We start from the raw sequence: 111411 nt of genomic DNA on the forward strand, positions 1-111411 counted from the left end.
ATGGCGATGGCCGGGGACAGCGTCAACAGGTTTTTTCCGGCCATTTCGCCAAAACGTCATTTTTTCCGCGTCGCACATCGAAACCGGGGCAGGCGCGCCAATCCGCGCAATTTTTCGACAGTCTCAGGCCGTGGCGATGTAATCCTTCAGCGCCACCGCTTCCTGCTCCGCCTCCTCGATCCGGCGCTTCACCAGGTCTCCGATCGAAACAAGGCCCACCAGGCGCCCCGAATCGAGCACGGGAAGGTGCCGAATCCGGCGATCCGTCATCAATTCCATCGCAGACGGGATCGAATCATCCGGCGAAATCGTGATCAGCGGGGCCGTCATCACCTCGCGCACGCGCAGCTGCAGGGCAGATGCCCCATGCGCGCACAGGCAACGTACGATGTCCCTTTCGGAAACGATCCCCACCGGCTCGTTCTGTTCGATCACCAGAAGCGCCCCGATTCGGCGCTGCACAAGCAGCGCCACCACATCCGCCACCGTCGAATCGGGCCCAAGGCTCACCACCTCCTGCCCCTTGCCCCTCAGAATGGACGAGATTGCCATCAAACACCCTCCTCCCACGCACTCCCTTCTTGAATGTCGCGCAATTGGGGCGAATTGGAAAGATATGAGTCAAACCAAGAGAGAGCAGCGAATCGCCCATGCCCGGCTTCGATTCGTCCGGCTGATGAAATTCGCCGCCGTTGCCAGCCTGGTCGTCACGGCGCTGGCTTTCCTGTGGTTCCGCCACACCGGCACACCAACGCCCCTGCCCTTCATCGGCGCCATCGCAGTCGCGGTCGTCGGTTCGCTGATGCTGACCGCGGCACTCATGGGCCTCGTCTTCTTCTCCTCGGCAAGCGGCGCAGACGAAGACGCCGATCGCCACGAAGACTGACGCAGACCAAACATCCCGAAGCGGGAACGCCCGCCTGCCCGGTGGGGGCAGGCGGGCGTTCCGCAAACTCCAGTTCGATTCGGCCAGCCAGAGGGCGCCACTGGCTCAGGCTCCCGTGACTCAGCCCTCGGCGGGTTCAGCCTCGGGTGTCTTGCGCGGACGTCCACGCCGACGCGGCTTCGGCGCCTCGGTCGTATCGGCCAGGTCGACCAGATCGGGCGCGGCTTCCGGCGCTTCGCGCACGGGCGCGCCGCCGAATGCGACCAGCGCCGCTTCGCCATCGCTCAGCGGCTGGGCAGCGGGTTCCGGCGCAAGCCGTTCGTCCCGCTCCTCACGGGGACGGTCCGCCCGCTCCTCGCGGGGGCGGTCGCCCCGACGGTCCTGCCACTTCTGCCGGCCCTCGCCCCGATCGCCCCTGTCTCCACGCTCTGCGCGTTCGGCCCGGTCGCCGCCGTCATTCCGCTCGCGATTCTCGAACCGCTGGCGCCGCTCGCCCCGCTCCTCGCGCTGGGCCGGCTGACGCTCACCGCCCTCGGCCTGCTCCTCGCCGCCCTCGGCCTGCGAATCATCGGCGTCGTTGCCGGCGCTGTCGTCCTCGAACGGATCGAACACCCCGCGACGCGCGCGCATCTCTTCCTGCCGGATCCGGCCGTCGTTCAAAACGCGGAAATAATGATCGGCATGCTGCAGATAATATTCCGTCGCCACCCGGTCGCCGGACTGGTGGGCGTCGCGGGCCAGCTGCTTGTACTTCTCCAGCAGCTGATGCGCATTGCCGCGCACCTTCACTTCCAGCCGGTTCGCACTCTGCCCGCCCGAAGCCATGCCCATCGGGCGCGGATTGTTGCTTCCGCCCCCGCCGCGCCGCCTGCGACCGCTCTGCCTGTTCTGCATGCCTGGGTGTCGTCCTTCCAATATGCAGCCGGCCCGGCGGCCAGATCGCTGCCGCCGCCCTGCCGGGGCAGCTTCCGCCAACAATGCCAAAGGGCCCCATGCCCATGCCATTCGGCCGGAATATGCCAGCTGCCGGACCATGCCGAACCGCACGGCGGATCCAGGTCCGCCAGTCGCCTGCCCTCTTCGCACCCGCTGCATCGCGGCCAGATCAGGCGATCCATTCGCCCGCCCAGAGGTTTGAGGGAGCAGGCCGGCCGGCTCTTTGCCCGGCTGCGCTGCCCCTTCTTCCTAGACGCTGCGATTCGCGCTGCCAAGCGAAAATCCGTGCAGCGCGGATGCAGCCGGGAATCAGCCCGCCCGGATCCGCAGCACCCGCGGTCGCCCGGTCAGATCATCCGCCAGCGAAGCCGCCATCCCCAGCCCCGCCGCCATTTCCACCAAAGCCGGGCCCTGCCCCAGCCCGAACTCGAACAGCGCCACCCCGCCCGGCGCCAGCAGGCGCGGCACCTCCGGCAGCAGCAGCCGGTAACAATCCAGCCCGTCCGGCCCGCCGAACAAGGCGCCGGCCGGCTCGTAATCGGCCACATCCGGCATCAGCTCCGCCGCATCCTCGATATAGGGCGGGTTGCACAGGATCAGGTCGAACCGTCCCTCGGCCTTCTCCACCCAGTTCGATGTGTGAAGCTCGACGCGATGATCCATGCCCAGCCGCATGGCATTCGCCATGGCCACGGCCAGCGCATCGAAACTGATGTCCAGCCCCACGCCACGCGCATCCGGCCATTCCGAAAGGGCCGCCAGCAGCAGCGCCCCCGAACCCGTGCCGATATCCAGGATACGCTGTGGCGGGTCGCCCCGAAACGCGGCCAGCGCCTCGCTGATCAGCGTCTCGCTGTCAGGGCGCGGAATCAGCGTCGCCCTGTTCACCAGCAGCGGAAGCGACCAGAATTCGCGCTCGCCCGTGATATAGGCCACGGGCTCATGCCGCAGCCGACGCGCCACCAGCAACGCATAGCGGACAGGCGATTCCACCAACCGGTCAAGGTCGCGCAGCAACTCCCAACGGTCCAGTTTCAGATGATGCGCCAGCAACACCTCGGCATCCAGCCGGTCGATCTGCCGGGCGGCCTCTCTCAGCAGATCGCGCGCCCGGATCGGGGCCTGCGCGGACGGGCCGGCCTCATATTCGTCCCGCTCGTCACGCATCCAGCGCCGCCAGCCGCTCCGCCTCATCCTCGGCGATCAGCGCGGTCACCAGCTCCTCCAGCCCGGAACCTTCCATGATCTCCGGCAGACGGTGCAGCGTCAGGTTGATTCGATGGTCCGTCACCCGCCCCTGCGGGTAATTATAGGTGCGGATCCGCTCGCTGCGGTCGCCCGAACCCACCATCGCCTTGCGATCCGCCGAACGGGCGCTCGCCAGCTTCTCCCGTTCCAGCTCATACAGCCGGCTTCGCAGCACCTTCATGGCCTTGGCCTTGTTCTTGTGCTGGCTCTTCTCGTCCTGCTGGCTCACCACCAGGCCGGTCGGCAGGTGGGTGATCCGCACCGCCGAATCGGTGGTGTTCACGCTCTGCCCGCCCGGGCCAGAGGATCGGAACACGTCGATGCGCAGATCCTTGTCGTCGATCTGCACGTCCACTTCCTCGGCTTCGGGCAGCACGGCAACCGTCGCGGCAGAGGTGTGGATCCGTCCCTGCGCCTCGGTCGCGGGAACGCGCTGCACCCGGTGCACGCCGCTTTCGAACTTCAGCCGCGCGAACACGCCCTCGCCGTTCACGCCCATCACCACTTCCTTGAAACCACCCAGTTCGGCCGGCGAAGTGCTGATCGTCTCCACCCGCCAGCCGCGCAGTTCGGCATAACGCTGATACATGCGCGCCAGGTCGCCCGCGAACAGCGCCGCCTCGTCCCCGCCGGTCCCGGCGCGGATTTCCAGGATCGCCGGCTTCGCATCCGCCGCATCCTTGGGCAGCAGCTTCAGCGCCAGGTTCCGCTCGGCCTCCGGCAGCTTCGCCTTCAGTTCCGGCAATTCCTCCACCGCCAGTGCGCGCATGTCCGCGTCCGCCGAGCTGTCGGCCGCCAGCGCCTCCAGCTCCGCCAGTTCCCGCCGCATCGCCAGCACCGCGCGCGCGGCTTCGGCAGCGGGCGTCAATTCGGCATAGTCCTTCGAAAGCGCCACGAACCGCGAAGGTTCCAGCGCCGGGTTCGACATCTCCGCCGAAAGCCCTTCATGGCGCTGGATCAGCTGCGCCAGCCGCTGGTCAGGCAGATGCACCATCAGCGCCCGGCCCGCAGCATCGCCGGCAGCGCGTCGCGCGCCACCGATTGCTGCTCGCCCGTCCGCATGTCCTTCACCGAAACAGCGCCGCTCGCGATCTCGTCGTCGCCCAGGATCAGCGCAAAGAGCGCGCCCGACTTCGCGGCCCGCTCCATCCGCTTCTTCATATTGCCGCGATAGGCCTGCTCGGCCGCCAGGCCTGCCGCGCGCAACTCCGCCAGCAATCCGGCCGCCATCGCCTCCGCCGCTTCGCCCATCGGCACCACGGCCACATCCACCGCATCCGCCACGGGCTCCTCGCACAGCATCATCAGCCGCTCGATGCCACCCGCCCAGCCAACGGCCGGCGTAGGCGGCCCACCCATGCTCTCGATCAGCCCGTCATAGCGCCCGCCGCCGATCACGGTGGCCTGCGAACCCAGCGCATCGCTCACGAACTCGAACGCCGTGTGCCGGTAATAGTCAAAGCCCCGAACCAGCCGCGCGTTCCGCTCGAACGCCACGCCACTCGCCTCGCAGCCCTTCCGCACCGCCTCGAAGAAGGTCCCCGCCTCACTGCTCATATAGGCATCGATGGGGGGCGCCGCCTCCACCAGCGGCCGGTCCTGCGCTTCCTTCGAATCCAGGATCCGCAGCGGATTCGTCTCCAGCCGCCGCAGGCTCTCCTCGCTCAGGGCATCCCGGTGCGCGGAAAAATGGCGAACAAGCCCCTCGCGCCAGCGCCCACGCGTCTCCGCATCGCCCAGCGTGTTCAGCTGCAAGGTCACGCCGCCGACGCCCAGTTCCTTCAGCAGCAGGTCCGCGAACGCGATCAGTTCCACGTCCGCCGCCGGTTCCGCCGATCCGATCACCTCGGCATCGATCTGGTGAAACTGCCGGTACCGCCCCTTCTGCGGCCGCTCGTAGCGGAACAGCGGCCCGTGCGTCATCAGCTTGCACGGCGCGAACTGCTGCCAGCCTTCCGAAATATAGGCCCGGCAGATCCCCGCCGTGAATTCCGGCCGCAGCGTCAGCGATTCCCCGTTGCGGTCCTCGAACGTGTACATTTCCTTCGAAACAACGTCCGTCGTCTCGCCCAGCGTCCGCGCGAACACCTGCGTGAATTCCACCACCGGCACCTGCACGCCGCGAAAGCCGAACCGGCGGCCTACGTCGCGAAACCGGTCCGTCACATGCTCGAACCGCGCCGCCTGTTCGCCGATGAAATCCTGCATCCCGCGAACGGGCTGCGCCTTGGCGGGCTTCGACATCTTCACTTCGATCTTCACCTCATCACTCATGGCCCGCGCGCCTAGCAGGCTGCGCCCGCCCGCGCAAAGCCCGCTCCGTTCACCATGCTGCGCCGCACCATCGTCTTGACGCCCCGCCCGCCCGGCTGGCATGTCCCCCTCATCTGCCCGATCAGGGGGCCAGGGACAGGAAGATCCGATGGGGCTGTATCGATCGCTGGTCGACAAGGCGATGGTCCGCCTCAATGCAAAGCGCGAATATGAAAGCGCCGAACTCCGCGCCTATTTCAAGCGCCATTACGATATCGAAGTCGGGCTCTATACCATCGGCCCGTTCGATCGCTGGCGCGTGCCGCCCGGCTCCCGCATCGGCCGTTACTGCTCCATCGCGCGCACCTCGCGCCTGCTGGATGCCGACCATCCCGTCGATGCGCTCGGCACCCACCCCTATTTCTACCTCAGCGAATTCGGCGTCGTCCCGCAGGATCAGCTGAAGCTGAAGCCGCCCGTCGTCGAAGACGGTGTCTGGATCGGCCACAACGCGATCGTCACGCCCGGCTGCAACCGCATCGGGCGTGGCGCCATCGTCGGCGCCGGCGCGGTGGTGATGCAGGATGTGCCGCCCTACGCCATCGTCACCGGCGCGCCCGCCAGGCTGGTGCGCTACCGCTTCGATCCCGATACCATCGCCGTGATCGAGGCGACCCGCTGGTGGGAACTGGATCGCGAAGGCCTCGCCGCCGCCGTGCGCGCGGCCCCCGATTTCGCCCTCCACCCCCGCCGCGCCACGGTGGAGGCTTTCATCCGGGGGCTGCCCGGCGTCACCCTGCCGCCCCCCGCTGCCCTGTCCGCGGCGGCGGATGCCCTGCCCGGCCTCGAAAAGGCTCCGCTCCTTGCGCTGCTGAAATCGGAAATCCCCGATCTCGCCGATTCGAACCTGTCCACGCCGTTCACGGATCTCGGGATCGACAGCTTCGGCCTCATCACCCTGCGCATCGCGGTGGAGCAGCTCTCGGGCCGCCAGATCCCCGACAGGATCTGGGGCGCGCTCGTCTCTCCGGCCGATCTCCTCGCGCTGGCCGATGGCGCGCCCCTCGCCGCCCCGGCCGCGCCGAAGGCCAGGCCCGCCCCTGCGCCACGCCCAGCCGCGCCGGTCGCCCGCCCCGGCAACCGCCCGGCCGCGGAATCCCGCCGCATCACCATCAACATGCCGCAGATGGCGATGCGCGGCCTTTCCGAATCCTGGCTGTTCAAGGAAATGGGCGATCTCCACTGGCACACGCTGTGCAAGGGGCTCGAAACACCCTCATCCGAAATCGCCGATTCCGAAGGCTGCCGGCTCTACGCCACCTTCACCCGCATCCGCCTCGAACTCGGCGTCCCCCTCACCGACTTCCGCGAGAATGAGGACATCCTCATCGATCTCGCCCCCAGCCGCTTCGGCGCGGGCATGTTCTTCGGAGAGGTGGAACTCAGCGGCGCCCGCGGGCAGGGCCACGCCACGCTGATGACAAGCTTCTCCAAGTTCGGGGAGGCCGGCTCCAACACCTCGTTGATGAAGGGCCAGCCCATCATCCCCGAAGGCTGCGCGATCCCCGGCCTCGCCGCCGCGCCGGATTTCGCCGCCGGCTATCGCACCCTGCGCGCCACGGATCTCCCGCCGGCCCTCTTCGAAACCGAATATGAAATGCTCCCCGTCCACGACATCAACGGGGTCGGCCTGCTCTACTTCGCCGCCTATCCGATGATCGCGGATCTGTGCGCCATGCGCCACCTGGGGCGCGATCTGCTCAGCGCCCATTCCACCACCCTCCGGGACATCTGCTATTTCGCCAACGCGATGCCGGATGAAACCCTCGTCTACCGCCTGCACGAGCTGGAGCGCGCGGCAGACAGGATCCGCCTGCGCGCCACCCTGTCCCGCAAGAGCGACGGCAAGACCATGGCGCTGATCGACACGGAAAAGACGAAGGTCGATCTGCCGCCGATCCGGTAAAGCCGGCGCCTAGCTGAGCGCGACCACCAGGACGAACAGGGCGATCCCCGCCAGCGCACTGATATTGGCCGAGCGCCGGAATGCCGGAACGCGCCAGGCCATCAGGAAGCCGGTGGCAAGCAGAAGGAACAGGGCGACGGCCAGCGCAGCCGCATAGACCTTGAACAACACCCCGCCCTTGGCTTTGTGCAGCTGGACGAAATTGCGATACCAGCTGGCCTCCTTCACCGTCAGCGTCGCGCGCAGCGGCTCCGCGGTGGGCTCCAGCACGACATCGCGCCGGGAACCGGTCCACTCCAGCTGGAACCCATCCCCCATGGATCGCACACGCGGCTTGCCGGTCGGTTCGGCAACGCCCAGCCGGGCAAGTTCCGTGCGCGCCAGCGCGACAAGCGCCGCCTCGTCCTTTTCCAGCGGCGCCGTCAGCGCCACGGGATGCGCCATGCTGTCAGAAGAACCGGTGATGCCCCAAGTGTACAGGCCGCCGGTCACCAGGAACATCAGCGCCACCGGAAACATGAAAGCTGCCAGCAACATGTGGATCTTGGTCAGGGTCATCCGCTTCAAGGAAGTCTCCAGTCTGTCAAATGCCGCAGGATTTCAGGACTCAACCGATAATTGCGAAAGCCGACAACCGCAAATGCCAGATGCAGCAGGCGCTCGCCCAAACCCCACCCGTGCAGATCGCGCGAAGGCAATTCGAGCCAGGCCGCTGCCAGCCAGCCCCACCTCCCCGGCTTCCAGCACCCCGAAGCGGACCGGGCATGAAAGCCAAAGGGAAATCTTAAGCACCATCAAATAACGGCGAAGCAAGGAGTCTGCTGCAAACTTGGCCCGATCAGGCGGCCCATCGGATCAAGCCATCGACACCGTATTCGCTCCACTCGACGAGGGAATTCCCTGTCCCCGGAATTCCATGATCCTCCTATTTTGCAACTGGCTTCCATAGGTGCCGGTTGCACGACTCCGGGATTATAGATGCGCCGTTCTGTGCGAGTTCCGACCGGCACGCAGATGCCGCCTGGATATAACGGTGCGGGCTTGGCACATGCGCTGGAAGCTGGCAGCGGTTCTCTTTCATCAGGCTCAAAGCCATGTTCGCCGATGCCATCGAATTGGCATCTTGCGCCGCGCGCCTTGCTGGTCCGGAGGAACTGAAATCGGCTAGGCCCTTCACCCAATTGTCGGCCATATCCTTGGAAGCGTTCTCATAGCTGTCCATCAGCGCAGCACAGCTTGCCTTGTCCTGCGCACGGGCGGGCCATGGCCCTGCGACCGAAAAGATAAGTGGGCAGCCAAGAATCGTTATAAACGCAATGGCTCGCATCGGCATTATCCAATCTCTCTGTTTACGGCATCAGATTCCAACCCAAGTCTTTGTCCAGATTGGATGGAAGGGCGAATGTGGATTTCACAGAGCAAGTTCTGACAGTTATCGAACGCGAGCTGACTGCCAAAGAAGTCGTGCTGCGGTATCAGCCGCCGTTGCGGGATCCATGCCTTTTGCAGCAGCAGATCGCGCTTCTGCGAGAATGTCGGGCAGCAATTCAAGGATCTTCAGGGATTTCACCCGATCCAGGCCAGCAGCAGACAGCAGGGGCGAAAGTGACAATGTAAGAAGCTGCGCATCAAACCCGCTCTCTGATGCGACTTCATCATCAAGCCATAGTTTGCTGAACAGAACTGGCATTTCGTTCTGCTGGATTCGACGGCTTCCGCTGAAAATGTTGGATACAGCCGAACTCGGCAGACCAAGCCACGCGCTAACGTCGCGATTGCGCAGTCGTCCCTCGGACTTGCGGCGAATTAGCTCGGCCAAAATCTCGTCATGAGTCCATACGAACGATCTGTGCCACCCGGCTTCTGCGCTGTCCGCTATGGAAATTCCGGGGACAGTACAGTTATTTCCAGCACGTCAAACGGGCTTCCGCAATCCGGGGACGCCGTGCCGATTTGAAGGCAATAAGGATCCAGCCAGAACAATCCCGGACGACCGCATCCCCACAGCCGGGCTCCGCTTGGCCGGCAGCCGCCCCCAGAAAAGCGCAGCGGATTCAGAGCTATCCGAAATTATGAAACAATATCAAATGAATGGCGGAGCGGGAGTGTGCCGAACAAATGCGCCTAAAGTGCTGATTCATCGGCCTTTGCCGAAGTCATTTGAGAAGTGCCCCCTCACCCGCCCCCTCACTTGGCGCAAGTAACCGGAAGCAGTGTCTCGCGCGGCTGGCATCGCGAATCGTGCCTGCAGCCTCCCGTGGGTTGCACCATTGACGGCGCGGGTCCTTCTGGCGCGATCAATCGGGGGGATACGGTGGAGAACCGCGAACTTTCGGCGAGCCGCATTCTGCCCGGGGCATTTCGACTTGACGTTGGAGAGCCGCAGCCCCCCTTGAATGCGATGACGTTTCCGAAGGAATGGCGCGACTGACCGTTTTGGAGATGAGCGGCGCGGAACCGAGACGACAAGGCGATCCAGAATTTCTCGATGAACTTGGCGGATGATCGAACGCTCGCTAGGCCTAGCCTCGTGTTTGCGAGGAGTTTTGGCGCCATATGGATATCCCGGCCTACTTGAGCGAGATCCGCGCCCTGCACGCCAGCGGCCAATCAACGGAGCACAGTTTTAGGCCGGCACTGGCGAAGTTGTTTTCGTCGATTGATGCTGCAATCTCGGTAATCAACGAGCCCAAGCACATTACAGATGTCGGCGCGCCGGATTTCGTGTTCCAGCGTGACAATGTCGCCATCGGCTGGTGCGAAGCGAAGGACATCGGGAAGGACATCCGCAAGTTCGCGGCAAACGATTACAGCAAGGCGCAGAAGGAGCGTTACAAGAAGGGCCTGCCCAATCTGATCTACACCAACGGCCTGGATTTCGAGTTCATCCGTGATGGCGAGGTGGTGGACTTCGTCACGATTGCCGATCTGATCCCGACAATGCCCGCGCGGCCGGCAGCGTTCGCAACCCTCCAAGCTCGCCTGTCGGAATTTGCCAGCGTAACGCCGCTATCGGTCACGTCCTCAAGGCAGCTTGCGAAGCTGATGGCGGGCAAGGCCGCGCTCATCAAGGACATCATGGGCAACGCCCTGCTGGCGGACCTGAAAGCGAAGGAAGCAACAGGCAGCGCCACCGATCTGATCGGCCAGTATGAGGCATTTCGCGCCAATCTGATTGGCGACATCACCGTGGCCGATTTTGCGGACATCTATGCCGAAACCATTGCCTACGGCCTGTTCGCCGCGCGCCTTCATGATGCAAGCCCGCAATCCTTCAGCCGGGCCGAGGCCTTGGAGCTGCTGCCCAAATCCAATCCGTTTCTCCGTGAGCTTTTCATCTACATCGCCGGGCCGAACCTTGATGAACGCCTGCGCCGTGTGATCGATGATCTATGCGCCGTGTTCCGCGCCACCAATATGGGCGAGGTGCTCAAGCACTTTGGAAAGGTCACTGCCCGCCAGGACCCGTTCCTGCATTTCTACGAGGACTTCCTGGCCGAATATAACCCGGCCAAGCGCAAGGCGCGGGGGGTCTGGTATACGCCCGAACCCGTGGTGAATTTCATCGTTCGCGCGGTGGATGAGGTGCTGAAGACCGAATTCGGCCTGCCTGACGGTTTGGCCGATACCAGCCGCATTTCGATTGATTGGGATACCGGGCAGAACGATCCCAAGACCGGCAAGCCCGCGACTATCAGGAAGGACGTTCACCGCGTCCAGATTCTGGACCCGGCGACCGGCACGGGCACCTTCCTTGCCGAGGTGGTGAAGCTTGTCGCCGATCGGGTGAAGGGCATCGCGCCGGGGCAGTGGTCGCACTATGTGGAGCGCGACCTGATCCCGCGCATCCACGGCTTCGAGCTGCTGATGGCGAGCTATGCCATGTGCCACATGAAGCTCGACATGATCCTGACGGGTCTGGGATACAAGCCGAGCGGCAACCCGCCCCGGCTGGGGGTCTATCTCACCAATTCGCTGGAGGAAGGCGAGCGGGTCGATCAAACCCTGTTCGGCCTGTCCCGCGCCATTGCCGAGGAAGCCAAGGCGGCGAGCGACATCAAGCGCCAGACCCCGATCATGTGTGTGATCGGCAACCCGCCTTATGCGGGCGAGAGCGCGAACAAGGGGCCTTGGATCATGGGCCTGATGGATGATTACAAGCAGGAGCCCGGCGGCAAGAAGCGCCTGCAAGAGCGCAACCCCAAGTGGATCAATGACGATTACGTCAAGTTTATCCGCCTAGCTCAGCACATGATCGACCAGAACGGCGAGGGCGTGCTGGGGTTCATCACCAATCACGGATACCTCGACAATCCCACCTTCCGGGGGATGCGCTGGCACCTGATGAACAGCTTTGATCGGATTTACGTGCTCGACCTGCACGGAAATTCGAAAAAAAAGGAGGTCGCCCCGGACGGTTCGGCAGATAAGAACGTGTTCGACATCATGCAGGGCGTCGCGATCATTATCGCTGTCAAGCACAAGCGCGATGGCAAGCAGGCCAAGCCCTTGGCCGAGGTGCATCATGGCGACCTTTGGGGCGGGCGTGAGGGCAAATATCGTGCTTTATGGGATGGGACAGCCGAGAGCCTAAGCCCTCGTGTCTTGCAACATAAAGCCCCGCATTACCCTTACGTCGTCCGGGATTATGCCGTTCAAGCCGCCTACGAAGCTGGTTTTTCCGTAGCCAATCTGATGCCGGTGAATTCGGTCGGCATCGTTACCGCGCGTGACGCGCTTTCTATCGACAAAAGCAAAGATGCGCTTTGGCAACGGGTGCAGGATTTTCAAACCCTCGATGCCGAAGCGCTGCGTGAGAAATATGCGCTAGGGAAAGATGTAAGGGATTGGACGGTCGCCTTTGCCAAGGCAGATGTTGCGGCCAACTTTGGGCAAGAGCATTTGGTGCGTATTGCCTATCGCCCATTTGATACTCGCTGGACGTATTATACCGGGAACTCACGGGGGTTCCTCTGCTACCCGCGAGCAGAGGTCATGACCCATTTGCAATTAGGCCCGAATATCGCGTGCATGATTTGCAGGCAGACTATTCAAGATAAATGGCATCACGTGATGGCCTTTGAAAACGCCATTGACGACAGCTGTGTATCAAATCTTTCAAGAGAGAGGGGTTACGCTATGCCCCTCTACCTATACCCAGGCGAACAAGGCCTAGACCAGTCGGTCCGCGTCAATTTCGATCCCAAGCTCTACGCGAAAATCCGCGCGGCGGCCGGCCTCACCGGCAAGGCGGCTGCGCCCGATAGCGCCATGGTGACAAGCGGCGCGTTCCGCACGGCAACCGGCGATGCGCGGCCCGATGAGGTGAAGGTGTTCGATTACATCTACGGCGTGCTCCACTGCCCCGCCTACCGCGAAACCTACGCCGAATTCCTCAAGATCGATTTCCCGCGCGTGCCCTTCCCGCCCTCTCCGCAAGTGTTCCGCACCATCAGCGAACAGGGCGAAGCGCTGCGCCGCCTGCACCTGATGGAGGATGCCGCCGTCGGCCCCGCGCCCTATGCCTTCCACGGCGGGGGTGACAGCGTGGTGGACAAGCCCCGCTTCGAACCCCAGCCGGACGGCACCGGGCGCGTCTACATCAATGGCAAGGGCGATGAAGGCCAATACTTCGAAGGCGTGCCAGCCGTATCCTGGGGCTTCCCGATCGGCGGATACCAGCCCGCTCAGAAATGGCTCAAAGATCGCAAGGGCCGCACGCTGAGCTGGGACGACATCCGTCACTACCAGAAGATCATCAAGATCCTGGCCGAGACTGATCGCCTAATGCGTCAGATCGAAATGCCGATCCTTGCGGCTCAATGATCGGCGGCTGACCTCTCCCGGCTTTGATGGCATATTGCTGGCGGGGATAGGCTGGCCGGCCGACAAGCGTTCCTCCCGCGAATGCTTCCCCAGCGACTCAAAGGCCACAATTCTGAGGCGCCTATGGGCACAATCCAACTTGCGGCAACGCCCGGAAACTTGTAGGACGTTGCCTAAATAGTGGGTTCGTGCGTCTGGGACGCAAAGCCTGCGAAAAATACTCAAGCCGCTCAACCGTTTAGTCGGTGGGCGGCTTTGCTGTTTCTGAGCGCCCTCGGGTGCCCCCTTTGAACCTAATTCGCGCTCTCTGATGCGGCACCTGGTATGCCCTTCGGAGCGCTGAATCGCGCCCGCAGTCCGCGGCGTGAAATCGACGGGCCTGCCCGTCTCCCTCCAGAAAGGAAGCGCAATGCGTGATGGGCTACCCGGGTCTTCCGGTGCCGGAATGAAGCCGCTTGGGGTCTCGATCGTAGAGTCGGGCCGACTGCTAGGAGTGGGTCGCAATTCGATCTACCGGTTGCTGCGAGAGGGGAGGTTGACCTCGTTCCATTGCGGGGCGCGGCGACTGGTGACGCTTTCGTCGATCGAAAAGCTCGCATCCGCTGCCGCCGGCAAGGAGGGCTGACCGATGCGCGAGAAAAACGAAAGCGCCGGCGGGATCCAGCCGCCGGCGCCTCGAATCGCTGCTGAGCTTGCCGCTCTCGACACTGATACCGGCCCGAAATGGATGTGGGAAGGGCCAGGCGGCCCGGTATCGCTGGCGCAAATTCTGTCGGCCCGGCATGTGCTGGTGCAGATCTCGGCAAGCTCTGAAGTGCGGCGCTTCACAGGCCAGGACGCAAAGGCGGCTGTTGCGCTTGTGGCGGCTGGTGATCGGGGCGTTGCCCCGGACGATGCCATCGGGTGGACTGCACAGCTGGGAAGCCCAGTCCGCGACCTTCGGCGAGTGCTTGGAGATGGCGTGATCGAGACCTTTCGGCCGCGCGGAGAGCGATCCCGGTATCGATTGGCCGCCCCTGTGCGCCTGCTGAAGGTGTCGGCCCGATGAGCGGCAGCGACCGGCTTCTGTTCGACCTCGAGCGGCGCGGCGGCGAAAGGCTCCGGCTTGTCGTTTCCCGTTTCCGGGGCCGCCCGGTCATTGGCCTCCGCAACTGGTGGACGGATGACGCCGGAGTCCTCCGTCCGGGTAAGTCGGGAGTGAGTATCCCGGCCGCCGCCGTCGCGGAACTTTGCGATGCTCTCAGGGAGGCCGCCAGGTTGGCGGATAGCGCGTGAGGGCCGCGAACCCGAGGAAGGGAGGGGAGGGCCGGCAACGGCTCTCCCTGAGGCCCTAGTGGCTGGCCGCAAGCGGAGGCGGTCTGGGCCGCCCCACTTCCAGATCCCCCACTATCTGTTCGACAGCCCGGCTTATCGATCTTTGGGGCTATGTGCCCGAGCCTTGCTCTCGGAGATCTGCCGACGCTTCAATGGCAGCAACAACGGCCGGATCGGGCTTGGACAGCGCGAGGCCACAGAGGCGCTGGGACTCAAGAAACGCGCGACAGTCGCCGCAGCCTTCCGCGAGCTTGAAGCAAAAGGCTTTATCGTGATGATGCGAGCGGGCGCCTTTTCCTGCAAGCTGCGCCAGGCATCCGAATGGTATCTGACGTGGCATCCACCTGCAGCGGGTATCGCGACCCAATCGGAAAAGGGCTTCATGCGCTGGAAGCCGCCGGCCGACTGAGCATTTTTGACGGGATACCCGCAGTATCCGCGCGGGACACCCCAGGTATCCACTCCTTTCCTGAAAATAGCCTCACGGGACACCCTCGGTTTCCTGTCATGTCCATTTTCGGCACATGAACGGGATACCATAGGTAGACACATATATATCTAGCCATAGGCTTGCGCGCGGGCGTTGCGAGCAAGTCGCTTCCAGAGGCAGTTCGAGATCGAAATATGCTCAACTTGAATGGGGCGCGCGCGTGGATTTGTTCCGCGCGGCCGGGCCTTTTTGTGTCCAGCGCTCAGGTGGCGCGCCGGCGTGGGGGTGACGCATCAATTGCGCACGCTCGACATAACGGGCCGATCCCTCCTCGATGTTTTCGCGGGCGATCTTCGCCTGCGGCATCAGTTCGATAATGCAATGGACATAGACCACGGCGACAAACAGGAAGATGGCCGCCACGATCCCAAGAGGGACGGCCCATAGCAGCCAGGGATCATCCCAGACCTTCGCGAAGGCCACCAGCGCGGCGACGGGGATAATGAACCCCCACAGGAATGCGCGTCCGAACAGAAGGCCCATCATCCCTCTCCTGCAGAGCGCCAGCGCAGAAATCGCGGCTGGCGCAGATTGCCATTCATGGTGCGTTCCATCGCGCTGACTTCGGCCGCGATTTTGCCACTTGATACCAAGGCTGCGCGGTCCGCACCTTCTCCCTTTTTACAATCACCTGCGCGCCGGGCCGCCGTGACTCGACCCCGCATTGGAACAATCCCCTTGTGAGGCCGCATTGGCAATATGAGCGCTGTCAGTGCAGGCTATCCGGGCGTCCTCTACCAAACAGGCGCCCGTCTCTCCGCCATCCGCATTTTATCCTCCCGCTCTGGGTTGATGAAACTCAGCGCGCCGTTGCCCGCAGATTGATGACCTTCCCTGTCGCACTGCCCACCAAGAAGGCGGCCCACGCCTCCATGAGCTTGCGGCGCTTCTCCAGCATTGTGGAGCGCGCATAGGCGGCCTCTGTCTTGTCGCCCTTCATGTGGGCAAGCGCGGCCTCTGCCAGATCGGAGGGGAAATTGGTGGCATCGCTCACCCAGTCCCGGAAGCTCGACCGGAAGCCGTGGGGATCATAGTCCAGATCCATCCGCCTGAGCGCCATCTTCAACGTCATGTCGCTCATAGGTAGCTTGAGGCTCCGGCCCGGGAAGACGAGCTCGGAAGCCGCCACCCGCTGCGCCAGCCGGGCTTCCAGTAGTTCGATTGCACGCGACGGAAGGGGCACTGTGTGTGGGCGCCCAGATTTCATGCGGCTGGCCGGAACCTCCCAGAGTTTCGCTTCCCAGTCGATCTCAGCCCACGTCATACCCCGAACCTCGCCGCTTCGGGCGGCCGTCAGGATGAGGAACTCCAAGGCTTCCCGGACAAGCTGGGAGCCATCCTCGCCAGCGTGCAAGCGATTGATGAAGGTCGGCACCTGCTTCCAGGGCATAGCCGCATGATGCTCGATCGTCCGAGGCTGCTTGGGCAGGCTCAGAGCCTTCGCACTGAGAAGGGGTAGCCCGTCCCGGTAGCCGCTCGCCACGGCCCAAGTCAGGACCTCAACAACGCGCTGATGCACGCGTCGCGCCGTTTCAGGTTTCGCCGTCCAGATCGGCACAAGAAGTGCGCGAACGTCGGCCGCCGTGACCAGATCCACACTACGGCTCCCGATGAACGGGACGGCATAGGTTTGAAGGGTGGCGAGCCACTGCTTCGAGTGCTTTCCGTTGCGCCAGGTCGGCAGCTTCTCAGCGTGCAGGCGTTCGGCAGCCTTCGAGAATGTGGGAAGGGATGCGCGGCGCAGCTCCTCGAGCTTTGCAGCGGCCTTCTCGGCTACGGGATCCACGCCTTCAATCTTCACCTTCCGGCAAAGCGCGGTTGCGGCTTCCCGGGCTTCGGAGAGAGAGACGGCCGGATAGCCGCCCAGGCCGAACTCTCGCCTTTTCCCGTGACGCTGGACCCGCACAATCCAGGACTTGCCGCCTTTCGGCCCGACAAGCAGGAACAGGCCGGCGCCGTCCGAGTAGCGGCCGGGCTCCTTGATCGACTCAACACGCTTGAAGGTAAGTGAGGGCATCCCGCGTTCCTCCTGGCGTTCACCCCCTCACTTGCCCCCTCACAAACTGGCCGGAAGGTGAGGAACGAGGGGAAACGTCAGTGAACATATGCGGAAGCTAAGTGCTTGTGAAGACTCCGGCTTTCAAGACAACTGCGGACGCCTGAAAACGCGCACAAATCAGAAAATGGCGGAGCGGGAGGGATTCGAACCCTCGATAGGCTTTTGACCTATACACACTTTCCAGGCGTGCGCCTTCGACCACTCGGCCACCGCTCCGCGCTCTGGAAGCGGGGGCCCTAGCAGGGGGCCCCCCGGTTGACAAGGCGGGGTTGCGCGGCTTTCCCTGCCCGCCATGCCACACACCGTCGCGACCCTCATCGCCCAGGCCCTCTCGGCCGCAGGGATCACCCATGCCTTCGCGGTGCCGGGTGAATCCTACCTCCCCCTGCTCGATGCCATGCGCGATGTGGATGTCCGCCTCGTCACCTGCCGGCACGAAGCGGCCGCGGCCAACATGGCCGAAGCCGCCGCGAAACTCACGGGCTTCCCCGGCGTCGCCATGGTCACGCGCGGGCCCGGCGCCACCCATGCCGCCATCGGCCTGCACACCGCCCAGCAGGATTCCACCCCCCTTCTCCTCCTCGTGGGGCAGGTCGGCGATGATATGATCGGCCGCGAAGCCTTCCAGGAAATGGATTACGCCCGCGTCTTCGGCAGCATCGCCAAGCAGGTGGTCACGCTGCGCGATCCCGCGCGCGTCGCCGAACAGATGGCCTCGGCGCTCGCCACCACCCTGTCCGGCCGGCCGGGCCCGGTGGTGGTGGTCCTCCCGGATGACAGGCTCGCGCTGGAAGCAACAGGCGAAGCGTGCGCGCCCGCACCCCTGGCGCCGCCCGCGCCGTCCCCGCAGGCCCTGTCGGCCATCGGCGCCATGCTCGATGCCGCCGAACGGCCCATCCTGATGCTGGGCGGCCCGCAGTGGAGCGTGGAGGACAGCGCTGCCGCCGAAGCCGTCGCCGCCCGTCTCGGCCTGCCCGTCGTCACCAGCTGGCGCCGAAAGGACCGGTTCGACAATACCCACCCCCATTATGCGGGCGAACTGGGCCTTGGCGCGAACCCGGCACTGGTTCAGGCGGTGAAATCGGCGGATCTGCTGCTGGTCGTCGGCGCGCGCCTCACCGAAAACGCCACGCAGGGCTACACGCTGATCGATCAGGAATTCGCCACACGCGCGCTGGTGCATGTCTGCACCGATGCCGAAGCGCTGCGCCGCACCTGGCAGCCCCGCCTGGCGGTTCAGGCGCATGCGGGGCAGATGCTGCGGGCGCTCGCCACCCTGCCGCCGCGCGAACGGCCGGATTGGGTGGCGCACATGGGCGCGCTGCACCGGGCCTGGGCAAGCCCCACACAGGTTCAGGCCGGGGTGAACCCGGCGGCCGTGATCCGCACCCTGTCCGAAACACTGCCGGCCGATACCATCTACTGCAACGGCGCGGGGAATTTCGCCGCCTGGCTGCACCGCTTCCACCTGCACCGCCGGCCGCTCACGCAACTGGCCCCCACCTCGGGCGCGATGGGCTATGGCGTGCCGGCCGGCATCGCCGCTTCCCTGCTGTTTCCCGAACGGCAGGTCGTGGTGGTCGCGGGCGATGGCGATTTCCTGATGTCCGCCCAGGAACTGGCCACGGTGGCCCACGAAGGCGCAACCCCCCTGTTCGTGGTGATGGATAACGGCCAGTTCGGCACCATCCGCATGCACCAGGCGCGGGATTATCCCGGCCGCCCGTCCGCCACGCGGCTGACGAACCCGGATTTCGCCACCTTCGCCTGGAGCTTCGGCCTGCACGGCGAAACCGTGCGCGAAACGGGCGAATTCGCCGCCGCGCTGGAACGCTGCCGGGGCAAAGCCGCCCTCATCCATGTGCTGCTCGATCCGGACGAGATCGCGCCCGGCCGGCGGCTGGCCGAAGGGCAATGAACCTCTCCGCCGCCGAACGGGCCGCGCTCGCCGCCATCGATCCGGCCGCGATGCTGGCGCAGGTGGAAACATGGTGCGCGCTCAACAGCGGCAGCCGCAACCTCGAAGGGCTCGCCGCAACCGCCGCCCTCCTCTCGCAGGCGTTCGCACCGCTGGGGGATGTCCGCCTGATCGATCCGGCCGATGCCAGCCAGATGCTGCCCTCCGGCCAGGTCGCCCCGCTTGCCCATGGACGCAACCTCCACCTCGTCGTCCGCCCGCAGGCGCCCACCCGCGTCCTGCTGACGGGCCATTACGACACCGTCTTCCCCGCCGATCACCCCTTCCAGAAACTGGCCTGGCGCGAACCCGGCATCCTGAACGGCCCCGGCGTCGCAGACATGAAGGGCGGCATCGCCGTCATGCTCGCCGCGCTCACCGCCTTCGAAGCAAGCCCCTGTGCGGCGGATCTCGGCTATGAAGTCGTCCTCAATTCCGATGAGGAAGTCTCCTCCCCCGGCTCCGCCCCGCTGCTGGCAGAGGCCGCGCGCCGCGTCGATGCCGGGCTCACCTTCGAACCCGCCCTGCCCGATGGCACGCTGGCCGGCGCCCGCCCCGGCAGCGGCAATTTCGCCATCCACATCGCGGGCCGCGCCGCCCATGCGGGCCGCGAACCGGAAAAGGGCCGCAATGCCGTCGTCGCCGCCGCTGATCTCGCCCTGCGGCTCGCCGCCCTCGTCGCGCCCGATCTGAAGGTCAATGTCGCGAAGATCGAAGGCGGCGGCCCCAACAATGTCGTGCCGGATAACGCAGTCCTCCGCGTCAACATGCGCCCCGCCACGCCCCGGGCCGAAGCCCGTGCCCGCGCGGCGCTTGATGCCGCCATCGCCACCGTCGCCGCCGCCCACGATGTCGCCGCCCACCGCCACGGCGATTTCGCCCGCCCGCCCAAGCCGCTGGATGCCAACCAGCTCCGCCTGTTCGAACTGGTGAAATCCGTCGGCGCGGATCTCGACCTTCCCATCGGCTGGCGGGATGCCGGCGGCGTCTGCGACGGCAACAACCTCGCCGCCACCGGCCTCGCCGTGGTCGATACGCTGGGCGTCCGCGGCGGTGCGATCCACTCGGCGGATGAATATCTGATCGTCGAAAGCCTGGGGGAACGCGCCCGCCTCGCCGCCCTGCTGCTCATGCGCATCGCACAGGCCGGCTTCCGCCGCGCCGCCTAGCGCTGCAGCTGCGCCGCCATCTCTTCCCAGGCCGCGCGGATCTCCCCCACCGATCCCAGCGCCTCGCCAAGCCCATCGGCCCGGCCGTCCATCAACCGCCGCCGCAGCAGCGCATAGATGCGGTTCAGCGCCTCGGCCACACTGCCGCCGCGCGCCAGATCCAGCGTCATGTCCAGCCCGTCCACAATGGCCAGCGCCCGCTCCGTCGCCCGCAATCGCCTGACACTGTTGCCGAACCGCGCCGCCTCATGCGCCTCGCGCAGCAGCGCTTCCAGCCGCTGGTACAGCATCGCCACCAGCTGGTGGGGGGAGGCCCCCGCCACCCGCGCGTCCAGCGCGATCCGGCCATAGCTCTGCAGCGCCGCGCCGGCAGGCGCCGTCGGGGCAGGGCGGGCAAGCGTGTCCAGCATAAGTCACTCCTCGTCAGTCGTTCGAATTGTCAGTCGTTCGAGTTCGTCCACAGCGCGATCTGCTGCTCCAGATAGGTCATCAGCGACTTCGATTGCCCCACGGCCACGTCCAGCCGGCTGAACTGCCGCGTGTAAGTGTCCGTCAGCCGTTCCATCCGCTCGCCCAGCGCCATCCGCTCCTTCGCGATCGCCGCAGAGGCCCGCGCCAGTGCGGTCGGCTGGCCGCTTTCCCCGTCCACCGCCACCTTGAACATCGCCGCCATCTGCCGCAGCGGCCCCGCCGGCGTGTCGGCCGTCGCCCGGGCATTCAGCGCCTGGATCAGCGCCTCCACGGCCTCAGGCCGGGTCGCCACCGCCGCCGCCAGCTTCGACTCGTCCACGCCGAAGGCCCCCGTGCGATCCACCGTCAGCCCCAGATTGGCCAGCCGCGCCGCCCCGTCGCCCGCCACCAGCGCCCGGGTGCTCAGGCTGCCCAGCATCTGCAGCACCCGCCGCGTTGTGCTGTCCGCCGCAAGCGCGCCAGCGGATGCCACGCCACGGCCCGCCCCGGCCGAAAGCTCACGTCCGAATCCCACCAGCTGGTTCAGCGTCTCGGCCACATCGCGCACCGCCTGCGAAAGCTCGGCCGTGTCGCGCGCCGCCTCGATCGTCACCAACTGGCCCGGTGCGGCCCTTTTCAGCGTCAGCGTCGCGCCGGGCAGCAGGTCGCTGATGTTGTTGCTGCCGCGCCTCAGCTCCAGCCCGTCCACCGCGACCACCGCATCGGCTGCCGCCTGCGTCCGCGAAAGCCCGCCCGCCCCCACGCCGAAAGCAAAGGCGGCCAGCGCTTGATCGCCCGCCGCCTCGATCAGGAACCCCTGCGCCGCCCCGCTGGCCCCTTTGATCTGCAGGCGCGCGCCCGCCGAATCGGTCAGAATCCGCGCCTCGATGGCAACACCCGCGCTCGCGGCCGCATCGTTGATCGCATCGCGCAGGCCGCTCAGCGAATCCCGGTCCGGGCCGATCGTCACCACAAGATCGGCCGCCACGCCGGCCTCGAACCCGGTCGCCGCGTCGCCACCTTCAACCGTGCCGAAGCGGAACGTCAGCTGCCCCTGCCCGATCGCCGCCGCCGCATCCGCAAGGGGCGCAGATGACAGCGCCTGCCCCTGCGCCAGCGCCCGCACCTCGATCTGCTGGCGCGGCAGCGCCGCGCCGGATGCAAAGCGCAGGCCCAGCACCGACATGTCCGAAACGGTCGCGATCGCAGACAGCGCGCCCGACTGCAGCCGGCTGTCCAGCGCCGAAACCACCCCGTCCAGCCCGCTTCGGAACTGCGCCAGGGCGGATATCCGCGCGTCCACCTTCGCCTGCCGCTCGTCCAGCAGCTTCACGCGCGGGTCGCGCTCGGCCGCGACAAGCGCTTCCGTCAGCGCCTTCACGTCGATCCCGGAACCGGCATTCAGCGTCTGGATCACATTGGTCATGCAGGGAAAACGGCGGCCGGGCGCAGGGCTTTAACCCTGTTCCCCTTGCCGTGGGCCGCGGCGACTGCTAGCGGAACCCCACAGGCATGTTGGCCTGGAAGCCGGGGCGGGACCGCTGGGACTCGCAGACCGCCCGACGGCTTCCGGTTTGATGCCGTCCGGGCAGCGGTGCCAGTTTCGGCCGCCGGCTGCTTTCCCGGGCAGACCGTCGGGGTGGAATGCAGGCGAACAGAATCAGAATCAAAGTCGCAGGACGGATGGGCCCGGCCCCTTCCGCCGCAGACGCCGTGCACACCCATTCCATATTCACGTCGCGGGCGTCCCAGGCCCGGGCGGTTCCTTCATCCCATGGGCGCCGGCTGAACCGCAGCGTCCCGCCTTCTGGCGCGCTTCGCGCCGAACTTCATCGCGCCCCGCGCGCACCAGACAATTGCGCCCCCGGCGCAGGGAGACTTTTCAATGACAACAAGAATGCTCATCGACGGCCGCCACCCGGAGGAAACCCGGGTCGCCGTCGTCAAGGGAAGCCGGATCGAGGAGTTTGATTTCGAGGCGGCCGCCCGCAAGCAGATCAAGGGCAACATCTATCTCGCCAAGGTCACGCGGGTCGAACCGTCGCTGCAGGCCGCCTTCATCGATTACGGCGGGAACCGGCACGGCTTCCTGGCCTTCTCGGAAATCCACCCCGATTACTACCAGATCCCCAAGGAAGACCGCGACGCCCTCCTGCGCGAGGAGCAGGCCCTGGCCGAGGAAGGCCATGGCCATGACGACCATGAGGATGAGGACGGCGACGCCTCCGATTCCGCCGATCCGGGCGAGGGCGACGGCGAAACCCCCCGCGCCCGGCCGGAAGAACATGGCAACACCGAAGAGGCCGGCGCCGAGGCGCTGCGCCGTCGCCGCATGGCGCTGCGCCGCCGCTACAAGATCCAGGAAGTCATCCGCCGCCGGCAGGTGATGCTGGTGCAGGTCGTGAAGGAGGAACGCGGCAACAAGGGCGCCGCACTCACCACCTATATCTCGCTGGCCGGCCGCTATTCGGTGCTGATGCCCAACACCGCGCAGGGCGGCGGCATCAGCCGCAAGATCGCCAACGCGGCCGATCGCAAGCGCCTGAAGTCCATCATGTCGGATCTGAACCTGCCCTCTACCATGGGCGCGATCGTCCGCACCGCCGGGCTCGAGCGCACCAAGACCGAGATCAAGCGCGACTTCGACTATCTGACGAGGCTCTGGGACGAGATCCGCGAAAAGACCCTGACCTCCTCGGCGCCCGCGCTGATCTACGAGGATTCGGACCTCATCAAGCGCGCCATCCGCGACATCTACACGCGGGAGATCGACGAGGTGCTCGTCGACGGCCCCGAAAGCTATACCCAGGCCAAGAGCTTCATGAAGCTCCTGATGCCCAGCCATGCGAAGAAGGTGCAACCCTATGCCGATCCGGTGCCGCTGTTCCACCGCGCCGGCGTCGAAAGCCAGCTGGCCGCGCTGCTGAACCCGGTCGTGAACCTGCGCTCGGGCGGCTACATCGTCATCAACCCGACGGAAGCGCTGGTCGCCATCGACGTGAACTCGGGCCGCTCCACGCGGGAGTACAACATCGAGGAAACGGCCCTCAAGACCAACATCGAAGCCGCAGAGGAAGTCGCCCGCCAGCTCCGCCTGCGTGACCTCGCGGGCCTCGTGGTCGTCGATTTCATCGACATGGAATCCAATGGCAACAACCGCAAGGTGGAGCGCGCCCTGAAGGACGCGCTGAAGCAGGATCGCGCCCGTATCCAGGTCGGCCGCATCTCTTCCTTCGGCCTCCTGGAAATGAGCCGCCAGCGCCTGCGCACCGGCGTGCTCGAAGCCTCCACCCAGGTCTGCCCCATGTGCGACGGCTCCGGCCTCATCCGCACCGACGGCTCGGCCGCGCTCGCCGCGCTGCGCCTGCTGGAGGAAGAGGCCGTGAAGGGCCGCGCCTCCGTGTTCCGCCTGCGCGCGGATCGCTCGGTCGCGGTCTATATGCTGAACCGCAAGCGCGCCGAACTCGCCGAACTCGAAGCCCGCTACGGCGTGCTGATCGAGGTGGTGCCCGATGACGGCCTGATCGGCGGCCGCCTTGTCATCGACAGCAGCGGCCCGCCGCCCGCGCAGGCTCCGCGCATGGCGGCGCTCGCCGCGCCCCAGGCCTATGCCGACATCGACGAGCCCGAAGAGATCGAGGACGACGTCGAGGATGAGGACGAGGCGGACGAAACGCCGCGCGGCCGTCGCGACGACGGACAGGAGCGGGAGGACCGCAACGGCCGCACCGGCCGCCGCCGCCGCCGCCGCAGGGGCGGCCGGGACCGGGACGATCGCGAGCCGCGCGCCGATGAAGGCGCCGACACCACCGACAGCGAAGCCGAATCGGGCGACGTCGAAGCGACGGACGGCGAACAGGCGGGCCGCGAGGACGGCGAGCGGCGCCGCAAGCGGCGCCGCCGCCGCCGGGGCGGACGCCGGGATGGCGCGGATGGCGCGCCGGTCGATGGCGCGTCCATCGCAGAAGAGAGCGACGAAGCCCCCCACAGCGAGGCGGAATCCACCCCGGAAGCCGCCCCGGAAGCCGCCCCGGAAATCGCGGCTGCCGAAGTGCCCGCCGCAAAGCCCAGGGGCCGTCGTCGTGGCAAGGTCGTGACGGACAGCGAAGCATCGGCAGCACCCGTCGCGGATAGCGCGGCAGAGCCGCCCGTGACCGAAGCCGTCGATGCCGGGACGGCCGAGACCGCACCCGCAGAGGACGCGCCGGCAAAGCCGAAGCGGACGCGCAAGTCGCCTGCGAAGACAAAGGCGAAGGCCGGGACGGCCGCATCGGAACCGGTCGAAACCCCGGCGCCCGCCGAAGAGACCGCAGCCCCGTCCGCAACGACGGAGGCCCCGGCCGACGCAGACGCAAGCCCGGCCAAGCCGAAGCGGACACGAAAGGCGCCCGCGAAGGGGAAGGCAGAACCGAAGCCGGAACCGGCAGTGGAACCGTCGCCACAACCGGCAGAGCCCGCCCCCGAACCTGCGCCGCCGGCACAGGCTCAGGCGGAATCCGGCGCCGAACAGGCCCCCACGGAAGAGCCCGAGGGCGAAGGGCCGCCCCGTCGCGGCTGGTGGCAGCGGACCTTCGGGAACTGACGCTCAGGTGCAATCACGCCCCCCGCTTCGGCGGGGGGCCCTACAAACTGTCGCAAAAGACCCCTTATAGTTGTGGGTCATGAACGAGCGGCTTGCAGACCCCCCCTCGCTGGGTGGCCCGCCCCGACTGGAGGGTCACCTCCGGCTGGAGGCGGCGGCCAGCCCGGATCCCGGCCCGCCGGGCCGCATCGCCTATGCCGCCGAATTGCGGGCACTGGGTGAATTGCAGGCCTTCCGCCGCCAGCGGGTTCAGCTGATCCGCGAACTGCCGCACTGGCCCAGCCGCCATGTGCTGGTGCTGCCCGGCTTCCTCTCGGGCGACTGGGCGACCGCGCCGCTGCGCGGCGTCCTCGCGGCTATCGGCCACAAGGTCGAAGGCTGGCAACTGGGCCGCAACCTGGGCCTGCGCCCCGGCCGGTTCGAGGAACTGGAAGCCCGTTTCCTCGGCTTCGCCGGCAAGGCGCGTGAACCCGTCGCCCTCATCGGCTGGAGCCTCGGCGGCCTTTACGCCGTCGAACTCGCCCGCCGCCATCCGCAGGCCGTCCGGCAGGTCATCACCATGGGCTCGCCGGTGTCAGGCGCGCTTACGGCCAACAACGCCTGGAAGCTCTATGAACGGGTGGCCGGCCACCCCATCCACGACGCCCCGGTCGATTGGCAGCCCGGCGCGCTGCCGGCCGTGCCCTTCACCGCGATCGCGGCCACGGGCGACGGAATCGTCCACCCGCAGGCAGCCCAGGCCCGCCCCGGCCCCTCGGTCGAGAATCTGGAAGTCCCCGGCACCCATTGCGGTCTCGGCTGGAACCCCCATGCCATCCGCCTCGTGGCGGACAGGCTGGCGCGGCGCTGAAGCGCCCCTTCCCTCCGCCACCCCGCGTCGCTAAGTTCCCCGGCAAAGCAGACAAGGGGAATTTTTCATGGCATCCACCTGGCTCGGCGTCATCGTCATCGGCTTCTTCGCGGGGCTGCTGGCGCGCCTCTTCTCCAGCGATCCGCGCGATCCGCAGGGCTGCCTCCTCACCACCTTCCTCGGCATCGTCGGCGCCGCGCTGTTCACCTGGATCGGGCAGATCACGGGCATGTACAAGGAAGGGGAATATGCCGGCTTCTTCGGCGCCGTGATCGGATCGCTGATCGTGCTGGGAATCTGGCGAATGGTCGCGAAGAAGTAGGAACAGTCCTACACGGATTTCGGCTAACCGGCTGAAATCAGGGCAAATAGGATTGTTCCACGTGGAACAGGCCGGGCGTGCAACAGCCTAGAGCGCGGCCTGCTTTTCCTCCGCCCGCCGGTCCAGCTCCGCCCGGCTCAGCTTTTCGCTGCTGCTCTTCAGCTGGCCGCAGGCGGCCATGATGTCGCGTCCGCGCGGGCGGCGGATCGGGGCAGAAATGCCGGCGCGGTAAACGATGTCGGAAAAGCGCTGAACCTGCGCCTCGTCCGAGGTTTCATAGGGCGCGCCGGGCCAGGGGTTCCAGGGGATCAGGTTCACCTTGGCGGGCAGACGATACTGCTTGATCAGCCGCACCAGTTCCTGCGCATCCTCGTCGCGGTCGTTCTTTCCCTTCAGCATCACATATTCGAAGGTGATGCGCCGGGCGTTGTTGGCGCCCGGATAGGCCGCACACGCCGCCAGCAGTTCGTCGATGCCGTATTTGCGGTTCAGCGGCACGATCTCGTCGCGGATTTCCTTGGTGACCGCGTGCAGGCTCACCGCCAGGTTCACCCCGATCTCCTCGCCGGCGCGGGCCATCATCGGCACCACGCCAGAGGTCGAAAGGGTGATCCGCCGCTTGGAAAGCGCCAGGCCGTCGCCATCCATCACGATCTTCAGCGCATCGCGCACATTGTCGAAATTATACAGCGGCTCGCCCATGCCCATCATCACGATGTTGGTCAGCAGCCGCCCTTCGGGCTGGCTGGGCCATTCGCCCAGCGAATCCCGCGCCAGCATCACCTGCCCCACGATCTCGCTCGCCGTCAGGTTCCTGACCAGCTTCATCGTGCCGGTGAAGCAGAAACGGCAGTTCAGCGTGCAGCCCACCTGGCTGGATACACACAGGGTTCCCCGATCCGCATCGGGGATGAACACCATCTCATACTCTTCCCCGGCCGACCGCAGCAGCCATTTGCGGGTCCCGTCCGTCGAGACATGGGCTTCCACCACTTCGGGGCGGCCCACCACGAAACGGGCGGCAAGCCCCTCGCGCAGCGGCTTCGACAGATCCGACATCTGCGCGAAATCGGTGACGCCCCGGTTGTAGATCCAGCTCCAGATCTGCTTGGCGCGCATCCGCGCCTGCTTCTTTTCCACCAGGCCGGATTCGACAAGCGCTTCGGCGATGGCCGCTTTCGACAGGCCGACGAGGTCCAGCAGCCCGTCGGGCCGGGAAACAGCGGGGCGCGGCACGGCGACAGGGTCCGCCGCGCCCGCGATGGGCATCAGGTTGGTATCCATGAGGCCCCGCCCATAGCGCAAACCGTGCGAAATGCGAAGAGGTCGGGATTTACACTGATTCACTCGCCCTTCCCGGCCGTCCGGGGCAGTCAGCCGGCCACAAAAGGATGGGCCGATGTTCAAGCTTCTCTGTCTTTCCAGCCTGATCGGGCTGGCGATCCTCACAACGCCGTCGATCGGCTGGTAGCGCTCAGGCCGCGCGTGGGCCGGATGTGCCCGTGCCCATGTGCAGCGCCAGTTCCGCGCCATCCTTGATGCGAACGATGGTGCCCTGCGGCAGATCCGCCGCGATCGGCACGCCATGGAATTCGCGCCCGCCCGCCAGCAGCCCGCGCAGCACGCGGGCGGTCATGCCGTGGCTGATCACCAGCGCCGGCGCCGTGCCCGCATCGGCCAGCCAGTCCGTCAGACGTTCGGCGATGTCGGCATAATGTTCGCCACCGGGGATCGGCATCCGGAACAGCTTGTGCTCCATGTCCAGGATCTCGCCCTCCTCCTCGATGATCCGGGCATAGTCACGCCCGGTCCAGTGACCCACCTCGATCTCCCGCAGGCGCCTGTCGGGCCGGATCTCGAAGAAGGGGACATCCAGATGCTCCGCCACGATGGCGGCGGTCTGCAGGGTGCGCCCGGCGGGGGAGGCCCAGATCTGCGGGACCTTCTCGCCGTCGGGGGAAAAGTGCCGGGCCAGCGCCTCGCCCATGGCTTCGGCCTGGGCGATGCCGTCCCGCGTGAGGGGGGTGTGGGCGTCGTTGCCCTGCATCCGCCTGTGGCGGTTGTAGACCGTCTCGGCATGGCGGGCGAGATAAAGCGGCTGGGGGGCGAGCATGGGCATGGCAAGCCGCAAAGCTTGCCGCTAGACCCGGGTCAACAGTTTCATTAGAGGGTTCGGCGTAAGTCGATAACTGAATCAGGTTTCAACTTGAGGGAGGGTTTGTGGCGAACAAGGTCTATTCCGACGCCGCTTCCGCGCTCGACGGGCTGCTGTTCGACGGCATGACCATCATATCGGGCGGGTTCGGCCTGTGCGGCATTCCGGAAAACTCGATTGCCGCCATCCGCGCGTCGGGCGTGAAGGGGCTGACAGTGGTGTCCAACAACGCCGGGGTCGATGGCTTCGGACTTGGGCTGCTGCTGGAAACGCGGCAGGTGAAGAAGATGATCTCGTCCTACGTGGGGGAGAACAAGGAGTTCGAGCGGCAGTATCTGTCCGGCGAGCTGGAGCTGGAATTCGCGCCGCAGGGCACGCTGGCGGAACGGATGCGCGCCGGCGGCGCGGGCATTCCAGGCTTCTATACCCGCACCGGCGTCGGCACGCTGGTGGCCGAGGGGAAGGAACACAAGGACTTCGACGGCGAGACCTATATCCTGGAGCGCGGGATCGTCGGCGACCTCGCCATCGTGAAGGCCTGGAAGGCGGACCGCTTCGGCAATCTGGTGTTCCGCAAGACGGCCCGCAACTTCAACCCGATGGCCGCGACCGCCGGCAAGGTGACGGTGGCCGAAGTGGAGGAGATCGTGGAAGACGGCGCGCTGGACCCGGACCTGATCCACACCCCGTCCGTGTTCGTGCAGCGTCTATTCGTTGGGCAATTCGAGAAGCGCATCGAGCAGAGAACCGTTCGCAAGAGGGAGGCCGCCTGATGCCCTGGACTCGGGATGAAATGGCCCTGCGCGCCGCGCGGGAGCTGAAGGACGGTTTCTACGTGAACCTGGGAATCGGCATGCCGACGCTTGTCGCCAACCATGCCGGCGATCTGGACATCACCCTGCAATCCGAAAACGGCATGCTGGGGATGGGCCCCTTCCCGTGGGAGGGCGAGGAGGACGCCGATCTGATCAACGCCGGCAAGCAGACCGTCACCGAACTGCCGCGCACCGCCTATTTCAGCAGCGCCGACAGCTTCGCGATGATCCGCGGCGGGCACATGAACCTGTCCATCCTGGGCGCCATGGAAGTGGCCCAGAATGGCGACCTCGCCAACTGGATGGTGCCCGGCAAGATGGTGAAGGGGATGGGCGGCGCCATGGACCTGGTGGCGGGCACCCCCCGCATCGTCGTGATGATGGAACATTGCGACAAGGCCGGAAACCCCAAGTTCGTGCCCCAATGCACCCTGCCGCTGACCGGCCGCAACGTGGTGGATGTGATCATCACCGATATCGCCGTGTTCGAACGGCCGGATCGCAAGGGCGCCCCCTTCCGGCTGGTGGAAACCGCGCCGGGCGTTTCAGTGGCGGATGTGAAGGCCCGGACAACGGCCGCGTTCCTGGCCTGAGCCAATCCACCGGAAAGCCGACCGGCGGAAACAGCACCTGCACGACCGGGCTTGGCCTGAGGCCATCCGGCTTCTAGGGTTTCGTATACGAATCCGAAATCCGGGAGCATTTGATGAAGAAATTGCTGGGCGCGCTGGTTCTGGGGCTTTCGAGTCCGCTGTGGGCGCAGGCTGCCGACAAGCCCAAATGGGATGTGAATACCGGCGGCGGCGCCCAGCTGAAGGATGTGAAGATCGACGTCAGCGAAGGCAGCTGGCTGGATGTCGATGTGTCGCCCGACGGACGGACGATCGCCTTTTCGCTGCTGGGCGACATCTATCTGCTGCCGATCGGCGGCGGCACGGCGACCCGGATCGCGGAAGGGCTGGCCTGGGAAGTGCAGCCCCGCTTTTCGCCCGACGGCAAGCGTATCGCCTTCACGTCGGACCGGGGTGGCGGTGACAATATCTGGGTGATGAACGCCGACGGATCGGACAAGCGGCAGGTGACGAAGGAGGATTTCCGCCTTGTCTATCAGCCCTCCTGGTCCCCGGATGGGCGGTTCATCGTGGGCAAGAAGCATTTTTCCACCCAGCGGTCGCTGGGCACCGGGGAAATCTGGCTGTGGCATGTCAGCGGCGGCGGCGGGCAGCAGCTGCTGAAGCGGCCTTCGGAACAGTTCCAGAAGGAAATCGGAGAGCCGATCTTCGCGCCCGACGGCAAGACCATCTACTTCACGCGCAACGCATCGCCCGGGCCGATCTTCGAATATGCGCAGGACAGCAATACCGAACTGTTCGCGATCGACCGGATCAACCTGACGACGGGCGAGGTTTCCAACGCGATTTCGGCACCGGGCGGCGCGGTGCGGCCGACGCCATCGCCGGACGGCACACGAATCGCCTTCATCCGGCGTGAGCGGGACAGTTCCAGCCTGTTCGTGCGCGATCTGAAGACGGGCCGCGAGACGCGGCTGGCATCCGGGTTCGACAAGGACATGCAGGAAACCTGGGCGGTGACGGGCGTTTACCCGAACATGGCCTGGACGCCGGACAGCGCGTCGCTCGTCTTCTGGGCGAAGGGACGGATCAACCGGGTGGCGGCAACCGGCGGCGCGGTTCAGACCATTCCGTTCCGCGTGACCGACAGCCGGCAGGTCATCCCGGCGGCGCACCCCGCAGTCGAGGTGGCGCCGGACCGCTTCCAGACGCGGATGGTGCGGTTCGCCAGCCTGTCGCCCGACGGGCGCACCCTGCTGTTCGAAAGCCTGGGCAAGCTGTGGCTGAAGCCGGTGGCGGGCGGCGCGGCGCGGCGGCTGACGCCCGGCAATGACGGTTCGCGGGAGCTGTTTCCCGCCTGGTCCCGCGACGGGAAGCAGATCGCCTTCGTGCGCTGGACGGACGAGGGCCTTGGCACCATCCGCCTGACGGGCGCGGGCGGTGGCGCGGGCCGCGACCTGGTATCGGCGGGCGGCCATTACGGGCGGCTGGCCTTTTCGCCCGATGGCCGCACGCTGGCCTATGAAGTGCGGGGCAGCGGCGGACTGGTGCCGGGCTGGGGCGTGGATGAGGCCGGCATCTGGCGGGTTGCCGTGGCCGGCGGAGAGCCGGTGAAGGTGGCGGGCGGCTTCGGCGCGCCGCACTTCGGCGCCTCAAACGACCGGATCTTCGCCAACGGACAGGCATCGGGCAAGCAGACGCTGGTTTCGATGGACCTGAACGGCGAGGCGCGGCGCACCCATGCCGGTGGCGAGATGGCGAGCGACTTCCGAGTTTCGCCCGACGGCACCGCGATGACCTTCCGGCAGAATTACGAGGCGCATGTGATGCCGCTGCTGCCGGGGCCGCAGGACGTGCCGGCGGATGCGCGGGCAACCGCGCTGCCGGTGGTGCGCGCCAGCGTGGGCGGTGCGGATTACATCGGCTGGTCGGCCGACGGGCGGACCCTGACCTGGAGCAACGGGGCGACCTTCTTCCGGGCGGACAAGGCGCAGCTGTTCGCCGCCGCACCGGCCGCGAAGGATGCACCGAAGTTCGCGGCGCCCACGAGCGGCGTTTCGATGGCGATGGAAGTTCCGGCGGACAAGCCGGCGGGCACGATCGCCCTGGTGGGCGCGAAGCTGCTGACCATGACGGGCAACGGCGCGGGCGCGGTGGACGACGGCGTGGTGGTGATCCGCGGCGACCGCATCCTGGCCGTCGGGCCGCGCGCGTCCACCGAAATCCCCGCCGGCGCGACGCGGATCGACGCCACGGGCAAGACCATCATGCCCGGCCTGATCGACGCCCATGCCCATGGGCCGATGGGCACCGGCGATCTGATCCCGCAGCAGAACTGGGTGCAGGTGCAGGCGCTGGCCCTGGGCACCACCACCATCCACGACCCATCCAACCGGGGCAGCGAGATCTTCGCGGCCAAGGAATATCAGCAGGCCGGGCGATTCCTGGCCCCGCGGATCTTTTCCACCGGGGAGATCGTCTATGGTGCGAAATCGGCCCGGGTGTTCGCGGAAGTGAACGGGCTGGACGACGCGCTGAACCATGTGCGGCGGCTGAAGGCGAACGGGGCGCTTTCGATCAAGAACTACAACCAGCCTCGGCGCGAGCAGCGGCAGCAGGTGATCGAGGCCGGGCGGCGCGAAAACATGCAGGTGGTGGCTGAGGGCGGTTCGCTGTTCGGGCTGGGCATCACCCACATCGTCGACGGCAATTCCACCTTCGAGCACAATCTGCCGCTGGAGAATTTCTATGACGATGTGCTGCAGCTGTGGGCCGGGACGACGGTGAACTACACCCCGACGCTGGTGGTGAGCTTCGGCGGGCTGGGGGCGGACCCCTACTGGCGGTCGCACACCAACATCTTCGACCAGCCGCTGCTGAAGGCGCACACACCGCCGGGCGTGCTGGCGGAAAGCATCCGCCGGCCGATCGCGCCGGAGGACCAGTATTTCGACGGCATCACCGCGCGCGAGGCGAAGCGGGTGGCGGCGACCGGACGGCTGGTTTCCATCGGTGCCCACGGCCAGCAGCCGGGGATCGCCGCCCACTGGGAACTGTGGAGCTATGTGAAGGGCGGCTTCACGCCGGTGGAGGCGCTGCGCGCGGGGACGATCGTGCCGGCGCAGTCGCTGGGCATGGCGAAGGACATCGGTTCGCTGGAGCCCGGGAAGCTGGCCGACCTGATCGTGCTGGACGCCGACCCGAGCGCGGACATCCGCAATTCGGAGAAGGTCGCGCAGGTGATGCTGGGCGGGCGCCTGTATGATGCGGCGACGATGAACGAAGTGGCCCCCGCAAAGGCAGCGCGCCCGGCGCACTGGTGGGTTGGGGCGCATGGCGACCCGAACGCCGGCAGCGGCTGGCGCGAAGGCGACGCCGGGCGGCACAACCACTGACCGCCGGGCCGCCCGCACCGGAGGAGCCGCCGCCCGCGCCCGCCGGCCGGGCGGCCCGGCCCTTCTGGCTTGCGGCGGGCTTTGCCTGCCTGGGGCTGGGCGCGGTGGGGGCAGTGCTGCCGCTGCTGCCCACCACCATCTTCCTGATCCTGGCGGCGGGTTGTTTCGCCCGATCCTCCCCCAGGCTGGAAGCGCGGATCCTGGCGCACCCGCGGTTCGGGCCGCTGGTGAAGAACTGGCGCGAACGGGGCGCGATCCCGCTGCGCGGCAAGCTGTTCGCCATGGGCGGAATCGCGGGCGGCTATGCCGTGTTCCTGCTTTCGGCTTCGCCCCCGCCGGCGCTGGCAGTGGGCGTGGCGGCGGTGATGGCCGGCATCGCCGGGTGGATCGTCAGGCGGCCATCCTGAGGATATGCGCCCATTCCGCATCGGTGACGGGCACGACGGAAAGGCGGGACTGGCGGATCAACTGAAAGTTCGCGAGCGCCGGATCCGCCTTCATCTCCGCAAGGGTGACGGGGCGGACGAGCCTTTGCACCGGCTGTACCGACACCGCGACCCACTGGCCGCTTTCATCGGTGGGATCGGGATAGGCGGGCCTGCTGATCCGGGCGATGCCGACAATCTCTTTCCCGATGTTGGAATGATAGAAGAAGGCCTCGTCGCCGGCCTGCATGGCGCGCAGGTTCAGGCGCGCCGCATTGTTGCGAACGCCGTTCCAGACGGTTTCGCCTTCCTTCACCAGATCGTCCCAGGAATAGACGTCGGGTTCGGATTTCAGCAGCCAGCGCGCGGTCATTCGGCCGCCATCGGCAGATCGAGCTGCTGACAGATGCGCCAGATCTTTTCAGGGGTCGCGGGCATTTCCAGCTGGGTTCCTTCCAGGGCGTCGATGATGGCGTTCATGACCGAGGGCATGGCGCCGATGGTGCCTGCCTCTCCGCAGCCCTTGGCGCCCAGCGGGTTGGTGGGGCTGATGGTGGGCAGGGTATCGAAGCCGATGTGGGCGGGCATGTCGTCTGCCCGGGGAATGCCGTAATCCATGAAGCTGCCGGTGAGGAGCTGGGCGCTTTCATCATAGACGATATTCTCGGTCAGCACCTGCCCCAGCCCCTGCGCGACGCCGCCGTGGATCTGGCCAAGCAGCAGCAGCGGATTCACGATGGTGCCGAAATCGTCGACGAGGCTGTAGCGGGCGACGCGGACGCCGCCGGTTTCCGGATCGACCTCCACCTCTGCCACATGGCAGCCGTTGGGGAAGGTGGGGCGCGGATCGGGCGGGGCGAAGCGGGCGCGGCCGTCGAGCTTGCCGGGGTGCCTGGCGTTCAGCTCCTCGATGTCGAGCGTGGCGTTGCTGTTGCGGCCGCGGAACAGGCCGTCTGAATAGTCCACCTCGTCACCGAGATCCTGCTTCGCCAGTTCGAGGCCGCGCGCGATCAGGCCTTCCGCCGCCTCCAGGCAGGCGGCGCCGCCCCAGGCCATGGAGCGGGAGCCACCGGTGCCGTTGCCCTGATCCAGCCTGTCTGTATCGCCCTGGACGACGCGCACCTGCGACATGGGGATGCCCAGCCGTTCGGCGGTGACCTGGGCATAGGCGGTTTCATGACCCTGCCCGTTGGACTGGGTGCCGACGGCCACTTCGACGATTCCGCCGGCAAGGATGCGGATGTCGGCGAATTCATCGCGGGAGCCGCCGCCGGCGATTTCCACATAATAGCAGAGGCCGCGGCCATAGCGCTTGCCGCGCGCCTGCGCTTCGGCCCGGCGGGCGGGGAAGCCGGCCCAGTCGGCGTTGGCGAGGGCCTTTTCGAGGACGGCGGGAAAGTCGCCGATGTCGAAGCTGAGGCCGAGGCCGTTCTCGTGCGGGAGTTCGGCCGGGGTGAGCAGGTTGCGGCGGCGGATCTCATCGACCGTCAGGCCGGTTTCGCGGGCCGCGGCCTCGACCAGCCGTTCCATGATGTAGGCGCTTTCGGGGCGGCCCGCGCCGCGATAGGCATCGACCGGCGCGGTGTTGGTGACAATGCCATGGACGATGTTGTGGATGGCGGGGATGCGATAGACGCCGCCGAGGATCCGGCCGCCGGCGAAGGTCTGGATCGCGGGGCCGAACTGGGACTGGTAGGCACCGAGATCGGAGAGGGTCTCGACCTTGAGCGCGAGGATGCGGCCCTGGTGATCGAGCGCCAGCTGCGCATCCGAGATCATGGCGCGGCCGTGCGTGTCGGTCTGGAAGGCGTCCGAGCGTTCGCCCGTCCATTTCACGGGGCGGCCGAGCATCTTCGCCGCGTGGAGGACGAGGGCGTATTCGGCGTAGAGGAAGCTCTTCATGCCGAAGCCGCCGCCGACATCGCCGGTGACGACGCGGAGTTCCTCTTTCGGGCATTTGAGGACGAGGCTGGCGAGCATGTCCCGCATGCCGGCGACGCCCTGGCTGCCGGTGTGGAGGGTATAGCCCCGATCCGCCGCCCATTCACCCACGGCGGCGCGGACTTCCATGCTGGTGGGGGCGACGCGGTTCTGCACGATGCGGAGCCGCGTGACATGGTGCGCGCCGGCCAGCGCGGCATCGGCCGCCTCGCCGTTGCCGGCCTGCCAGGTGAAGAGGCGGTTGCCCGGCGCATCGGGCCACACGAGGGGGGCATCGGGCGCCGTCGCGGCCTCCAGGCTGGCGACGGCGGGGCGGTCATCGAAATCGACCCCGATCGCGTCGGCGGCGGCCCGGGCCTGCTCGCGCGATTCGGCGACAATGAAGGCGATGCCGTCGCCCACGAAGCGGACGCGATCCTTCGCGAGCAGGTGGCGCGGCGTACGGATCGGGCCGGACAGCGGGACGGCGCAGGGCAGTTCGCCCAGATGCGCGATATCGGCGTGAAGATAGATGGCAAGGACGCCCGGCATGGCGCGGGCGGCTTCGACATCGACGCCGAGGATGTCCGCATGGCCGTAAGGGCTTCGCAGGGTGACGGCATAGGCCATGCGATCCAGACGGATGTCGTCGGTGTAGCGGCCGCGCCCCGTTAGCAGGCGGGCGTCTTCCACCCGTTCGACCGACGTGCCGACACCGGTGCCGCTGGAACCGAATTTCATGGCCGCTCTCCTGCTAGGATGGCTGTGAGACCCGCCTTATAGTCCGGATGGCGCAGGCGATAGCCTGTCTCTCGTTCGAGGCGGGCGCCGGCGACACAGCGCCGTTCCGTCCAGAAGGCCCGCGCAACCGGCGACAGGCCGGCAAGATCGACCGGGGCGAGGGGCGGCAACGGCATGCCCAGCAGGCCGCAGGCATATTCGGTGACATGGCGGGGCTCTGCCGGCAGCCTGTCCACGATGTTGAACACGCCGGTGGCGCCCACCGATGCGGCCGCCAGCACAGCGCCGGCGATGTCATCGACATGGATGCGGCTGAAGCGATGGCCCGGGCGATCGATTCGCCGCGCCGTTCCGGCGCGCACCTGATCCAGCGCGGATCTGCCCGGACCATAGATGCCGGGCAGGCGGAAAATGGCGGCGCCCAGGGCCTGCCAGCCCAGATCCGCAGCCGTCCGGGCGGAACGGCGACCGGCGCCGACCGGCGCCGCTTCATCGACCCAGGCGCCGCCGGTGTCGCCATAGACGCCGGTGGAGGACAGATAGCCAAGCCATCCGCCATGCCGCGCCAGCAGCGGCCCGAAGCGGGCGCTTACCGGATCCTGGCCGGTGGCGGAATCGGGCGGAACAGACGAGAGGATATGGGTGGCACGGCGGATGACATCCGGCAGACGGGGATCATCGAAGCCGAGCTGCCCTTCGGCGGGTGAACGGCGGACGCCCAGCACTTCGTGCCCGGCGGCGCGGGCGGCGCGGGCGATGACCGTGCCGGAATAGCCTTGCCCAAGGATCAGCAGCATGGTTTCGATGTTAGGGACGAACTTCGAAGGGAGGAAGCCATGACCGATCGTCTGCCGGAAACCGAGAACTGGGTGCGCATGTCCGCCGTGAGCCGCCGCGCCGCGCTGGGGGGCAGCGCTGCGGCGCTGGGCTATGCGCTGGCTGCACAGCCGGTGCAGGCCGCCGCCATCCGCACGCCCGACGACGGGCTGGACGCCGGGATGATCCGCTTCCCGGCCTCCGGCGGCTTCACGATGAACGCCTATCGCGCGAAGCCGAAGGGCAAGGCGCACGCGCCCGTGATCCTGGTGGTGCAGGAGATCTTCGGCCTACACGAATGGATCCGCGACATCGTGCGGCGCCTGGCTGCCGCCGGCTATTATGCGATCGCGCCCGACATGTACCAGCGGCAGGGCGACCCGACCACCGCACCCGACATCCAGACGCTGTTCAAGACCATCGTTTCGCAGGTGCCCGACGCGCAGGTGATGGCTGACCTGGATGCCGCTGCCGCCTTTGCCGCCACCGACGGCGGCGATTCGAAGCGGCTGGGCGTGACCGGCTTCTGCTGGGGCGGGCGGATCACCTGGCTGTATGCCGCGCACAATCCGGGGGTGAAGGCCGGCGTCGCCTGGTACGGCCGGCTGGTGGGCCAGCCGACGGACTTGCAGCCGAAGCATCCGATCGATGTCGCCGCGCAGCTGCGCGCGCCGGTGCTTGGCCTTTACGGAGATCTGGACAAGGGCATTCCCGTCGCCGACGTGGAAAAGATGCAGGCCGCTCTGAAGGCGGCCGGCAGCGCCAGCCGGATCCTGCGCTTTGCGGATGCGGACCATGGGTTCCTGGCGGATTACCGGCCAAGCTTCCACGAACCTTCTGCCAGGATCGCCTGGGCGGAAACGCTGGGCTGGTTCGGCCGGCTGCTGTAGCGGGGCGCGGTGGCGCCGTTGCGGGCTGGACGACGCGGCCGCAGTGTCAGCCGCGCAGTCCGGAAGGCCGCCGCCGCAGCTTAACGATCCTTGAGGAAACCGGCGATTGCCGCGGCCAGTTCGGGCCGCGTCACGCTGCCCATGTGGGTGCCGGGGATTTCGGCATAGCGGGCGTTCGGCAGAACGGTCGCAAGCTCAGGGGCCGAGCCATTGTCCTGATCGTCGGCGCCGCAGACGACGAGGCTGGGCAGGGCGAAGCCGCGAAGCGTTTCTTCCGGCGTGCTTTGCTGCCCCTTCAGCAGGTGGACGATGCAGTCCGGGTTCTTCACGCTGGATTTCATGAAGGCCTCGGCCACGAATTCCGGCGTGCCGCGCGGCCAGGTGCCCCGGTTTTCGATCATGCGGATGAAGAACTGCGCGCGATCGCCACCACGCGTGAGGCCGCGCAGGCCCATGCCGGCAAAGATCGCCGCACGGGGCTGCATGCCGCGCGCCAGCAGCCGGGCGACGGTGCGCGCGCCCAGCGAATAGCCGCCAAGGACAAAATCCCCGCCGAGGCCCAGATGAGCAACGAGCGCTTCGATATCCATGGCAAGGACGTCCGCCGGCCAGGCTTCGGGGCCTTCGGGCGCGTCGCTGAGGCCATGGCCGCGGAAATCGGGGAGGATCAGGCGATAGCCGGCTGCCGTCAGCCGGCGGGCGGTGCCGTAGCGGATCCAGTTGGTTTCGGCGCTGGAGAAAAGGCCGTGCAGCAGCAGCACGGGCGGCCCTTCGCCCAGATCCGTGACGTGGAGGCGCGTGCCGTCGAAACTGTGGAAATCCATGCCGGGGACGTAGCGCCGGGCAGCGCCCGCGCGCAAGCCTTCGGGCCGGCACTTGCGATTGGCGCGGCATGGGGCCATTTTGAGCGCCGAGAGAGGCCCACTAGCCTGAAGGTTCAAATGGCAACCGAAACAAAGCTGAAGCTCGACGCCCCCGAAGCCGTGGCCGTCGTGGCGCCCGAAGCGGCCGCAGGCCTCGTGCCGCTGACGGAAACGCAGACATCCGAGTTGGAAAAGCGTGTGGATGGCTTCATCGCCAATCTGATCGCGAAGGATGCCAACAGCCCGGAATTCGGCAAGGAGGTGGACCGGCTGGCGAACCTTGGGCAGGCGCAGATCGCCGAAGCCGCCGGGCAATCCAACCGCTTCCTCGATCGCCCGGTGCGCGCGATGGACAAGGACAACGGCATCGGCGCGGACCTGACGCAGCTGCGGCGCACGGTGGAGGATCTGGATCCATCGAAGCGCGGCAGTCTGACGACGCGCAAGAAGCTGTTCGGCGTGATCCCCTTCGGCGACAGCGCCCGCAGCTATTTCGACAGCTACAAGAGCGCGCAGGGCCATATCAGCACGATCCTGAAGAGCCTGTCCAACGGCAAGGACGAGCTGCTGCGCGACAATGCGGCGATCGACACCGAGCGCAAGGCGCTGTGGAAATCCATGGGCGACCTGGAGCAGATGATCCACATGTCGAAGCTGCTGGACGCCAAGCTGGAGGCGGCGGCGATCGAGCTGGACACGAGCGATCCGGCCAAGGCGAAGGCGATCCGGGAAACGGCGCTGTTCTATACCCGCCAGCGCACCACCGACCTTCTGACGCAGATGGCGGTTTCGGTTCAGGGCTATCTGGCGCTGGATCTGGTGAAGAAGAACAATATCGAGCTGCTGAAGGGCGTGGATCGTGCATCGACCACCACCGTTTCCGCGCTGCGCACGGCCGTCACGGTGGCGCAGGCGCTGACCGGGCAGAAGCTGGTGCTGGACCAGATCACCGCGCTGAACACGACGACGGCGAACGTGATCGACGCGACCGGCACCATGCTGCGCGTGCAGACGGCCGAGATCCACAAGCAGGCGGCTTCGTCCACGATTCCGGTGGAGACGCTGAAGCGGGCGTTCGAGAACATCTACCAGACGATGGATTCGATCGATCAGTTCAAGCAGCAGGCGCTGGAATCGATGAAGACCACGGTGAACACGCTGTCCACCGAAGTCGAGAAATCGAAGGGCTATATCGCCCGCGCCGAAGGCATGGCCCAGATCGAGGGCAAGGGGGCAACAACCGATCCGCTGCTGCCGGTTTCGGGCTGACGGCATGACCATGCGGCCCGAAACGCGCGAGGCGCTGGCGCGATACGACGAGTGGCTGGTGCGGACGGTGAAATCCCGCGAGGGGATGACCCGGCGCGCGAAGCGGCTGGAACGCGGCGCGCGCAACGTGGGCCGCCGGCTGCGCAACATGGCCCTGGCCGTGCTTGCGGTGCTGGTGGCGGCGTTCCTTTATGGCAACATCGTCGCGCCGCTGGGCTTCCTGGGGGTGATGATGACCTTCCTGGCGGCGATCTGCGCGATGGTGATCTTCGCCAACTGGCCGTCCGCGCCGGCGCCCCGGCTGGAAAAGCTGCCCGAGGCGCCGCTGGGCGCGCTGCCGGCGCAGGTGGAAGTCTGGCTGGACGCGCAGCGCCCGGCGCTGCCTGCCCCCGCCGCGCGGGAGATCGACCTGGTGATGGCGCAGCTGGACCGGCTGGCCCCGGAACTGAAGCAGCTGGATCCGGCCACCCCGCAAGCGGAGGACGCGCGCAAACTGCTGGGCGACCATCTGCCCCGGCTGGTGAAAAGCTATGCCGAAGTGCCGGCTACCCACCGCGGCACATCCGAGGCGCAGGCCCATTTCCGTGAGGGCCTGCGCGTGGTGGGCGGCGAGATCGACCGGCTGACACAGGAGATCGCGAAGGAGCGGCTGCGGGCGCTGGAAACCGAGGGGCGGTTCCTGGAAAGCCGTTACGGGGCGAAGAAGGACTGACAGTTCCGCAAGGGGCGGAATCGGCCTAGTCCCGGCCGGCGCCCGTTGTGGGCCGCACGCGCAGGCTGGTTCCATCGCGGAACACGGTGGCGACCTTCAGTTTCCGGGCCTGCGCCAGCGCGGATTCCGACAATCCGGCGATAGCGGCGGTTTCGCTGTCCGGCAGGGCGGCGGGCTGCGGACTGGTCAGGGCCCGCCTGCGCCGCCGGCGGCTGAACAGGGTGGCGACCGACAGCATCGCGATCAGCCCGCCGGCGACCCACATCAGCGGCCGCATCCGCCGGAAGAACAGCGCCAGTTCCGCATCGATTTCCGCATCCGACCGGCCCAGCAGGACCTCCAGCGAGGCGAATGCGAACGCCAGTTCGGTGTAGAGGATCAGGAACAGAAGCCCCCACATCAGACTGGTCAGCAGCAGATCGCGCCAGAAGATGGCCTTCGGCCGCCGCGCGGAGCGGATGATGGGCGGCCAGTCCGCGAAGGGATCGGTCATCGGAACCCCCTGTCCGGGCTGACCCAGGTGCCGCGCACTTCCCCGGGCTTGCGCAGCAGGACCCTGGGAATGGCGTAGAGCGTGGTCAGCGTGGAAATCACCCAGAAGGCGAGCGGGTACCAGACGATCCAGAACAGCGAGCGCATCATGCCGCGTTCGTAGCGCTGCTCGACCAGATGGCTGACGGCGGCCTGGACCAGGTAGGTGACGGCGAGGACGGCGCCCCACCAGCTGGGCAGCAGAGAGACCCCGGCGGCCACGAGCGGTGACTGCCAGCCGAGCCAGTGCGCGACCATCAGCATCACGCCGAGCAGGATCGCGAAGCTCCAGATCACGCTGAACACGTAATTGACATAGATGAGGATGAGCCTGGGCTGCCGGAACAGGATCATCGGGCGGAAGTAATCGAGCATCATCTGCACGCCGCCTTCGGCCCAGCGCACGCGCTGCTTCCACAGGCCTGTCAGGGTTTCGGGCATCAGGATCCAGACCAGCACGCTGGGCGCATAGGTGACGCGCCAGCCGGCCATCTGGATCCGCCAGGTGACATCGATGTCGTCCGTCAGCGTATGCGAGGACCACCAGCCCGCATCGGCCAGCGCGCGCCGGCGGAACCCGGCGATGACGCCGGATACGGTGAACAGCGTGCCATAGGCGGTCTGCGCCCGCTTGATCAGGCCCACGATGGACGAGAATTCCCCGACCTGCAGCCGGCCCAGCAGCGAGGATCGGTTGCGGATGCGGGGGTTCCCCGTGATCGCGCCCACATCGGCGCGGCGGAAGTTGTAGGCCGTCCAGCGCAGCGCCATCCTGTCCAGCAGCGCATCGCCGTCGATGCACAGCAGAAGCTCGTTCGCGGCCAGCAGCGCGCCGGTGTTCAGCGCGTTCGCCTTTCCGCCGTTTTCGGCCAGGTGGATGACGCGCAGGTTCGGCAGTTCGGCGGCCAGCCGATCCAGGATGGCGCCGGTGTCGTCGCTGCTGCCGTCGTTGATGGCGATCACCTCGAACGCGGGATAATCGACTGCGCAGGCGGTGGTCAGCGTCTCGATCGCGGTTTCGCTTTCGTTGTAGCAGGGCACCAGAATCGAGATCGGGGGCCATTGATCGAGCACGGGCGGGTCATCCGGTGCGTGAAAGTCGCGTTCGCGCCACCACCAGTAGAAGAGGCCGCCAGCCATCCAGTACCAGGCCATCACGAAGGGATAGGCGAAGCAGAAGATCGGCAGGCCGATGATGAGGATGTCCAGCAGGCGCTCCATCAGGGACGATGCGGGAAGGTTGCCGCCGAGAAGGCGGGCGCCAGAACAGAAATGCCGGCGGGATTCCAGGGGCAGGCCAGGAATGCGGTTGCGCCCGTGCGCTGGGCATCCCGCAGGGCGCGGGCCTGTTCCGCCGCGCTGCCGCCCGACAGGGGAAGCACCACCCGGCCGACTGACGTGGGGGACAGCCAGCCGGACGCGCGGATGACCGCCGGATCCGGGCTGTCGGTGACTGCCCGCCGGTCTGCATCGGCGGGCGGGCCGCCGGCGCCGGCGGTGATCAGGCGAAGGCGCGGATCGATGGCGGCGGCGGGCGCGAACAGGCGCGCGGCGCGGCTCTCCTGTTGTGCGCGCGCCGCGCGGATTTCGGCCGGAGAAGGCGGAACCGCCGGCGGCGCGGCCGCCGATGCGGAATCCGCGATCAGCAGGCCATCGATGGGAGCGACGCGTGCGGCATCGGCCGCCAGCTGCATCAGGGCTGCATCCCCCAGGCGATCCGCCCGGTCCATCGGCAGCCGCGCGAAGACCTGCACGCCCGCGCGCACGCCAAGCTGTCGGGCGGCCCGGCCGAAGATGTCCTCTGCCAGGGGCAGGGCGGCCGTTGGCAGCCAGGCGCCCGCGGAATCGCCCGGGCCGACCAGATCCAGCACCACCCCGGTCGGGCCCAGCGCCCGCACCTGTTCGATCAACTGGCCAAGACGACGATCCGACTCCTCGGCGGACTGGCCCGCAAGCGGGGCGATGTCCACACAGGCCAGTCGCACTGTTTCCGCGCGGCGCGGCGGGAAGCCGAGGTTCCACGCCACCACCCCCAGCGAAGGATCCTGCGTGGGATAATATCGATGCAGGGCCATCGGGCTGCGGGCGTCGGCCATTTCCGGTTCGAGTGTCAGCGCCTGATCGAAGCCGGCTGCGCGCGCCTCTTCGGCCGCCGGGCCGCTGAAGCGGCCGAAGGGCCAGACGATCACCCGGGGGCGCCGGCCGGTTTCGGCGGCGATGCGGGCCGCGGACCGTTCGAGATCGGCCCGGATGCGGGCCCGATGCGCGGCGTCGCTTTCCCGATCGCCCGTGGGCGCAACGATTTCCCAGCTGCGCGCGGCGGGCCCGCTGTTGCCCTGCGGGGTGGACTTCACCACCCGATGCAGATCGTGGCTGTGGCTGGCGATCTCCACCAGGCCAGACTCCTGCATGCGGCGGACGGACTCCCACGAGAGGAAGCGGCTGCGCGGCAGGGGCCTGCCCCCGTAATCGACCGTGCCGCCGGCCGGCACGTCCATCCAGTTGGTAACAAGCGCGAGGACGGCCGGATAGCGATAGGCGAGCAGCAGCGGATAGACGCGATCGTGGAAGCTCTGGAGCCCGTCATCGAAGCTGAGAAGAACGGCCTTGTCCGGCAGCGGGGGGCCGCCCTGCCCCGCAGCCCTGACCGCCGCCAGGGAAACCGGGGTCCAGCCTTCGGCCTTCAGCCAGTCGAACATCTCCACCAGGCTCTGCGTGGTGACGGCGTCGTCTGTGCGATCCTCGCGCCGGTCGACGACGTCGTGATAGGCGATGGCGGCGAAAGCCGTGCCCGCCGCCGGCTGCGCCCAGAGCGGGCAGGCCGGCGCAAGCGCCGCCAGCAAGGTCGCTGCGAACCGCCGACTCATCCGAACCGCTGCCTGAGACCGACGGACAGAGACAGGCCGCGTTCCGCTTCCCCGTCGTAGACGCGCCTGTCGAAGCCGATTCCGTAGAAGATCTCTGTCCAGGGATCGTGCCGCCACCGATGTTCGTAGCGGGCCACGGCGATCCAGTCCGCGCCAAAGCCCTTCTGGGCGTAGACGCCGCCATCGATCGAAGCGATTTGGGTGAAAACCCGTTCATAGCGCCGCCAGGCGACATGCTCGACCGACAGGCCGGTGGCGGCGGAGAGATCCTGTTCGGGGGCGAAATAGGGGCCGCCCGGACGACTGTTGCGCGAGCCGTAGAGATCGAGCCGGCCGCGCAGGCTGAGGTGCGGCGCGGCATGGAGCAGCGACACAAGGCTGGCGCCGGCCGACAGTCGGTCGTTGCCATCCGACAGGCCGAGCCAGTTGACGGAGGCGGAGACCTCGAGCCGCTCATCGCGGCGCCACGCGATTCCGGCGCGCACGGCATCGCCGCTGATGTCGGCCAGCAACGCCCGGATGGGCGTGTCCAGCGCGTTCAGTTCGGCTGCGCCGGTCAGCGTCCACTGGTCGTCCGGCTGCCAGGACAGATCGAGGCCGACGGAGGCTTGCGGGCTGCTGCCCCAGCCAGGGCCGCCGAACAGGGTGGCTTCCACATCCTGCCCGTCCAGCCGGAGCCCGCCGACGACGCGGTGGCGGGCGACACGGCCTTCGGGCGGTTCGGCAACGGCGGAATCGAGGCGGCCGACGAGACGCCAGGGGCCGCTGACGGGGGGCGAAACGACCGACGCCGCAAGATCATAGCCTTCGCCGCGCGCGAAACGTCCGCCGCCCTGATTGAAGGATGGCTGAAGATTGACATCGACCAGCCACCCCCGCCGGGCTTGCACTTCCTGCGCGAGACGCCTTGCCGACAGGTTTTCGGGCGCCAGCGCGATCAGCGCCCGGCTGCGGTCCCGGGCTTCATCCAGCCGGTTGCGCGCCAGCGCCATGTCCGTCAGCAGGGCCTGGCTGGCGATGCTGTCCGGGTCCAGGCTTGCGGCCACCTCGGCCTCTGCCCGGGCCGCGCGCGGCCAGCCGCGGGCGGAATAGGCCCCGGCAAGCGCCTGCCGCAACGACGCGCTGGCCGGCGCGGCCTGCGCGAGCGCGCCGATTCGGCCGGCGCCATCCGCCACCCGGTTGGACCAGAGCCGGACCTGAGCGGCCAGTTGTGCGGCGTAGGCATATTCGCTGTCGGGCGTGGTGGCCGGCCCGCCCTGGTACCCGGTGAAGCGGGGACGGGCGGCAAGGATGGCGTCAGCCGCCGAGACGGCGTCGGAGAGGCGCTCCGCCTCGAGCAGGGCAAACACCCGCCCATAGGCAGCCTGGATGTCCGAAGGGTCGGCCGCCAGAACCCGCTCATAGGCCGCAAGCGCCTCCGCGGGACGGCGGCCATACAGCAGCGCATCCGCATAGGCCTGATCCGCGAACGGGGGCAGCGGTTTCAGCGCCTCGGCCTCCGCCACGGCCTCCGCCATCCGCACCCTGTCCCTCAGCGCCACGATCCGGTCGATCCGCACCCGCCGCACGAGCGCCGGATCGGCGGCCGGATCGGCAGCCAGCCGCGCAAGAAGCGCATCCAGATCGGCGAGCGCACGATCCGTGCCTTCGAACCGCCGGGCCGGATCTTCCGGGCGCACCTCTGCCCCCCATCGCGTGCGGGCCGCCGCCATGTCCGCCGCGCGCCGTGGCGAAACGCCATCCAGCGCAGCCGCGCCATGCGGCCCCCGCTGCCGGTCGAGGATGGCGGCCATCGCCGACCGCGCCTCCCCATGGTCCGGCTGGCGCAGCAGCAGTTCACCATAGGCCCTGAGGGCCCCCCAGTCGTCGCCGCCCTTCAGCCGGGCGTAGCCTTCCGCCGCAAGCCGCTCTCCGGCGGGCAGCGGCGGATTTCGCGGGGCATCGAGAAGGGCCAGCGCTTCGTCTGATCGGCCCTGGTCCCCCAGGATGAGGGCGAGGGTGAGCGGCCAGACGGGGTCGGTGGACAGGGCCATTCCACGGCGGGCCTTCGCCTCTGCCGTGGCCCATTGCCCGGCATCCCGCGCGGCCCGGGTTTCCGCCAGCAGCCCGGCGTCCGAAGGCGCGGCGGCAATGGCATGGGCAGGCAATATGCTGGCCGCTGCCGTCACTACGCCCCAGACTGCCGCGGTTGCCGGATTCATCACGGCCAGAGAGCATTGTTTGGCGGCTTTGTCGATTGGCGCCGCGCAGGATTTCCCGGCCGGGCACCGGGCTAATCGCCCAGCAGATGCTCCACGATCAGGTCGGCCGCCTGCTCCGGGGAAAGCGACTGGGTGTCGATGCGCAACTCCGGCGATTCGGGGGCTTCATAGGGGCTGTCGATGCCGGTGAAGTTCCGGAGCTTGCCTTCGCGCGCCTTGCGATAGAGGCCCTTCACATCACGCGCCTCGGCCACATGCAGCGGCGTGTCGATATGGATTTCCAGGAACTCCCCTTCGGGCAGCATGGCGCGCACCATGTCCCGCTCGGCGCGAAAGGGGCTGATGAAGGCGGTGATCACGATCAGGCCGGAATCGGCCATCAGCCGCGCGACTTCGCCCACCCGGCGGATGTTCTCGATCCGGTCGGCCTCGGTGAAGCCCAGATCCTTGTTGAGGCCGTGGCGCACATTGTCGCCGTCGAGCAGGAAGGTGTGCCGGTTCATCCGGTGCAGCTTCTTCTCGACGAGATTGGCGATGGTGGATTTGCCGGAGCCGGACAGCCCGGTGAACCACAGCACGGCGGGCTTCTGGTTCTTCAGCGCAGCGCGCGCCTCGCGCGTGATGTCCAGCGCCTGCCAGTGGACATTCTGCGCCCGGCGGAGCGCGAAGTGCAGCATGCCCGCCGCGACGGTGGCGTTCGTCAGCTTGTCGATCAGGATGAAGCCGCCAAGCGCGCGGCTTTCGGCATAGGGTTCGAAGATGATGCGCCGGTCCGTCGCCACCTCGACGACGCCGATGGCGTTCAGCTCCAGCGTCTTGGCGGCCAGATGTTCGAGGCTGTTGACGTTCACCTGATATTTGGGCGGCTGAACGGTGGCCGACACCGTCTGCGTGCCGAGCTTCAGCCAGTAGGCGCGGCCGGGCACCAGATCGGCCTCGTCCATCCACACCAGCGTCGCCTCGAACCGGTCCGACACTTCGGGTGGGGCGTCTGCAGCGGTGATCACGTCGCCGCGCGAGCAGTCCACTTCATCCGCCAGGGTCAGCGTGACGGACTGGCCGGCGACGGCGACATCCAGATCGCCGTCCATCGTCACGATCCGGCTGACACGGCTGGTCTTGCCGGAGGGGAGGATGCGCACGGCATCGCCGGGGCGGACACTGCCGCCGGCGACGAGGCCGGCGAAGCCCCGGAAATCGAGATCGGGGCGGTTGACCCATTGCACCGGCAGGCGGAAGGGCCGGGCCTGATCGGCGACGGCGTTCACCTCCACCGTTTCCAGGTGCCGGATGAGGCTGGGGCCCTGATACCAGGGGGTGTTGGGGGACGGGGCGGCGGTGATGTTGTCGCCCCGGAAGCCGGAAATGGGGATGGCGGTGAAGCCCTCGATGCCGATGCCCTTCGCGAAGGCGGCGTAATCGGCCACGATCGCGTCGAAATCGGCCTGGCTGTAGCCGACGAGGTCCATCTTGTTGACCGCCAGCACTAGGTGGCGAATGCCGATCAGGTGGGCGAGCCAGCTGTGCCGGCGGGTCTGGGTGAGGATGCCCTTGCGCGCATCGACGAGGATCACCGCGAGATCGGCGGTGGAGGCGCCGGTGACCATGTTGCGGGTATATTGTTCGTGGCCGGGCGTGTCGGCGACGATGAACTTGCGCGTTTCGGTGGCGAAGAAGCGATAGGCGACGTCGATGGTGATGCCCTGTTCGCGCTCCGCCGCGAGGCCGTCCACCAGCAGGGCGAAGTCGATCGCCTGCCCCTGGGTGCCGACGCGCTTCGAATCCGCCTCCAGCGCGCTCAGCTGATCCTCGAAGATCATCTTCGAATCATAGAGGAGCCGGCCGATCAGAGTGGACTTGCCATCATCCACGGACCCGCAGGTGATGAAGCGCAGCAGCGACTTCTGCTGGTGCAGGCTGAGATAGGCCTCGATATCCTCGGCGATGAGGGCATCCGCCTGATAGGCCGGGGCGGGGGCGTCTGCGGGCATCAGAAATAGCCCTCCTGCTTCTTCTTCTCCATGCTGGCGTCGCCAGCGTCCCTGTCGATCACGCGGCCCTGCCGTTCCGACGTGGTGGTGAGCAGCATTTCGCGGATCACGTCGTTCAGCGTGGCGGCTTCGCTTTCCACCGCGCCCGTCAGCGGCCAGCAGCCCAGCGTGCGGAAGCGGACAGCGCGTTCGACGAGATCGGGCCGGTGGCCCAGCACCCGTTCCAGCCGTTCGGGATCGTCGGCCATGAAGAGCTGGCCATCCTGCACATAGGTGAGGCGCGGCGCCGCGAAGTAGAGCGGCACGATCTCGATCCCGTTCAGCTGGATATATTGCCAGACGTCAAGTTCGGTCCAGTTGCTGATCGGGAAGACGCGGATCGATTCGCCCTTTGCCTTGCGGGCGTTGTAGAGGTTCCACAGTTCGGGCCGCTGCGCCTTGGGGTTCCAGCCGTGGGCGCGATCCCGGAACGAGAAGATGCGTTCCTTCGCCCGGCTCTTTTCCTCGTCTCGGCGGGCGCCGCCGAAGGCCGCATCGAAATTCCAGTTGTCCAGCGCCTGCTTCAGCCCCTCGGTCTTCCACATGTCGGTGTGGAGCGAGCCGTGATGGAAGGGGTTGATGCCGCGCGCCTTCGCTTCGGGGTTCTGCCACACCAGCAGCTCCATGCCGGCTTCCTTCGCGGCCTTTTCGCGCAGGGCGTACATGTCGCGGAATTTCCAGCTGGTATCCACATGCAGCAGCGGGAATGGCGGCGGGGCCGGGAAGAAGGCCTTTTTCGCAAGGTGCAGCATCACGGCCGAATCCTTGCCGATGGAATAGAGCATCACCGGGCGTTCGGCTTCGGCCACGACTTCGCGGAAGATGTGGATCGCTTCGGCTTCGAGCCGTTCGAGGTGGGTGAGCAGGCGGGTCAAATCGGTCTCCTGTCCCGCGACATAGACCCGCCCTGCCCGGACGGGAAAGAAACTTCCCCCTTATCCCCCTAAAGACCTGATGGCACGGCTTCTAATGGAGCGTGAGCACGCCATCGACAGTGCGGATTTCAGCCGGGCCGACAAGATCCCTGTGCGCGACCCGGATGGCGTGGATCGTCGCCTCGATCTCCCGCCGCCAGTGATCGAGGAAGCGCGACAATTCCGGAAAGGCCGGGGCCAGATCCCAGGTCTGCCACACATATTGCTGCAGCAGGCTGGGGTGATCGGGCATCCAGTAGCTGATTTCCGCCGTGAGCAGGCCATAGCCCGCCATCTGGCGCCGGAACCCTTCGTCGACTGTCGCCTTTCCCATGTGTCGCATGCCTGTCTCCCTCTGACTGGAATGCCATGGTTCCCTGAATTTTGGTTCAGTTCAAGATACTGATTTCATGTGATAAACTGGCAGCACTCGGGCTGGGTGAGTGCCAGCCGCCGCGACTTCAGCGCGCGGCGCGGACCATGTCCACGATGTCGGGCAGGCCACGGCCCAGGGCCACGGCTTCGTCCTCCCGTCCGCTGATCTTCATCCAGAACATCCGCCAGTCGCCCATGAAGCTCCACCAGGGCTTCACCCAGGTGGCCGGCCGGTTGCGTTCGAAGCGGAAATGGCCGATCCAGGCGCAGGCGTAGCCGAAGACGATCCCGGCGGGCAGGAACCACCCGTTGCCGGTGACGAGAAGCGCCGCGAGTGCGGCAAGCCCCCCCGCCGAGCCGACATAATGGATGTTGCGGTTCCGCCGGTCCTGGTGGGCCGCCATGTAATAGGGCCAGAATTCCGCGAAGCTCTGCGGGATGGGGGGCTGGTTCGTGGACATGCCCGAAGTCTGCCACATCAGCCTGTTGCGATGAAGGCCGCGATGCGATCGAACGCCTGGTCCAGCGTGTCAGCTTCGGGGGTGAGGCTGATGCGGACATGCCCGCGCCCGCCCGCGCCGAAGCCGCTGCCCGGCACCACGCCCACCTTCGCTTCCTCCAGCAGCCTGCGGGCGAAGCGCTGGTCGTCGGGCTCCACGCCCCGGCAATCCAGCATCACGAACATGCCGCCTGCGGGCATCGCTGCCTTCAGACCCTGCAGGGCATTGGCGCGGGCCACCACCTGTTCCGCGCGAGCGCGGAAGGCAAGGCGATAGGGGGACAGTTCCGCATCTGGCAGGGAAAGCGCCACCACGGCGGCGTCCTGGATGAACTGGCTGACCCCGAACAGGGCCGCCGCGCTCCAGTCCGCGAGGGCCGCGATCAGACGCTCCGGGGCGACCGCCCAGCCGACGCGATAGCCCGTCATCGCATGGCTTTTCGACAGGCTGTTGAGCGAGACGGTGCGGCCCGCCGGACCATGCCGCCAGGCGCGCACATCCTGCCCGTCGAAGCGAAAATGGGAATAGACCTCGTCCACGACGAGCCACAGATTGTGCCGTTCGCACAGCTGCGACAGGCGCTGATAATCCGCCACCGTCAGCGCCGTGCCGGACGGATTGGCCGGGCTGTTCAGGAACAGGCAGCGGGTGCGCGGCGTGATCGCGGCTTCGATCGCATCGACATCGGTGGAAAGATCTGCGCGGGCAGCCACGCGCACGGCACTGGCCCCCGTGGCGGCGACCACGCCGGGATAGGTGGCGTAGAAGGGATCGGACAGGATCACCTCGTCGCCCTCGCCCACGATCAGGGTCAGCACGGCGAGGCCGGCGTGCTGGGCACCGGGCATCACCATCACCTGATCCGCAAGGCAGCCCTCGGTGCGGGCGATGGCGGCGCGCAGGGCCGGTTCGCCATGGAGGGGGGTGTAGTGGGTGCGGCCGGCATCCAGCGACGCCTTCGTCGCGGCGACGATCGCCGGATGCGGCGGACAGACCGGATCGCCCAGCGTCAGCAGCAGGATATCCTCGCCGGCGGCCACGCGGCGCAGGCCTTCATCCGCGATCGCCCAGCTGCTCGCCTGCCCCACGGCGGCGAGGCTGCGGGCCCGGGTGGACATCAGCGGCTCAGTCATCTGCGACCTCGGCCTCGGCTTCGATCTCGACCCGCCATTCCGGGCGCAGCAGCACGGCGCCCGCGACCATGGTGGCGGCCGGGCGGATGGCCCCGAACACGGCGCCATGGGCGCGGCCGACGGCTTCGGCGTCTGCTGCGTCGGTCAGGAACATGCGGGTCCGCACCACATCGGCCGCCGTGCCGCCCAGGGCCTCCACCGCCTGCACGATGATGGTCAGGCAGCGGCGGGCCTGCGCCTCTGCGTCGCCGGGCGTGCTGCTGCCATCGGGCTCCACCGGGGCGGTGCCGGACACGAGGATCCGGTTGCCGACACGAACCGCGCGGGAAAAGCCGATGCTGGACTCGAAGGGCGAGCCGGAGGAATGGGTGGTGCGAGGCCTGCTGGTCATGGCCGGCGGTTTGGACGTGGGGGAACGGGGATGCAACAGGCCGATCTTGTCTTTTCGATCGCCAACTGGATCGTGATGGCCGGCTGGGCGGCGCTGCTGTTTTCACCGCTTCGGCGGGAAGCGCTTGTGATTGTGGCGCGAATCGCGTCGGCGGCGGTCTGCGCCATCTATCTTCTGCTGCTGGCGCGCGGGCTGATCGCCGGGCCGGGCCTTCCCGAAGGGGCCGGATTCGGCACATTGGATGGCGTGGTGGCGCTGCTCTCCCGGCGGGAGGCGATGCTGGCCGGCTGGGTGCATTTCCTGGCGTTCGACCTGTTCGTGGGCAGCTGGATGGCCGAGGACGCCCCGCGCGCCGGGGTTCCGCACGGGCTGCTGGTGCCGCTGCTGGCGCTGACGCTGATGGCGGGTCCGGTCGGCCTGCTGCTGTATCTGCTGGCGGCGGCCGTGGCGCGGACGCGCCGGCAAGGCTGAACGGCCAAAAAATCCCCTCTGTGCTTTTGCGAGTGAGTTGCATTTATCCCAGTGCAGCGATAGCAGGCCTGCATGCACGGGACATCCGCCCCACCTCCTGAAGTCGTGACGCGCCCGTCCGCGCCGTCCGCGAAGGCGAAGCGCGCCTTCTGGCTGAAGCAGCTGCACACATGGCACTGGATCAGCTCCGCAGTGAGCCTGGTGGGCCTGCTGCTGTTCACGATCACCGGGATCACCCTGAACCACGCCGGCCAGATCGAGGGCCGGCCCGTCACCACCGAGCGGGCGGCGCAGTTGCCCGAGGCGCTGATGCCGCTGATCGCGCCGAAGCCCGACGAAAGCGCCGACAGGCAGGAACGGCCGCTGCCGCCCGCGCTGGACGACTGGCTGAAATCGGACCTGTCGGTGAAGTCGCGCGGAACGGCCGAATGGTCGGCGGACGAAATCTACCTGTCCCTGCCGCGCCCCGGCGGCGACGGCTGGGTCTCCATCGACCGGGAAACCGGCGAGGTTCTGGCCGAACGCAGCTCCCGCGGGGTGGTTTCCTATCTGAACGATCTGCACAAGGGCCGGAACACCGGCCCGGCCTGGAGCTGGTTCATCGACATCTTCGCGGTCGCCTCGCTGGTGTTCGCGCTGACGGGCCTCGTGCTGCTGTGGCTGCACGCGCACCGCCGGCCTTCCACATGGCCGCTTGTGGGGCTGGGGCTGCTGATCCCGCTGCTGCTGGCGATGTTCTTCATTCACTAGGGGAATTTGATGCGAACAGACCTGCTTTCCGCCCCCGTGCTGCTGCTGGCGACCTCGCCCGCGCTTGCGGCCGGGCTCGATCTCTCGCTCACCATCCCCACGCTGAAGGTGGCGGAATATCATCGCCCCTATGTGGCGATCTGGATCGAGCCGCAGGGCGGCGAAGCGAAGACCCTGGCGGTCTGGTACGATACCAAGCTGAAGGACCGGGAAGGGGAGAAGTGGCTGCGCGACATCCGCACCTGGTGGCGGAAATCGGGGCGCACGCTCAGCTTCCCGGTGGATGGCGTCTCCGGCGCGACCCGCGCGCCCGGCACCCACCGCATCAGCTTCACCGAAGGCCAGGGCCCGCTGGGGAAGCTGGCGCCCGGCCAGTATGAGCTGGTGATCGAGGCCGCGCGCGAAGTGGGCGGCCGGGAGCTGATCCGCCTGCCCTTCCAGTGGCCGCCGAAGCCGGGCGCGGTGGCGAAGGCCGCCGGCACCGCCGAACTGGGCGCCGCGACGCTCACGCTGAAGCGCTGAATCCGAACGGGAGAGAGACTGATGTTCCGCAAACCGATGCTCGTCGCCGCCCTGCTGGCCGGCCTTGCCGCCACCCCGTCGCTGGCGCACCGCCAGTGGCTGCATCCGTCTGCCACGGTGCTGTCGGGCGAGAAGGCCTGGGTGACGGTGGACGCCGCCGTTTCCAACGACCTCTTCTATTTCGAACATGTGCCGATGCGGCTGGACAATATGAAGGTCTGGCAGCCCGACGGCACGGAGGGGAAGATGCAGAACCCCGCCACCGGCCGATACCGCAGCGTGTTCGACGTGGAGCTGAATCAACAGGGCACCTGGAAGATCGGCACGTCGATGGCGGGCATCATGGGCAGCTACAAGCTGAACGGCGAACAGAAGCGCCTGCCGCGCGGCGCCGCCGCCGCCGACCTCGCGAAGCTGATCCCCGCCGGCGCGACCGATGTGCAGATCAGCGAGAACAGCAGCCGCAACGAGATTTTCGTGACGGCGGGCGCGCCCACCACCACCGTGCTGAAGCCCACAGGCAAGGGGCTGGAAGTGGAATGGCTGACCCACCCCAACGACCTGGTTTCGGGCGAGCCGGCGAAACTGCGCTTCCTGGCAGACGGCAAGCCCGCCGCCGGGATCGACGTGGAAGTGGTGCCGGGCGGCGTGCGCTATCGCGACAAGCTGAACGACCGCACGCTGAAGACAGATGCGAACGGCGTGCTGACCATCGAGTTTCCGACGCCGGGCATGTACTGGCTGGAAGCCCAGCTGCAGGACGGCAACGCCAGCGTGCCGGGCGCGACGCAGCGGCGGTTGACCTACATCACCACGCTGGAAGTGCTGGCCCCCTGACGCTGGATTTCGAACCCAGGGTCGCCATTGCGCCCGATCTTTCGCCCGCCCTGTTCCGGGCGATGGCGGCCGGCGCGACCGTCAGGCGGCTGGGCGGCGAGACGATGGGCACGGACTGGTCGCTGGCGGTTGCCGGCGGCCCGGCCGATCCGCGGCCGCTGGTGCAGTCTGTTCTGGATGCCGTGATTTCCGAATCGAGCCTGTGGGCCGCGGATTCGGAGATTTCGCGCTTCAACCGGGCGGCGGCCGGAACCGTGATGCAGCTGTCCCCCGGGTTCGCCGAGGTGGTGGCGACCGCGCTGGACGTGGCGCGGGCAAGCGAAGGCGCCTTTGATCCGGGGCTTGCGGCGCTGTCCGACCGGTGGGGATTCGGCCCCGGCGGCGCCCGGGAAGGGGCGCGGGCCGGGGCCTGGCGCAGCCTGAGGATGGCGGGCGACAGGCTGACCCAGCCGGGCGACGTCGCGCTGGATCTGAACGGCATCGCCAAGGGGCAGGCGGTGGACCGGGTGGCGCGCGCGCTTCTGGACGCGGGGGCGACGCAGTTCCTGATCGGGATCGGTGGCGAATATCGCGGCGAAGGCGTGCGCCCCGACGGCCAGCCCTGGTGGGTGGAGGTGGAGCAGCCGCCGGGCACGGCCCTTCCGCCCCTGAGGCTCGCGCTGGCCGGACTGAGCGTGGCGACGTCGGGGGACTACCGGCGGGCGATTCTGCGCGGCGGGCGGCGGCTTTCCCACAGCATCGATCCGGCAACCGGCGCGCCGTCAACGCAGGGCGTCGCTTCGGTGGCGGTGCTGGGCCCCGGCTGCATGCGGGCCGATGCGGAGGCGACGGCGATCATGATCCTGGGGGCAACGCGCGGATATGAATGGGCCGCGCGCCGGGGCCTTGCCGCCCAGATCATCCTGCGCACAGCCGGGGGCTTCGAGGAGCGGATCACACCGGCGCTGCAGGCGATGCTGGGCTGAGCCCGGCCCGCGCTAGACGACCGCCCAGCGACGCAGGAGATTGTGGTAGATGCCCGTCAGCGCCACCACTTCGGGATCGCCAAGGCCAAGGCGGGTGGCGAGCTTCTGGATGGAGACGTCGAGCTCGTAGAGCGAGCGGCGGGCGGCATCGTCCTGCACCATGGACTGCATCCACATGAACGAGGCGATCCGTTCGCCGCGCGTGACCGGCGTGACACGGTGCAGGCTGGACGAGGGGTAGAGCACCATGTGCCCGGCCGGCAGCTTCACCCGCTGTTCGCCGAACTGGCCTTCGATCACCAGCTCGCCGCCGTCATATTCGTCTGGCGCGGCGAGGAAGAGGGTTGCCGAGAGATCGGTTCGGATGCGGAAATCCGTGCCGGGCTTCGATCGGATGGCGTTGTCCACATGGGTGCCGAAGGATTCGCCGGGGCGATACCGGTTGAAGAGCGGGGGGAAGACCTTTGCGGGCAGGGCTGCGGCAATGAAACCGGGCGCGCGCGAAAGGGCCGACAGGACGCGCTGGGAAAGCTCGCGCGCGGCGGGGCCGTCTTCCGGCAGTTGAAGATTGGCCTTCGCGAGCGCGGATTGCGGGCCGGAGGTGGCATTGCCATCGACCCATTCTGCGGTGGCCATGATGGCGCGAAAGTCGGCGACTTCGTCGGCCGTGAGGATGTCTGGAATGGCGATCAGCATGGGGAGGCTAGCGCGCGGGCGTGAGGGTGAAGGGAATCTCGACGAGGCCGCGAACCGCCACGGCCTGCCCATCGCGCAGCATCGGGGACCATCGCCAGCGGCGCACGGCGTCCAGTGCGGCCTTGTCCAGCCGGGCGTGGCCGCTGGAGGTGCGCACGGCGATGCGCTCCACCCGGCCATCGGGGCCGAGGAGAACATCCAGGACAACCGTGCCCTGTTCCTTCAGCCGCCGCGATTCATAGGGGTAACGCGGAGGCACGGCCTCGATCATGCTGGCGGAAAGATCGCCCCCGGAAACGGCGGAGGGTGCGCGGGCCGCAACCGGCGACGGCGGGCCTTCGGCCACGGCAACGGCGGCAGGCGCGGCCGGCTGCGGCGCGGGCGGCGCCTCTGACACGACGGCGGCGATCGCTGGGGGCCTGTCCTCGAGCAGGAGGACGGGTGGCGGCACCACGACGGGCGGCGTTTCCAGCAGCTGTTCAGGGCTTGAAGGTGGTGTTGAGGGCGGAGCGGCCGGAATGGACAGGAGCTGGATCGCCACCGGCTCCGGCGCGGGCTTCATCAGCTGACGCTGGGCGATGAGGGCGGCGAACAGCAGCAGGTGCAGGGCAACGACGGTGATCGCCACCAGCGCGTTGAACGACAGCGGTCGCCGGGCCGGGGCCTGCGCATCGGCGGACCCGGCGGGCGCGCGCGCCACGACGTGCAGACGCGGTGTGCGCACCGGCCCGTCAGGGGTGCGAAAGCCGCCGTCTCCGGCCGGAAGTGCGTGGGTCGCCATTGCCTTGGGCCAGTCCTAACAAAGACGGAAATGCGAAGCAATTGCAGAAACGCCGCCGGGGCGCCCATGCGACAATCCGGCATGGGCGCCCACGGGCCTGTCTCGTCAGTAGGTAAAGGTCAGCGTTCCGATGATCTTGCGCCCTTCGCCCGGCACGCCGAACGCATAGGTGTCTGTCACGCGGGGGCGCTGGATGTAGAATTCATCGAACAGGTTGGTGGCGTTCAGTTGCAGGCTGACCCGATCCGAGAATTTGTAGGAAGCCATCGCGTTGACGATGGTGACCGGATCGAAGCTCCAGGCCGCGATCGTCGCGGAGCTCTGCCGCGCCGGGGTTTCGCCCACATATTGCAGGCCGCCGCCCAGCGTCAGCCCGAAGGGCAGTGCATAGGTGGTCCAGAGGCTGCCGCTGTGCTTCGGCGTCGCCGTCAGGGATTCACCCTCCGTCAGCTGGCCCGCCACCGTTGCAGAGGCCCGGAGGATCTTCGAATCGAGGAAGGCATAGGCGGCGAAGACCGACCAGTCCGGCGTGATCTGGCCGGATGCGCTGAGCTCCAGGCCCTGCACACGGCGCTTGCCCACGAATTCCGTGTTGCCGTCCGAATTGGTGATCGCCTCGTTCGTGCGCTCGGTGCGAAACAGCGCCGCCGTCAGGCTGAGCCCGCCACCGGCCACATCCCACTTGGTGCCCAGTTCGAAGTTGCGGTTCATGAGCGGCGGGTTGACGGCCGTGCCCACTGCACCGGTTGCAGTCGACGCCAATGCCTGCGGCTGCTTCGCATCGGTGTAGCTGAGATACAGCGTGCCGTTCTCAACAGGCTTGAAGATCGCCGCGCCCTGCCAGCTCCACAGATTATTCACCTGCCGATTGGCGACGAGTGCGGTTCCACCATAATCCGCCACGAAGCGTTCCCAGCGCACCCCGCCGTTCAGCTGGAAGCGGTCCCCGAACTTCAGCGTGTCGAAGGCCCACAGCGCGCCGCGCGTGGCGCGGACATCATATTGGCCCGGCGTGCGCGTCCAGGTGAGCGGGCCTGTGAAGACCGGGTCCGGGGCGTAGAGGTTGACCAGCCGGTTGGCGAGGCCGCCGACGTTGATCGTGCCGCGCTCGAAATCCTCCCGGCCGATCTCTCCGCCGAGGACGATCGTGTGGGCGACGGGTCCTGTCTCGACATTGGCCGTCAGGTTCGTCTGGTTCACCAGCACGCGGTTTTCAGACATGCGGCCCAGCCCCTGCGGCCCGGCTGTGATATAGAGTGCCTGCGCATAGCGGCCCTCCTCGATCGCCTGGACAGCGCTGGCGAAGGTGCAATCGGAGTTCGGCGCGCAAAGGCCCGGCGCGCCCGCCGTGTTGCGGTTCTGCGGCGTGGTCCACACGGCCTCCCGCGTGACCTTGCCCCAGCGAGTGACGTTGGCGATGCGGACGGCGCTGCTGAAGTCATGTTCCAGCTTCAGCGTGGCGATCTGGGTGACCTGATGTTCCTGATCGACCCCCAGCACGCCATAATAGTTGGCGCGGGAAATCGGGAACCGCTCCCCCGTCAGGCCGAAGGGGATGCCATAGTCCAACCGGTTGTCGTCGGATTGCCACATGTAGGACAGGATCGCCCGCGTCGGCGTATCCAGCCCGAAGGCGATGCTGGGGGCGAAGCCCATGCGGCGCTGGAACACCTCGTCGCGGCCGGCCATGCCCTGATCGTGCCATACGGCGTTCAGGCGGATCGCCGCATTGGGCACCAGCCCCTTGAGCGCCAGATTGGCATCCCCCTGGAGGCGGCGATAGTCCGCCGACCCGAGTGATCCGTTCAGGATCACCCGGTCTTCCAGTCGCGGCGCCTTGCTGACGAGATTGATCTGCCCGGAGGCTCCGCCGGCCCCGCCCACGGCCGAGTTCGGGCCCTTGATCACCTCGATCGCCTCATAGTTGAAGAGGTCCGATCGGGTCTGCTGCAACCGGTCGGCGAAGCCGTCGATCGTGACGTCGGAGGAGGCATCGAACCCGCGCAGGGTGATGAAATCGCCGGACCCCGCGCCGCCTTCGCCCACGCCGATGGTGATGCCCGGCACATTGCGCAGCGCATCCGCGAACGAGACCACCGCCTGATCCCGCAGCATCGCTTCTGGCAGCACGGTTATCGTGCGCGGCGTGTTCAGCAGCGGTTCCGTCAGGCGGGCGTTCGATGCAGCCTCGGTGCGGTAGCTGCCCTCTGCCACTTCGCTGTCCGTCACCGTGACCCGGCCCAGCGTTTCGGGCTTTTCGGCCTGCTGCGCGGCCACCGGCTGCGCTGACGCGATGAAGCCCACGCAGCCCATGGCGAGAAAGGCCGGAACGGAAACGCGACGATCTTGATCCTGCATTCGGTATCCCCTTTGTGAACGCCGGCGTCGCTATTGCAAGTGATTTGCACTGTCAACGCATAACCGGGGCATGGCAGATACCAGCGACCATGGCCGGCACGTTGAGGAGACCGGGGCCGGATGGTGGAAAGCCCGCGTTGAACAATGTTTGAAGGCTATTGGCCAGGCGCTGGAGCGGGTGAAGGGAATCGAACCCTCGTCGTAAGCTTGGGAAGCTTCTGCTCTGCCATTGAGCTACACCCGCATTGTGTTGCGGCCGTTCGGCGCGGCGCGTCCCTGCCATGATCGGGGGTGGGCGGTCAACCGAGAGACGCAGCGCCCGCTGCACTGCTAGCCGGGCACCACGATCTGGCGGATGGCGCGGCCGTCAGCCAGATCGTCCATCAGCGCATTGATGTTCGACAGCGGATTGACGGAGGTGAGCAGCCGTTCGACGGGCAGCCGCCCGGCCTTCCACAGCGCCAGATAGCGCGGAATGTCCCGAGCGGGGATGGACGAGCCCATGTAGCTGCCCGTCAGCGTCTTCGCATCGGCGACCAGCGACACCGCCGGGATCGACAGCATTTCCGCCGGGTTCGGCAGGCCCACCGTGACGATCCGGCCACCACGCCGGGCCGCGCCATAGGCCTGCGCCAGAACCGCGGCCCGGCCCACCGTTTCGATCACGATATCCGCCCGGGGCAGGTCAGCGGCCTGATCCGGGGCGACGGCGACGGCGGCGCCCAGTTCCAGCGCCAGCGTCCGCTTTTCGGGCGAAGGGTCCACCGCCATCACGGGCTGCGCCCCGGCCGCGACGGCGCCCAGAAGCGCCGACAGCCCCACGCCACCCAGCCCGAACACCAGAAGCGATTCGCCTGGCCTGACCGCCGCCGTGTTGAAGACGGCGCCGACGCCAGTCAGCACGGCGCAGCCGAACAGGGCGGCGATTTCGGGCGGAATGTCCGCGTCGACCTTCACGGCGGAGCGGCGGTCAACCACGGCATGGGTGGCAAAGGCGGAGACCCCCAGATGATGCCGCACCGGCTGCCCGCCCTCGTGCAGGCGGACCCCGCCATTCAGCAGCCGCCCTTCCCCATTGGCGACCGCGCCGTTGGGGCACAGATAGCCCTGGCCAGAGGCGCAGACCGGGCATTCGCCGCACGCCGGCAGGAACACCAGCACCACGCGGTCCCCCGACCGGAATGTGCCGTCTGCGGGATCGCCGGCCTTAAGGACCGTCGCGGCGGCTTCGTGCCCCAGCGCCATCGGCATCGGCCGGGGTCGGTCGCCGTTGATCACGGACAGGTCGGAATGGCAAAGACCGGCGGCATCGATCCGCACCAGAAGCTCGCCGGGCTTCGGCGGATCCAGTTCCAGCGCCTGCAGGCTGAGCGGCGCACCGGCGCCATAGGGCCGCTGATGTCCGCCGCATTGATGCAGCACTGCCGCGGTGATCTTCATATGCCAGCCCCTGCAACGGATGCCGGACGGGTTGAGCAGAAATGCGCTATTCTGAAAAGAGAGGCCTGAAATGACCGGGCCGAAGCGACCGATCCCGGCCCGTGGCGCGCCGGGCGGGCTCAAGGCGGGCGCTCTTTCGCCGTGATGCTTGTGGACAACTGGCAGCATCCGCTTGCGCTGCACCAGATATGGTATCAGTAGCTAAGGTTGCGACAACTGGTTGTTGGTGTCTGCGCAATTGGTCGTGGCTTTCGCCAAAAGGCGGCGGTGCCATGACGGGAGCGAATGTCGGATGAGCCACTCGGCGTCTGGGTTTGAAGCGAAACGGCAATGGCCGCTGTGGGCGCTTGCCGCCGCCAGTCTGGCCTGGTTCCTGATCACCATTTCCGCCAGCGCCAATGTGCCGATCGCGCCGGCGGGCCAGCTTCAGGATCTGGCCGACCGTGCGACGATGATCTTTCCGCCGCTGATCGTGCTGTTGCTGATCGCGGCCTTCCTGCCCGCCGGCCGCAGGGCGATGGATATCGACGAAGTCGAGACCCGCGTGGACAATGCGGCGCGGGCGACCGCCGAGCTTGAGGCGCAGCTGACCCGTGTCCACGCCTCTCTGGCGGCCTGCGCGGATCGGGTTGAATCGCTGCGCCAGTCGGCCTCGGCCGAAGCCGACGGGCTGGCGGGGCAGGCGCAGGTGCTGGAAGTGGCAGCCGGAACCATGGCGATGTCGGCCGGCGACATGGGCAAGGCGGCTGGCCAGCTTCAGGAACTGATCCCGACGCTTTCGCGCCAGGCGCAGGAATCCGAAGCCGCGCTGAAGATTGCCGGCAGCGAGGCGCGGCGCAACATCGAGACGATGGAGGAAACCCTGGCCCGGATCGCAGCGCATGGGCGCGATGCCGGACGCGAGGCAGAGGCCATGCTGTCGACGATGCAGGGCCTGATCGCCCAGATCGACCAGAGCGCCGCTGAAACGACCAAGACCATCGCCGGCCGTGCCTATACGCTGGACGCCGCTGTGACGGGTGTTCTCGACCGGTCGGCTGAAGCCTTCGCCTCGATCGGTGAAACGCTGTCGGCCCAGTCGCGCAGTGTCGAGCAGATGGTGGCTGCGGCCCGTGCAGATCTGGATGCCTTCGGCGCCGAAGGAACCCGCGTGATCGGACAACGGCTGGACGTGCTGCTGGGCGCGGCCGGCCAGCTGAAGGGGCAGTTCGCCGACCAGATCGCCATTTCGCAGCAGCTGCAGCAATCAGCGGCGGCCGCGATCGCCGATATCGAGGCCCGGCTGGCCGCGCTGGCGCAGGCCCAGCAACAGGCCTCGGCTGCGATCGCCGGCGAGACCGAAGCGCGCGCGCAGCAGTTCGAAAACCGCCTATCCGATCTGGCGGAGCGGCAACGCGCTGCCGACCTCGCCCAGCAGGAACGGGTGGCGTCGGGCCTTTCGCAGCTGGAAGCGCAGTTGGGCGAAGTATCGAATCGGCAGGCGGAGGCCGCCCAGCGCATGCAGGCCGCGCTGGCCGACACCATCAGCCAGGTGGAAGAGCGGCTGGAGGGGCTGAAGGCCCGCCAGTCGGCGATGGGGCAGGAAATGGAGGCGGAAGCCGCGCGGCTGGTGACCGGCGTGGAACTGCGGCTGGAGGAGCTTCGCCTGCGCCAGCAGCAACTGGCCTCCAGCATGGCGGCGGAAGCCAGCGCCAGCCTCGATCAGGTGGAAGGGCGTTTCGTCGATCTGGGGGCGCGGGCGGCGGAAAGCCATGCCGAGACCGTGGAGCTGCTGGGCCGCACGCTGAACGCCGTGGCGGCCCTGGGGGATGCCCTGGACGACAAGCAGGCCGCCGTGGGTGGGCTGGAACAGCGGATCGCGGGGCTGGCCCCGGCCTTCGCCGGATTTGCCGAGGCGAGCGAATCCCGAATGCCGGCGCTTCTGGGTGGTTTCGAAGCCCTGCAGGATCGGGGGCGTTCGGTTCAGGATCAGCTGGATGCGCTGGCCGACCGGATCGAAAGCCAGGTGGCCCTTCTGCGCGACAGCGCCGCCCAGTTCGAACGGGATCATGGCGCCGTGGTGAACCTGACCCGCTCGCTGGCAGGCGAATTCGATTCGGCCCGTGGGGTCGTCAACGAGATCCGGGAAACGACCGAACAGACCGCGATCGCAGCGGCCGCGCGCATGGTCGAGAATGTGATGCAGGTGCGCGCCAGCGTGAACGCCACCGCGACCGAGGTGCGGGAGCTGCTGACCTCCGTGGTGGCGGAGGCCGAGCAGAGCCTGAACGAATTCGCCACCACGCGCGCCGAAGCGGCGTTCGGCGCCCCCATCCGCCTTCAGATCGCCTCGCTGGAGGACGCCTCGACCAAGGCGGCCGATGCGGCCGGCGATGCATCTGAGCGGCTGACCGCCCGCCTGGTCGACCTGATGAAGGTGATCTCGGAAACGGAGGCGCGGATCGACGAGGTGGACACGCGGATGGACGTGCGCGCCCGGGACACGCTGGCCGCCCGGTCGCAGCGCCTGCTGGAAAGCCTCAACTCGGCCTCCATCGATGTCGCCCGCCTGCTCTCGGTCGATGTCGGCGAAAATGCCATGAAGCGCTATCTGGATGGCGATCGCAGCCTGTTTGCGCGTGCGACGGTGCGGCTGGCCGACAAGGAAACGTCGCGGAAGATCGCCCGCCATTTCGTGCACGACACCGAGTTCGAGACGGAAGCCTCGCGCTACCTCGACCAGTTCGAGCAGCTGATCCGACGCGTGCTGAAGGATCCCGATGGCGAAAGCTTCGCCCTGGTTCTGCTGTCGTCGGATATCGGCAAGCTGTATGTGCTGATCGCGGACGCCATCGGGCGCCCGGTGGCCCGCAAAGACGACTGAGCGCGGCTCAGCCCAGCGGAAGCGTCTTCGAAGCCCACCAGAAGGCGCCGCCCGCAATCGCGATGGCATAGGGTAAAGGCGCGCCGGGTTTAAGGGGTCCGGGCATGCGCTCCGCCTCGAACCCGGCCAGGCTGAACCCCCTGCGGGAAAGAAGCAACACCCCAGCCAGCGCGCCGCCGGCCAATACGGTTCCCAGCAGGAAGGCGGGCAGACCGAACAGCCCGGTCCAGGCCGACATGCCCACCATCAGCTTGATGTCGCCGCCGCCCATCCAGCCGATCGCGAACAGGCCAAGGCCCAGCGCGAACATCATGCCAAGGCCGGCTGCGTGCCAGCCCCAGGCGAAGCCGGGGGTGACGAGACCGAACAGCACCGCCGTCGCCAGCAACAGGATGGACAGGCTGTCGGGGATTTCGAAACGGCGCAGATCGCAGACACAGGCGACCAGCAGGGACAGGCCTGCGATGCCGGCGAAGATCAGGCCCAAGTTCATGGCCGCTCGTCCCCGCTGCTTCCGCCCAGTTCCGGCGCGATCGACTTCAGATAGGCGAGGTTCGCGCTGGCGGTTCTGTCGAAGCGGGTGTTCATCTCGATGGCGCGGGCGAAATAGCTTTCCGCGATCCTGTGGTCGCCCCGAAGCATGGCGGCAACCCCGATGGTGTTCAGATCCCGCGCCAGTTCATCGCGGTTGTTGCTGGTGAAGGCCTCGGCGTAGCGCCCCTGCATGGCCTTCGCCAGCTTCAGGTTGGTCTGCGCGGGCTTCAGATCGGGTCTTGCCTTCAGCGCGGCGTCGAAATCGGCTTCCGCCTCGGCATGGCGGCCCTGCAGCAGGCGGGAATAGCCCCGGTTGTTCAGCACCTCCGGCGCGTCCGGCGCGGCCTTCAGGGCGGCGGCGTAGAACCGTTCGGCCGATGCCCAGTCGTGCCGCCTGTCCGCCAGGACGGCGCGCGCCGACCAGGCCCTTGCCTGTGAAGGATCCCGGCCGACGGCATCGGCCAGCAAGGCCTCGGCTGCCTCCGGATGTCCGGCGCGGATCGCGGTGATTCCACGGCCGACCATCGCGCGGACGCCGACGACGGGGTCCGCCTCAAGCTTCTGAAAGGCCGTCGCCGCCTCGGCAAAGGAACCGGCCGCCAGCATCAGTTCGGCCTGGCGCAGCATCAGTTCCGGCCCCGGAAAGCGCTTGTCCGCGCGCAGGATCAGGTCCCCCGCGCTCTTGAGGCGGCCTTCCGCGATCGCCTTGTCGATGAATTCGAAGGTGAGCGCCTCGGCGTTCAATTGATCCACTGCCGGGAAGACCGCCTCGGCCGCGCGAAGCGGTTCATCCACCGTTCCGCTCAGAACCGCAACGGCCGCCAGCCCGGCCAGCAACCGCACCCCGGCCGCCCTCATGCCGCGCGCACCCGTTCGATCAGCGCTTCCAGCCGGGCGACCTTTTCGGCGACCGTCAGTTCGACTTGCGCTTCCGCCTGATCATCAGGCCGGCCGTGGAGACGCGCCGCAAAGCCGTTCAACCGGTCGTTGTCGCTGGCGAACGGCGCCTCGAACGGGCGCCGGGTGCCGGCTTCATCCAGCGCCTGCTGCGCGGCGGCGGCCAGCGCCTTTCGCCGGGCATCCCGCGGCGGGGCAAATCCCGCCGCCAGCAGCGCCATGTTCAGGCTGGCCCTGTCAACGGACCTGCGGAATGGCCCGCCGGGCGCCGGTGCGATCGCCAGGATCTGGTCCTGGTGCCAGTCTTTCGGATCCGGCGCCTGGAACGCGGGGCCGGCAGGTTCATCCCAGGGAGAGGCAGGCGCCGCATCGGCCCGGGGGTTGGCGACGGCCGCCTTGCGGGCCGCCTCCAGAAGGGCGGCAACCTGCATGTCGGCGGGCACCATCGTCCGCGCCTCGGCCATCAGGCGCGCGGCTTCCCGCCTGGCTTCGGCGCGGGCGGCGGCTTCGGCTTCCGAGAGGGCGGCGGCACGGTCGAATGCAGCGATGCGGGCATCATCGGCCTCGGACAGCCCGCCGATCGCAGCGATCTCGGCCATTCCGGCCACCGGCTCGACGGCCGCGAACCGGGCGCCTGACTTCGGCTTCGCGGGTGCCAGAACCAGACGCTGTTCATGGCCGCTGGTGCGCACGATCGTTGCACCGGATGCGGGCGCCGGCTCGACCGCCGCATAAGCAGCTTGCGGCCTTGTGTTCGATGCCTGATCGATCTTCGCCAGCGTGCGCAGGGCCGCGGCCTGCACCAGCGAATCTCCGGCCGAAGCGGCGAGCCGCAGGAAGCGCGCGGCTTCCGCGTGCGCGCCCTGCAGATAGAGCGACAGGCCGTAATTGTTCAGCAGGACTGGCGACGTGGGATCGATGCCCAGCGCGGCCTCATAATGGGTACGGGCATCCTCGAACCGGCCAAGCCGATCGAAGCAGACAGCAATGCCGTTGAGGGATTCAATGGAATCCGGATCCTGCGCCAGTGCCTTGCGATAGGCCTGCAGCGCCTCGGGCAGCTTGTTGGCGGCCAGATAGGCCTTGCCCATCTCGCGCGCGGCCTCTGCGGTGGCCCCCGCGATCGGGTCCGGCCCGGTCATGCGGGCATCGCCCAGATCCGCCGTCTTCGCGTCAGCCGCCGCATGGCCGGCCAGCGCCGCCCCCAGCGCCAGGGGGGCAAGCCGGTGGATCGGGTGCGGCCTCATCGTCATTCACCGAACTGCGAGTTGGAGATCTGAATAACAGCCGGCAGGCCGAGCGAGCCCACCACAACCGGCAGCAGGAAGACGACCATCGGCACAGACAGCAGCACGGGCAGGCGGTGCGCCTTTTCTTCCGCGCGCATCCGGCGACCTTCGCGCATTTCGGCGGCATAGACCTTCAGCGCCTGGCCGATGCTGGCGCCCAGCTTGTCCGACTGGATCACGAGGGTCGCGAACGACTGGATCTCCTGCACGCCGCTCTTGCGTGCCATGTTCTTCAGCGCATCGGCCCGCGGACGCCCCGCGCGCAGTTCAAGCGACACGCCCGCGAACAGCTCCGCCAGCCGGGGGTGCAGGTTCACGATTTCCTCGCCGACACGGGCGAAGCAGGCATCGATCCCGAGGCCGGCCTCGACACAGACGAGCATCAGATCCAGCGCGTCTGGAAATCCGTTCAGGATCTCGGTCATGCGGCGATCCGCGCGCCCGCTGACGATCACATTGGGAAGATACAGTCCCAGGAAAGCCGATCCGAGGACGACCAGATAGAATTTAGCTCCCGTCATGGTCGAGCCGGTGGCGACGAGGAAGCCGTAGGTCAGCAACGGGAAAAGAAGCGTCAGCACAGTCCGGATCAGAACGAAGGCGCGAACGGCATAGGGCTGGCTATAGCCCGCCAGCGTCAGCCGCTCTTCCAGGACGGCCGCCTTGTCGTCGTTGAGGGAAATGCCCCGGCTTTCCACTTCGGTGACCAGCCGCGCCCACAGATTCTTGCTCGAATCGGCCCGCAGGGTTGGCCCGCCGCCGACAGCGCCGGCCGCGACGGCGCCCGGCCCGCCAAGGCGCTTCGCCAGATCGACCTTGCGGGTGAAAAGCGGCGCGATCGCAAGCACGCCGAGAACCACGGCGCCGAACACCAGGGCGAGCAGCAGGTAAGTGATAAGATCCTGGCTCATCGTTCAGACCTTCAGGGTGACAAGCTTGCGGATGATCATCATCCCGATCGTGTACCAGCCCACGATGCCCAGAAGGCCGGGCATGAACATCGGATCATCCGCCACATCCAGATAGAAGCCCGGATTCGAGATGAAGATGAAGCCGAAGACGCAGACCGGAAGAGCGGAAAGCACCCAGGCCGTCATCTTTCCTTCCGACGACAGGGCGCGCACCTTCAGCACCATCGAGTTCCGCTCGCGGATCACATTGGCGAGGCCATCCAGAATGTCGGCCAGATTGCCACCCGTTTCCGCCTGGATGGCGACGCAAACGGCAAACATCTGGACATCCGTCAGCTGCATGCGCTGGGCGAGACTCTCCAGGGCTTCGCGCAGGTCGCTGCCATAGGAGACTTCCGCCATGACGATCGCGAATTCCGACCCCAGCGGATCGGCCATTTCCTCCACCAGCAGATCCAGCGCGCCGGTGACGGGGTGGCCCGCCCTGAGCCCGCGGACGAAGATGTCGAGGGCGACAGGAAACTGCTCTTCGAACTTCTTCATCCGCTTCGCCGCCTTGCGATCGACAAAGGCGAGCGGCAGCACGATCCCGACGCCCACCGCGAATGCCAGGACCACCAGCACCGCACCGGCGGAATTCAGCATGTTGGCAACGCCCAGAACCACAGGCGAAGCAACCGCCAGACCCAGCGTTGCAACCCCCATCAGCGTCACGAACCGCTGCGGCGTGACACGGATGCCCGATTGCGTCAGCTTGGTTTCCAGCTGGGTCATGAAGCGGCCCGCAAGACCGCCACCATGGCTGTTCTGCCGGACCTTGAGCGAAGCCTCGACCTGCTCTTGCATCATGCCGGATCTCAGCGTCTCCATCCGGCGGCCCACGCGCGTGCGGGGGGCATAGACGTCCTTGTAATAATACCAGGCGCCCTCGACCAGAAGGACAACGGCCAGGAACAGCAGGCCGAGCAGCAGCATCGTGCCGTCGCCGGACATCATGCCGCCGAATCCAGCTTGCGATAGGGATCGAACAGGTGCGGCGGCAGATGGATTCCGCGGGCGCCCAGATATTCCATGAACTTCGGGCGGATGCCCGTGGGCTTCAGCTCGGCGATCACATTGCCGTGGGCGTCGATGCCCTGGCGGTCGAAGCGGAAGATTTCCTGCAGCAGCACGGTCTCGCCTTCCATGCCGGTCACTTCGGCAAGCGAAGTCAGGCGGCGCTTGCCATCGGACAGACGTTCCAGCTGAAGCACGACATGGATGGCGGACGCGATCTGCGAGCGCGCGGCCTTGGGGCTGATTTCCAGCCCCGACATGCCGATCATCTGTTCAAGGCGCGACAGCGCGTCGCGCGGGGTGTTGGCGTGGATCGTCGTCATCGAACCGTCGTGGCCGGTGTTCATGGCCTGGAGCATGTCGAAGGCCTCGCCGCCCCGGCACTCGCCCAGCACGACCCGGTCCGGTCGCATCCGCAGGGAGTTCTTCACGAGATCCCGCTGGTTGATCTCGCCCTTGCCCTCGATGTTGGCGGGGCGGGTTTCCAGCCGGATCACGTGGCGCTGCTGCAGCTGAAGTTCGGCTGAATCCTCGATGGTCACGATCCGCTCATGCTCGCCGATGGAGGCGGACATGGCGTTCAGCATCGTGGTCTTGCCGGATCCGGTACCGCCCGAGATCAGCACGTTGCGGCGGCCCCTCACGACGGCGCGCAGCGTCTCGGCGCAGGCTTCCGGCATGGCGCCGAAGCTGACCAGCTTGTCCATGTCGATCGGCGTCTTGGAGAATTTCCGGATCGTCAGGATCGGGCCGTCCACCGCCAGCGGCGGGATGATGGCGTTCACCCGGCTGCCGTCCGGCAGGCGGGCATCGACCATGGGGGAGGATTCGTCGATCCGCCGGCCCATGCCGGACACGATCTTCTGGATGATCCGCAGAAGGTGGCGGTTGTCCGCGAACTGCGCCTTTGTTTCCTCGATCCGGCCGGCCCGTTCGATGAACACGATGAAGGCCGTGTTCACCATGATTTCGGTGATCGAGGGATCCTTCAGCAGAGGCTCCAGCGGCCCGAGGCCCAGAAGCTCGTCGAGGATGTCCTCGACCAGCTGCTTGCGCTCCGCGAGGTTCAGCGCGTGGTTCAGTTCCTTCAGCATCTCGGCGACGATGTCGCCGATGTCGCGGCCGACCTGCTCGCGGGTCATGCTTTCCAGCGCCGCGAGGTTGATCCGGTCCAGCAGCTTCTGGTGCAGTTCGACCTTCAGATCGGTCTTGATGTCGCTGCGGGACGGCTCCGGCGCGGCGAGGATCTTGGGCGCCGCCTTCGCCACAGGCTGGGCGACGGGATCGGCCGGGCGCGCGTCCGGGGCGGGGGCGACCCCCTGCTTGCGGTTCGGCCAGATCATTGCGGGCCTGCTTCCGCGGCAAGCGACTCGGAAAGCTGCGCTGCCAGTTCGTTGATATCCTTGATCAGGCGGGCAGACGCGCGTGCATCCTTCAGGACAACACCTTCATCCCCGGCGGCGCTCATGCCCGGATAGTCGTTCGCGACGGTGAAATCGATCCTGCGGCCCAGAACGGCCTCGGTTTCCTTGGTGCCGGCCTTGCGCCCCAGCAGCGAGACCGGAACCCGGTTGGCCAGGATCCGCAGCCTGGCGGCTAGGCCGTTCGCCTCGATCAGTTCCAGCTGCCGACGCGCCTGATAGACGCCCGGCACCGACAGGTTCATCACCATCAGGATGATGTCCGCCCGTTGCAGCGCGCGGACGCTCCATTCGGTCCAGACCTGCGGCATGTCGACGAGGACGACATCATAGACCTGCGTCGCCGTGCGCATCAGCTGGTCCACGAACTCCGGCGCCACCATGTCCATCGGCATGATGTCCGTGGGGCTGGCCAGCACCTCCAGCGAGGAGGAATGCTTCATCGCGACCGACTGCAGAAGCTCGGCATCGAGCCGCTCGGCATCTTCGATCAGGTTGGCGATGGTCAGGCTGGGATGAAGATTGAGATAGAGCGCCGCGGCGCCGAACTGGAGATCGAGATCGACGAGGCCGACCCGGCTCGAAGCGGCCCATGCCGCGCCAAGCTGAACCGCGATCGAGCTGGTCCCGACACCGCCAAGCGCCCCCATGACTGCCACGACCTTCCCCTGACGCCGCTGCTGCGGCGCCAGGCGGCCGGCCGGGCGGGCAGGCCGCCGCGCAGGCTCGACAGCCTGCTTCAGCTCTTCGGCGGAAAAGGGAACGGGAAGCACGTCCAGGGCGCCGGCACGCAGCAGCGTGCGGGTCGCGCCCACGGTGAGGCCTTCGACGGCCGCGATCACGGCCACATTGCCGGCCGAGAGGTGGATGAGGCGGTCGAATGCATCAAGGCTGGCCGGATCGGAGGGCACCACCTCGACGACGAGGGCGTCCGCTTCGGTCAGCAGGGGCGAATTTTCCGCCACGGCGGAAAGCTCGGCGACTTGCTCGTGAAGCGCGATGCCGACTTGCGCCAGCGCCTCGGGATCCGGTGCGCCACCTGCCTGCCGGGTCACATAGATCAGCTTCATCGGCCCTCCAGCGACGCCGCGTGTTTCAGCCCGGCGCCAGGGTTCCACGCCTTGTGCATGGGCGCTGGCGCCAAGTCCCGCCTGTTCAACGCCCATGTCATTTGCCCCCGGTTGCCGGATCCGCACCGGCCGCGCCACCGCCGCTGGCCGCGCCGAGGTCGGACCGGCCGCTGATCTGCACCAGCGGCTTGATCTGACCGTTCATGTAGCGCCCGACGGCGGCGGCGCTGCGCTTGCCGATGCCGCCTTCCATCAGCGTACCGGCATAGCGGGGGTTCATGTCCACGGTCTGGACCGTGACATTCTGCGTGACGGTGCAGCCGAAGTCCTTGTCCTCAGAAGCGACAGCCGGAGAGGACAGCGCCACGGCCAGCAGCAGGCCGGACGCCGCGAACGGCAGGATAGTGATGATGCGGCGACCCATTTTTCACCTCACGATATGTCCCGCTTCGCCGTCGATTCCGCCGGGCGCCGGGGTGTTCACCCCTGTTGACGACGGCCTGGCGACGGACTTGCGGGTTTCTGTTTTGCCCAGAAGGAAAAGATCGGCCGCGCCCGGGGCATGAACGCGGTCGGTTGGAACGGCGATCTGGTCAGGCCGGACGGGGCGGACGATCCGCGGCGTCACGGTGATGACCAGTTCCGTTTCCTGCTTGTTGAACGAGGTGGAACGGAACAGCGCGCCGATGATCGGCAGCTTACCGAGCAGCGGGATCGCACGGACGGAGTCCGTGAAATCGGACTGGATCAGACCGGCCATCGCGAACGACTGGCCATCGCGCAGCTCCAGCGAGGTGACCGCCCGCCGGACCTTCAGGCCGGGAATCGTCGCCCCGCTGAGTTCGACAGAGATTTCCCGGTCGAGCGAGCTGACTTCCGGCGCGACGCGCAGGTTGATGAGACCGTCGGCCAGAACCGTCGGCGTGAAGGCCAGGCCGACGCCGAACTGCTTGAATTCGATCTGCACACGGCCATTGTTGTCCACGCCGCTGGGGATCGGGAATTCGCCGCCCGCCAGGAAGTTGGCGGTTTCGCCCGACAGCGCGACAAGGTTCGGATTGGCCAGCGTGCGGACAAGGCCCTTGCGCTCCAGCGCCTCGAACTGGATGTCCAGCGTAGAGCCGAACATGTTCGACAGGAAACCGATGAACGGGCCGGCGCTGGTATCGCCGTTGCGCGCCATCGAGCCATCCTTCCAGGTGGCCTGGGTGATGCCCAGCTGCTTCACGGTGCCGCGCGACATCTCGGAAATCCGCACTTCCAGCAGCACCTGCTGGGGCGACCCCACCGACATCATGTTGACGATCTTCTGCGGCGCATAGGTTTCCGCCAGCGCCACGATGCGTTCCACCGCGAGCCCGCTGGACACCTGCCCGCGGATCACGATCGAATCATTGCTGTTGCTGATCTGGACATCCTCGCCCGGGAAGGTTTCGGAAATCTGCCGCTTCAGGCCCTGCGTATCGGGGCCGACGACAACGTCCACCACCGCGATCAGCCCGCCGCTGCGATCATAGAGGGCGAGGTTGGTGGATCCGGTGGCGCGGCCCAGCACATAGACGCTGTTCGCGGACAGCGGCATCACATCCGCGATTTCCGGATTGCCCACCATCGCCTTGGAAAAGGCGCGGTCCAGCTTCAGCACCTGCGACTTGTTGACAGGCACCGTCATCACGGCACCCGCCTGCGAGCCCGACTGGCTGACGACCTGCGCGGATGCCGGCTGAGCGGCCAGGGCAGCCACCGAAACAAGCACCGCGGCGGAAATCCTGGTTCCCAGGGCAGTGGCGATCGGCACGAGCCGTTGATCGGCTTTCTTCATCTTGATCATCCTCACCATCGAGCTCTTTACCGGGGGACCTGGTAGACGGAGGTTTCGGTTCCGCGGACAATGCGGACTTCCGTGCCGCCGGGAACGGGGCGCGGCCGGGGCGCGCCGCCCGCGCCCGCCTGGGCCGGGCCGGCCGGCGCAGCCGCACCGGCATCCGACTTCGCCGGCGGGCGCATGCCCAGCGCCTCGAAGGCGCTGGCGGTCTGCAGCGGAACGCGGGATTCATCGCCCGTGGCGCGCAGCGCCAGGTGGATGGTGCCCACCGTTTGGGCAAGGGCGATCCGCTGTGCCTCGGCGGGCGTCACCTCGATCGTGGCCGACTTCACGATGGTCGGCTCGCTGGTGGAGGTGTCCGTGACCTGGCCGGTGGCAAGCACTCGGGCGCCCTGCACGACGGCGCTGGTATAGGCCGCGCCTTCATCGAACGTCCGTGTCACGAAAACGTCGACACGGTCGCCGGGGGCAAGGAAGCCGCCCGCGCCGGACGCTTCGGTGACGGGAACGGAGACGGCCCGCATTTCCGGGCCGAGCAGGGTGGACGATGCCAGACGCCCCGCGCCGCCGGTGATGGCGGTTCCAAGGATCACTTCGCCTTCCTTGATTTCACGCAGCGCGGTGCGGTTGCCGTCGCCGACGGCGTCCTGGGTCTTCCCATAGGCATCTGCGGGCAGGGCACCGGGCCAGGGCTGCGTCTTCAGCATGTCAGGGGTCAGCTTGTCGCCGAACTTCAGCGGCTTCGAAGCGACGACCACGTAGGTCTTCGGCGCCTCGGCCTGCTGCGAACCCGCCTGGTTTTTGTTCATCACCATGCGCGCGGCAAGCACGGCCAGCAGGCCCAACAGGACCGCCCCGAGCAGCAGGAAAATGGATGATCGACGCATGGTTCCCCGACACCTTGCAGTTGGCGTCCGGCCGACACTCAGGGGCCCGCTCGGGACGCTAGGATTATTTTGTTATGGTTAACGGACCTATGGGCAAAAGATCAGCCGACGATCGCGGCCCGGTTCTTCAATCTACCAATCCGGCATTTTTCCAAAATCCGAGCCCTGTACCAATCAGCACGAGGGCCCGGACCTTTGGTTCAATCAGGCGAGGCTTACGGAGCCACCGCAACCTTGCCGGCCGCGTCATTCACGGTTGCCGTGATGTTGGTGCCGAGCAGGCTGAAGGCGCTGGCCACGCCGATGCCGATAACAGCCAGGATCAGGGCGTATTCGGCGGCCGAAGCGCCGGCCTTGTCACCAAGGAACTTTTGCATGAACTTTTTCATTTCGCGACCTTCCTATTAATTATTGGCCATCTTCAGCCAGCACATCTCCATTTGGCAACTGAGCTGCCCGGAATGTGGGAGACTGGCCTCGTTTCAGACCAGGGTATAGCCGGACCTATGCGCCCTCAGGCACAAAGGCCCGGATCTTTCAGATCAAGGAACGTTACGGAGCGACCGCAACCTTACCCGCGGCGTTGTTCACGGTTGCCGTGATGTTGGTGCCGAGCAGGGTGAAGGCGCTGGCCACGCCGATGCCGACAACGGCCAGGATCAGGGCGTATTCGGCAGCCGAAGCACCGGCCTTGTCGCCGAGGAACTTTTGCAGGAACTTTTTCATTTCGCGACTTCCCTCTATTATGATCCGGACGTTGCCGGACTTGTTTTCCCGCGGGCCATTCGCCCACCGGCTTTTTCGAGATCGGAACCACCCGCGACTGGGCTGCCGCAAGGTCATCACCTCTTGGCCGGTTCATGTCTCATCCATAGTGGTAACCATGACCCGCTTTGGATGCAACCACAAAAAATAGTGAAAACCCCTTAGGAACGCTGAACTTTTGCATTCATTAACATTGTGACCCTGCGGCCACAGCCCTTCCGGACCGGGCGGGACTTGCACGGCAAGTGCCGGAATCACACCATATCCGGTGCGGTTCGGCAGGGCCGATCCACTGCATCTTGCATTTCCGCACCCGCCCGCCCCTTCACCCAATTCCGCCGGGGAAAATCCGCCCGGCCCGCCAGTAAAACGGCGGCCGCGCCGAGGAATTCAGCCAGAATCGTCCGAATCGGATGTGCTGGCCCGGCGATGGCCGGGCGCGGCAGGCCCCGTGCGGGCCTGCCTGCGGGCGTCCGTGGGAAAGGCGTGCGAATCGGGATGGCGGCGAATCGGCAAGGCCCGCCCCATGTGACAAGGGACGGGCCCGGTGACGAACCGATTCGGAATGGCGGAACCCTTGTCGCGCGGCGCGGCCCGGTCAGCCAACCAGCCTGGACATTCCATCGCCCAGCGTGCCGGTCTTGGGGCAGCGCATGGTGATGCGGATGTCGTCATAATCCTCGTCGCTGCCGCCGCCGCTGGGCGGCCGGTCTTCCCAGCCGAAATACATGTATTTACCCGGCAGGCAGGGCACGCCCGCCACACGCAGCGGTGTTCCCTTCACATGCTTCGATGGCGCGGTGCAGGCCGAAAGCGTGTCGCAGCGAATCGTTTCCACCAGCTTTTCGGAACCGAGGCCGGGAAAGGTTTCCACCCCGCCGGAAATCACGGTGTCCAGATAATGGTTGAACAGCTGGGTCGACTTGTTCTTGTCGAAGGTGCTCCACAGCGTCTTCGTTGTCGAGGAATTGGAGATTGCCTGCTTCACATTCTGGATGTTCTCCAGCCGGAAGCTCAGGCTCTCCCCCTTCTCGCACTTCGGCCAGACAAGCGGGTTGGGCACCTTGCCGAACCCGCGCTTGCCGGCCTCCGTCCAGAAATTGCTGACGCCGGTGCCGCTTTTCGGCACATTGTCCGCCACCAGCGCCATCTGGGTGCGACGCGAGGCGGCAGAGCCGCTTCCGTTATACTTGAAGCAATAGGCGTAGATGCGGTTGTAATCCCACGCCTGGTTGTCGAGGTCGGTCTTTTCCGGCGGCTCATACTGCACCACCAGATGCCGCGCCGCGATGGCGGTGGCCTGAAGATCGGGCGCGGAGTCGCTGAAGAACTGCATCAGGATCATGGGCACGCCGTTCTGCCGCGCCCGGGACCGGATTGCCGATACGCGCACCGCATTGATCTGGCTGACGTCGTTCGAGGTGGTGAACGTGCCGGCAACAGGATCCCAGATGCCGATTTCGACATCGGACGGCCTGGTGACGCCACCAAAGCCGTCGGGCACGTTGCGGCCCGCATAATCGACAGCCGCCGCCTTCGCATCCGCCGGCACGTCCAGCTTTGCGATGGCCGCCAGCGCGCCGGCATCCGCTGCGGATTGCATGCGCCCCTGCACATAGCGGTAATTCGCGATATCGATGGTCAGCGCGGCCGCGCCCACCAGCATCGGCAGCGACAAGGCCACCAGCATCGCCACCACGCCGGACCTGTCCTTGCGCAGGCGCCGCAGATTTCGGGACATGCCAATCATCCTGAACAACCCCTGTCTTTTTCTGTTTCTTGCCGCTTTCGCGGATTGCCGCCACGCGGCCTACATGAACGGCAGTTCCTGCTTCATCTCCACCTCGGTCTGCAGCGTGAACGGTGCGGCCCGGGTGAAGAAGGTGAGCGGAGTCGCCTTCGCGGATGAGACGGAGACCGTCGTCGTGTAGACGTTCGTTGCCGCATTTGCGGGCGTGGTCTGCGTGACGGAGATCGTGGCGTCGTTCCGCATCCAGCCCGGCAGCCGGCTCTTCAGTTCGGCCTGGGCGCTGCCGATGGGGAGCGTGTTCACCGCCACCTGGCGCGTCACATCGCGCGCGGCGGCCTGCATCGAACTGTAGGAATAGAGCATCAGCCCATATTCGACGGTGCCGAACATCAGGCCGATCAGAATGGGCGACACCATCGCGAACTCCGCCGCGACAGCCCCACCACGGTTGCGCCTGAGCCGGCCGAGAAGGCCCGCCACACCCCGCGCACGCGTCTTCGAATCCGCGCATTGGAGGGGATGCGCGCCCCCGGTTTTCTCAAGCGACATATCACGGCCCTTCTTGCTGCCGTTCTTTTATAGCCAGACGCCATACCCCGAATGCAGCAATCAAACAACTATTTACCAGATTCGGGCACAGGATTCTGTCAATCATCATGAAATAACCCCGAGTCCAGATTGTTTCAAGGCTGCAATGTTCGTGTATTTGCGCAATCTGGCGCGGCCGAATGCCTGTTGTTTTTTGCATATCTGTAAAGTCGGTGCTGCGAGCCGGACGAATTCTTCTTTTATACTTGCCTGTCAAAAAGCTGTTGCGCGACTTTGTGCCGCAATGGTAACAGCCTGCGAAACAGGTCGCCAAACAGGAGGCTCAGTCAATGAGTCCAATCATACGGTTGCTGAAGGATCGCAGGGGCGCAGTCGCCCTCGTCATGGCCGCCGCCACCCCCGTCCTCGTGGGGGGACTCGGCCTTTCCATCGATACCATCCAGTGGACACTGACGAAGCGGCAGATGCAGCGTCAGGCCGACTCGGGCGCGATTGCCGGTGCCTATGGGCTGGCCCAGGGGCAGGATGTCGCCTCGGTCGTCGCCAATGATCTTTCGCGCAACGCCCATGTGACGCTGACGAACGCCCCCATTGTGGAAAATGCGCCGACAGCCGGGCCGCAGGCCGGCAACAACCGCGCCGTCCGCGTCGTCCTCTCGACAGACGTGAACCTGCCTTTTACCGGCTTCTTCCTGAACGGGCCGGTCACGATTCCCGCCGAGGCCACCGCATCGCTGGTGGCGAACGGCGAATTCTGCGCGCTGTCGCTTGAACAGGGCAACGCCACCGGCATCACGCTGTGGGGCAGTTCCACCGTGAACCTCGGCTGCGGCATGGCCACGAACGCCACCTCTGCCAATGCGGTGGCGGCGGGCGGCTCCAGCACGGTCAGCGCCTCGCCGATCGCGGCCGTCGGCGGCGTGCCGCAAAGCAACAACTATGCGCCGGGCACTGTGCTGATTCCCTATGCGGTGCCCCAGCCGGATCCATTCAAGGCCCTGCCGGACCCGACCGTTTCGGGCGGCGCGCAGAACGGCAACGTCAATTCGAACCAGACGCGCACGCTGAACCCCGGCACCTACAGCGGCATGGATCTGAAGGGGACTGTCACGCTGAACCCCGGCACCTATGTGATCGACGGCGGCGACCTGTCCATCGGATCGCAGGCCAGGGTGACGGGCAATGGCGTCACCTTCATCCTCACCAGCAAGACCGCCGCCAACAACCCGAACAGCATCGGCCAGATCAAGATGAACGGCGGCGCGCAGGTGAACCTGACGGCGCCCTCCAGCGGCACCTACCAGGGCGTGCTCATCTATCAGGATCGCCGCGCCGTCCTGTCGAACCAGTCCAACAAGGTGAACGGCAACAGCGCCTCCAAACTGCAGGGCGCCATCTATGTGCCCAGCCAGGAGGTTGAGTTCACCGGCACCACCGGCCTGAACACCAACTGCTTCCAGCTGGTGGCCCGGCGAATCACCTGGTCGGGGAACAGCGCGATCAGCAATGTCTGCCCGGCCGGCTCCGGCGCCCAGTCGTTCACCGGCACCGCCGTGAGGCTGGTGGGATGAGCACGCTGATCCTGAAAGAGGCCGCCGGGCTGCTGCGAAGGATCCGGGCCGATCGCCGTGGCGCCGCAGCGGTGGAAATGGCCCTAGTGGCCCCCATCCTCACCCTGGCGCTCGCTGCCGTCTATGATCTGTCGCAGGGCTTCGCTGCCCGGCTGGATCTGGTGCAGGCTGCCCAGCGCTCGGCAGAGCTTGCCACCTCTCTGGGGCAGGTGCGCACCAATTACAGCTTCCTCCAGACCGAAGCCGTGACGGCCGCAACGACATCCGGCGCGAAGAACCCCTCCGCCGCGGTTGATGCCTGGCTGGAATGCAATGGCGTGCGGCAGGCGCAGTTGAACGCCGTCTGCCCGGCCGGGCAGCAGTTCGCGCGCTATGTCTCGGTGGAAGTCAATGACACCTATTTCCCGCTGTTCACGGGCGCGGGCCTGCTGAACGCGGGCGGCGTGCCCATCCGCGGGGCAGCCACGGTGCGAATCCAATGATCCGCCCACTTGCACGACTGGCCGGCTGCCGATCGGGTGCGACGGCGGCGGAATTCGCGATCGTCGCGCCGATCCTGATCTTCGCCATCTTCGCCACATTCCAGTTCGGCACGCTGTTCTTCGCGAATGCCGGCCTGCAGAATGCCGTCGGCGAAGGCGCCCGGTTGGCCACCTTGTGGCCGCGGCGCACGCAATCGCAGATCGCGGCCGAGATTCAGGCCGCCCAGTTCGGGCTGAACCCGCAGAATCTGGCGACGCCGCAGTTCACCTATGGCCAGGCGGGGGGGCAGGATTTCGTGGACATCACGATGACCTACACCGTCGATCTCGACTTCCTGATGTTCAAGGTGGAAGACGTGACGCTGCAGGAAACGCGCCGCGCCTACCGGCCCTGAACGCCTCTAGCTGCCCTGAACACGCGAGCTGGAAGACGGATCGATTCGCGGCGCGCGCCGGCGCAGCGCCAGGCCCATGAAGCCAAATCCGGCGACCAGCATCACCCAGGTATCGGGCTGGGGAACACCGGGCGTGGGGGAAGGATCCGGCAGACCGCCGCCACCACCGCCGCCGCCACCGCCGCCACCGCCGATCCCGCCGCCGCCCAGGGGCCCGGTCGCGGTTTCACGGAAGCCGGTCAGCGGCTCCGTCGTCTCCATGGCGATCATGGGCGACAGATCCGCCGAACCCACCGGCCCGACAGTCGGGCATTCGGTGATGCTGGCCGTCTGCGTCTGGGTTTGAACCGCCTTCTGCACCTTGGGCTTCGAGGCCGCCGGGCGCGGCTTGCTGATCGCAGGTTTCGCCTTTTGCACCGCCACCACAGAGCCGGCGCCCATCCCGCCCGCGAGCAGCAGCGCGCAGATTTCCTTCGTGCCAATCATGATTCTGACTTCCGACCGAGAATTCAAGCAAGGAGTTGTTGCCCCGGGCCTTCGTGGGCCCGATGATTTCACGACCGAATTATTTCTTGTTTGCGCTCTGGCGGCGCTGCGACTGCTGTTATTATTGGTTTAGCGACGCAAAGTTCAAATGGCCACTTGGTAAACGCAACAGTGGTTAACATTCCCGGCAGCCGGCTGCCGCCGGGCCGGCTCAGGCCCGATCGCCGAACAGCGCCGAGCCCACGCGGATGTGGGTCGCCCCCAGACGGGCGGCGATGTCGTGATCCTGGCTCATGCCCATGCTCAGGCCGGGCAGCCCGTGGCGGCGGGCCAGCTTCGCCAGCAGCGCGAAGTAGGGGGCGGGATCGCGCTCAGCCGGGGGCACGGCCATCAGGCCCGCAACGGGCAGGCCGGCCGCCGCGCAATCCGCCAGAAGCGCGGGAAGCGCCCCGATCGCCACGCCGCCCTTCTGCGGTTCCTCCCCGATGTTCACCTGCACGAACAGTTCGGGCATGCGGCCAACCGCCGCCGTCGCCTTCGCCAGCGCGGCAACAAGGGACGGCCGATCGACGGAATGGATCGCGTCGAACAGCCGGACCGCTTCCTCGGCCTTGTTCGATTGCAACTGACCCACCAGGTGCAGTTCGATGTCCGGAAACGCGGCCTTCAGCGCCGGCCACTTCGCCGCCGCTTCCTGAACCCGGTTCTCGCCGAAGCAGCGCTGCCCGGCGTCGATCAGCGGGCGGATCGCTTCCGGCCCGAAGGTTTTCGAAATGGCGATCAGGCGCGGCGGCCGGTGTCCGCCGGCCTGCGCCTCCGCTGCAGACAGGCTCAGGATCTGCTGAAGCCGCCGGGCCGCGGAACCTTCGGGGCGCGGGGCGGGGGATGCAATGGCCTTCTTCATGGCGATGCGGTAAGCCGCCGCCATGCGCCGGGCAAGAGTGCCGACCCAATGGCTGTTCACGGACGAGCGGCTGGGCGGCCCCGCGCCGGACGATCCGCTGTGGGCCGCGATCCGGCGGATGCCGCGCGGCGGCGGCATCGTCTTCCGCCATTACAGCCTGCCATCCGAACATCGTCGGGCGCTGCTGAAGGCGGTGCTGGCGCTGGCGCGGCGGCGCGGGCTGCTGGTGCTGGGCGCAGAGATCGACGGCACGCCGGACGGCCGGCACCTGCCCGGACATGCCCGGAACCGGCACCGGCCCCGCCGCGGCCTGCTGGCCGCCGCCGCGCACGACAGGCGGGGCCTTCTGCAGGCCTTCCGCGAAGGGGCGGATCTGGTGTTCCTGTCACCCGTCTTCCCGACGCGCAGCCATCCGGGCGGCCGGGTGCTGGGCCCTGCGCGCTTCGGGCTCGCGGCGGCCGGGGCGCCGGGCCCCGTGATCGCGCTGGGGGGGATGAACGCAGATCGCCTGCGCCGGCTGGGACCGCTGGGGGCAGCCGGATTCGCCGGAATCGACTGCTGGCCGGGCTAAAGCCGCACGCCGTTCACGACCCCTGCCCCCGGATGCCACCGGTCGATATGGGCCAGCAGCGCCTTCACATTCTTCGTGTTGGACCGGTAGACGAAGTCCAGAAGATCCCCCACGACAGGGATCGCGCCGATCGCCGCATCAACGCCCACCCGGCCAAGCATCCGTGTGCAGGCCCAGCGGGACATCCCCAGATTGCGGGCTTCCCACACCAGATAGGCACCGATGCTGGCGGAAACGATGTCGCCCACCACGGGCACCAGCCCGATGAAGCCGTCCATCCCGATTCGCACATTGCCGGGCAGGCGGATCACGCCTTCCAGCAGCCGCTCCAGAAGCAGCAGCCGCTGGCGCACGGCGCGCGGATCGCGCGGCAGGCTCAGCACCGATGCCAGCTGGTCGAACCCCTGAGAGGTGGTTGCAATCAAGACGGCGATCCTTTCGGTGGGCGCAGATGGCCCCGGCCGCGCCGGATTCAAGAGGGGCCGCCCGAATAGCGGCCCCGCGCAGGGCCTCAGCCCGGGATCTCCAGCGCGCGCTGCTGATAGGTCAGCCGCCATTCGGCCAGGTCCACCAGCATCACCGCCGCTGCCGCATTGCCGATGGCGGCGGTGCGGCTCAGCACGGGATATGCTTCCAGTTCCGTCAGCAGCCCGTTCAGCGCGTCCGCAGTCGCGGCGGACCGGGCCGAGCTTCCGGCAAAGTCGCCCTGCACCCGAAGGCCGTAGGCGGCGGTTCCGAACGCCGGCAGCGTCGCCGTCGCCACGGTGAAGTAGATGGCGGCCGTGTGCGCGGCCGATTCGTCCAGCACCAGGTTGGTGAACAGGAATCCGATGCACAGCAGCACCGTCGTGACGAAGCAGACGGAGCCGAACTGGTGGAGGCGGTGGTTCACATGGCTCATCCGGTGCGCATTGCGGTGGTGATAGGCGATCTCGGGCGCCAGCTCCTCGCGCGTGATCAGGTCGGTCAGCCGCGTCAGTTCCGCCTGGTCGATGCGGCCGGCGGGCATCGCCATCTGGCGCCAGATGCTGCCCGCATACCAGTCGATCCAGCGCCGGTTCCCCGTGCGCGAGGAGGGGCTGACAGCCGGCGGGCGGGCAACGCCCAGCAGGCGCAGGGTTCGCATCGGCCGCAGCCGTTCGGCCAGCTGCCGGTAATCCAGCCAGCGCTGCTGCCAGCTTTCCGCATGGCCCACGCGCGTGTTCGTCACGATGGCGGCGATCAGCAGCAGCTCCATCACCACGAACATCACCTTCACCTTGCCGCCCAGCAGATAGCCGAACAGCGCCAGCGCCACGGCCAGCGCAGAAAAGACGAAGTTCACCACATGGCCCGACCGGAAGCACTGCGCGAAGCGATTGGCCAGGTTGTCGGCCCAGGCATAGCCATGTTCCAGCAGGTTGAACCGCCGGGGCTCCACCCGGCCCTGCCAGTAGGAATCGAACCGCGCCCAGTCCTGCCGGGTCGCGGGAAGATAAGCCTGCTTGCGCCAGGCGCCCGATGTCAGCTTCTGCGCGCCCGTCAGCGCCAGCAGCAGCGGATATTCGATCCGCCGCAGCAGCAGTTCCTCCCGCTCGGCCAGGAACGCGTCCAGCGCGCTGCGCTCGCCCGGTTCGTCGGGCGGCAGAAGCGTGGCTTCCAGCGCCGCCGACAGCCGCGCCGCATCGAACGGCGCCGAAGGCGGTTCCATCACCCCCTGCCAGCCGCCCCCCTCGGGGCCCTGCCCCGTCCACAGCAGCTGCACCTCTTCCCCGGCACCCAGGGGCACATGGATCACAGGCTTGCCCATCGCCAGCGCATTGGCGACCACCTCGCCCGTGCCCCCGCGCCCACCGCTTCCCTTGCCGTCCCAGATGGCGATCAGGATGTCGGCGGATCCCAGGATGGCGCTGCCCGCCATCGCATAGGCCGCCGGCTCGTTCGCGCGGTCGCCGGGCAGTTCCAGAATCCGGTCGGCCCGGCCGCACAGCGCCCGGAAGGCCTCACGCGAGGGGCCTTCGGCGAAATCCGCCATATAGATGTCGGCCGCGAACGGCAGCGGACAATCCAGCCGATACCCCTGCGCCAGCGCGGCTTCCGCGCACAGGCGGTCCGCGCCTTCCGCAAGCGCGGAAATGGCGCGCAGTTCCGGCGCCTCGCCGGTGAACCAGCTGGCGCCTTTCAGGTGAATGTCCCGGACCGCTTCGGCGATCAGCCGCAGCGCTTGGTCCACCTGGGCCTTCACCGAAACCGCATGCGTCGCCGTCAGCCGGTCGGCCCGGTGGCCGGTGAACCCCACATTCAGCACGCAGCGCGGCCGGGGCGGATGCACCATGTGCTGCGGAACCGCCAGCGGCGCCCCACCCCCCGCGGCTGTCGATACTGGTATCATCGTCCCCATGGGGCCGGACAAGAGCGCAACGCCCGGTCGCTGGCAAGCCCCGCACCCATCGGCAGAGGGCTTGCGCTTGTGCCGCCGGGGCCTTACTCTCTGCTCTGATGCCGGCCATCCCTTGCGGGGTGGCCGTTTTAATATCGGGCGCTGCAAGGCAGCGCGACAGATCAGGGACACGCACATGGCCAACAGCCCCAAGCCGGTGAAGCAGGCGCAACCGCTGATGCCGCACGCAACCGCCACCTGGCTGGTGGAAAACACCGGCCTCACCTTTTCGCAGATCGCGGCCTTCTGCCAGATCCACGCGCTGGAAGTTCAGGCGATCGCCGACGAAACGGCCGCCACCAAGCTGACGCCGCGCGATCCCGTGCGCGCCGGCGAACTGGCCATGGCCGAGATCGAGAAGGGCCATGCCGACCCGGCCTACCGGCTGAAGATCTCGCCCGGGCCGGCGCAGGTGCGCCGCACCTCCGGCCCGCGCTACACGCCGCTCGCCAAGCGGCAGGACAAGCCCGACGGCATCGCCTGGATCATCAAGCATCATCCGGAAATCACCGACGCGCAGATTTCCAAGCTGATCGGCACCACCAAGACGACCATCGCCGCGATCCGCAACCGCGAGCACTGGAACATCGCGAACATCACGCCGAAGGATCCCGTCACGCTGGGCCTGTGCGCCCAGCGGGAACTGGACGCGCTGGTGGCGGCCGCCGCCAAGAAGGCGGGCGTGCAGCCGCAGGAAGACGGCCGCCTGGGCGCCGACCGGGAAGCAATCATCGCCGAACTGCGGGCCGAGCGCGATGCGCTGGGCAGCGATACGGAGGCCCCGCGCGAGCACACCGCCGAATCGCTGTTCCGCCAGCCCTGATTCAATGACGGTTCCGCCCGCCCCCGACGAAAAGCTGGAGCGGCGCGGACTGGTCTATCCGCACGGGCCGCATGTGCCCGAAGGCGGGCGGCTGCTGCGGGTGGCCGACGGCATCTTCTGGCTGCAGATGCCGCTGCCCTTCAGCCTGGACCATATCAACCTGTGGGTCCTGGACGGCGGCGATCACTGGGCCATCGTCGATACCGGCTTCCCGCTGCCGGCGGTGAAGATGCACTGGCGCACCCTGTTCGAGGGGCCGCTGGCCGGCAAACCCGTCGGCCGGTTGATCGTCACCCATTACCACCCGGATCATATCGGCCTGGCCGGCTGGCTGGCGGCCAAATGGCAGGTGCCGCTGGAAACCAGCCGGGGCGAATTCCAGCTGGCGCGTCTGCTGACGCTGGACGTGGCAACGCAAACGCCGGACGATGTGGTGGCGTTCTACGCCGCGCAGGGCTGGCCCGACGATGCGGTCGCAACCCTGCGCACCGCCGAATGGGGCCGCTTCGGTCGGGGCGTGCACAGGCTGCCCACCGGCTATCGTCGCCTGCAGGCCGGGGACCGGCTGGCGATCGGCGGCCGTCGCTGGGACGTGGTGATCGGCGCGGGGCACAGCCCCGAACATGTCTGCCTGTTCGATGCCGAAAGCCGAATCCTGATCTCGGGCGATCAGGTGCTGCCGCGCATCACCTCCAACGTCTCCGTGTATCCGGGCGAGCCTGAGGCGGATCCGCTCGGCGAATGGCTGGACAGCATCGCGCGGCTGAAGACGCTGCCGGACGATACGCTGGTGTTGCCCGCCCACAACGAACCCTTCTTCGGCCTGCACACCCGGCTGGACCAACTGGCGGAGGATCATCATCGCAAGCTGGAAGCGCTGCTCGATGCCTGCGAAACCCCGCGTTCCGCCCATGACAGTTTCGAAACCCTGTTCCGCCGCCGAATCGGTGACAATGACCTGCAGATGGCGACGGGCGAGGCGCTGGCGCACCTGCGCTGGCTGCACCGCAGGGGTCAGGTGCGGCTGCTGAAGGACGGCGTTGTCGACCGGTATCTTCGTTTGAACTGAATGCGTTCAGCGGTGCGCGCATGGGTGCGGCACTGGATGGCCTTGAAATCCCCGATGGCCGGATCCAAATATCATTCGTCGGTGGTGTTATCCCCCTTTTCCACCGACACGGGCATCGCCTGCCTTCGCGGGCGCGGTGTCCCCTCCCTGAACCCTGGCCGCTGCGCCGTAAGGCGCAGCGGCTTTTTTTTCGCCCGGAACGCCGGCGGTCCGCGCGGCTGCCCTATTTCGTCACGAAGCAGGGGCGCCCCGCTGCCGACAGCTTCGCGCAGAGCTCCGCGGCCGGCGCGCGGTCCTCAAAAGGCCCCACCTGCAGCCGAACCAGGCCGCCGCGCGGCGCATAAAGCGGCTTCCTGCCCTTCAGCAGCGCGGCCGATTGCGACACCAGCGTCGCCCAGGCCGTGCGCGCCGTCCGTTCATTGGCATAGGCGCCCAACTGCACCTTCCACCCCTCCGCCGGCGGCTCCGCGCGGGCTTCGGCCTTTGCGGGCGCCGGCTTCACGCTCTCTGTCTTTCGCGGCTGATCCGCCTTCGCGGGCGCTGCGCTTTCCGCCAGCGCTTCCTCAACCGAATCCACGCCCACGCCGGCGTCTGCCGCCAGTTCCGGCGCGGGCGGCGGCGCGGACATCGCCGCCAGCACCACGGCGACGGGCCGGCCCTCGGCCAGCGCCTGCGCGGCGGCCTCGCCCTTGGCGCGGTCGTCGGCGGACATGCGCGTCGCCATGCGCGCTGCCTGCGCCGAAGCAAGAGAAAGCCCGCCGTCCCGCGCGCGCACCACATAGGCATAGCCCAGCGCCGGATTGCGGGGCGCCGTGTCCCCCTCGAAGGTGGCGACGCCCAGCACATAGGCGGCGCGAAGGTCGCCCTTTTCCGCTGCCGCCCGAAGGCTGGTCAGCGCCTCCGTCTTGCGGCCTTCCTGCCACAGTGTGATGCCCAGATTCGCCGCCGCCGCCGCATGCCCCTTGTCGGCGGCGCGGCGATAATAGTCGATTGCGGTGATCCGATTGAGCGGCACGCCCCGCCCCAACCGATAGGCCTGCCCCATGTTGAACAACGCATCGGCATCGCCACGGGCCGCCGGCGTCACCCATTCGGCAACCGCGCCCTCCCAGTCCCCGGCCCGCCATTTGCCGACGCCGGCGTCCACGCTGGCCTGCGCCTGAGCCGACAGGAACAGCAACCACAGACAGGCGAGGCGACGGATCACAGGAGGCGCTCCCCACCCTTCAGCAGCAGGCGCGGCCGGCCCTGCACCGGCAATGCGTCGAACGGGGTGTTGCCCGCGCGGCCGGGCAGGGTATCGGCGTCGATCCGCCAGGGCGTGCCGGGATCGAACAGCAGCAGGTCGGCGGGGGCCCCAACGGCCAGCGTTCCGCCCGGCAGGCCGAACCGCCGCGCCGGGCTGGCAGACAGCAGCGCCATCAGCTGCGGCAGACTGATGAGGCCGTCGTGTACAAGGCCGAGGCCCAGCACCAGCAGCGTCGCCGCACCGGCGGCGCCGGGGGCGGCGTCCGCGAAGGGCAGGCGCTTTTCCTCCTGCGTGCGGGGATCGTGGCGGGATGTCAGCACGCCTATGGTGCCGTCGGCCAGCCCGGCCCGAACCGCCAGCCGGTCGGCCTCCTGCCGAAGCGGCGGCGACAGGCGGGCGAAGCTGCGATAGCCCGCCAGCGCCGTGTCAGACAGCAGGGCATAGGCTGGCGCAGTGCCGGCCGACACGTCCTGTCCGGCCGCACGGGCGGCGCGGATCAGCGCCACGCCCTCGGCAGTGCTGACACAGGCGAAGTGCAGCGCCGCGCCGGCTTCCTGCGCCAGCCGCAGATCCCGCGCGATCTGGATGGCCTCCGCCGCAGCGGGCGCGGCCGGAAGGCCCAGCCGGGTCGCCATCTCGCTGTCGGTCGCGACGGCGCCGGCCGTCAGGAACGGGCATTCCGCGTGCGAGACCACCACCAGCCCCAGCCCGGCCGCATAGCGCAGCAGCCGCAGCATCACCTGCGAATCCGCGATCGCCTGCCGACCCGTGGCGACGGCGACGGCACCGGCCTCCTTCATCAGCGACAGTTCGGCCAGTTCCCGCCCGTTCAGCCCGCGCGTGGCCGCTGCCAGCGGGCGCACCCACAGGCGCGGCTTGCCCAGCCGTTCGGCCCGCTCGATCAGCGCCGGGTCATCCAGCGGCGGGGCTTGATCCGGCATCAGCAGCACGCTGGTGATGCCCCCGGCGACAGACGCCTCCACATCGGTGCGGAACACGCCCGCATCGATCAGGCCCGGCGCCAGCGGCAACCCTGCCGCCTCCACGATCTCCGCACCGGGCGGGACGTCCAGCCCCGGCCCGACCGCCGCGATCCGCCTGTCGTCCACCAGCAGATCGCCGCGCAGGTCGGTGCCGGCCAGCGGATCGATCAGCCGGGCGTCGCGGATCAGGATCGGCCGCATCACCAGGCCCCCCGGCGTGTGCGGGTCAGCACGTCCAGGCAGGCCATGCGCACGGCCACGCCCATTTCCACCTGTTCGGTGATGGCAGAGCGCTGGATATCGTCGGCGACCGCCGATTCGATTTCCACCCCCCGGTTCATCGGGCCGGGGTGCATCACCAGAACATCGTCGCCCGCCGCCGCAAGCCGCTGGCGCGTCAGTCCGAAGGTGCGGAAATATTCCCGGGTCGAAGGCACATAGGCCCCGTCCATCCGTTCCAGCTGCAGACGCAGCATCATCACCACGTCCGCGCCCTTCAGCCCGGCCTCCATGTCGGTGAAGGGCTGCGCCCCCAGCCGCTCCACGCCCGTCGGCATCAGCGTCGGCGGCGCAACCGCGCGCACCTCCGCCCCCAGCGCCGACAGCAGGTGAAAATTGGATCGCGCCACCCGGCTGTGCAGGATGTCGCCGCAGATGGCGACGGTCAGCCCCTCGATCCGGCCCTTGCGGCGGCGGATCGTCAGCGCGTCCAGCAACGCCTGCGTGGGGTGTTCATGCCGCCCGTCGCCGGCGTTCAGCACGGGGCAGTCCACCTTTTCCGCGATCAGCCCCACCGCGCCCGAACTCTCATGGCGGATCACGATCACGTCCGGCCGCATCGCGTTCAGCGTCAGCGCCGTGTCCAGCAGCGTCTCGCCCTTCTTCAGGCTGGACTGGCCCGCCGCCAGGTTCACCACGTCGGCGCCCAGCCGCTTGCCCGCGATCTCGAAGCTCAACAGCGTGCGGGTGCTGTTCTCGAAGAAGGCGTTGATCTGCGTCAGCCCGCGCAGCCGGTCGTCATGCTGGCGCTGCGCGCGCCCGGCCTCGGCCCATTGCTCGGCCTCGTCCAGAAGGAACAGGATTTCCCATGGCTGCAGCCCCTCGATGGCGAGGAGATGCGGGTGCGGAAAGGGATGGGCGCCGGCCGGGATGCTCACGACCCAAGGGCCTTAAGGTGCATTTCCCAGCGCGGCAAGCCGGGCAAGGGCCCCTTCCAGGATATGTGCCGCCGCCAGCGCGTCGACCCGTTCGGCGCGCTTCGTCCGGCTGACGTCCTGGGCGATCATCGCCCGTTCCACCGCCGCGGTCGACCAGCGCTCGTCCCACAGCAGGATGGGCAGTTGCAGCGCCCTGGAAAGATTGCGCGCCTGCGCCCGCACGGATTGGGTGCGTTCGCTGTCCGTCCCGTCCATGTTCAGCGGCAGGCCGATCACCAGCCCGCGGATCTCCTCCTTCGTCGCCAGCGCGCCCAGCGCCGCGATGTCGGCGGCTGGCTTGCTGCGCTTCAGGGTTTCCCGTGCAGAGGCGAAGCGCCAGTCGGCACTGGCGGTCGCAAGGCCGATGGTCCGGGTGCCGATATCCAGCCCCAGCAGCCGGCCCAGCCGGGGCAGGGCCCCGGCGAAGGCGGCCGCATCGGTGGTGATCATGATCAGGCGGCGTCCCGCAGCACGACCGCTCCGCCCAGCTTCTGCGCGGCATGCGCCGACAGCCGCGCCTCGATGTCGGCGCGGATGTTCGCCCAGAACAGCCCGAAATCATAGACATGGTAATTGCCGCCGGGCAGCACGAACGGCCCGATGTCGCTGGGCGCCGGGTTGATCAGCAGCAGCCCGCGCGGATTGCAGGATGCCCCAACCGCGCGGGGCCGCAGCGCTTCGTCCACCAGTGTCCCGGCGTTGCGGTCCGGGCCGGCCGCTTCGCCGCCGCCCGTCAGCGGATTCACGCACAACATGGCGCGCCCGCCCAGCGGTGTGCCCGACACATCCGGAACCGAGGCGAGGCCCTTCAGCGCCTCCGCCAGATCCCCGTCCGCGGCATAGCTCTGCCAGCTCGCCACGCAGCCGGCCTGTTCCGGGCGCGTGCAGGCGGGCAGCCCGATCACCGGCAGATCCTGCGGCAGGGCAACCGGCCAGCCGATCACATAGGCCGCGACCAGCCGGCCGTTCAGCGCGGCCTTGCGCGCCTTCAGCAGATGCAGGATGTGCAGCGCGCCCTGGCTGTGCCCGGCAAGGTAGATGGGCCGATCGGCCGGCTGCGCAGCCAGAAAGGCGTCGAACGCACGCTCCACATCGGAATAGGCAAGTGCCAGGGCCCGCGCGGCATCCGGCCCGGGCTTCAGGAAGCTGCCGAATGTCGCCTGCCGGTAGCGGGGCACCCAGATGTCCGCGACACCGTTGAAAACCGTCGCCTGCCCGCGGGTGAAACGATCCAGCCGGTCGTTCGTTTCCGGGTCGTCGATCGGGGCGTTCCAGCGCGTCCGGCTCAGGAAGGCGGTGGGGCTCAGGAAGAACACCGCAGACGCGGGCTTTGGCGCGGGGGTGTAGCCCTCGGGCGTCCAAAGCGCGGGGTTGTCGGCGATGTCGGGCCGGGCGACCCAGCTGGCCGGCGCGGCATAGTCCGGCGCGGGCGGCGCGGATGTCTCGGCATAGCTGTCGCCCGGCACGAAGGCCATCCGCATCAGGTCTGCAGCGAACAGCCGCCAGAGGATCGCGGCCAGGATCACCAGCCCCGTCAGGATCGCGACAACCCAAAGGAATTTCCGTGCCATTCAGGCCTCCCGGCGTGAGGACGCGGCTTCCCAGCGCGCCCTGATTGTTTCCGATGTCTCACCCTGTCCGTCGGGCTGCCAGCCGGGCGGGCCGAACAGCCGCCCGCCAAGTTCCGCAGCAGATCGGCTCTGCACGGCATCGCGCCCGATCGCCACCCATTCATGGATCGCGGCCCACAGCGGGTTCAGCGTCGGCAGCGCCTTCACGATGCCATAGCGCGGCCGGTCGTCGTCCCGCTCGGGCTCGAAGGTGCCGAACAGCCGGTCCCAGATGATGAACACGCCGGCATAGTTGCGATCGAGATAGCGCGGGTTCACCGCATGATGCACCCGGTGATGCGAAGGCGTGTTCATCACTGCCTCGAACCAGCGCGGCAGGCGACCCACCTGCTCGGTATGGATCCAGAACTGATAGACAAGGTTCAGCCCCGCGCAGAAGAACAGCATCGCCGGTGGAAAGCCGATCAGGAACAGCGGCAGGCGGAAGATGAAACTCAGGCTGAAGAAGCCCGTCCAGGTCTGCCGCAGCGCGGTCGACAGATTATAGTGCTGCGACGAATGGTGGATCACATGGCTGGCCCAGAACCAGCGCACCCGGTGGGCGCTGCGATGGAACACATAATAGGCAAGGTCATCCAGCACGAAGCACAGCAGGAACGCCCACCAGCTGAAGGGAATCTCGAACAGCCGCCAGGAATAGACCCACAGGGACATCGCCAGCACCGCGCCCGCCGTCAGCGCGCCCGCCACCGTGCTGCCGAAACCCAGGAACAGCGAAGCGCCCGCGTCGCGCCAGTCATAGCGGCCCACGCCGCGCAGGCGCGTCAGCAGCATCTCAAGGATGATGAGGCCGACGAACGCCGGAATCGCCAGCTGGACGGGATCGGGCAGGGTCATGCCGCCAGCCAGTCGGGCCGGGCCGGCAGGTTCAGGGTCGCGCGGCGCATCATCGGTTCGTCCAGCCGTGCCACCAGCCCGCCGCCGGTCCAGTCCAGCGCCGAAGGTGGCAGCCGCCGGGCAATCCATCCGTCCGCCAGCGGTAGCAGCAGGCCGACGCTGCCGTCCATGCCGCGCAGAACTGCGCCGTCGCCCCCCGTCGCCAGCACCACCTCCGCCGCGCGGAAGCCCGCCAGCCGCGCTTCGGCCTCGGCAACGGCGTCCGCCTCGGCCAGACGGGGCCGGCCGCGAAAGCCAAGCATCCAGGCAAGGCCCGTCAGCAGCAGGATCGCGGCGAGGGAAGCGGCGTAGATCATTGCCCCCGGCCTAGCCCATCGTCCGTTGCCGCGAAAGATGCGGGACAACGGATGGCCGCAACAATCATCACTCCGGATGCCGGAACATGCCGGCCGGGCATCAGCTGTCCGAAAAGCCGAAGGGGGCGCTGGTGCGCCGGTAATCGTCCGGCAGCACGTCGCGGCCGATGGGCGGGGCTGCGCGCGATGTGCAGGCCGCCCGGTGGCACAGGCGGCAGCTGATGCCGATCGGCGTGGCGCTGGCGGGGACGGGCGCGTTCGGCACGCGGGTATAGATCAGCCGCTCCGCATGCTCTTCCGCGCAGACGAGCGCGATGGCGCGTTCGGCGCGCGGCGTGCCGAAGCCGCCGATCCCCTGCGTCACCGTGCGGGCGATGGAAAAGAAGCGCTGGCCGTCCGGCAGCTCGATCCACTGGGTGACGATCTGGCGCGGCGTGCGGAACACCAGGTGCACCGTCCACAACGGACAGCCGCCGCCGTGCCGGGCAAAGGGGAAGCCCGCGCCGTCCAGCCGCTTCGAGACATTTCCGGCCGGATCGACCCGCAGGAAGAAGAAGGGGACCCGCTCATGCCCCGGCTTCTGCAGGGTGGTCAGCCGGTGCGCCGCCTGCTCGAAGCTGGCGCCGAACTGGCGGCCCAGCGCCTCCACGTCATAGTGCCTTTGATCCGCCGCGCGGGCGAAGGCAGTGTAGGGCATCTGGATCGCCGCCGCCGCATAGCTGGCGAGCGCGCGGTGCGTCAGCCGACGGCCGTTGTCGCTGCTGAAATGCCCCTCCTTCAGCTGCGCCTCGATGTCGGACCTGAGCTCCAGATAGGTCAGTTGCAGGGCCAGCTGGAAGTTGCGGCTGGCGCTGTCCAGCTGGTCGTCCAGCTGCACTTCCCGGCCATGATGGTTCAGCCGCCGGATCGCGCCCATCATCACGTCCGCCGGCAGCCGCCGCACCCGCAGGCCGTGGCGCGCCCGCAGATAGCCCTCCAGCCCCTCGGCCTGCGCGATGGTCGCCGCCATCCGCTCGGCGGCGTCGTCCAGCGCGGGAAAGCAGTTGCGCCGCGCGGCGAGGAAGCGGCGGGATTCGGCCACCGGATCGGGAAGGTCGCTGCCCGCGCCTTCGCGCGCGGCGCCCTCCCGCTCGGCCGTGCGGTCGGCCAGCGCCAGCTGCTCCTCCCGCCAGGCGGTATGCAGGCGCAGCAGCGCTTCGGCGAAGCCGGGATAATTGGCCGCCACATCGGCCGCTTCCATGGGCGGCAGGTCGATGTCGGCGAAGATCGGATCCTTCAGCACCGCGGAAAGGCGGCCCTGCTGCTCGGCCCCGCCGTCCCCCGCCAGCCGGGCGATGTCCAGATCATAGGTCTGCGCCAGCCGGATCAGCAGGTCGGCCGTCAGCGGCCGCTGGTTGCGTTCCAGCAGGGCGACATATGAAGGCGATATTTCCAGATCGGCCGCCATGTTGGCCTGCGTCAGGCCCAGGTCGCGCCGAAGCCGCCGCAGGCGGGGGCCGATATATCTGCTGTCCTGCGCCATGGTGTGAAACCTTACAACATTACAATCCAGATTTGTAAAGTCTTACAGCTGAACGAAACAGCCGTTCGGTGCACGGGGGCAGGCGCCGTAAAACGGGCGCATCCGAAAGTCCCGCCCGCAAGGAGCCCGAAGATGAAGACCTATTCGCAAGCCATCGCCGATGCGCAGAAGCTGATCGCCTCCAAGGGCGGCACCTGGGATGGCATCAGCGCCGAAGCCGTCGCCCGGATGCAGCTGCAGAACCGCTTCCATTCCGGCCTGGATATCGCCCGCCACACCGCCGCCGTGATGCGCGCCGACATGGCCGCCTATGATGCAGATCCGGCGCAATACACCCAGTCGCTGGGCTGCTGGCACGGCTTCATCGGCCAGCAGAAGCTGATCGCCATCAAGAAGCATTTCGGCAGCACGAAGCGCCGCTACCTCTACCTCTCCGGCTGGATGGTCGCTGCGCTGCGCTCCGATTTCGGCCCGCTGCCGGATCAGTCCATGCATGAAAAGACCAGCGTGCCCGCGCTGATCGAGGAACTCTACACCTTCCTGAAGCAAGCCGACGCGCGCGAACTGGGCATGATGTTCCGCGATCTGGATGCCGCCCGCGCCGCCGGGGATACGGCCAAGGAAAAGGTGCTGATCGACGCGATCGACAATTATGAAACCCATGTGGTGCCGATCATCGCCGACATCGATGCCGGTTTCGGCAACGCGGAGGCCACCTACCTGCTGGCGAAGAAGATGATCGAAGCCGGCGCCTGCGCCCTGCAGATCGAGAACCAGGTGTCCGATGAAAAGCAGTGCGGCCACCAGGACGGCAAGGTCACCGTCCCGCACGAGGACTTCCTGGCGAAGGTCCGCGCCTGCCGCTACGCCTTCATGGAACTGGGCATCGAGGACGGCGTCATCGTCACCCGCACCGATTCGCTGGGCGCGGGCCTGACGAAGCAGATCGCCTATTCGAAGGAACCGGGCGACATCGGCGACCAGTACAACAGCTTCCTCGACTGCGAGGAGATCGACCCGGCGACCGCCCGCAACGGCGACGTGGTGCTGAACCGCAACGGCAAGCTGCTGCGCCCGAAGCGCCTGCCTTCCAACCTGTTCCAGTTCCGCGAAGGCACCGGCGCGGATCGCTGCGTGCTGGATTGCATCACCAGCCTGCAGAATGGCGCGGACCTTCTGTGGATCGAAACGGAAAAGCCCCACATCGAGCAGATCGCCTCGATGGTGGACCGCATCCGCGAAGTAGTGCCCAACGCCAAGCTGGTCTACAACAACTCGCCCAGCTTCAACTGGACGCTGAACTTCCGCCAGCAGGTGTTCGACGCCTGGAAGGAAGCCGGCAAGGACGTCTCGGCCTATGATCGCGCCAACCTGATGAGCGTGATCTATGACCAGACGGATCTGGCCGCCGAAGCGGACGAGCGCATCCGCACCTTCCAGCGCGACGCCGCCGCCCGCGCCGGCATCTTCCACCACCTGATCACGCTGCCCACCTATCACACGGCGGCACTCAGCACCGACAATCTCGCCCGCGAATATTTCGGCGAGCAGGGGATGCTGGGCTATGTGAAGAACGTGCAGCGCGCCGAAATCCGCCAGGGCATCGCCTGCGTGAAGCACCAGAACATGTCCGGCTCGGACATCGGCGACGACCACAAGGAATATTTCGCCGGCGAAGCCGCGCTGAAGGCCGGCGGCGCGCACAACACGATGAACCAGTTCGCCTGATCCGCATTTCCGGGGAGGAGGGGAGGGCCGGCGCCGTTGCGGTGCCGGCCCTTTCCCTTTCTGGCCCAGGGCCGGCGGGCGCAAAGTCCCCGAATGGAGACATTGCGCAGACCCTGTCCGGGCCGTCATCGATGGCCTTGGGCGCGATGAATTGACATCGCGCAATGCAGGCGCCCACATCGCGCGCCATTGCCGCAGCACATCAGCCAGGGAGTGCATCATGAAGGGTTATGTCGACAATATCGAGAAGGTGACCGAAGAGAACGGCGACTTCCGCCGTGTGCTCTACACCGGCAGCCGCCTTCAGCTCGTCGTCATGTCCCTGCTGCCCGGCGAGGAAATCGGCGAGGAAGTGCATGAAGACGGTGACCAGTTCTTCCGTTTCGAAACCGGCACCGGAGAGGTTCTGATCGACGAAACCTGGCACAAGGTGGGCCCGCACTTCGGCGTGGTCGTCCCCGGCGGCGCCCGCCACAATGTGCGGAACAGCGGCGCCACACCGTTGAAATTCTACACCATCTACGGCCCGCCCGAACATGTGGATGGCACCGTCCACAAGTCTGCCGCCGAAGCCCATGCCGCGCACGAACATTGGGATGGCCGCACGACCGAATAATCCGATTTCAGGGCCGGGCCGCGTCGCCCCACCCTGCATGTTCCGTTTCTGGCGGCATCAGCCATGCCGCCAGATGGGCTGGCGCAGGCGGGGAACAAGCCGCTAGAAGCCCGCCTCGCCCGCGACGGGATCGGGACAGGGAGTTTGAGACATGCTGAGTGGCGACCTCTTCATCGACGGCGAATGGCGGGCGGCCGCCGCGCGCTTTCTCGCCCGGAACCCGTCCGAAGGGACATCCATTCCCCAGCCGGCCTTCGCGGAAGCAACGGCAGAGGATGTCGCCGCCGCCTGCGCGGCGGCCGAAGCCGCATTCGGCGACTATGCCGCCCGGCCGCTCCCCGAACGCGCGGCCTTCCTGGAAGCGGTGGCCGATGAAATCGAGGCACTCGGCGACCAGCTGATCGAGCGCGCGCACCGGGAATCAGGCCTTCCGCTGGCTCGCCTGCAGGGTGAGCGCGGGCGCACCACCGGGCAGCTCCGCCTGTTTGCGAAGGAAGTGCTGCACGGCGGATGGCAGCAGCTGCGAATCGACACGGCCGATCCCGCCCGCACCCCGCCCAGGCCCGATATCCGCCTGCGCACCGTGCCGCTTGGCCCGGTGGCCGTGTTCGGCGCCTCCAACTTCCCGCTCGCCTTCTCCACTGCGGGCGGCGATACCGCCTCCGCGCTGGCCGCCGGCTGCCCCGTCGTGGTGAAGGGCCATCCCGCCCACCCGGGCACATCCGAACTGGTCGCCCGCGCCTTCGAGGCCGCGATCCGCCGCACCGGCATGCCGTCGGGCGTGTTCGGCCTGTTGCAGGGCACCTCCAACGATGTCGGGGCCGCGCTGGTGGCGGATGCCCGCATCGCCGCCGTCGGCTTCACCGGCTCCCGCACGGGGGGCACGGCGCTGATGAAGATCGCGGCCGCCCGTCCGGTTCCCATTCCCGTCTATGCCGAAATGTCCTCGGTCAATCCGGTGATCCTGCTGCCGAATGCACTGAAGGCACGCGGAGCGGCGCTGGCGCAGGGCTTCGTCGCCTCGCTCACCCTGGGGGCCGGCCAGTTCTGCACCAACCCGGGCCTGCTGCTCGCCCACGCCGGGCCGGAGCTGGACAGCTTCCTGTCCGAAGCCGCCGCGCTGGTCAGCCGTGCCGCGCCGCAGGTGATGCTGACCAGCGGCATCCAGCAGGCCTACAACAGCGGCAAGGCCGCGCTCGCGGCCCGGGCGACCGAAATCGCCCTTGCCCCCGAAGCGGCAGAGCCCACGCGCGGCAGCGCCGGCCTGTTCACCATGACGGGCGCGCAGCTGCTGTCCGACATCGGGCAGGCGCACGAGATCTTCGGTGCGACCTCGCTCATCGTCGCCTGCGCCTCAGCGGCAGAACTGGCGGCCGTGCTCGGCGCGCTCGAAGGCCAGCTCACCGCCACGCTCCATGCGGACCCGGCCGATCTTGAATCCGCCCGTGCGCTGCTCCCCGTCCTCGAACGCAAGGTGGGCCGCATCCTCGCCAACGGCTGGCCCACCGGTGTGGAGGTCACGCACGCCATGGTCCATGGCGGCCCCTTCCCCGCGACGTCGGACGGCCGCAGCACATCCGTCGGCACCCTGGCCATCGACCGCTTCCTGCGCCCCGTCTGCTATCAGGATCTGCCCGAAGATCTGCTGCCGCCCGCCCTGCGCGGCGAAGGCGCCGGGGGCGTGCCGCTGCGCCTGAACGGGGTGTCCAGGCTCTGAGCCCGGGCTGGCCCCGCCAGCCCCTCAGCCCCGCATCGCCTCAAGCTCCCGGCCCTTCGTCTCCACCACAACGGCGCGGACGAAGAAGAAGGAGAGCAGGGCGGATGCCGCGTAGAAGCCATAGGTGACGGGCAGGCCGACATGCTTCGCCGCCCAGGGGAAGCTCAGCACGATGGCGAAGTTCGCCATCCATTGCGCCAGCCCCGAAACCGCAAGCGCGGATCCGCGGATCTGGTTCGGGAACATCTCGCCCAGCATCACCCACATCACCGGGCCCCAGCTCATGTTGAAGAAGATCACATAGAGGTTCGCCGACAGCAACGCGATCAGCCCGAAGCGCCCGGGCAGGCTGAGATGGCCATCCACCATCACCGCATTGGCGAACGCGATCACCATCACCGAAAGCGTCGCCGCCATGCCCAGCGACCCCAGCAGCAGCAGCGGCTTGCGGCCGATCCTGTCGATCATCAGCACCGTCGTCAGGCAGGCCAGGATCGAAACCGTCCCCGACAGGATGTTGATGAGCAGCGCATCATTCTCGGAAAAGCCGACGGACTGCCAGAGGACGGACCCGTAGTAGAAGACGATGTTGATGCCCACCAGTTGCTGGAACACGGCGATGCCGATGCCTGCCCACAGGATCGGGCGGATCCGGCCCGTCGCCGGATCCTTCAGGTCAGACAGCCGCGGCTGGTGATCTGTGGCCAGCGTATGGCGGATTTCCGCCACCTTGGCGTCCGCCGTTTCCGCCCCGAACAGCCTGGTAAGCACATGCGCCGCCTGTGCGTCGCGGCCCTTCATCACCAGATAGCGCGGGCTTTCCGGGATCAGGGTCAGCGCGGCAAGATAGATGGCGGCCGGCACCATCTGAAGCCACAGCATCCAGCGCCAGGCCGGAAAGCCCAGCCAGAATTCCGCCGTTGATCCGCCCGCGGTGCGCGCCAGCACATAATTGGCGACAAATGCCCCTGTCAGGCCGGTGATGATCATGATCTGCTGCACGGTGGAAAGCCGGCCCCGCACCGCCGCCGGAGTCACTTCCGAGATATAAACGGGCGTCGTCACGGAGGCCGCCCCCACGCCGAGTCCGCCGATGAAGCGCGCCAGCACGAACAGCCAGGCCGAATCCGCCGCGCCGGCGCCAAGCGCGGAGATCAGGAACATGACGGCCGCCAGCATCATCATGTTGCGGCGCCCGATCAGATCGGAAATGCGACCGGCCAGGAAAGCCCCGACGGCGCAGCCGATCAGCAGCGCGCCGACAAGAACTCCCTTGCCCAGTTCGGAAACGCCGAAGGCAAGCTCAAGCCCCTCCTGCGTGCCGTTGATCACCCCGCTGTCATAGCCGAACATGAAGCCGCCGATCGTGGCGACCGCCACGATCATCGCGATGAAGCCGAAATTGGCCCTGCCGCCCGCATCCGTCATCCGTCTCTCCCCGAACCGCGCTCTGCCGGAACCGGCGGCGGCCACATCCGGGTTCACGCCGGACGGGGCCAGTCTTGGCAACAGGCGAACCGCCCTGCAATTCGCATTCGTATGCGAAGCCCGGGGCAGCGGGGCGAAAGAGTTCTGCTGCAGCCCATGCTGCGCAGCATGGCGCTCGTGTCAGGGCTTCCCGCGGCGGCGCGTCACGTCCGCGCGGATCTCGTCGCCATGCTCCCCGGCCATCGGCGGCTGGGCCGGTTCAGGCCGGAAGGCGGAAAAGCTGACCGGGTGCTTAAGCTGGAACCAGGCGCCTTCGCTGGGATGCTCGGTCCGCTGGAAGAAGCCCACGGCCTTCAGGTGCGGATCGTCCGGCACGTCCGCGATGTCGCGCGCGATCATCGCCGGGATCCGCGCGGCTTCGCACCGCGCCAGGATCTCGGCGCTGCTGAAGCCCGGGGTCAGCCGCGCCACCTCGCGGTACATCTCCGCCATGTTCGCCACCCGAAGCTTGCGGGTGGCAAAGCGCGGATCCTCCAGGAAGGCGGGGTTGCCCAGCGCCGCGAACAGGCGCGGCCAGCTGTCGTCGGTGTAGGGCACGATGCTGACATAGCCATCGGTCGTGCGGAACGGCTGGCGGTCCGGATCGATCTGCCGGAAATAGCAGATCGGCCCCACCGGCGGATCGAAGGTGCGCCCCCCCAGATGCTCCAGCAGCATGAAGTGGGCGAAACTCTCCAGCATCGGGATCTCGATCTTCTGCCCTTCGCCCGTGCGCAGACGGTGGATGATGCCGGCAAGCACGGCATAGGCGGCGTGCAGCCCGGCCACCTTGTCCGCGATCAGGCTGGGCAGGTAGCGCGCCGCCGGGTTTCCATCCACGCGCGAAAGCAGGCTGGTCGTGCCCGTCGCGGCCTGGATCACATCGTCATAGGCCTGAAGCCCGGCATAGGGCCCTTCCTCCCCGAAGCCCACGCAATGGGCATAGACGATGTCGGGCTTCACCGCCGCCACGCTGGCGTAATCAAGCCCCAGCTTGTCGGCCGCCGGCCCGCGCACATTGGTGATGAACACGTCGGCCGTTTCCATCAGCTCGCGCATCAGCGCCCGGTCCGCATCCACCTTCAGATCCAGCTCGATGGATTTTTTGCCGCGGTTGATCGCCATGAACCCGGGGCTCATCCCCGGCGTCCTGGCCGCCTTCGCCGTCCAGCGGAACTGGTCCCCGCCGCCCGGCGCCTCCACCTTGATCACCTCCGCCCCCAGGTCCGCCAGAATCTGCGTGGCATAGGGGCCGAACACCACCCCCGTGCAGTCGAGTATGCGGATTCCCTGAAGCATCGGGGCAGCGTCGGCGATCATGGCAGCTCCTTTCATCCGCCCCATGCCCAATGCAGGGGCCGCTTCACCATCGGCACAAGAACTAGGCCGTGAACGCATGATCCTGTCCATCCTCCGAGTTCGACAATCGCGGCCATCGGGTGCATCCCCGTTTCGCGCGGGCCACCCGATCCACGGCGCCCGCCGAGGGGAGTAGTCAGATGTTCAGCCACATCATGCTCGGCGCAGACGATATCGACGCGTCGAAGACCTTCTATGATGCCATCTTTGCTGCAACCGGCGTCGGCCCCGGAATCACCGACGACAAGGGCCGGGTATTCTGGATGACACCGACGGGCGTGTTCGCCATCACCCGGCCGATCGACGGCAGGCCCGCCTCCTGCGGCAACGGCTCCACCGTCGGCTTCGCGATGAAGTCCCCGGCCGAGGCGGATGCCTGGCATGCCGCCGGCCTCGCCAATGGCGGCACCGCCTGCGAGGATCCGCCGGGCGTCCGCACCGGCCCCACGGGCAGCCTCTATCTTGCCTATCTGCGCGATCCGTCCGGCAACAAGCTCTGCGCGCTGCACCGGATGTAGGCAAAGGCGCACTGCCTTCCACCTGTCGGGGCGGGCACATGACAGAACAATACAGCGCCCGGCTTGACGTCACGTCGGGCCGGGCGCAAGCGCCTGCGCGATCCGACAGACAGGAAAACCGACATGCCGATTTCCGCCGGGCGCGCATTCGTTGCCATTCTCGCATCCAGCGTTGCGGCCACGCCCGCCTTCGCCTCCGCCTTCGCCCTTCGGGAAGCCTCGCCCGGCAGCCTCGGCCGTGCCTTCGCGGGCGAGGGCGCAATCGCCGATTCCGCCGCCACCATCTGGTACAACCCGGCCGGCATGACGCAGCTCCAAGGCTTCACCGCCAGCGCGGGCGTGCATCTGCTGTCGGTGCAGTCCAGCCAGCGGGATCTCGGCACCACCCGCACCGTGCCGGGCCTGCCTGCGCCCGTCGCCACCGGCGGCGGCAACGGCGGCAATCCCTTCCACCCCGTCGTGGTGGTGCCCACCCTCTATGGCTCGATGCAGCTCAGCGACCGTCTCTGGGCGGGAATCGGCGTCAATGCGCCCTTCGGCCTCGTGGTCGATTATGACGATGGCTGGTTCGGCCGGTACGACAGCAAGCGTTCGGTCCTGAAGACCTACAATGTCCAGCCCTCGCTCGCCTGGAAGCTGGATGATCGCTTCGCCATCGGCGGCGGCGTCAGCATCCAGTATATCGAGGCCGATCTGCAGAACGCGATGCCCAACCTTTCGCCCCTGCTGGCGGATGGCAGCGCCCGGGTGAAGGGCGACGACATCTCGGTCGGCTGGAACATCGGCGGCCGCTTCGAATCCGGCCCCATCGCGGTCGGCCTGCACTACAGGTCGAAGGTGAAGCACCAGCTGAAGGGCCGCTTCACCCTCGAAGGCCTGCTCGGCCCGCTGGCAGGCTCCAACGGCGTGCGCGACGCCCGCGCCCCCATCACCCTGCCTGACAGCCTGTCCGCCTCGGCCGTCTTCAGGGCCGGCGAAAAGACCCGTATCCTCGCCGGCTGGGAATGGACCAACTGGTCCGTGTTCGATGCCATCCGCATCGAATCCGCCGGCGGCAATCCGATCAGCACCTCGCCGCAAAACTACAAGGACAGCATGAGCGTCCATCTGGGCGGCGAATATGATGTCTCCGACCGCCTGACCCTGCGTGCGGGCGTCGCGACCGATTCCACCCCCACGGTCGATGCCTGGCGCACCAGCCGCGTGCCTGATGGGGACCGCATCTGGCTATCGGGCGGCGCCGGCTGGAAACTGTCCGAAACTCTGGCCGCGCGCCTGTCCTATGCCCATGTCTTCGTCTCGACCGAGCAGCTGGACCGGGCAGACGAATTCTACGCGGGAACCCCGGCAAGGATCGTCAGCACGCTGCGCTCGGAAAACCGCGGCAACGTCGACATCATCGCCGCGGATTTCACCATCCGCTTCTGAAGACGGCCCGGCAGAAGCAGGGCGCGTGATGGCGCGCGGGCGTGCGGCGCTGCCGGTGATTCCGGCGGCCCGGCGCTGAACCGGCTTCAATCCGGCCGCAGCACCATCTTCAGCGCGCCGGCCTCGCGCGCCTCGAACAGCCGATAGGCTTCCGGCCCCTCGCTCAGCTTCATGTTGTGGCTGATATAGCGCTCCGGCCTCAGCCGCCCGGACCGCACCAGCGGAAACAGCGCCGGCAGTTCCTCCGGCACCGAACAGGTGCCTACGCGGAAGGTCAGGCCGCCGGCGAAGGCGCGCTCCAGCGGAAACGGGAAGCGGCGCGACTGCTGCACACCGATCACCGAAACCGTGCCCCGCGCCCGCACCAGCCGCAGCGCGAAATCCACCGTCGCGTCGCTGCCCACCACTTCCACCGCGCAGTCCAGCTTGCGGCCGTGCGTGTCCTCCTTGATCCGCTCCATCGCCTCGTCGGGGTGCAGCGCCACCGCGCCTGCGGCTTCCGCCAGCGCCCGCCTCTCCGCCACCGGGTCGATCGCATAGACCACATGCGCGCCCATCACGAACGCGCTCTCCACCGTCATCAGCCCGATCGGCCCCAGCCCGATCACCGCCACGCTGCTGCCCGGCCGGATGTCGGCGTTGCGCGCGCCGAACCAGGCGGTCGCCAGCGCGTCCGTCAGCATCAGCGCCTGTTCCTCGGTCACGCCCTCGGGAATGGGCACGGCGTTCATGTCGGCGGCCGGCACGCGGAAGGCCTCTGCCTGCACCCCCTGCAGGTGGGCGGAAAGCCCGTAGCAGCCGCTGCCGTTCCGCTCGCAATTGTTCACCACGCCCGAAAGGCAGGGCCGGCATGCGCCGCAGCCCACGGCCGCCGGCATCATCACCTTGTCCCCCACCTTCACGCGCGTCACCTGGCGGCCCACCTCCACCACTTCGCCCACGGCCTCATGCCCTACGCAGAAGCCGATATCCCCGGAAAAGCCGTGGCCGTGATAGATGTGCAGGTCGCTGCCGCAGATGGAACAGGCGGTCACCTTCACGATCGCGTCGGTCGGCGCCTCCAGCTTCGGATCGTCCATGCTCTCGTGGCGGATATCCCGTGCGCCATAGTAGCGAAGCGCCTTCATGCCAGCCCCTCCAGTCGATAGAAGCGGGCGGCCGTGCCCGCGAACAGGTCGGCCTTTTCCGCCGCCGACGCGCCCGCCGCGATCCGCTTGAAGGCGTTCCACAGCGTGGCGTAATCCGCCCCCCAGCGGTCGACGGGAAAATTGCTCTCGAACATGCAGCGCCCCGCCCCGAACAGGCCGATGCATGTCTCCACCCAGGGACTCCACATCGCCGCGAGCGCCTCTGAGCCCGGCCTGGTCTCAGGCCCCATCCCCTCGAAACCGGGGAAGGGCATGCCCAGCCCGCCCAGCTTCACATGCACATTGGGCAGCGCCGCCAGCCGCGCCATCGCGGCCTTCCACGCGCCGAAGCGCTCGTCGCGCCGCCCGGCATAGCTGCCCAGACCCAGCGGCGTGCCCACATGATCGATCACCATCGGCACATCGGGGAAGGCGCGCGCCAGCGCTTCCGCTTCGTCCAGCTGCGGCTCCAGCACCCAGATATCCAGCGAAAGCCTCCGCGAAGCGAAATGCCGCAGCGCGGCATGCACCCGCGCATCCCCGGCCAGCCCCGGCGCGGCATGCGCCAGCGGCCCCAGCACCGCCGGGTCGGCATCATGCGCCATCATGTGCCGGATGCCGCGAAAGCGCCCGCCGCCTGCGGCCAGATGCGCGTCCAGCACGGCGGCAACCCCGTCGCCCAGCGTCAGGTCGGCATGGCCGACGATCCCGGCGCAGGCCTTCACCGGGCCGTAGGTGCCGCTGGCTGCCATCGCCGCCACGCCGTTCACGAACGCCGTCTCGCCCACCGGCTTCAGCGCTTCGGGGCCGTCGGCCCGGTAAAAGGCCCCGCACTGGACAAACACCGTTCCGATCACATTGTGGCCGCTGCCGCAGTCGGCCAGCAACTCGTCCAGCAGATATCTGGGCGTCTGCGGCAGGATGGCCTCGAACGGGTGGGTGCGCGCGGCCGGCAGGAACGGCAGCCGGCTCGTCCAGTCCCACAGATGGTGGTGCGGATCGATGATCGGCAGATCCGGCTCCAGGATCGTCTCGCGCATGCCCGCCTCCCTCAGCGTTCGTTCATCGCCACATATTCCTGGATCTTCTGCTTCCCAAGCTGGCTCATGTGCACTTCGTCCGGCCCGTCCGCGATGCGGATGAAGCGGTTCAGCGTGAAGAAGGCCGCGATCGGCGTGTCGTCGCTCACCCCCATGCCGCCATGCACCTGGATCGCCCGGTCGCACACCGTCTGCGCCATCTGCGGGGCTACCACCTTGATGGCCGCGATCAGGTCCTTCGCCTGCCGGTTGCCATAGCGGTCCATGGCGTCCGCCGCCTTCAGCGTCAGCAGGCGGGCCATCTCGATCTCGCAGAAGCTCTTCGCCACATCCTGGCGGATGCTGGACTGATCCGCCAGCTTCTTCCCGAACGCCACCCGGCTGTCCGCCCGTCGCGCCATGATCTCCAGCGCGCGCTGCGCCTGCCCGATCGATCGCATGCAGTGGTGGATCCGCCCCGGCCCCAGCCGCCCCTGCGCGATCTCGAAGCCCCGGCCCTCGCCCAGGATCAGATTTTCCTTCGGCACCCGCACATTGTCGAAGCGCAGCTCGCATTCACCGCCCGGTGAATTATGCGATCCGAACACCGTCAAGTGGCGCACGATGGTGATGCCGGGCGTCGTCGGTTCCACCAGGATCTGCGAATGCTGCGTGTGGCGCGAACCGTCGAACCGGCTCTTGCCCATCACGATCCAGATGTCGCAGCGTGGATGCATGGCGTTGGAAATCCACCATTTCCGGCCGTTGATCACATAATCGTCGCCGTCGGGCAGGATCGAAAGCTCCAGGTTCGTCGCATCGGAAGAGGCGACCTGCGGCTCCGTCATCACATAGGCGGATCGGATCTCCCCCTCCAGCAGCGGCTTCAGCCATTTCTGCTGCTGGGCCGGGCTGCCGAACTTCGCCAGCACCTCCATGTTGCCGGTGTCCGGCGCGGAACAGTTGAACACCTGCGAACACCAGGGCGAGCGCCCCATGATCTCCGCCAGCGGCGCATATTCGAGGTTGGTGAGCCCGGGGGAGAATTCGCCATATTCATGCGGCAGGAACAGGTTCCACAGCCCTTCGGCGCGCGCCTTCTGCTTCAGCGCCTCCATCCCCGGCCATTCCTTCCACAGGTTCGCCGGGTCATGCACCCAGTCGTGATAGGCCTGCTCGTTCGGATAGATGTGCGCGTCCATGAAGGTTTCCAGCTGCGCCAGCAGCCCCTTCACCTTGTCGCTGTGCTCGAATTGCATGGGTCGTCCTTTCTCAAAGGGAGAGGCCGCCATCCACCACCAGCGTATGGCCGGTGACATAGGAGGCGAGCGGGGAAGCCAGGAAGATGGCGGCGCCCGCCATGTCGGCCGGAAGCCCGGCGCGGCGCTGCGGAATGGCGGCCAGCGCGCCCGCCATCCGCTCGGGGTTCTGTGTCGTCACCCGGGTCAGCTTGGTGTCCACCAGCCCCGGCGCCAGCCCGTTCACGCGGATGCCTTCCGGCCCCCAGGCCTGCCCCAGCGTCTTGGTCAGGCTGATGGCGCCCGCCTTGGATGCCGCATAGGCCGGGTTGCCGATGTTCGCCTTCAGCCCGGAAATGGAGCTGACGATGATGAGGCTGCCCTTCGAAGCGGCCAGTTGCGGCCGGAACTTGCGGGCGCAGTGCATCAGGCTGTCCAGGTTCACCGCCATCACCCGATCCCAGCCGGGCCGCTCGAACTCGCCCCGCTTGTACACCACCGTGCCCTGGCACAGCACCAGAACATCCAGCGTGTTGAAGGGCGGCGCAGCCGCCTCGATCGCATCCGGGTCGCCCACGTCCACCTGCGCATAGCCAAGCCCGGAAAGGTCGGATCCGTCGGCCGGGTCATAGTCCGCGGCGGACGGTTTCGTCCCCCACACGGACACCGCCGCCCCCCGTTCGCGGAAGCCATGCGCGATGCCGTTGCCGATCCCGCTCGATCCCCCCACCACAAGCACCCGCCTGCCGGTGAAATCCGTGTCGTCAACCAATGTCAGCCTCCCTCAGCCGATGCGCCGCAGCGCACGTTCGAACAGGTAAATCGTATGGGCGTGCAGCCGGTCGCCCACCTCGCGCGGGGCCTTGCCCGCGCAGGCCCGCGCATGCGTGCCTTCCAGGATGATCCCCAGCTTGTAGCAGGCCAGAACCGCGAACCAGTCGAAGTGCGCCAGATCCCGCCCCGTCCGCGCCGCATAATGGGCGATCAGTTCGTCAGCCGTCGCGAACCCCTCCCACGGCGTCACGGCCACATCCGTCTCGTGCGGGCGGTCCCCCTCCGGCCAGGTCGCCACCAGCCAGCCAAGGTCCAGCAGCGGGTCGCCCAGCGTGCAGAGCTCCCAGTCCACCACGGCGGCCAGTTCGCCGCTGTCCCGCCGGAACAGCACATTGCCGAAGTGGAAATCGCCGTGGATGATCCCGGCACGGAATGTCTCCGGCCGGTGATCTTCCAGCCAGCGCGCCACCTTCGCCACGCCGGGTATGGCGTCCGGGCCCGTCCAGCCGGGCATCTCGGCATAGCTCGCCAGTTGTGAAGCCCAGCGCCCCACCTGCCGCTCAAGCCAGTTGTCCAGCTTGCCGAAGCCCTCCAGCCCCACCGCCTGGTAATCCACATCGGAAAGCGCCGCGATTGCGTCCACCATCGCCAGCCCCATGCGGTGCCGCATCGCCGCGTCGCCGGCATGGGGCATGGGCAGCCCCTGCGCCGCGTTGAAGCCATCCACCGGCTCCATCAGGTAAAAGGCCGCGCCCAGCACCGCCTCGTCCGCGCAGGCGGCGATCAATCCCGGATGCGGCACCGCCGTTCCCGCCAGCGCCGCCAGCACCCGCGCCTCACGCCGCATCGTCTCGTTGCTGTTCGCCCGCAGCACCGGCGGCGGCCGCCGCAGCACATAGGCCCGGCCGGCCCGCTCGAATCGCAGCAGGATGTTCTGCGTCCCGCCCGAAAGCCGATCCACGCGCGCCAGCGGGCCATGGCCCAGCCGCTGGCCATCCATCCACGCCGTCAGCGCGCCAAGGTTCACACCCGGCTCCAAGCGATCCTCCCCGATTTATCCACATGGATAATGCGTTTGACGCAAACGCCCGTCAAACTATGAATAGCGCCATGGTCCCGCCCCGCACCCCCGCCGAACAACTGAAGGCCGCCGCCCTCACGCTGTTCGCGCAGCGCGGGGTGGATGGCGTCACCGTCCGCCAGATCGCAGAGGCCGCCGGCCAGAAGAACCATGCCGCCGTCGGCTATCATTTCGGCTCGAAACAGGAACTGGTCCGCCAGGTCATCATCCACGGCGCCCGCCTGATCGACGACCTGCGCAACACCCTGCTCGACGAGCTTGAGGCGCGGGGCGGCCCGGCCAGCCTCTTCGACGTCACCGATTGTCTCGTCCGCTCGTCCCTTCCCGCCGCGGACCCGCCGTGGAGCGATTGCTACAACCGCTTCGTCGTCTCGCTGCAACTCTCGAACCGGCGGCTGTTCATGGATGCGATGGAGGGGCGCTGGAACTCCGGCTACCAGCGCTGCCTGGCCCATGCCCGGCGCCTGCGCCCGGATGTGCCCCTGGATGTGATGAACCAACGCCTCGTCTTCATGGGCGCGGCGCTCGGCGGAATCCTCTCGGCCCGCGAAGGGGAACTGGCGGATCGCTCGCGTCCGCACCCCACATGGACAGCGCCCGAAACGCTCGACCATGTGGCCCGCGCCCTTGCCGCCATCCTCGCCGGATAGCAGGCCCGAAGCCCCGGGCCCGGCCGGATCCAGCCTTGCACAGGATCGATCCTAGTCGGCGTGCATCCACAGCGTGTGGCTGTCGATCCGCAGCCGCGTGATGGCGTGCCAGGCGTCCGTCCGGGCCTCGACCTCCGCCAGGGCCGCCTCCTGCGCGATCCGCTCCGCATAAAGCCGGTCGGTCAGGTCGAGACCGCCCAGCGCATGTCCCCGCGCCGCGCGGGTTGCGGCCGCCTCGCTTGCATCGGCGGCCTGTGCGGCGGCCTCCCAGGCGGCAAAGGCGGCCTTCGCCGTTTCCACATCGCGCGCCGCGATCTCCGCGACTTCCTGGCGGACAGCCACGGCCCTTGCGCGCGCGGCGGATGCCCGCGCGCCGGCCTCCTCGGCCAGCGCCGCGCGGTGGCGCCCGCCGATCGGAAGGCTCAGCAGCAGGCCGACGCCACGCTCGGCGCCGTCCCGCTCCGAAAAGCCGCGGATGCCGACGGAGGGGTCGGCAAACCGATCCCGCCTCATGCGATCCGCCTGATAGCCCGCCTGATCGGCGGTGGCGACAACCGCGCCGATTTCATGGCTGCGCGCCAGGACGTAGCCGCCCAGCACATCCAGCCCTTCCGGCGGCAGCTGCGGCGGCGTCAGCGCCGGCGCTTCGGCCGGCAGGGCAAGGTCGGGAAAGCGGCTTGCAAGGGCAGCCCGGGCCGCCCGTTCCCGCCCCTCGGCCTGGCGGGCCGCCGCCCGGGCGAGTGCAAGCGCGGATGTCGCCTGATCGAGTTCCAGCCGGGCAGCATCGCGCAGGGCCAGGCGGCGCCCGACCGCACCTGCGGCAGCCGCATGGGACTCGACGGACCGGTCGAGAACCCGGCGGCCGGCGGCGGCGCCCAGCCATTCCCACCACAGTTCGTTCAACACAATGGCGGCCTGGTGCCGGGCGTCGTCCGCCCGGTTGTCAGCCAGACGGATACCCGCCTCTCCGGCCCTGCGATCGAGGGCCGATTTGCCGGGCAGGCGGATGGCGCGCGTCAGGCTGGCGTCATATTCGGCGAAATCGCCTTCCCGATCGACCCGGCGGCTGTGAAGCGAGGCGCTGGCGACGAACTCGTGCGGCCCGGTCGAAAGGGCGCGTGCGGCGGCCCTTGCGGCAGACAGTTCGGCCTGGGCCGCCAGAACGGCCGGGTTGCCATCCAGTGCGCGGGTCACATCGGCTGGATCCGGAAGCGGCGATTGCGCCCGGGCCGATGCGCCGAACAGCAGAAGAAGCAGGAACAGGGGGCGGTTCATCCGGCGCTCTCCATGTCTTCCAGGGCTTCGGCCCGGCTCTCACCGAACCGCGCATAGAGAAGCGGCAACAGGATCAGCGTCAGCAGCGTGGAGGTGATGAGGCCGCCGATGACGACGATCGCGAGCGGCTTCTGGATCTCGGATCCGGGGCCGGTTGCGAACAGCAGCGGCACCAGACCAAATGCGGCGATGGTCGCCGTCATCAGCACGGGGCGCAGCCGCCGCTGCGCGCCCGATGTCACGGCCTCGCCAAGCGGCAGGCCCTCCTCTCTCAGGTGGCGGATGTGGCTCACCATGACCAACCCGTTCAGAACCGCGATTCCAAGCAGCGCGATGAACCCGACAGAGGCCGGCACCGACAGATACTGGCCCGAAATCCACAGCGCGAGGATGCCGCCGACCATCGCGAACGGGATCATCAGCAGGATCAACACCGAGGGGCGAAGCGCGCCGAAGGTGGCGAACAGCAGCCCGAAGATGAGCGCGAGCGCGATCGGCAGCACCACCGACAGACGCGCCGCCGCGCGCTGCTGGTTCTCGAACTGCCCGCCCCAGACGATCCGGTAGCCCTGCGGCAGCGGAACTTCCGCGCTCACCCGAGCCTTGGCTTCCTCGACATAGCCCACGATATCGCGGCCGGAAACAAATGCCTGAACCAGCGCGAAGCGCGAGCCCAGTTCATGCTCCAGCTTGACCGGGCCTTCCGTGCGCTCAATCCGGGCGAGGTCGCCCGCGCGGGCCTGGGCGCCGGTGGGGCTGACGAGCAGCTGGTCGGTGAACAGGGTCGCATCGGCCGCAACGGCCTCGGGCCCGCGGATGATCACAGGCACGCGGCGCAGACCATCGTTCACCGAACCGGCGGGCAGGCCCTCGACCTGGGCGCGAAGGCTGTCCTGAAGGGCGTCCACGGGAAATCCGGCACGGCCCGCCGCCAGCCTGTCGATCTCGAGCGACAGATAATCGACATTGTCGTTGGCGACGGTCAGCACCTCGGTCGCGCCATCGATGGCCGCGAGCCGCTTCTCCACCTCGCCGGCCAGCCGCCCGAGTTCGGCGAGATCCGGGCCGAAGATCTTCACCGCCAGGTCGCCCCGGCTTCCGGTCAGCATTTCCGACACGCGCATCTCGATGGGCTGGGTGAAGCTGGGCTCGATTCCGGGATGGGCGTGCAGGACACGGCGCAACTCGGCAAGCAGCCAGTCCTTGTCGCCGCGCCATTCCGAGTGGGGCTTGAGAATCAGGAAGCTGTCCGTTTCGTTGAGCGACATCGGATCCAGCCCCAGTTCGTCGGAACCGACGCGTGCGATCACCGCCTTCACTTCGGGCACATTCGCCAGAATGGTGCGCTGGACGGCCAGATCGCCCTCCACGCTGTGATCCAGCCCGATCGAGGGATGCTTTGCCAGCTGGATCAATATGGTCCCCTCGTCGAGGGTCGGCAGAAAGATCTTGCCCACCTGCGTATAGGCGAAGGCCGCGATCAGCAGCGATGCCGCGGCAATGCCCGAAACCAGTTTCGGCCGCGCGAAGGCGCCCCCCAGAAGCCGGGCATAGGCCGGTGAAAGCTTGCGCATCAGCCAGGGTTCATGGTGCGCGGCGTTCACCTTCAGGCCATAGGAGGCCAGCACGGGGATCAGCGTGAACGCAATCAGCAGCGAGCCGAACAGCGCCATCACGATGGTCAGCGCGACCGGCGCGAACAGCTTCCCTTCCAGGCCCTGCAGGGACAGCAGCGGCAGGAAGACCAGCATGATGATGAGAATGCCCGACGTGACAGGACGGATGACCTCGCTCGTGGCCACCAGGATGCGGTTCAGCCGGCCCGTTCCCCGGTGCCCCGGATCGGACAGGCGTTCGACGATATTCTCGACCACCACGACCGCCCCGTCGACAAGAAGCCCGATCGCGATCGCAAGCCCCCCCAGGCTCATCAGGTTCGCCGAAAGCCCGAAGCCGCGCATCAGGATGAAGGTCATCAGCGCGGCAAGCGGCAGGGCCGCGGTCACGATCAGCGCCGCGCGCCAGTCCCCAAGGAACAGAAGCAGCAGGACGATGACAAGGATGACCGCCTCCAGAAGGGCCTTCTCCACCGTGCCGACGGCGCGGCCGATCAGGTCGGACCGGTCATAGAAGACAGAGATCGAGACGCCTTCGGGCAGGGTCGGCTGCAATTCGGCCAGACGCAGCTTCACGCCCTTCACCACCTCGGCGGCATTGGCGCCGCGCAGGCCGATGACCAGCCCCTGCACGGCCTCCGCGCCGGCTTCGCCGGAATTGGTCCGGGTCACGGCCCCGTACCGCGTGAGCGCGCCCGTGCGGACCGCCGCCACATCGCCGACCCGGATCACGCTGCCGTTCCGGGCCTCCAGCGGTATCGTGGCGAGATCCTCGAGCGAGCGCACCGCCCCGACCGCCCGCACGATCAGCACCGATTCGCCATCCGCCAGCCGGCCGGCGCCA

104 protein-coding genes and 2 tRNA genes (1 of these 106 only partly in view) are annotated in these 111411 nt (G+C 67.5%); 37 read left to right on the top strand and 69 right to left on the bottom strand.

Annotated features, from left to right (window positions below):
• Positions 1 to 123: 123 nt before the first annotated feature.
• Positions 124 to 552 carry a CBS domain-containing protein gene (locus ACW9TV_RS02520; RefSeq protein ID WP_494304285.1) on the bottom strand — a complete coding sequence of 143 codons (429 nt, stop codon included), beginning with the start codon at positions 550 to 552 and terminating at the stop codon, positions 124 to 126.
• Between the two features lie 64 nt (positions 553 to 616).
• Here ACW9TV_RS02520 and ACW9TV_RS02525 point away from each other — a divergent pair, with 64 nt between their 5' ends.
• On the top strand, positions 617 to 886 hold the full coding sequence (locus ACW9TV_RS02525; RefSeq protein ID WP_494304286.1) for a hypothetical protein: 270 nt from the start codon (positions 617 to 619) through the stop codon (positions 884 to 886).
• A gap of 120 nt (positions 887 to 1006) precedes the next feature.
• Here ACW9TV_RS02525 and ACW9TV_RS02530 read toward each other — a convergent pair whose 3' ends face one another.
• The 4 genes from ACW9TV_RS02530 to hisS all read right to left on the bottom strand — a co-directional run bounded on the left by ACW9TV_RS02530 (position 1007) and on the right by hisS (position 5314).
• Positions 1007 to 1780, bottom strand: coding sequence for a DUF4167 domain-containing protein (locus ACW9TV_RS02530; protein ID WP_494304287.1), 774 nt, complete (start codon positions 1778 to 1780; stop codon positions 1007 to 1009).
• 351 nt (positions 1781 to 2131) lie between these two features.
• Positions 2132 to 2989, bottom strand: coding sequence for a peptide chain release factor N(5)-glutamine methyltransferase (gene prmC, locus ACW9TV_RS02535; RefSeq protein ID WP_494304288.1), 858 nt, complete (start codon positions 2987 to 2989; stop codon positions 2132 to 2134).
• Positions 2982 to 4064: a peptide chain release factor 1 gene (gene prfA, locus ACW9TV_RS02540; protein ID WP_494304289.1), complete on the bottom strand. Its 1083-nt coding sequence runs from the start codon at positions 4062 to 4064 to the stop codon at positions 2982 to 2984. The genes prmC and prfA overlap by 8 nt, the downstream gene beginning before the upstream one ends.
• Complete coding sequence (gene hisS / locus ACW9TV_RS02545) at positions 4064 to 5314, bottom strand: histidine--tRNA ligase (protein ID WP_494305021.1); 1251 nt, start codon at positions 5312 to 5314, stop codon at positions 4064 to 4066. The genes prfA and hisS overlap by 1 nt, the downstream gene beginning before the upstream one ends.
• Positions 5315 to 5492: 178 nt before the next feature.
• Between hisS and ACW9TV_RS02550 the strand changes: the two genes are divergently transcribed.
• Complete coding sequence (locus tag ACW9TV_RS02550; protein WP_494304290.1) at positions 5493 to 7289, top strand: LnmK family bifunctional acyltransferase/decarboxylase; 1797 nt, start codon at positions 5493 to 5495, stop codon at positions 7287 to 7289.
• A 9-nt stretch (positions 7290 to 7298) separates the two neighbouring features.
• Here the strand turns inward: ACW9TV_RS02550 and ACW9TV_RS02555 are convergent, their stop codons facing one another.
• The 3 genes from ACW9TV_RS02555 to ACW9TV_RS02565 all read right to left on the bottom strand — a co-directional run bounded on the left by ACW9TV_RS02555 (position 7299) and on the right by ACW9TV_RS02565 (position 8979).
• The gene (locus tag ACW9TV_RS02555) at positions 7299 to 7847 is read right to left on the bottom strand and encodes a hypothetical protein (RefSeq protein WP_494305022.1); all 549 of its coding nucleotides are present in this window, start codon (positions 7845 to 7847) and stop codon (positions 7299 to 7301) included.
• Between the two features lie 367 nt (positions 7848 to 8214).
• The gene (locus ACW9TV_RS02560) at positions 8215 to 8622 is read right to left on the bottom strand and encodes a hypothetical protein (protein ID WP_494304291.1); all 408 of its coding nucleotides are present in this window, start codon (positions 8620 to 8622) and stop codon (positions 8215 to 8217) included.
• A gap of 99 nt (positions 8623 to 8721) precedes the next feature.
• A complete protein-coding gene (locus ACW9TV_RS02565) occupies positions 8722 to 8979 on the bottom strand; it encodes a hypothetical protein (RefSeq protein ID WP_494304292.1) in 258 nt (85 codons plus the stop codon).
• 866 nt (positions 8980 to 9845) lie between these two features.
• Here ACW9TV_RS02565 and ACW9TV_RS02570 point away from each other — a divergent pair.
• The 5 genes from ACW9TV_RS02570 (at position 9846) to ACW9TV_RS02590 (ending at position 14838) form a co-directional block, all read left to right on the top strand.
• Entirely contained in the window at positions 9846 to 13115 is a 3270-nt protein-coding gene (locus ACW9TV_RS02570; RefSeq protein WP_494304293.1) for a type ISP restriction/modification enzyme, read from the top strand.
• 493 nt (positions 13116 to 13608) lie between these two features.
• The gene (locus tag ACW9TV_RS02575) at positions 13609 to 13740 is read left to right on the top strand and encodes a hypothetical protein (protein WP_494304294.1); all 132 of its coding nucleotides are present in this window, start codon (positions 13609 to 13611) and stop codon (positions 13738 to 13740) included.
• 3 nt (positions 13741 to 13743) lie between these two features.
• A complete protein-coding gene (locus ACW9TV_RS02580; protein ID WP_494304295.1) occupies positions 13744 to 14163 on the top strand; it encodes a hypothetical protein in 420 nt (139 codons plus the stop codon).
• On the top strand, positions 14160 to 14390 hold the full coding sequence (locus tag ACW9TV_RS02585; protein WP_494304296.1) for a transcriptional coactivator p15/PC4 family protein: 231 nt from the start codon (positions 14160 to 14162) through the stop codon (positions 14388 to 14390). The genes ACW9TV_RS02580 and ACW9TV_RS02585 overlap by 4 nt, the downstream gene beginning before the upstream one ends.
• Positions 14391 to 14553: 163 nt before the next feature.
• Entirely contained in the window at positions 14554 to 14838 is a 285-nt protein-coding gene (locus ACW9TV_RS02590; protein WP_494304297.1) for a hypothetical protein, read from the top strand.
• Positions 14839 to 15057: 219 nt separating this feature from the next.
• Here ACW9TV_RS02590 and ACW9TV_RS02595 read toward each other — a convergent pair whose 3' ends face one another.
• The 3 genes from ACW9TV_RS02595 to ACW9TV_RS02605 all read right to left on the bottom strand — a co-directional run bounded on the left by ACW9TV_RS02595 (position 15058) and on the right by ACW9TV_RS02605 (position 17194).
• Entirely contained in the window at positions 15058 to 15402 is a 345-nt protein-coding gene (locus ACW9TV_RS02595) for a hypothetical protein (protein ID WP_494304298.1), read from the bottom strand.
• 316 nt (positions 15403 to 15718) lie between these two features.
• Positions 15719 to 16936, bottom strand: coding sequence for a tyrosine-type recombinase/integrase (locus ACW9TV_RS02600; RefSeq protein ID WP_494304299.1), 1218 nt, complete (start codon positions 16934 to 16936; stop codon positions 15719 to 15721).
• Positions 16937 to 17103: 167 nt separating this feature from the next.
• Positions 17104 to 17194: transfer RNA gene (locus ACW9TV_RS02605), tRNA-Ser, on the bottom strand.
• Between the two features lie 76 nt (positions 17195 to 17270).
• Here ACW9TV_RS02605 and ACW9TV_RS02610 point away from each other — a divergent pair.
• A complete protein-coding gene (locus ACW9TV_RS02610) occupies positions 17271 to 18896 on the top strand; it encodes a thiamine pyrophosphate-binding protein (protein ID WP_494304300.1) in 1626 nt (541 codons plus the stop codon).
• On the top strand, positions 18893 to 20104 hold the full coding sequence (locus ACW9TV_RS02615) for a hydrolase (protein WP_494304301.1): 1212 nt from the start codon (positions 18893 to 18895) through the stop codon (positions 20102 to 20104). Before ACW9TV_RS02610 ends, ACW9TV_RS02615 begins: the two co-directional genes overlap by 4 nt.
• Here the strand turns inward: ACW9TV_RS02615 and ACW9TV_RS02620 are convergent.
• Both ACW9TV_RS02620 and fliD read right to left on the bottom strand, forming a co-directional pair.
• The gene (locus ACW9TV_RS02620; protein WP_494304302.1) at positions 20101 to 20514 is read right to left on the bottom strand and encodes a flagellar export chaperone FliS; all 414 of its coding nucleotides are present in this window, start codon (positions 20512 to 20514) and stop codon (positions 20101 to 20103) included. The two genes, ACW9TV_RS02615 and ACW9TV_RS02620, sit on opposite strands and share 4 nt — an antisense overlap.
• A gap of 29 nt (positions 20515 to 20543) precedes the next feature.
• Positions 20544 to 21980 carry a flagellar filament capping protein FliD gene (fliD, locus tag ACW9TV_RS02625; protein WP_494304303.1) on the bottom strand — a complete coding sequence of 479 codons (1437 nt, stop codon included), beginning with the start codon at positions 21978 to 21980 and terminating at the stop codon, positions 20544 to 20546.
• Positions 21981 to 22439: 459 nt separating this feature from the next.
• On the opposite strand from fliD, the gene ACW9TV_RS02630 reads away from it, so the two are divergent.
• The 3 genes from ACW9TV_RS02630 (at position 22440) to ACW9TV_RS02640 (ending at position 26308) form a co-directional block, all read left to right on the top strand.
• Positions 22440 to 25136 (top strand): Rne/Rng family ribonuclease, encoded by a 2697-nt coding sequence (locus ACW9TV_RS02630; protein ID WP_494304304.1) that lies wholly within the window; start codon positions 22440 to 22442, stop codon positions 25134 to 25136.
• Between the two features lie 79 nt (positions 25137 to 25215).
• A complete protein-coding gene (locus tag ACW9TV_RS02635) occupies positions 25216 to 25986 on the top strand; it encodes an alpha/beta fold hydrolase (protein WP_494304305.1) in 771 nt (256 codons plus the stop codon).
• Positions 25987 to 26053: 67 nt separating this feature from the next.
• Positions 26054 to 26308: a GlsB/YeaQ/YmgE family stress response membrane protein gene (locus ACW9TV_RS02640; RefSeq protein WP_494304306.1), complete on the top strand. Its 255-nt coding sequence runs from the start codon at positions 26054 to 26056 to the stop codon at positions 26306 to 26308.
• Between the two features lie 87 nt (positions 26309 to 26395).
• On the opposite strand, the gene rlmN is transcribed toward ACW9TV_RS02640, so the two are convergent.
• Both rlmN and ACW9TV_RS02650 read right to left on the bottom strand, forming a co-directional pair.
• Positions 26396 to 27577, bottom strand: a complete 1182-nt coding sequence (gene rlmN / locus ACW9TV_RS02645) for a dual-specificity RNA methyltransferase RlmN (protein ID WP_494304307.1) — start codon at positions 27575 to 27577, stop codon at positions 26396 to 26398.
• A 205-nt stretch (positions 27578 to 27782) separates the two neighbouring features.
• Entirely contained in the window at positions 27783 to 28427 is a 645-nt protein-coding gene (locus ACW9TV_RS02650; protein ID WP_494304308.1) for a histidine phosphatase family protein, read from the bottom strand.
• Positions 28428 to 28528: 101 nt separating this feature from the next.
• Between ACW9TV_RS02650 and ACW9TV_RS02655 the strand changes: the two genes are divergently transcribed.
• The 4 genes from ACW9TV_RS02655 (at position 28529) to ACW9TV_RS02670 (ending at position 33652) form a co-directional block, all read left to right on the top strand.
• Complete coding sequence (locus ACW9TV_RS02655; protein ID WP_494304309.1) at positions 28529 to 29236, top strand: CoA transferase subunit A; 708 nt, start codon at positions 28529 to 28531, stop codon at positions 29234 to 29236.
• Positions 29236 to 29871: a 3-oxoacid CoA-transferase subunit B gene (locus tag ACW9TV_RS02660; protein WP_494304310.1), complete on the top strand. Its 636-nt coding sequence runs from the start codon at positions 29236 to 29238 to the stop codon at positions 29869 to 29871. Before ACW9TV_RS02655 ends, ACW9TV_RS02660 begins: the two co-directional genes overlap by 1 nt.
• A gap of 113 nt (positions 29872 to 29984) precedes the next feature.
• On the top strand, positions 29985 to 33245 hold the full coding sequence (locus ACW9TV_RS02665; RefSeq protein WP_494304311.1) for an amidohydrolase family protein: 3261 nt from the start codon (positions 29985 to 29987) through the stop codon (positions 33243 to 33245).
• 104 nt (positions 33246 to 33349) lie between these two features.
• On the top strand, positions 33350 to 33652 hold the full coding sequence (locus ACW9TV_RS02670) for a YbaN family protein (RefSeq protein ID WP_494304312.1): 303 nt from the start codon (positions 33350 to 33352) through the stop codon (positions 33650 to 33652).
• On the opposite strand, the gene ACW9TV_RS02675 is transcribed toward ACW9TV_RS02670, so the two are convergent.
• The 3 genes from ACW9TV_RS02675 to ACW9TV_RS02685 are packed head-to-tail and all read right to left on the bottom strand — an operon-like array spanning position 33636 to position 37128.
• On the bottom strand, positions 33636 to 34043 hold the full coding sequence (locus tag ACW9TV_RS02675; protein WP_494304313.1) for an EVE domain-containing protein: 408 nt from the start codon (positions 34041 to 34043) through the stop codon (positions 33636 to 33638). The genes ACW9TV_RS02670 and ACW9TV_RS02675 overlap by 17 nt on opposite strands.
• Positions 34040 to 36331 carry a xanthine dehydrogenase family protein molybdopterin-binding subunit gene (locus ACW9TV_RS02680; RefSeq protein WP_494304314.1) on the bottom strand — a complete coding sequence of 764 codons (2292 nt, stop codon included), beginning with the start codon at positions 36329 to 36331 and terminating at the stop codon, positions 34040 to 34042. The genes ACW9TV_RS02675 and ACW9TV_RS02680 overlap by 4 nt, the downstream gene beginning before the upstream one ends.
• A complete protein-coding gene (locus ACW9TV_RS02685) occupies positions 36328 to 37128 on the bottom strand; it encodes a Rossmann-fold NAD(P)-binding domain-containing protein (RefSeq protein WP_494304315.1) in 801 nt (266 codons plus the stop codon). The genes ACW9TV_RS02680 and ACW9TV_RS02685 overlap by 4 nt, the downstream gene beginning before the upstream one ends.
• A gap of 39 nt (positions 37129 to 37167) precedes the next feature.
• On the opposite strand from ACW9TV_RS02685, the gene ACW9TV_RS02690 reads away from it, so the two are divergent.
• Positions 37168 to 38037, top strand: a complete 870-nt coding sequence (locus ACW9TV_RS02690) for a dienelactone hydrolase family protein (protein WP_494304316.1) — start codon at positions 37168 to 37170, stop codon at positions 38035 to 38037.
• Between the two features lie 80 nt (positions 38038 to 38117).
• Here ACW9TV_RS02690 and ACW9TV_RS02695 read toward each other — a convergent pair whose 3' ends face one another.
• Positions 38118 to 38861, bottom strand: coding sequence for an alpha/beta fold hydrolase (locus tag ACW9TV_RS02695; protein WP_494304317.1), 744 nt, complete (start codon positions 38859 to 38861; stop codon positions 38118 to 38120).
• A 117-nt stretch (positions 38862 to 38978) separates the two neighbouring features.
• On the opposite strand from ACW9TV_RS02695, the gene ACW9TV_RS02700 reads away from it, so the two are divergent.
• Complete coding sequence (locus ACW9TV_RS02700; protein WP_494304318.1) at positions 38979 to 40169, top strand: toxic anion resistance protein; 1191 nt, start codon at positions 38979 to 38981, stop codon at positions 40167 to 40169.
• 4 nt (positions 40170 to 40173) lie between these two features.
• On the top strand, positions 40174 to 40881 hold the full coding sequence (locus ACW9TV_RS02705) for a hypothetical protein (protein ID WP_494304319.1): 708 nt from the start codon (positions 40174 to 40176) through the stop codon (positions 40879 to 40881).
• 25 nt (positions 40882 to 40906) lie between these two features.
• Here the strand turns inward: ACW9TV_RS02705 and ACW9TV_RS02710 are convergent, their stop codons facing one another.
• The 10 genes from ACW9TV_RS02710 to ACW9TV_RS02755 all read right to left on the bottom strand — a co-directional run bounded on the left by ACW9TV_RS02710 (position 40907) and on the right by ACW9TV_RS02755 (position 51823).
• Positions 40907 to 41374, bottom strand: a complete 468-nt coding sequence (locus tag ACW9TV_RS02710) for a hypothetical protein (RefSeq protein WP_494304320.1) — start codon at positions 41372 to 41374, stop codon at positions 40907 to 40909.
• Positions 41371 to 42633, bottom strand: coding sequence for a poly-beta-1,6-N-acetyl-D-glucosamine synthase (gene pgaC, locus ACW9TV_RS02715; protein WP_494304321.1), 1263 nt, complete (start codon positions 42631 to 42633; stop codon positions 41371 to 41373). Before pgaC ends, ACW9TV_RS02710 begins: the two co-directional genes overlap by 4 nt.
• Entirely contained in the window at positions 42633 to 44279 is a 1647-nt protein-coding gene (gene pgaB / locus ACW9TV_RS02720) for a poly-beta-1,6-N-acetyl-D-glucosamine N-deacetylase PgaB (protein WP_494304322.1), read from the bottom strand. Before pgaB ends, pgaC begins: the two co-directional genes overlap by 1 nt.
• The gene (gene pgaA, locus ACW9TV_RS02725; RefSeq protein ID WP_494304323.1) at positions 44276 to 46480 is read right to left on the bottom strand and encodes a poly-beta-1,6 N-acetyl-D-glucosamine export porin PgaA; all 2205 of its coding nucleotides are present in this window, start codon (positions 46478 to 46480) and stop codon (positions 44276 to 44278) included. Before pgaA ends, pgaB begins: the two co-directional genes overlap by 4 nt.
• A 71-nt stretch (positions 46481 to 46551) precedes the next feature.
• Positions 46552 to 48471, bottom strand: coding sequence for a sulfate adenylyltransferase subunit CysN (gene cysN, locus ACW9TV_RS02730; protein ID WP_494304324.1), 1920 nt, complete (start codon positions 48469 to 48471; stop codon positions 46552 to 46554).
• On the bottom strand, positions 48471 to 49385 hold the full coding sequence (gene cysD / locus ACW9TV_RS02735; RefSeq protein ID WP_494304325.1) for a sulfate adenylyltransferase subunit CysD: 915 nt from the start codon (positions 49383 to 49385) through the stop codon (positions 48471 to 48473). The genes cysN and cysD overlap by 1 nt, the downstream gene beginning before the upstream one ends.
• Before the next feature lie 91 nt (positions 49386 to 49476).
• Positions 49477 to 49767: an usg protein gene (locus ACW9TV_RS02740; protein ID WP_494304326.1), complete on the bottom strand. Its 291-nt coding sequence runs from the start codon at positions 49765 to 49767 to the stop codon at positions 49477 to 49479.
• Between the two features lie 118 nt (positions 49768 to 49885).
• A complete protein-coding gene (locus ACW9TV_RS02745; RefSeq protein WP_494304327.1) occupies positions 49886 to 50260 on the bottom strand; it encodes an Mpo1-like protein in 375 nt (124 codons plus the stop codon).
• 17 nt (positions 50261 to 50277) lie between these two features.
• The gene (locus ACW9TV_RS02750) at positions 50278 to 51432 is read right to left on the bottom strand and encodes a pyridoxal phosphate-dependent aminotransferase (protein WP_494304328.1); all 1155 of its coding nucleotides are present in this window, start codon (positions 51430 to 51432) and stop codon (positions 50278 to 50280) included.
• The gene (locus ACW9TV_RS02755; protein WP_494304329.1) at positions 51425 to 51823 is read right to left on the bottom strand and encodes a RidA family protein; all 399 of its coding nucleotides are present in this window, start codon (positions 51821 to 51823) and stop codon (positions 51425 to 51427) included. The genes ACW9TV_RS02750 and ACW9TV_RS02755 overlap by 8 nt, the downstream gene beginning before the upstream one ends.
• Before the next feature lie 30 nt (positions 51824 to 51853).
• Between ACW9TV_RS02755 and ACW9TV_RS02760 the strand changes: the two genes are divergently transcribed.
• The 5 genes from ACW9TV_RS02760 to ACW9TV_RS02780 all read left to right on the top strand — a co-directional run bounded on the left by ACW9TV_RS02760 (position 51854) and on the right by ACW9TV_RS02780 (position 55368).
• The gene (locus ACW9TV_RS02760; protein ID WP_494304330.1) at positions 51854 to 52294 is read left to right on the top strand and encodes an ABA4-like family protein; all 441 of its coding nucleotides are present in this window, start codon (positions 51854 to 51856) and stop codon (positions 52292 to 52294) included.
• Between the two features lie 72 nt (positions 52295 to 52366).
• Positions 52367 to 53044, top strand: coding sequence for a PepSY-associated TM helix domain-containing protein (locus tag ACW9TV_RS02765; protein WP_494304331.1), 678 nt, complete (start codon positions 52367 to 52369; stop codon positions 53042 to 53044).
• Positions 53045 to 53053: 9 nt separating this feature from the next.
• The gene (locus tag ACW9TV_RS02770; protein WP_494304332.1) at positions 53054 to 53566 is read left to right on the top strand and encodes a DUF2271 domain-containing protein; all 513 of its coding nucleotides are present in this window, start codon (positions 53054 to 53056) and stop codon (positions 53564 to 53566) included.
• A 21-nt stretch (positions 53567 to 53587) separates the two neighbouring features.
• On the top strand, positions 53588 to 54403 hold the full coding sequence (locus tag ACW9TV_RS02775) for a DUF4198 domain-containing protein (protein ID WP_494304333.1): 816 nt from the start codon (positions 53588 to 53590) through the stop codon (positions 54401 to 54403).
• 62 nt (positions 54404 to 54465) lie between these two features.
• A complete protein-coding gene (locus tag ACW9TV_RS02780) occupies positions 54466 to 55368 on the top strand; it encodes an FAD:protein FMN transferase (protein WP_494304334.1) in 903 nt (300 codons plus the stop codon).
• Between the two features lie 12 nt (positions 55369 to 55380).
• Here ACW9TV_RS02780 and ACW9TV_RS02785 read toward each other — a convergent pair whose 3' ends face one another.
• The 5 genes from ACW9TV_RS02785 to ACW9TV_RS02805 all read right to left on the bottom strand — a co-directional run bounded on the left by ACW9TV_RS02785 (position 55381) and on the right by ACW9TV_RS02805 (position 60643).
• Entirely contained in the window at positions 55381 to 56064 is a 684-nt protein-coding gene (locus ACW9TV_RS02785) for a Fe2+-dependent dioxygenase (RefSeq protein WP_494304335.1), read from the bottom strand.
• A gap of 7 nt (positions 56065 to 56071) precedes the next feature.
• Positions 56072 to 56845 (bottom strand): energy transducer TonB, encoded by a 774-nt coding sequence (locus ACW9TV_RS02790; protein ID WP_494304336.1) that lies wholly within the window; start codon positions 56843 to 56845, stop codon positions 56072 to 56074.
• Between the two features lie 105 nt (positions 56846 to 56950).
• The gene (locus ACW9TV_RS02795; protein WP_494304337.1) at positions 56951 to 59203 is read right to left on the bottom strand and encodes a TonB-dependent receptor; all 2253 of its coding nucleotides are present in this window, start codon (positions 59201 to 59203) and stop codon (positions 56951 to 56953) included.
• Positions 59204 to 59373: 170 nt separating this feature from the next.
• Positions 59374 to 59447, bottom strand: a tRNA-Gly gene (locus ACW9TV_RS02800).
• Between the two features lie 86 nt (positions 59448 to 59533).
• Positions 59534 to 60643, bottom strand: a complete 1110-nt coding sequence (locus ACW9TV_RS02805) for a zinc-binding dehydrogenase (RefSeq protein ID WP_494304338.1) — start codon at positions 60641 to 60643, stop codon at positions 59534 to 59536.
• A 292-nt stretch (positions 60644 to 60935) separates the two neighbouring features.
• On the opposite strand from ACW9TV_RS02805, the gene ACW9TV_RS02810 reads away from it, so the two are divergent.
• The gene (locus ACW9TV_RS02810) at positions 60936 to 63506 is read left to right on the top strand and encodes a coiled-coil domain-containing protein (protein ID WP_494304339.1); all 2571 of its coding nucleotides are present in this window, start codon (positions 60936 to 60938) and stop codon (positions 63504 to 63506) included.
• A gap of 7 nt (positions 63507 to 63513) precedes the next feature.
• Here the strand turns inward: ACW9TV_RS02810 and ACW9TV_RS02815 are convergent, their stop codons facing one another.
• The 14 genes from ACW9TV_RS02815 to ACW9TV_RS02880 form a co-directional block, all read right to left on the bottom strand.
• The gene (locus ACW9TV_RS02815; protein ID WP_494304340.1) at positions 63514 to 63999 is read right to left on the bottom strand and encodes an A24 family peptidase; all 486 of its coding nucleotides are present in this window, start codon (positions 63997 to 63999) and stop codon (positions 63514 to 63516) included.
• Positions 63996 to 64898, bottom strand: coding sequence for a tetratricopeptide repeat protein (locus ACW9TV_RS02820; RefSeq protein WP_494304341.1), 903 nt, complete (start codon positions 64896 to 64898; stop codon positions 63996 to 63998). Before ACW9TV_RS02820 ends, ACW9TV_RS02815 begins: the two co-directional genes overlap by 4 nt.
• Complete coding sequence (locus ACW9TV_RS02825; protein WP_494304342.1) at positions 64895 to 66190, bottom strand: tetratricopeptide repeat protein; 1296 nt, start codon at positions 66188 to 66190, stop codon at positions 64895 to 64897. The genes ACW9TV_RS02820 and ACW9TV_RS02825 overlap by 4 nt, the downstream gene beginning before the upstream one ends.
• Complete coding sequence (locus ACW9TV_RS02830) at positions 66187 to 67137, bottom strand: type II secretion system F family protein (RefSeq protein ID WP_494304343.1); 951 nt, start codon at positions 67135 to 67137, stop codon at positions 66187 to 66189. Before ACW9TV_RS02830 ends, ACW9TV_RS02825 begins: the two co-directional genes overlap by 4 nt.
• A 3-nt stretch (positions 67138 to 67140) precedes the next feature.
• Positions 67141 to 68133 (bottom strand): type II secretion system F family protein, encoded by a 993-nt coding sequence (locus tag ACW9TV_RS02835; protein ID WP_494304344.1) that lies wholly within the window; start codon positions 68131 to 68133, stop codon positions 67141 to 67143.
• A complete protein-coding gene (locus tag ACW9TV_RS02840) occupies positions 68130 to 69536 on the bottom strand; it encodes a TadA family conjugal transfer-associated ATPase (RefSeq protein ID WP_494304345.1) in 1407 nt (468 codons plus the stop codon). Before ACW9TV_RS02840 ends, ACW9TV_RS02835 begins: the two co-directional genes overlap by 4 nt.
• Entirely contained in the window at positions 69533 to 70684 is a 1152-nt protein-coding gene (locus ACW9TV_RS02845; RefSeq protein WP_494304346.1) for a CpaE/TadZ family protein, read from the bottom strand. Before ACW9TV_RS02845 ends, ACW9TV_RS02840 begins: the two co-directional genes overlap by 4 nt.
• A 97-nt stretch (positions 70685 to 70781) precedes the next feature.
• Positions 70782 to 71108: a hypothetical protein gene (locus ACW9TV_RS02850; protein ID WP_494304347.1), complete on the bottom strand. Its 327-nt coding sequence runs from the start codon at positions 71106 to 71108 to the stop codon at positions 70782 to 70784.
• Positions 71109 to 71111: 3 nt separating this feature from the next.
• On the bottom strand, positions 71112 to 72506 hold the full coding sequence (locus tag ACW9TV_RS02855) for a type II and III secretion system protein family protein (protein WP_494304348.1): 1395 nt from the start codon (positions 72504 to 72506) through the stop codon (positions 71112 to 71114).
• A gap of 26 nt (positions 72507 to 72532) precedes the next feature.
• Positions 72533 to 73396 carry a Flp pilus assembly protein CpaB gene (cpaB, locus tag ACW9TV_RS02860; RefSeq protein WP_494304349.1) on the bottom strand — a complete coding sequence of 288 codons (864 nt, stop codon included), beginning with the start codon at positions 73394 to 73396 and terminating at the stop codon, positions 72533 to 72535.
• A gap of 215 nt (positions 73397 to 73611) precedes the next feature.
• Positions 73612 to 73773 (bottom strand): Flp family type IVb pilin, encoded by a 162-nt coding sequence (locus ACW9TV_RS02865; RefSeq protein ID WP_494304350.1) that lies wholly within the window; start codon positions 73771 to 73773, stop codon positions 73612 to 73614.
• A gap of 175 nt (positions 73774 to 73948) precedes the next feature.
• Complete coding sequence (locus tag ACW9TV_RS02870) at positions 73949 to 74122, bottom strand: Flp family type IVb pilin (protein WP_494304351.1); 174 nt, start codon at positions 74120 to 74122, stop codon at positions 73949 to 73951.
• A gap of 637 nt (positions 74123 to 74759) precedes the next feature.
• Positions 74760 to 75902, bottom strand: coding sequence for a TadG family pilus assembly protein (locus ACW9TV_RS02875; protein ID WP_494304352.1), 1143 nt, complete (start codon positions 75900 to 75902; stop codon positions 74760 to 74762).
• 69 nt (positions 75903 to 75971) lie between these two features.
• On the bottom strand, positions 75972 to 76460 hold the full coding sequence (locus ACW9TV_RS02880) for a TadE/TadG family type IV pilus assembly protein (protein ID WP_494304353.1): 489 nt from the start codon (positions 76458 to 76460) through the stop codon (positions 75972 to 75974).
• Positions 76461 to 76789: 329 nt separating this feature from the next.
• Here ACW9TV_RS02880 and ACW9TV_RS02885 point away from each other — a divergent pair, with 329 nt between their 5' ends.
• From ACW9TV_RS02885 to ACW9TV_RS02895, 3 genes are read left to right on the top strand one after another with little or no spacing between them, the layout of a single operon-like run.
• Positions 76790 to 78031, top strand: a complete 1242-nt coding sequence (locus tag ACW9TV_RS02885; protein ID WP_494304354.1) for a pilus assembly protein TadG-related protein — start codon at positions 76790 to 76792, stop codon at positions 78029 to 78031.
• On the top strand, positions 78028 to 78513 hold the full coding sequence (locus tag ACW9TV_RS02890) for a TadE/TadG family type IV pilus assembly protein (RefSeq protein WP_494304355.1): 486 nt from the start codon (positions 78028 to 78030) through the stop codon (positions 78511 to 78513). Before ACW9TV_RS02885 ends, ACW9TV_RS02890 begins: the two co-directional genes overlap by 4 nt.
• On the top strand, positions 78510 to 78908 hold the full coding sequence (locus ACW9TV_RS02895; RefSeq protein ID WP_494304356.1) for a TadE/TadG family type IV pilus assembly protein: 399 nt from the start codon (positions 78510 to 78512) through the stop codon (positions 78906 to 78908). The genes ACW9TV_RS02890 and ACW9TV_RS02895 overlap by 4 nt, the downstream gene beginning before the upstream one ends.
• A gap of 6 nt (positions 78909 to 78914) precedes the next feature.
• Here ACW9TV_RS02895 and ACW9TV_RS02900 read toward each other — a convergent pair whose 3' ends face one another.
• Together ACW9TV_RS02900 and ACW9TV_RS02905 are read right to left on the bottom strand one after the other, a co-directional pair.
• Positions 78915 to 79394 (bottom strand): PEP-CTERM sorting domain-containing protein, encoded by a 480-nt coding sequence (locus ACW9TV_RS02900; RefSeq protein ID WP_494304357.1) that lies wholly within the window; start codon positions 79392 to 79394, stop codon positions 78915 to 78917.
• Between the two features lie 211 nt (positions 79395 to 79605).
• The gene (locus ACW9TV_RS02905) at positions 79606 to 80298 is read right to left on the bottom strand and encodes a YggS family pyridoxal phosphate-dependent enzyme (protein WP_494304358.1); all 693 of its coding nucleotides are present in this window, start codon (positions 80296 to 80298) and stop codon (positions 79606 to 79608) included.
• Positions 80299 to 80320: 22 nt separating this feature from the next.
• On the opposite strand from ACW9TV_RS02905, the gene ACW9TV_RS02910 reads away from it, so the two are divergent.
• Entirely contained in the window at positions 80321 to 80869 is a 549-nt protein-coding gene (locus ACW9TV_RS02910) for a thiamine phosphate synthase (RefSeq protein ID WP_494304359.1), read from the top strand.
• Here the strand turns inward: ACW9TV_RS02910 and ACW9TV_RS02915 are convergent.
• Positions 80866 to 81294: a DUF4112 domain-containing protein gene (locus tag ACW9TV_RS02915; protein WP_494304360.1), complete on the bottom strand. Its 429-nt coding sequence runs from the start codon at positions 81292 to 81294 to the stop codon at positions 80866 to 80868. The two genes, ACW9TV_RS02910 and ACW9TV_RS02915, sit on opposite strands and share 4 nt — an antisense overlap.
• Positions 81295 to 81380: 86 nt before the next feature.
• A complete protein-coding gene (locus tag ACW9TV_RS02920) occupies positions 81381 to 83249 on the bottom strand; it encodes a DUF4231 domain-containing protein (protein WP_494304361.1) in 1869 nt (622 codons plus the stop codon).
• A gap of 175 nt (positions 83250 to 83424) precedes the next feature.
• Here ACW9TV_RS02920 and ACW9TV_RS02925 point away from each other — a divergent pair, with 175 nt between their 5' ends.
• Together ACW9TV_RS02925 and ACW9TV_RS02930 are read left to right on the top strand one after the other, a co-directional pair.
• On the top strand, positions 83425 to 84111 hold the full coding sequence (locus tag ACW9TV_RS02925) for a cell cycle transcriptional regulator TrcR (protein ID WP_494304362.1): 687 nt from the start codon (positions 83425 to 83427) through the stop codon (positions 84109 to 84111).
• 4 nt (positions 84112 to 84115) lie between these two features.
• On the top strand, positions 84116 to 85180 hold the full coding sequence (locus tag ACW9TV_RS02930; protein WP_494304363.1) for an MBL fold metallo-hydrolase: 1065 nt from the start codon (positions 84116 to 84118) through the stop codon (positions 85178 to 85180).
• Between the two features lie 223 nt (positions 85181 to 85403).
• Here the strand turns inward: ACW9TV_RS02930 and ACW9TV_RS02935 are convergent, their stop codons facing one another.
• The 8 genes from ACW9TV_RS02935 to ACW9TV_RS02970 all read right to left on the bottom strand — a co-directional run bounded on the left by ACW9TV_RS02935 (position 85404) and on the right by ACW9TV_RS02970 (position 92954).
• Positions 85404 to 86387, bottom strand: coding sequence for an SPOR domain-containing protein (locus tag ACW9TV_RS02935; protein WP_494304364.1), 984 nt, complete (start codon positions 86385 to 86387; stop codon positions 85404 to 85406).
• The gene (locus tag ACW9TV_RS02940) at positions 86384 to 87613 is read right to left on the bottom strand and encodes a dihydroorotase (RefSeq protein ID WP_494304365.1); all 1230 of its coding nucleotides are present in this window, start codon (positions 87611 to 87613) and stop codon (positions 86384 to 86386) included. The genes ACW9TV_RS02935 and ACW9TV_RS02940 overlap by 4 nt, the downstream gene beginning before the upstream one ends.
• On the bottom strand, positions 87613 to 88563 hold the full coding sequence (locus ACW9TV_RS02945) for an aspartate carbamoyltransferase catalytic subunit (protein WP_494305023.1): 951 nt from the start codon (positions 88561 to 88563) through the stop codon (positions 87613 to 87615). The genes ACW9TV_RS02940 and ACW9TV_RS02945 overlap by 1 nt, the downstream gene beginning before the upstream one ends.
• 18 nt (positions 88564 to 88581) lie before the next feature.
• Entirely contained in the window at positions 88582 to 89058 is a 477-nt protein-coding gene (gene ruvX / locus ACW9TV_RS02950; RefSeq protein WP_494304366.1) for a Holliday junction resolvase RuvX, read from the bottom strand.
• 2 nt (positions 89059 to 89060) lie between these two features.
• Complete coding sequence (locus ACW9TV_RS02955) at positions 89061 to 90179, bottom strand: DUF3089 domain-containing protein (RefSeq protein WP_494304367.1); 1119 nt, start codon at positions 90177 to 90179, stop codon at positions 89061 to 89063.
• Complete coding sequence (locus ACW9TV_RS02960) at positions 90180 to 91076, bottom strand: sterol desaturase family protein (RefSeq protein WP_494304368.1); 897 nt, start codon at positions 91074 to 91076, stop codon at positions 90180 to 90182.
• Positions 91073 to 91432 carry a hypothetical protein gene (locus ACW9TV_RS02965; protein ID WP_494304369.1) on the bottom strand — a complete coding sequence of 120 codons (360 nt, stop codon included), beginning with the start codon at positions 91430 to 91432 and terminating at the stop codon, positions 91073 to 91075. The genes ACW9TV_RS02960 and ACW9TV_RS02965 overlap by 4 nt, the downstream gene beginning before the upstream one ends.
• A 100-nt stretch (positions 91433 to 91532) precedes the next feature.
• Positions 91533 to 92954 (bottom strand): helix-turn-helix domain-containing protein, encoded by a 1422-nt coding sequence (locus ACW9TV_RS02970; RefSeq protein ID WP_494304370.1) that lies wholly within the window; start codon positions 92952 to 92954, stop codon positions 91533 to 91535.
• A gap of 132 nt (positions 92955 to 93086) precedes the next feature.
• Here ACW9TV_RS02970 and ACW9TV_RS02975 point away from each other — a divergent pair, with 132 nt between their 5' ends.
• The 3 genes from ACW9TV_RS02975 (at position 93087) to ACW9TV_RS02985 (ending at position 97015) form a co-directional block, all read left to right on the top strand.
• On the top strand, positions 93087 to 94682 hold the full coding sequence (locus ACW9TV_RS02975; RefSeq protein ID WP_494304371.1) for an isocitrate lyase: 1596 nt from the start codon (positions 93087 to 93089) through the stop codon (positions 94680 to 94682).
• Between the two features lie 220 nt (positions 94683 to 94902).
• A complete protein-coding gene (locus tag ACW9TV_RS02980) occupies positions 94903 to 95298 on the top strand; it encodes a cupin domain-containing protein (RefSeq protein WP_494304372.1) in 396 nt (131 codons plus the stop codon).
• Between the two features lie 151 nt (positions 95299 to 95449).
• Positions 95450 to 97015, top strand: coding sequence for an aldehyde dehydrogenase (NADP(+)) (locus ACW9TV_RS02985; protein WP_494304373.1), 1566 nt, complete (start codon positions 95450 to 95452; stop codon positions 97013 to 97015).
• 24 nt (positions 97016 to 97039) lie between these two features.
• On the opposite strand, the gene ACW9TV_RS02990 is transcribed toward ACW9TV_RS02985, so the two are convergent.
• Together ACW9TV_RS02990 and ACW9TV_RS02995 are read right to left on the bottom strand one after the other, a co-directional pair.
• On the bottom strand, positions 97040 to 98443 hold the full coding sequence (locus tag ACW9TV_RS02990) for a sugar porter family MFS transporter (RefSeq protein ID WP_494305024.1): 1404 nt from the start codon (positions 98441 to 98443) through the stop codon (positions 97040 to 97042).
• Positions 98444 to 98623: 180 nt separating this feature from the next.
• A complete protein-coding gene (locus ACW9TV_RS02995; protein WP_494304374.1) occupies positions 98624 to 99802 on the bottom strand; it encodes a CaiB/BaiF CoA transferase family protein in 1179 nt (392 codons plus the stop codon).
• Positions 99803 to 99981: 179 nt separating this feature from the next.
• Between ACW9TV_RS02995 and ACW9TV_RS03000 the strand changes: the two genes are divergently transcribed.
• Positions 99982 to 100359, top strand: a complete 378-nt coding sequence (locus ACW9TV_RS03000; protein ID WP_494304375.1) for a VOC family protein — start codon at positions 99982 to 99984, stop codon at positions 100357 to 100359.
• A gap of 123 nt (positions 100360 to 100482) precedes the next feature.
• Positions 100483 to 101787, top strand: a complete 1305-nt coding sequence (locus ACW9TV_RS03005) for an OmpP1/FadL family transporter (protein WP_494304376.1) — start codon at positions 100483 to 100485, stop codon at positions 101785 to 101787.
• Positions 101788 to 101873: 86 nt separating this feature from the next.
• Here ACW9TV_RS03005 and ACW9TV_RS03010 read toward each other — a convergent pair whose 3' ends face one another.
• Genes ACW9TV_RS03010 through ACW9TV_RS03030 form a run of 5 tightly spaced genes read right to left on the bottom strand, consistent with a single transcriptional unit; the run spans position 101874 to position 106984 of the window.
• Complete coding sequence (locus ACW9TV_RS03010; protein WP_494304377.1) at positions 101874 to 102914, bottom strand: alcohol dehydrogenase family protein; 1041 nt, start codon at positions 102912 to 102914, stop codon at positions 101874 to 101876.
• Positions 102911 to 103954 carry an amidohydrolase family protein gene (locus tag ACW9TV_RS03015; RefSeq protein WP_494304378.1) on the bottom strand — a complete coding sequence of 348 codons (1044 nt, stop codon included), beginning with the start codon at positions 103952 to 103954 and terminating at the stop codon, positions 102911 to 102913. The genes ACW9TV_RS03010 and ACW9TV_RS03015 overlap by 4 nt, the downstream gene beginning before the upstream one ends.
• Positions 103955 to 103965: 11 nt before the next feature.
• Positions 103966 to 105192: an acyl-CoA dehydrogenase family protein gene (locus ACW9TV_RS03020; protein ID WP_494304379.1), complete on the bottom strand. Its 1227-nt coding sequence runs from the start codon at positions 105190 to 105192 to the stop codon at positions 103966 to 103968.
• Between the two features lie 13 nt (positions 105193 to 105205).
• Positions 105206 to 105943: an SDR family NAD(P)-dependent oxidoreductase gene (locus ACW9TV_RS03025; RefSeq protein ID WP_494304380.1), complete on the bottom strand. Its 738-nt coding sequence runs from the start codon at positions 105941 to 105943 to the stop codon at positions 105206 to 105208.
• A 12-nt stretch (positions 105944 to 105955) separates the two neighbouring features.
• Complete coding sequence (locus tag ACW9TV_RS03030) at positions 105956 to 106984, bottom strand: phosphotransferase family protein (protein WP_494304381.1); 1029 nt, start codon at positions 106982 to 106984, stop codon at positions 105956 to 105958.
• Between the two features lie 71 nt (positions 106985 to 107055).
• Here ACW9TV_RS03030 and ACW9TV_RS03035 point away from each other — a divergent pair, with 71 nt between their 5' ends.
• Positions 107056 to 107676: a TetR/AcrR family transcriptional regulator gene (locus ACW9TV_RS03035; protein ID WP_494304382.1), complete on the top strand. Its 621-nt coding sequence runs from the start codon at positions 107056 to 107058 to the stop codon at positions 107674 to 107676.
• Positions 107677 to 107727: 51 nt separating this feature from the next.
• On the opposite strand, the gene ACW9TV_RS03040 is transcribed toward ACW9TV_RS03035, so the two are convergent.
• Both ACW9TV_RS03040 and ACW9TV_RS03045 read right to left on the bottom strand, forming a co-directional pair.
• Entirely contained in the window at positions 107728 to 108951 is a 1224-nt protein-coding gene (locus tag ACW9TV_RS03040; RefSeq protein WP_494304383.1) for a TolC family protein, read from the bottom strand.
• Positions 108948 to 111411 carry the 3' portion of an efflux RND transporter permease subunit gene (locus ACW9TV_RS03045; RefSeq protein WP_494304384.1) on the bottom strand. 641 nt of this gene lie beyond the right edge of the window, so the window shows 2464 of its 3105 coding nt (coding positions 642-3105); the start codon falls outside the window, past its right edge; the stop codon is at positions 108948 to 108950. The genes ACW9TV_RS03040 and ACW9TV_RS03045 overlap by 4 nt, the downstream gene beginning before the upstream one ends.

This window comes from Sandaracinobacter sp. T42 (genome assembly GCF_059115405.1).

Excerpts from the sequence above, each read along its gene's own strand:
- cpaB (WP_494304349.1), bottom strand. The coding sequence starts at position 73,396 with ATGCGTCGATCATCCATTTTCCTGCTGCTCGGGGCGGTCCTGTTGGGC.
- ACW9TV_RS02900 (WP_494304357.1), bottom strand. The coding sequence starts at position 79,394 with ATGATTGGCACGAAGGAAATCTGCGCGCTGCTGCTCGCGGGCGGGATG.
- ACW9TV_RS02780 (WP_494304334.1), top strand. The coding sequence starts at position 54,466 with ATGGCGGCCGGCGCGACCGTCAGGCGGCTGGGCGGCGAGACGATGGGC.
- ACW9TV_RS02615 (WP_494304301.1), top strand. The coding sequence starts at position 18,893 with ATGAACCTCTCCGCCGCCGAACGGGCCGCGCTCGCCGCCATCGATCCG.
- ACW9TV_RS02760 (WP_494304330.1), top strand. The coding sequence starts at position 51,854 with ATGCAACAGGCCGATCTTGTCTTTTCGATCGCCAACTGGATCGTGATG.
- ACW9TV_RS02810 (WP_494304339.1), top strand. The coding sequence starts at position 60,936 with ATGAGCCACTCGGCGTCTGGGTTTGAAGCGAAACGGCAATGGCCGCTG.
- ACW9TV_RS02620 (WP_494304302.1), bottom strand. The coding sequence starts at position 20,514 with ATGCTGGACACGCTTGCCCGCCCTGCCCCGACGGCGCCTGCCGGCGCG.
- ACW9TV_RS02700 (WP_494304318.1), top strand. The coding sequence starts at position 38,979 with ATGGCAACCGAAACAAAGCTGAAGCTCGACGCCCCCGAAGCCGTGGCC.
- ACW9TV_RS02830 (WP_494304343.1), bottom strand. The coding sequence starts at position 67,137 with ATGAGCCAGGATCTTATCACTTACCTGCTGCTCGCCCTGGTGTTCGGC.
- ACW9TV_RS02560 (WP_494304291.1), bottom strand. The coding sequence starts at position 8,622 with ATGCCGATGCGAGCCATTGCGTTTATAACGATTCTTGGCTGCCCACTT.
- ACW9TV_RS02640 (WP_494304306.1), top strand. The coding sequence starts at position 26,054 with ATGGCATCCACCTGGCTCGGCGTCATCGTCATCGGCTTCTTCGCGGGG.
- ACW9TV_RS02550 (WP_494304290.1), top strand. The coding sequence starts at position 5,493 with ATGGGGCTGTATCGATCGCTGGTCGACAAGGCGATGGTCCGCCTCAAT.
- ACW9TV_RS03005 (WP_494304376.1), top strand. The coding sequence starts at position 100,483 with ATGCCGATTTCCGCCGGGCGCGCATTCGTTGCCATTCTCGCATCCAGC.
- ACW9TV_RS02775 (WP_494304333.1), top strand. The coding sequence starts at position 53,588 with ATGTTCCGCAAACCGATGCTCGTCGCCGCCCTGCTGGCCGGCCTTGCC.
- ACW9TV_RS02710 (WP_494304320.1), bottom strand. The coding sequence starts at position 41,374 with ATGACCGATCCCTTCGCGGACTGGCCGCCCATCATCCGCTCCGCGCGG.
- ACW9TV_RS02865 (WP_494304350.1), bottom strand. The coding sequence starts at position 73,773 with ATGCAAAAGTTCCTTGGTGACAAGGCCGGCGCTTCGGCCGCCGAATAC.
- ACW9TV_RS03035 (WP_494304382.1), top strand. The coding sequence starts at position 107,056 with ATGGTCCCGCCCCGCACCCCCGCCGAACAACTGAAGGCCGCCGCCCTC.
- ACW9TV_RS02820 (WP_494304341.1), bottom strand. The coding sequence starts at position 64,898 with ATGAGGGCGGCCGGGGTGCGGTTGCTGGCCGGGCTGGCGGCCGTTGCG.
- ACW9TV_RS02795 (WP_494304337.1), bottom strand. The coding sequence starts at position 59,203 with ATGCAGGATCAAGATCGTCGCGTTTCCGTTCCGGCCTTTCTCGCCATG.
- pgaB (WP_494304322.1), bottom strand. The coding sequence starts at position 44,279 with ATGAGTCGGCGGTTCGCAGCGACCTTGCTGGCGGCGCTTGCGCCGGCC.
- ACW9TV_RS02920 (WP_494304361.1), bottom strand. The coding sequence starts at position 83,249 with ATGGGGACGATGATACCAGTATCGACAGCCGCGGGGGGTGGGGCGCCG.
- prmC (WP_494304288.1), bottom strand. The coding sequence starts at position 2,989 with ATGCGTGACGAGCGGGACGAATATGAGGCCGGCCCGTCCGCGCAGGCC.
- ACW9TV_RS02690 (WP_494304316.1), top strand. The coding sequence starts at position 37,168 with ATGACCGATCGTCTGCCGGAAACCGAGAACTGGGTGCGCATGTCCGCC.
- ACW9TV_RS02785 (WP_494304335.1), bottom strand. The coding sequence starts at position 56,064 with ATGCTGATCGCCATTCCAGACATCCTCACGGCCGACGAAGTCGCCGAC.
- ACW9TV_RS02970 (WP_494304370.1), bottom strand. The coding sequence starts at position 92,954 with ATGGCGCAGGACAGCAGATATATCGGCCCCCGCCTGCGGCGGCTTCGG.
- ACW9TV_RS02895 (WP_494304356.1), top strand. The coding sequence starts at position 78,510 with ATGATCCGCCCACTTGCACGACTGGCCGGCTGCCGATCGGGTGCGACG.
- ACW9TV_RS02740 (WP_494304326.1), bottom strand. The coding sequence starts at position 49,767 with ATGCGACACATGGGAAAGGCGACAGTCGACGAAGGGTTCCGGCGCCAG.
- ACW9TV_RS02965 (WP_494304369.1), bottom strand. The coding sequence starts at position 91,432 with ATGATCTACGCCGCTTCCCTCGCCGCGATCCTGCTGCTGACGGGCCTT.
- ACW9TV_RS02910 (WP_494304359.1), top strand. The coding sequence starts at position 80,321 with ATGCGCCGGGCAAGAGTGCCGACCCAATGGCTGTTCACGGACGAGCGG.
- ACW9TV_RS02880 (WP_494304353.1), bottom strand. The coding sequence starts at position 76,460 with ATGTCGCTTGAGAAAACCGGGGGCGCGCATCCCCTCCAATGCGCGGAT.
- ACW9TV_RS02770 (WP_494304332.1), top strand. The coding sequence starts at position 53,054 with ATGCGAACAGACCTGCTTTCCGCCCCCGTGCTGCTGCTGGCGACCTCG.
- pgaC (WP_494304321.1), bottom strand. The coding sequence starts at position 42,633 with ATGGAGCGCCTGCTGGACATCCTCATCATCGGCCTGCCGATCTTCTGC.
- ACW9TV_RS02635 (WP_494304305.1), top strand. The coding sequence starts at position 25,216 with ATGAACGAGCGGCTTGCAGACCCCCCCTCGCTGGGTGGCCCGCCCCGA.
- ACW9TV_RS02595 (WP_494304298.1), bottom strand. The coding sequence starts at position 15,402 with ATGGGCCTTCTGTTCGGACGCGCATTCCTGTGGGGGTTCATTATCCCC.
- ACW9TV_RS02805 (WP_494304338.1), bottom strand. The coding sequence starts at position 60,643 with ATGAAGATCACCGCGGCAGTGCTGCATCAATGCGGCGGACATCAGCGG.
- ACW9TV_RS02750 (WP_494304328.1), bottom strand. The coding sequence starts at position 51,432 with ATGACTGAGCCGCTGATGTCCACCCGGGCCCGCAGCCTCGCCGCCGTG.
- rlmN (WP_494304307.1), bottom strand. The coding sequence starts at position 27,577 with ATGCCCATCGCGGGCGCGGCGGACCCTGTCGCCGTGCCGCGCCCCGCT.
- ACW9TV_RS03000 (WP_494304375.1), top strand. The coding sequence starts at position 99,982 with ATGTTCAGCCACATCATGCTCGGCGCAGACGATATCGACGCGTCGAAG.
- ACW9TV_RS02955 (WP_494304367.1), bottom strand. The coding sequence starts at position 90,179 with ATGGCACGGAAATTCCTTTGGGTTGTCGCGATCCTGACGGGGCTGGTG.
- ACW9TV_RS03015 (WP_494304378.1), bottom strand. The coding sequence starts at position 103,954 with ATGCGCGAGACGATCCTGGAGCCGGATCTGCCGATCATCGATCCGCAC.
- ACW9TV_RS02565 (WP_494304292.1), bottom strand. The coding sequence starts at position 8,979 with ATGCCAGTTCTGTTCAGCAAACTATGGCTTGATGATGAAGTCGCATCA.
- ACW9TV_RS02695 (WP_494304317.1), bottom strand. The coding sequence starts at position 38,861 with ATGGATTTCCACAGTTTCGACGGCACGCGCCTCCACGTCACGGATCTG.
- ACW9TV_RS02530 (WP_494304287.1), bottom strand. The coding sequence starts at position 1,780 with ATGCAGAACAGGCAGAGCGGTCGCAGGCGGCGCGGCGGGGGCGGAAGC.
- ACW9TV_RS02890 (WP_494304355.1), top strand. The coding sequence starts at position 78,028 with ATGAGCACGCTGATCCTGAAAGAGGCCGCCGGGCTGCTGCGAAGGATC.
- ruvX (WP_494304366.1), bottom strand. The coding sequence starts at position 89,058 with ATGATCACCACCGATGCGGCCGCCTTCGCCGGGGCCCTGCCCCGGCTG.
- ACW9TV_RS02675 (WP_494304313.1), bottom strand. The coding sequence starts at position 34,043 with ATGACCGCGCGCTGGCTGCTGAAATCCGAACCCGACGTCTATTCCTGG.
- pgaA (WP_494304323.1), bottom strand. The coding sequence starts at position 46,480 with ATGAATCCGGCAACCGCGGCAGTCTGGGGCGTAGTGACGGCAGCGGCC.
- ACW9TV_RS02790 (WP_494304336.1), bottom strand. The coding sequence starts at position 56,845 with ATGGCGACCCACGCACTTCCGGCCGGAGACGGCGGCTTTCGCACCCCT.
- ACW9TV_RS02610 (WP_494304300.1), top strand. The coding sequence starts at position 17,271 with ATGCCACACACCGTCGCGACCCTCATCGCCCAGGCCCTCTCGGCCGCA.
- ACW9TV_RS02930 (WP_494304363.1), top strand. The coding sequence starts at position 84,116 with ATGACGGTTCCGCCCGCCCCCGACGAAAAGCTGGAGCGGCGCGGACTG.
- ACW9TV_RS03020 (WP_494304379.1), bottom strand. The coding sequence starts at position 105,192 with ATGCAATTCGAGCACAGCGACAAGGTGAAGGGGCTGCTGGCGCAGCTG.
- ACW9TV_RS02680 (WP_494304314.1), bottom strand. The coding sequence starts at position 36,331 with ATGAAATTCGGTTCCAGCGGCACCGGTGTCGGCACGTCGGTCGAACGG.
- ACW9TV_RS02975 (WP_494304371.1), top strand. The coding sequence starts at position 93,087 with ATGAAGACCTATTCGCAAGCCATCGCCGATGCGCAGAAGCTGATCGCC.
- ACW9TV_RS02995 (WP_494304374.1), bottom strand. The coding sequence starts at position 99,802 with ATGATCGCCGACGCTGCCCCGATGCTTCAGGGAATCCGCATACTCGAC.
- ACW9TV_RS03010 (WP_494304377.1), bottom strand. The coding sequence starts at position 102,914 with ATGAAGGCGCTTCGCTACTATGGCGCACGGGATATCCGCCACGAGAGC.
- fliD (WP_494304303.1), bottom strand. The coding sequence starts at position 21,980 with ATGACCAATGTGATCCAGACGCTGAATGCCGGTTCCGGGATCGACGTG.
- ACW9TV_RS02960 (WP_494304368.1), bottom strand. The coding sequence starts at position 91,076 with ATGACCCTGCCCGATCCCGTCCAGCTGGCGATTCCGGCGTTCGTCGGC.
- prfA (WP_494304289.1), bottom strand. The coding sequence starts at position 4,064 with ATGGTGCATCTGCCTGACCAGCGGCTGGCGCAGCTGATCCAGCGCCAT.
- ACW9TV_RS02980 (WP_494304372.1), top strand. The coding sequence starts at position 94,903 with ATGAAGGGTTATGTCGACAATATCGAGAAGGTGACCGAAGAGAACGGC.
- ACW9TV_RS02870 (WP_494304351.1), bottom strand. The coding sequence starts at position 74,122 with ATGAAAAAGTTCCTGCAAAAGTTCCTCGGCGACAAGGCCGGTGCTTCG.
- ACW9TV_RS02850 (WP_494304347.1), bottom strand. The coding sequence starts at position 71,108 with ATGGGTCGCCGCATCATCACTATCCTGCCGTTCGCGGCGTCCGGCCTG.
- ACW9TV_RS02765 (WP_494304331.1), top strand. The coding sequence starts at position 52,367 with ATGCACGGGACATCCGCCCCACCTCCTGAAGTCGTGACGCGCCCGTCC.
- ACW9TV_RS02835 (WP_494304344.1), bottom strand. The coding sequence starts at position 68,133 with ATGATGTCCGGCGACGGCACGATGCTGCTGCTCGGCCTGCTGTTCCTG.
- ACW9TV_RS02840 (WP_494304345.1), bottom strand. The coding sequence starts at position 69,536 with ATGATCTGGCCGAACCGCAAGCAGGGGGTCGCCCCCGCCCCGGACGCG.
- ACW9TV_RS02745 (WP_494304327.1), bottom strand. The coding sequence starts at position 50,260 with ATGTCCACGAACCAGCCCCCCATCCCGCAGAGCTTCGCGGAATTCTGG.
- ACW9TV_RS02985 (WP_494304373.1), top strand. The coding sequence starts at position 95,450 with ATGCTGAGTGGCGACCTCTTCATCGACGGCGAATGGCGGGCGGCCGCC.
- ACW9TV_RS02885 (WP_494304354.1), top strand. The coding sequence starts at position 76,790 with ATGAGTCCAATCATACGGTTGCTGAAGGATCGCAGGGGCGCAGTCGCC.
- ACW9TV_RS02705 (WP_494304319.1), top strand. The coding sequence starts at position 40,174 with ATGACCATGCGGCCCGAAACGCGCGAGGCGCTGGCGCGATACGACGAG.
- ACW9TV_RS02570 (WP_494304293.1), top strand. The coding sequence starts at position 9,846 with ATGGATATCCCGGCCTACTTGAGCGAGATCCGCGCCCTGCACGCCAGC.
- ACW9TV_RS02990 (WP_494305024.1), bottom strand. The coding sequence starts at position 98,443 with ATGACGGATGCGGGCGGCAGGGCCAATTTCGGCTTCATCGCGATGATC.
- ACW9TV_RS02755 (WP_494304329.1), bottom strand. The coding sequence starts at position 51,823 with ATGACCAGCAGGCCTCGCACCACCCATTCCTCCGGCTCGCCCTTCGAG.
- ACW9TV_RS02855 (WP_494304348.1), bottom strand. The coding sequence starts at position 72,506 with ATGAAGAAAGCCGATCAACGGCTCGTGCCGATCGCCACTGCCCTGGGA.
- hisS (WP_494305021.1), bottom strand. The coding sequence starts at position 5,314 with ATGTCGAAGCCCGCCAAGGCGCAGCCCGTTCGCGGGATGCAGGATTTC.
- ACW9TV_RS02665 (WP_494304311.1), top strand. The coding sequence starts at position 29,985 with ATGAAGAAATTGCTGGGCGCGCTGGTTCTGGGGCTTTCGAGTCCGCTG.
- ACW9TV_RS02825 (WP_494304342.1), bottom strand. The coding sequence starts at position 66,190 with ATGACGATGAGGCCGCACCCGATCCACCGGCTTGCCCCCCTGGCGCTG.
- ACW9TV_RS02875 (WP_494304352.1), bottom strand. The coding sequence starts at position 75,902 with ATGTCCCGAAATCTGCGGCGCCTGCGCAAGGACAGGTCCGGCGTGGTG.
- ACW9TV_RS03040 (WP_494304383.1), bottom strand. The coding sequence starts at position 108,951 with ATGAACCGCCCCCTGTTCCTGCTTCTTCTGCTGTTCGGCGCATCGGCC.
- ACW9TV_RS02630 (WP_494304304.1), top strand. The coding sequence starts at position 22,440 with ATGACAACAAGAATGCTCATCGACGGCCGCCACCCGGAGGAAACCCGG.
- ACW9TV_RS02815 (WP_494304340.1), bottom strand. The coding sequence starts at position 63,999 with ATGAACTTGGGCCTGATCTTCGCCGGCATCGCAGGCCTGTCCCTGCTG.
- ACW9TV_RS02660 (WP_494304310.1), top strand. The coding sequence starts at position 29,236 with ATGCCCTGGACTCGGGATGAAATGGCCCTGCGCGCCGCGCGGGAGCTG.
- ACW9TV_RS02600 (WP_494304299.1), bottom strand. The coding sequence starts at position 16,936 with ATGCCCTCACTTACCTTCAAGCGTGTTGAGTCGATCAAGGAGCCCGGC.
- ACW9TV_RS02940 (WP_494304365.1), bottom strand. The coding sequence starts at position 87,613 with ATGCGGCCGATCCTGATCCGCGACGCCCGGCTGATCGATCCGCTGGCC.
- ACW9TV_RS02650 (WP_494304308.1), bottom strand. The coding sequence starts at position 28,427 with ATGCCCATGCTCGCCCCCCAGCCGCTTTATCTCGCCCGCCATGCCGAG.
- ACW9TV_RS02905 (WP_494304358.1), bottom strand. The coding sequence starts at position 80,298 with ATGAAGAAGGCCATTGCATCCCCCGCCCCGCGCCCCGAAGGTTCCGCG.
- ACW9TV_RS02845 (WP_494304346.1), bottom strand. The coding sequence starts at position 70,684 with ATGAAGCTGATCTATGTGACCCGGCAGGCAGGTGGCGCACCGGATCCC.
- ACW9TV_RS02685 (WP_494304315.1), bottom strand. The coding sequence starts at position 37,128 with ATGCTGCTGATCCTTGGGCAAGGCTATTCCGGCACGGTCATCGCCCGC.
- ACW9TV_RS02520 (WP_494304285.1), bottom strand. The coding sequence starts at position 552 with ATGGCAATCTCGTCCATTCTGAGGGGCAAGGGGCAGGAGGTGGTGAGC.
- ACW9TV_RS02925 (WP_494304362.1), top strand. The coding sequence starts at position 83,425 with ATGGCCAACAGCCCCAAGCCGGTGAAGCAGGCGCAACCGCTGATGCCG.
- cysN (WP_494304324.1), bottom strand. The coding sequence starts at position 48,471 with ATGCCCGCAGACGCCCCCGCCCCGGCCTATCAGGCGGATGCCCTCATC.
- ACW9TV_RS02580 (WP_494304295.1), top strand. The coding sequence starts at position 13,744 with ATGCGCGAGAAAAACGAAAGCGCCGGCGGGATCCAGCCGCCGGCGCCT.
- ACW9TV_RS02525 (WP_494304286.1), top strand. The coding sequence starts at position 617 with ATGAGTCAAACCAAGAGAGAGCAGCGAATCGCCCATGCCCGGCTTCGA.
- ACW9TV_RS02555 (WP_494305022.1), bottom strand. The coding sequence starts at position 7,847 with ATGACCCTGACCAAGATCCACATGTTGCTGGCAGCTTTCATGTTTCCG.
- ACW9TV_RS02585 (WP_494304296.1), top strand. The coding sequence starts at position 14,160 with ATGAGCGGCAGCGACCGGCTTCTGTTCGACCTCGAGCGGCGCGGCGGC.